Genomic DNA, 103647 nt, shown 5'->3' with positions numbered 1-103647 from the left:
GTCCCACCTCTTCCCATTCCGAACAGAGAAGTTAAGCCCTGCAGCGCCGATGGTACTGCGTAGAAGTGGGAGAGTAGGTCGCCGCCCTTTTTTAATAAGAGTAATTACTGCAAAGTAGTTACTCTTTTTTGTAAAAAGAAATTAGGTTTCTCTCACATAGAAGTGTGAGAGTAGCCACGCCACGATAGCTATCGTGGGCTATCGTGGGCCACCCTTTTTTGGAAGAAACCCGTTGTTCAATCAGAGCAACGGGTTTTTTGCGTTTAACGGTTTATGAAGTTTATCGTTTACTGGATCAAATAAAGGATGGATCAGAACCAAATTCTGGGTCTAGGCATAAATTTTACATAAACGATACAAGAAAAACTTCACATCAACCACACCTTTGAATTGTCTTCTGAAGTCTTTAATTTTAGCATTGAATGATTCATCTGCAGCATTGGTACTTCTGCCATTAAAGTAATTGATTATGGTATCATAATGCACTTCCAAAGTTCTTCGAATAGTTGAGAAAGCATCAAAACCAGATTGTTCTATCTCATTAAACCATAATGCCAGCTTCATTCTGGCTATATCTGGTGTCATAAGGCTATTATAGATTTCATAAAGTTATTTGGATAATAGGTAGGCTTTCTTTATATCAGGATATATTTAGTAGCTATTGGCAACTATTCGCCCGTTTTATTATTGAGAAATTATTGTTCTTATCTTCTCACCTAATTTCGTTGTTTAGTAAAAAGGGATTAAATTAATTCATTTGACTATACTAACTGAAGTATAGATTAAACTAGAATGTTCTGTCATCTAAATATAAAATTGTCTTATTACTTTAAAGAAATAATAAAAAAATACCCTCACTTTGTAATGTAAGGGTATCTTCAATGAATATTTTAGTTCTATTATTTTAACTTTTTCAGTATTCTTATAGCTTTATCAGCATATTCGTTATTCCCTTCGGCAATATGTTGAAATAATGCTTTTGCCTCTGGTAGTTTCTCCTGTTTTAAATAGCATAGCGAAAGATACCAATCAATATGCTCGGAGTAGAATACGGCATCCTTACTTATCAATTCTAGCTCGCGTTCAGCTTCTATAATATTTCCAAGTTCTATTTGGCAAAGAGCTGAGAAAAAACCTGACATTTCAGAGTTGTCTATTTTTAGTCGTTGAAATTCATCTAAAGCACTCTTAGTATTTCCAGATTGATATAATTCAATGGCTTTATCTATTTCAGTAAAATCATTATGGCCTCTAACGTTAATATTAATGCCATAAGGTTCGTAATATTCCATGAACATTTGATCGCCCATGAAACGGTCATTACTAAGCAATCCCAAGAATGTACTTATAGAGAAAATAGTAATCACTGATGCAACAGCAATCCAATACATTGGGCGAATACGGAATGTTGATTTTTTATCTTCAAGAAAGTCATTACCAATATCTTTAAGTTGGCTTCTGAAATCCATGGTATCATCATCCCCCATTTTAATGGTGTGTAAGATCTCTTTTTGAAGAAGCAGATCCTCCTGAAGCTCCTTATTATTATTAAGTTCTTCAGATAATTTATTTTGATCCTCGTCAGAGAGTTCTCCTGATAGAAAATCTAAAAATCTGTCATTATAATCCATACTTTAATGCTTTATATTGAGGATCCTCTTTAATCATATCCAATAATTTCTTATTGCACTGAGTTCTTCTGTTTTTCATATATTGTAAAGAACTAAATGCAAGTTCGGCAGTAATATCTTCGTTTGAAAAACCTTTAGAAACAAGTTTAAGCAGATCCTGACAAACTTTAGAGATATTTTTGAAGTGCTTTAGATATAACTGTCTTCTTTTTTCGTACAGTTGTTCTTCATCAACCTCCTCAGTTATAACTACTGCATTCTCAATATTTTTGAGAACTGAACTTTCCTTTTTTCTGATGCGTAATTCATTTAGCCATATGTTACGGCATATAGCATAGAAGTAAGTAGTAAAAGAGGCTGTCAATTGTGGTTTTTCGGTTTTTGTATAGATGGCAATAAATCCTTCCTGAATCAAGTTCATTGCATCATCTTCCTTTCCACTATTTTGAAGGACTAAATCCCGCACAGGCACCCACACCAACCCCATAATATATTTTATTATACGGCTGTCCCGGTTATAAACACCTTCCAGTAATTCGTTATTATTATAACGTAATTTTCCCATTCTTACGGATTTTATGTCCACCAAATTAACAAAAAATATTAATTTAATTAATCTGTAAACTTAAAATGTCAAATAAAAGTCACGTGTTAGTGCTTTGTATTCTTCAGAATATGCATGGCGCTTACCTTTTTCAATGTAAATTATTTCTTCATTAAAATTAGTTGCTTTGCCAAGATTGAATTCAAGAAGACTTCTGACAATCTGTTTATTAATATCCCCTTTTACGCGAAGAATTCTTGAAAGGTTATAATCGTAATAGTTTTTTATGCTAATAATTTCTTTTTCCAATAAGTGAGGGATTATCAATCCTAGTGTGGCTGCGGGAGAACTCAATTGTATTGAACAATGAAATAATTCTTCATAGCTCAGGCTGTCTGTATGTCTGGCTAGGTTTCTGGCTGTATTTTCGGATTTTAAACTTTTATTAAAAAATGGTGGGTTAGAAACGATATAATCAAATATGTTTTCATTTGTTGATGCAAAATCCTGTATAGAAGAATGTATTACAGTAATTCTGTCAGACCAGGGTGAACATTGGACATTTTCATATGCCTGTTCACATGCATTTTCATCTATATCTATTGCAATAATTTCAGCGCTGGTATTTCGTTGAGCTGCCATTAACGCAATTAGGCCGGTGCCGGTACCAACATCAAGAATCGTTTGAGCATTTTCGATTGCTGCCCAAGCTCCTAATAAAACGCCATCAGTTCCAACTTTCATGGCAGCTTTATCCTGGTTAATTCTGAATTGTTTAAATTGGAAATAGTTATTTGCCATTTTAAAATTTTTCTTCAATACCTAATCCGAATAAAGCAAAATCGTACTTAACGGGGTCGTTGGAGTCGAACATTCTTAGATAATTCATAACTTCATCAACGGCTTTAATGTCATTTTGCTTACGCATTAGAAGGCCTAATTTGCGAGAAACATTACCAGTGTGTACATCCAAAGGAAGTAATAAATCTTTTGTCGAAATTGTATGCCAAATACCAAAATCAACACCTTTGTTATCATTGCGAACCATCCATCTTAAAAACATGTTTATGCGTTTAGCTGAAGCTCCTTTTTCAATATTGGCAACATGTTTATGGGACCGTAAGGGTGAGTTAAAGCTTAGAAATACTTTTCTGAAACCGGATATTGCTTCTTTGATTCCACCAGCTTGGTATCCATCATTAAAAACATTCTCTATGCTGCCATGTTTTTGATATATTTGCATTAATGCTTTTATGAAATAGATGCAATCAACCGATGAAAATGTGCGGTAGTAAAACTCCTCAAAACGATGCAGGTCAGAAGAAGAAGCATTAGAAATGAAATCATATGGAGCATTATCCATAAGATTCATGATTTTAAGTGAGCTCTTTATTATTTGGTCTCGCTTCCCCCAGGCAATAGATGCAGCAAGAAAAGCCGCGATTTCGATATCTTGTTTTTGTTTAAAGAGATGTGGAATCTGGATGGGATCATTCTCGATAAACCTGGGTTGATTATATTTTAGGACTTTTTCATCAAGAAAATCTTTAATCTCGTTAAGATTCATGATTAGATCCATTAATCAGTCCGTCTTTCATATCAATCAATCTATCGCACATATGAGCCAGGTGATAATCGTGTGTAACAACAACAAATGTGTGATTAAACTCAGCTCTAAGGTCAAAAAATAATTTTTGAAGTTCTTCCTGATTATGCGAATCCAAGTTCCCTGAAGGTTCATCGGCAAATACCACTGAAGGATTATTAACCAATGCTCTGGCAACGGCCACACGCTGTTTTTCTCCACCGCTGAGTTCTGAAGGTTTATGTTCGAGACGATGGTCGAGGCTAAGAAAGCTTAATAATTCCTTTGCTTTTTTTTCAGCCTGCTTTTTATTTGTACCATTAATAAGGGCAGGTAAAATAGCATTCTCCAAAGCAGTGAATTCAGGTAATAGCTGATGGAACTGAAAAACAAATCCAATTTTAGTGTTTCTGAAACGTGATAATTGTTTTTCATTCATTGTCAATACATTCTCTCCATCAATTTGAATAGTTCCTGAATCAGGTTTATCCAAGGTACCTAATACTTGAAGGAGAGTAGTTTTTCCAGCGCCACTCGCTCCAACAATGGAAACTACTTCACCTTTCTCTATCGAAAGATCTATTCCTTTTAGCACTTCGAGGCTGCCGTAGCTTTTTTTAATGTCAGAACAATGTACCATCATCAGAAAAACAAAATGTAAATATAAATAGCGTAGACAATAAATAACAGGCTTCCTTTCCAACGGTTTATAATTCCTTTGGAGAGAGGTAATAATAAAACAAATAAGAGAATGGCAACACCAATCATCCATTTATAATCAACATGAAGCATTGCATCACTAACCTTAAGTGGTTTGATGACAGAAGTGGTTCCTAAAACTGCCCAGATGTTGAAAATATTTGAGCCAATTATATTGCCAATTGATATATCTGATTCTTTTTTTAATGCGGCTATAAGTGATGTTGCCAGTTCTGGGATGCTGGTGCCAAGAGCAACAAGTGACAATCCAACCACTCTCTCACTGATTCCAAAACTAATTGCAATTGCTTTTGAACCTTTCACTAACCAATCGGCACCAAAATATAATCCAATTGTAGCGAGTAAAAAGAAACCAAATGCCTTTGAAATGCTCATTGCAGGTTCCTGAATGTTTTCCTGCTGCTTTGTATCTCTTCGGCTTTTCCATACAGACCAAACCAGGTATAAAGCAAGTAATATTAAAAAAACAACACCTTCATAGAATGAGATTACGTTGTTTAGACTAGCAATTAATAGCCCCAAAGACGCGATTAGCATTACCAACCAATCAATCCATATATTATTTTTTTTGACCTTTACTGGAAAAATAATGGCTACCAGGCCCAATACCAATGCTATGTTGGCAATGTTTGAGCCAATAACATTACCCACTGATATATCAGAAGAATCGCTAAATACTGCACTTAAACTAACAATTAATTCAGGTGCAGATGTACCAAATGCAACAACCGTAATTCCAATAACAAGTGTAGAAACTTTAAAATGGCGGGCCAGATTAACACTTGCCTTCACCAACCAATCTCCACTAAAAAAAAGCAGAACAAAGCCTGCTATTAACAACACAAATGATAACATATGATTTGTTTATTCTTCGATAACATCCTCTCGGGAAATGGGTCCATCACCCTCTGCTTTTCCATCGGGTGTATTATCTATGGGATTAATCTTCTTTTTGGTACTTTTTACTTCAGGCTGGTCTTTATCTTGTTTTTCAGCTTCTTTCAAATTGTATGGATCATCATCAACAGATAAATCTGTGTCGACAGCTTTTTGTACATCTTTAACTTCATCATTAACAAATGTCCGTGCCTCGCTAATGTCTCTTCTGATATCACTGGTTTGATCTCTTAATTCCCTCTTGATTTCATCGGATGCACGTTTGAACTCATTCATTCCTTTTCCCAGCATTCTGGCTACATCCGGAATGCTTTTAGCTCCAAACAACAATAAGACAACAAGCCCTACAATAAGTATCTCACCGCCTGAAATAAATAACAAATTCATCATACAAGTTAATTTGAAATTCAAAGATAATAAATTAGAACTTGAATGCTATATAAAAAAGAAAAGCCCCAAAGCTTAAAGCAATGGGGCTTCATATAATTGAAATTTATTATTTCTTTTGATTTTTATCCTTTAGGAAGAAATCAGCAATTGGAGTTGCGATGAATAATGAAGAGTAGGTACCTACTACAACACCAATCATCAATGCAAATACAAATCCACGAATTACTTCGCCACCGAATAAGAAGATAATTAACAACACAATAAAGGTAGTTAATGATGTATTTACTGTACGGCTTACAGTTGAGTTTAATGCTGCATCTGTAACTTCAACTTTATCACGTTTTGGATGAAGTTTGAAATACTCACGGATACGGTCGAATACAACCACAGTATCGTTGATGGAATATCCAATTACGGTTAGGATTGCAGCAATAAATGCCTGGTCAATTTCCAATGAGAAAGGCATGAATGAATAGGTCAATGAGAATATACCTAATACAATTAACACGTCATGAACCAAAGCAACCAATGCTCCTAAACCAAATTGCCAGTTGCTGAATCGGGCAAGGATATATAAGAAAATAACAAGTAAACTGAAGATAATTGCCAAACTGGCATTTCTCTTAATATCACTTGCAATAGTTGGCCCAACTTTCTGAGAACTCATTCGGTAATCAGTTAAGAAAGTTTCCTGATCAACATCAGATCCAAGGAATGAGGTAAGACCTTCGTATAATTTAGTTTCAACTAGGTTATCAGTGTTGTCATCGTTGTTGTCAACCATAAAGTTAGTTGCGATGCGCACCTGATTACCTTCGTTACCGAATTGTTTTACTTCAACATTTGATTCGTCAAATACTGCAGTAAGTGATTTTTGAATATCAACAGAAGAAACCTGCTCATCAAAACGAACTACAAAAGTTCGTCCTCCGGTAAAATCAATACCTTGTTTTAAACCACGAGTAGCCAATGAACCAACAGAAGCCAGAATCAAAATTCCTGAAATGATGAAGAAAATGTTTTTCTTTTCAAGGAATTTAATGTGCATGTTAGCAAACAAGTTTCTTGTTATTGAAGTATCGAAAATAAGAGTTTTCTTCTTATCCAACATTTTTTCAAAAATCAAGCGAGTAATGAAAATTGCTGAGAAGAATGATGTTGCAATACCAATCATTAAAGTAGTAGCAAAACCTTTAATTGGTCCTGTACCAAATACGAACAGTATGATACCCGTTAAGAAAGTTGTAACGTTAGCATCAATAATTGCAGAGAAGGCATTGTTATATCCATCTTTAATAGCTAATTGAACTCCTTTTCCAGATCTCATTTCTTCTTTGATTCGCTCATAGATAAGTACGTTCGCATCAACCGACATACCAATGGTAAGCACAATACCTGCAATACCTGGAAGTGTTAATACTGCACCAAAAGATGCCAGCACTCCTAAAATGAAGAACATGTTAGAAATAAGAGCGAAGTCAGCTACCCAACCAGCACGATAACCATAGTACAATAACATATAAACAAGTACGATGATAAATGCCCATATGAAAGATGAGAAACCGCTGTTAACAGCTTCCTGGCCCAGAGAAGGACCCACTACAGTATCTTCAACGATTCGAGCTGGAGCAGGTAATTTACCTGACTTAAGAATGTTTGCCAAGTCTTCTGCTTCAGAAGGAGTAAAGTTACCCGTAATCTGACTACTTCCTCCGTCAATTTTTGTATTAACAGTTGGGAAGCTATATACATAGCCATCTAAAACAATGGCAATACTACGATCAATATTAGCACCTGTTAGGCGAGCCCAGGTTTTAGCACCTTCAGCGTTCATGCTCATTGATACTTCAAATTGTCCACGTTGGTTAGTTTGACTACGTGCTGAAGTAATTACATCCCCTTCTAAAGGAGGACGTCCATCGTGCGTACTAACTTTGATAGCTACTAACTGGAATGCAGATTCTTTTTCGTTAGCTTCAGGGAAACGTGACTTCATGTACTCCTGATCAACAGGTTTAACTGTCCAGAAGAATTTAACGTCTTTAGGGAATAAGCTTCTTACAACAGAATTCTGTAAATAGCTATTCACTTCAGCAGTATCACGAGCAAGAGATAAACCAACAACAGGTCCAGGGAAAGGTCCTTGTTGGCCATAATTTGGTTGCAAGTAACTAAACAACGATTTTGTATCAGTAGCTAATGAATCAATAGAAGTACTATCGTTATCTAATTGACCTAATAATGATAGATCACTGTCTGCTTCAGTTGTCTCACTTGCAGTTTCAACAGCCTCTTCTTTTACAGGTTTTTTTGCTTCTTCTAATTCGCGAACCTTTGAGTCAGCCTGAAATAGATATTGGAATAATTCACCGTTTTCGTAAGTCTCCCAAAATTCTAAGCTTGCGGTTCCCTGCAATAACTTACGTACCCTTTGAGGCTCAGTAACACCCGGTAATTCAACCAATACACGTCCTGCTTTCTCAAGCTTTTGAACGTTGGGCTGAGTAACACCAAAACGGTCGATACGAGTACGAAGGATATTAAAAGCATTGTCGATGGCACTCTGAGCTTCAGTTCTGATTACCTTTAAGACTTCCTCGTTAGATGAGTTATAGCTTACTTTTTCTTTCAATTCAATGGTATTGAAAATGGTTGCAAGTTGTGCATTTCCATCCAAATCCTGATATGCTTGTCCGAAAAGTGTGATATAGTCTTCAGAACTAGTTTTTTCCATTTCTTCAGCCTTTTTCAAAGCTGCACGGAAAGTTTCGTCAGTGTTGTAGTTTGACAGAGCAAGAACAACATCTGAAACCTTCACCTCAAGGATAAGGTTCATACCACCTTTAAGGTCAAGACCAAAGTTTATCTCACGCTCTTTACACTCCTGGTAAGTATAATCACGAAACCAAAAGAAACTGTATACTGTTTCGTTTTTAATGGAGTCTAAATAAGCGAACTCTATTTTCGGATCACCACCCGCAATAGCCTTTGCATCGGCCTCAACACTTCGTGTCTTGTAAGTAAAAAATAGTTGATATAAGCTGACTAACGCCAAAAGAATGGCAAATAGTCTTATTGCTCCTTTGTTTTGCATTTGTTAATAATTTATAATTATTCGTTTTGACACTTCACATCATAATCGCGCAAATATATTGATTTTTTTAATACTACCCATTTAAATCAAGCTCTGATTATGATCATCTTTTAGGAGTATATTTTGGATCAGTATTCTGAGATGTTAAAAATCGTTACCTTCTAAAGGCTGTTTTATTTGTATTGCCAACTGTCAGCAGGCCTTTCAGAAGCCATTCGGTAGGATTGATAGAAAACTGACAGATACGCCAAACCAGCAACAAAAACTGCATCCAGGATAAAAATAAAACCATTTAGAAATCGTGCATAAGCATAACTCTCAATCCATGCAGTTAAAGCAATAAATGCTGGCAATATAGATAAGATAACACCAATAATTATGTAGAGACTAAAATCAGAAAATATTTGAAGAATAATGCTTTGGCGTGAGATACCCAATACTTTTTTTATTCCAATGTCTTTCGATTTATATTCGGTAATAAAAGCGGTTAAGGCAATGATTCCAAGAATTGTCATAAAAAGAGATAAAATGGCAAAAACTGAAATGATTTTAGCAATTCGAATATCTTCTTCATATAGATTTGATAGTCGGGTTGTAAGCATTTGCCACTCAAAAGGTGAACTTTCAGAATATTTCTTCCAGGTTTCATTAATAAGTTGAGATGTCGCAACTGAGTGTTGAGCATTAAGCTTTACCAGGATATAATCGAAATTCATTTTTTCTCCCATAAGGATCAAAGCCAATGGTTTAATTTTTTCGTAATATGTCTCAAAATGAAAATCTTTTACAACACCCACTACATTTAATTCAAAATCTTTATTTCCAAAAACTTCAATCTTTTGTCCTAATGGCTTTTTTATGTCATATTCGGTAATTGCAGTGTGATTGAGTAAAATTCCTAATGAATCACCTTCCGCTTCATCCAAAAAACGTCCTGTCTTTAAAGTCAGATTAAGCATGGTGAAATAATCCCTGTCAACATAATTCATTGGTAAGACGGCTACTTTTTCATTTGCACCATTTTTTATTTTGAAGGTACCCTGAAAGTAATCATCTCCTGGCAGACTGCTACATGCACTTACAGATTCAATTCCGTTGATTTTAAGAAGATCGGATTTGAAATTCTGGTAGTTTTTACCAATTGCTCCGCCTCTTTCAATCACCATTATGTTTTTAGAATCGAATCCCGGATTATACTGATTGATGTAACTGATTTGCCACCACATACCCGTTACAACTATTAAAAGGAAAATACTTATTGCAATCTGAGCACACACAAATATACCTCTTACCAGTAAACCGTTATTTTTAATTCTGTAGTTGCCTTGTAAAATATGTTTTGGTTTTAATCCTGAAAAGAAAAAGGCAGGAAAGGCTCCGGACATAATGCTGACAAAAAGAACCAGCATTAATATCCAGAAAAAGTCAATCCATCCTGTTAAAATTGAAAAATTAAGTTGTAGGTTGAAGAAGAAATTAAAAAAGGGTATAAGTAGTTCAAGCAAAACAAGTCCGAAGAATGTTGCACTTAAACTGTATAAGATGGCTTCTGTTAGAAATTGCCAAACTAATTGTCGTCGTCCTGCACCTACCATCTGACGCAAAGCAACTTCGTTAAAGCGCCTGCGGGCTTTGGCAGTTGTTAAGTTGATGAAGTTTATACAGGTTGTTAGCAGTATAAAAACAGCAATGAAAATAAACAGATTAATATAGACTGGTTTCGAATTCGGCTGTAATTCGGCAGTTAAATGAGAATGTAAATGGATATCTGTGATTGGCTGCAGATAAAAATCAAGTTTAATACTATCAGTTGATAACTCAGATTGTAAAGTTTCTTTTACCTGAGGTAACAACAGGGCATCTTTTTCTTTATTAAAATTTTCTTCAAAAGACCTTGATTCAACTGTAGGCTTTAATTTAATATAGGTATAGCAATTAAGATAGAGCCAGTCTTTTTTCCAGTTTTGAACATATGTAGTATCAGCTTTTTTCAACAAGATGGCATCAATTGTTGATATTGAAGCCAGGAAATTAAATTTGAAGTGACTTGTAACGGGCATATCCTCACAAATGCCTGTTACCTTGTAATTCATATTTGCTCGCGTAATAATTTTACCAATAGGATTTTGCTCTCCAAAATATTTGTTGGCTGCAGATTTGGTTAGAACCACCGAATTGGGTGATTTTAATAGACTTTCACTTTCTCCTGCGATGATATCAAGGTCGAATATCTCAAAAAAGGAAGCATCTGCAAACCGAAAATGTTCTTCATTAAACTTTACATCTTCATTTGAAACAACATTATTGGCTCCGGGTACAAAACGAACAACAGATTCTACTTCGTCATATTTAGTCATTAGGTCACCCAAAGGCATTGGGCTGGTGGCACTATTAATAAAGTTAGAGCTTAAAATACCTTTTGTAGCTACACGATAAATTGACTCACTTTGATTAAATGATTTGTCGTAGCTTAACTCATGCTTTACCAGCAGAAGTACGAGCAGACTTAATGTAATGCCAACAGATAAGCTTAAAATATTAAGAAACGAGTAAAACCCTTGTTTCCTGATATTTCGTAGGGCAACTTTTATGTGGTGCTTCAGCATCATCTGTTATAGTCTGTTTTTGATGTTTTCAGTTATTATATGTCCGTCAAAGACCTGAATAATGCGTTGTGATTTTTCTGCATCGTTAGCCGAATGACTTGCCATAACTATAGTTGTGCCTTTTTCGTTAATCAAATTTAAGGTGTTCATAATAGTGCTACCGGAACTTGAATTTAGGCAACCTGTTGGTTCATCAGCCAGAATAATATCCGGATCAATAACCATTGCACGACCAATTCCAACCAATTGTTGCTGAAGGCCGTTTAGTTGATTTGTATAATATGATTTTAAATGTGTGATATTTAATTCTTCAAGAATAGAATTTACTTTTTTAAATCTATGTTGCTTATTATATTTTAAATATTGAAGAGGTAATTCAATGTTTTCATAAACATTAAGTTCATCTATTAATCCAAAGTTTCTAAAAATATTACCAATGCTCCCTCTTCGAAGATTAATTCGTTGTCTTTCTTTAAGCTTTGTGACGTCATATCCCATCATCAAAAAATCACCAGATGTAGGAGTATCAATTAGACCAAAAATATTCATCAGTGTAGTCTTGCCCGAACCAGAAGGTCCAAGAAGGCATACAAACTCACCTGCTTCAATGTCAATGTTGACATTTTGAAGAATGGTTTGCTCTACACCACCATTCCTGTGTATCTTGGTTAAGTTTCGTGTGTGAATCATTTTTACCTTCAATTATGTCCGATAATGAACAATTGTGTTCGTTATCGAACAATGTTTATTGTCTTATTTTTTAGAATATCGTCCCCTCTACAAAAGTAATTTTTTCATCTTTTGTGTAAAATATCTACTTTAAATATCAGATATTCAGTAATTAACAGCTTTCGCTACACGGTAAAGGTTATTATCTTTAGTCAGGTTTCCAATGATTGTATTATCACTTCTTGTGCCAATGTTGTTAATGCTTTAAAATCAAGCTTATTACATAAACGGCATTCTTTTTGTTTGAAGAATACCGTTCGTTATCGAACAATACAGTGACCTTTTTCATTTAGAATATGGTATATTTAGGTACGAAAAACTCAATCTTATGACTCAGAAATCAGGACGCATACTGGCAGTAGATGATAACGCTGATATATTATTTGCATTAAAATTGCTTCTTAAGCCTCATGTAGAACATATCGTTACTTCCACCGATCCTACAAAAATACCAGCTATAATGGCTGATGATGTGTTTGATGTGATACTTCTGGATATGAATTTCACAAAGGATGCTATAAGCGGACAGGAAGGATTTAGCTGGCTGGAGAAAATTCTGGAAATTGATCCTTCGGCAGTTGTGCTTTTCATAACAGCTTATGGCGATGTTGAAAAGTCGGTTAAGGCTATAAAAGCAGGTGCTACTGATTTTATTCTGAAGCCATGGCAAAACGAAAAGTTATTGGCAACGGTTTCTTCAGCGATCAAGCTTCGTCAATCACGTGAGGAAGTTAAGGATCTGAAGTCGAAACAACGTGAAATGAATACGATTCTGGATCAGCCATTTGCAAATTTTATCGGGATTTCACCAGGTATGCAAACTGTATTTAATACCATTAAGAAAGTTGCTGCTACGGATGCAAATGTACTGATTTTGGGAGAGAATGGTACAGGAAAAGAGTTGGTTGCCAGAGCGCTGCATCGTAATTCGCTTCGTAGGGATGAGCCTTTCATTAGTGTTGATTTGGGTGCCTTAAGTGAGTCGTTATTTGAGAGTGAGTTATTCGGGCATGTAAAGGGGGCGTTTACGGATGCTAAGGCAGATCGTCCCGGTAGGTTCGAAATGGCTCATGGAGGTACATTGTTTCTGGATGAAATAGGAAACTTGTCTCTGCCATTGCAAGCTAAATTATTAACTGTGCTTGAGAGAAGAGAAGTAACGCGTGTTGGAGCAAATAAGCCAAGACCAATTGATATTCGATTGATTTGTGCTACCAATATGAATTTAAAGCAGATGGCCAGTGAGGATAATTATCGACAGGATTTAATTTATCGTATTAATACGGTTGAAGTTGAGTTGCCTCCTTTGCGTGAAAGACCAGAAGATATACCTGTTCTGGCAGAGCATTTTCTAAAGATTTATTCTCAAAAATACAAGAAGAAGATTAACAGACTTTCAGCTAAGGTTATCAAAAAACTAACCAGTTATCCATGGCCTGGTAATGTACGTGAATTTCAACATATTGTTGAACGAACAGTTATTATGAGTGAATCTGCCAATTTAGAAGAGTCAGATTTTCAATTGTCATCGGTTCAGGTGAGTACCGAAGGATTTGAATTTGATTCATATAATTTGGAAGAAATTGAAAGACATATAATAGAAAAAGTTCTTCGGATGAACAGGGGTAATGTTTCTAAAGCTGCTGCCGACCTGGGATTAACAAGGACATCTTTATACCGACGATTGGAAAAACATGGCTTATAATAACTTCAGGATCAATTTTATTGTTCGTACCCTGCTTTTAGCGGGGTCTATATTTGCCTTCTTTTATTTGTTTTTCGAAACCGAGTTAACGATGACATTGGTACTGGTTGGTCTGTTGATAGGCTTTCAGATTTTTGCCATGATTCATTATGTTGACAGAACGAACCGGGTTTTGAATAATTTTCTTGAGTCTATCCGTTATTCTGATTTTACCAGGACTTTTCAGGTTGAGAGTCTTGATTCATCATTTGATAAATTAAAAAAGTCGTTTAATGAAGTAATCAAGGATTTTCAGGAAGTGAGAGCTGAGAAGGAGGAGAATTATTATTATCTGCAGACTGTAATTCAGCATATTGGAATCGCTTTAATTGCTTATAGTAAAGATGGAAAGGTGGAGTTGATCAACAATGCCACCAAAAAACTATTTCAAGTTCGATCATTAAGTAATATACAATCATTAAGGGATTTTAGTCCTGAGCTAGTGGAGAAGCTTCTCACCATTAATCATGGAGAAAACAGCTTGATTCGCGTTCAGGAAAAGGATGAATTATTGCAACTTTCGGTTTATGCTACTGAATTCAAAATTCATAATCGTACCATTCTTCTTACATCGATTAAGAATATTCAGAATGAATTAGAAGAAAAAGAGATGGAGTCGTGGCAGAAATTAATACGTGTGTTGACACACGAAATCATGAACTCCATAACGCCCATATCTTCATTGTCGTCAACTATTAGTTTGATTTTGAAGGATCTTGCTAACGATTTGCAGGATCAGGATATTCCGGGTGAGCATTTCGAAACCATTAAGGAAGTTGAAGGAGCCCTTGATACAATTTATAAGCGAACTGATGGATTGATGCATTTTGTAAATACCTATCGTAACCTAACAAAAATACCAACTCCGACATTTTCTATTTTTCCTATAAGTCAATTGCTTAATAATATAAAAGGATTGCTGGCTGAGGAATTAAAGTCGAAAGGAGTGAAATGTAATATTCAGATTGAACCAGAATCGCTGGAATTATCAGCTGATGAGAAATTAATTGAGCAGGTAATAATTAATTTGGTTCAGAATGCTATTCAGGCTCTTGATGGGCGCGAAAATGCAGAAATTACCTTACGGGCCTTTTTAAATAAGCGTGGAAGAATAACAATACAAGTTATTGATAATGGTCAGGGAATATTGCCAAATGTGCTGGATAAGATATTTATACCTTTCTTTACTACCAAACCTCAGGGTTCGGGTATTGGGTTAAGCTTATCAAAACAGATATTAAGACTGCATGGTGGTAACATTACAGCATACTCTGAAGTGGAAAAAGAAACAAAGTTTACCCTGACTTTTTAAGAATTAGCTTTCATTCGGTTAAACATTACGGCAAGGTGTGCATACAACGAAGTGTTTTGAACTACCACTCCATCATTTACTTTAATATTAACCGGAGTAAAGTTCCAAATGCCTTGTATGCCACTTTCGACTAAACGATCAGCAACTTCCTGTGTTTTGTCAACCGGTACAGTAAGGATTCCAATTTTAACTCCGTTTTCCTGCATGCGGGCTAGTTCATCAAAGTGATAAATTTCAACTCCTTCAATGGTTTTTCCAACCACTTGTGGGTCAATGTCAAATGCAGCTACAATTTTTAATCCGAACTGTTTTAGACCATAATCGTGCAGTAAAGCTTTGCCCAAACTACCAACACCAAATAAATAGGCTTCATCAACAACCGTAAAACCCAGGAAATCTTCAAGAACATCGATTAGTGCATCCACTTCATAACCAACCCTTGTTTTTCCAACAATGCTGGTGTATGAAAGATCTTTAGTGACCTGCGTAGGGTCAACACCCATATCTCTGGCAATAAGTGTTGATGAAATATATTTATGCCCATCTCGCTGAGCCAGCTTAAGATATGAAAGATAGCAAGGCATACGTCGTAGGGCAGGTTCAGGTACCAAACGGTTCTTTTTACGGTTAATTAGCGACATGCTTATGTTTTTCTGATATTCTTAAAATGTATTATTTTTTATGGGCATCTTGCAATAATAAAACTTTTAAGGGTAAAGTCAAAAAATAAGGTTGATGAAATCTGCTGTTTTATTGTTTACAAAGGTGAATAATGCATAATTAGATGAAGCGAATAGCTCATTTTTATAGTTGAAAACTGATTTGAGTCATGAATTGAACGAGTAATTATTATTATCCTTTGATGATGCGGAAAGATTGTATTATTTTTGCATGCCGAAATAGGGTAAAAACCTGATAAATTATTATTTGTGAGTTCAGATTCGAGATACAACCAGCGCGGTGTTTCAGCATCAAAAGAAGACGTTCATAACGCCATCAAAAACATTGATAAAGGCGTTTTTCCAAAAGCATTCTGTAAAATCGTTCCGGATATTTTAGGAGGTGATCCAGAGTATTGTAATATTATGCATGCCGATGGTGCAGGAACCAAATCGTCATTGGCCTATATGTATTGGAAGGAAACAGGTGATATATCTGTTTGGAAAGGAATAGCACAAGATGCTATTATAATGAATGTGGATGATCTGCTTTGTGTGGGAGCCACTGAAAATATTCTGGTTTCATCAACTATCGGAAGAAACAAAAACCTGGTATCAGGTGATGTCATTTCTGCCATTATTAATGGTACTGATGAATTACTGGCTGAATTACGTGATATGGGAATCAGTATCTACCCAACCGGAGGAGAAACGGCTGACGTGGGTGATTTGGTAAAAACTATTATAGTCGATAGTACAGTAACCTGTCGTATGAAGCGTTCTGATGTTATTTCGAATGATACCATTCAACCTGGAGATGTGATTGTAGGGTTATCATCTTACGGACAAGCTACCTATGAGCAGGAATACAATGGAGGAATGGGAAGTAATGGTTTAACATCTGCCCGTCATGATGTTTTTGCAAAGTATTTGGCTGAAAAATATCCAGAGAGTTTCGATGGCGCTGTGCCTGCAGAATTGGTTTACTCTGGAAACTATAAATTAACAGATTCTGTTAAAGGTGCTGATGTTGATGCAGGTAAACTGGTTCTATCTCCAACCCGTACCTATGCGCCTGTAATTAAAAAGGTACTGGATAAAATGCGTTCAGATATTCATGGAATGGTTCACTGCTCAGGTGGTGCTCAGACCAAGGTATTGCATTTTGTTGATGATGTGCATGTTATAAAGGATAATCTTTTTGATGTTCCTCCTCTCTTTAAAATTATTCACGAGGAGTCGGGAACTGACTGGAAAGAAATGTACAAGGTGTTTAATATGGGACACCGGTTTGAAATATATCTGTCGCCTGAGAAAGCTGATCAGGTGATTGAAATTGCCAAATCATTTAATATTGATGCTCAGGTTGTGGGAAGAGTAGAAGCTCATGAGGGCAAGAAACTGACCATCGAAAGTGAGTTTGGAACATTTATCTATTGATAGACTTGATGAGAGTCTGCCAATTTATTATTAACGATTTTAGTGAAAAAAGAATATGTCAACAAACTCTTTGCTTGATAAGCTGGAAGGCATTTTGATACGATTTCAGGAGGTAAGCGAACAAATTACCAACCCTGAAGTAATTGCTGATACAAAAAGATACATCAAGCTTAATAAAGAATACAAGGATTTAGCAAAAGTAGCTGAAGTACAAAAACGCTACAAAAATGCTTTGGATAACATTCATTCGGCCCGTGAGATTTTGAAGGAAGAAACAGATCCTGAGATGAGGGAGATGGCCAAGATGGAAATGGATGAGTTGGAAGATACATTGCCAGGCATGGAGGAAGAAATCAAATTATTACTGATTCCTGCCGATCCTCAGGATGGTAAAAATGCTGTGATGGAAATTCGAGCTGGTACCGGAGGTGATGAAGCAAGTATCTTTGCAGGTGATCTTTTTCGCATGTATACCAAATTTTGTGAAAGCAAAGGATGGCGCGTTGAAGTTACCAACAGTAACGAAGGAACATCAGGAGGTTTCAAGGAGATTGTGATGAATATCACGGGTGAAGGTGTTTATGGTGTATTGAAATACGAATCGGGTGTACACCGTGTGCAACGTGTGCCTCAAACTGAAACACAGGGACGTGTTCATACATCAGCAGCAACCGTTGCTGTACTTCCAGAAGCTGAGGAATTTGATATTGAATTGCGTAATGAAGATATTCGTCGTGATGAGTTCTGTTCGTCAGGGCCGGGAGGACAGTCGGTGAACACCACCTACTCTGCCATCCGATTAACGCACATTCCAACAGGTATTGTGGTACAATGTCAGGATCAGAAATCGAAACTGAAAAACCTGGATAAGGCTATGGCTGAGCTTCGTACGCGATTGTATAATCTTGAGTATCAGAAGTACCTTGATGAAATTGCATCGCAACGTAAAACCATGGTTTCAACAGGTGACCGTTCGGCTAAAATCCGTACTTACAACTATCCTCAGGGACGTGTTACAGATCATCGCATTAACCTGACACTTTACAATTTGTCGGCAATTATGGATGGTGATATTCATGGAATCATTGATAAACTGGTGATTGAAGAAAACGCAGAGCGTTTGAAGATGAGTGAAATGTAAAAAGCATTCGCTTTGGATTCAAAATGATTGTAAATTGATAACGAATGTCTGTCTTTTCAGGCATCAAATTATAAAGTATGACTTCGCAAGAACTGTTTGAGAATATCAAAAAGAAAAAGAGTTTCTTATGTGTAGGACTTGATACCGACATCAATAAGATTCCGCGTGAATTACTGGATACTACCGATCCAATCTTTGCTTTTAATAAGCAGATTATCGATGCAACTCATGAGGTTACTGTTGCTTATAAACCCAATCTTGCTTTTTATGAGAGTTTGGGAGTTAATGGCTGGAACTCTTTAGAAAAAACAGTTAATTATCTGAAGTATAATTATCCTGATATTTTTATTATTGCTGATGCCAAGCGTGGAGATATCGGTAATACTTCTTCGATGTATGCGAAAGCCTTTTTCGATCATATGGAGTTCGACTCAGTGACTGTGGCTCCTTATATGGGTGAAGATTCTGTAAAACCATTTCTGACATATGTTGATAAGTGGGTTATTCTTTTGGCTTTGACATCAAACAAAGGAGCTTATGATTTTCAGTACATGACTGAGAATGATGAAAAACTTTTTGAGCGGGTTATTAAAACCAGTGCAGAGTGGGGTACCGAAGAAAACCTAATGTATGTGGTAGGAGCTACCAAAGCTGAAATGCTGGCTGATATCCGTAAGATAATTCCCAATCATTTCTTGTTAGTACCTGGTGTTGGTGCGCAAGGTGGAAGTTTGGAAGAAGTAGCTAAAAACGGGATGAACAGCAAGTGTGGTTTGTTGGTAAATTCAAGCCGCGGAATAATTTATGCATCCAACGGAACTGATTTTGCTGAGAAGGCCGGAGAGGCTGCCCGCGAAGTTCAAAAAGATATGGAAGCATTGTTAAAAGAGCATGGATTAATTTAATCGTAGTTTTAAAATATTAATAAAAGACTGTCTGTAAAGGGCGGTCTTTTTTGCTTGTAGCAAATTAATTATCTCACCTAAAAGAAAGAAAAAAAAGCCGCTACAAATGCAACGGCTTCAATATTGTGGGTTTTGTTTTTCTAGACTGTTCTGCCCGGATAGGCCTCTAAAGCTTTTTCCAGTACTTCCAAGGCTTTGGCCAGGTCTTCAACTTTTAATACATAAGCAATACGTACTTCATCTTTTCCTTTGCCTGGCGTTGAATAAAAACCTGAAGCAGGGGCCATCATTACGGTTTGTTTATTGTATTCAAAATCACTTAGTATCCATTGACAGAATTTATCGGCATCATCAACCGGTAATTTAGCCACTGTATAAAAAGCACCTTTAGGCATTGGAGAATAAACGCCCGGTATTTTATTTAATCCTTCAACAATAAAGTCTCTTCGGGCAATATATTCGTTGTACACTTCTTCGAAATATTCGGGTGGTGTTTCCAATGAAGCTTCACCCGCTATTTGTCCAAATCCCGGAGGGCTTAATCGGGCCTGTCCGTATTTTAGAGCTGTTTGAATTACCTCTTTATTTTTGGTAACTAATGCTCCAATACGAACGCCACATTCACTGTATCGTTTCGAAACAGAATCAACCATTACAACATTCTGCTCAATACCTTTAAGGTGCATAGCGGAGATGTGTTTTTCTCCATCGTAGCAAAATTCACGGTATACTTCGTCTGAAAACAGATAGAGGTCGTGTTTGGCAACCAGATCACGAAGCTGCAGCATTTCCTCCATTGAATATAAATAACCTGTTGGATTATTAGGATTACAGATTAAGATACCCTTAGTTTTTGGTGTCATTACCTTTTCGAATTCTTCGATTGGAGGCAAGGCAAAACCATCTTCAATGCTGGAAGGAATAGGAATAATATTAATACCTGCCATGGAAGCAAATCCATTGTAGTTTGCATAGAATGGCTCCGGAATTATTATTTCTTCACCGGGATTTAAACAGGCAAGAAAACTAAATATTATAGCTTCCGATCCTCCGGTAGTAATCAGGATATCAGTATAATCAATGCCCATTCCTAGACCATTGAATTTATCAGCTACTTTTCGTCGATAACTTTCGTTTCCTGCCGAATGACTGTATTCTACAATCTTTAAATCGATGTTTCGAATCGCGTTTAACGCCACTTCAGGAGTTTTAATATCAGGTTGTCCGATATTAAGATGGATAACCCTTAAACCCTTGGCCCTGGCGGCTTCTGCATAAGGAGCAAGTCGTCGTATGGGAGAAGCTGGCATTAGGTTTCCTCTGTCTGAAATTGTTGGCATCGTTTTGTTGTTTACTATTTATTTATTAAAGTCTGCAAATGTAATTCTAATTAAGCACATGTGTATGATTTTTGTCATATTTTTAATGTGTTGAAATGTGTTTTTACAATCTCGGGTTAAATCTTATTTTTGTCTGAAAATTTGTCGTATGATCCGTAGATTTGCTGCAATATCGTTTCTTTTTTTCGTATCTATCGCGTCAATTGCTCAAATTGTTAGTATTGATAAGCGCCGGACGAAAGATCCAAATAAAGGATTTCAGGGTGATGTAAATTTGGGTGTTAATTATGTGCATACCAATACTGACATGCTCCAGGTGTCATCGAAATTTAAGCTGCAGTACAACGATAACGACAATACGTATCTATTCTCTTCAGATATAGGTTATAGCAGGGTAGATAATGAAAGTAATGTAAATAACGGGGGCTTTATGTTTAAATACAATTATTGGGTGCCCGATAAAATTATCATTGCTGAAGCATTTTCGCAATACAGCTACAACCGCGTAAAAAGTCTGAAGCATCGTTATATTATGGGAGGTGGACCTCGTTTTAATATAGCCGATAAAGATAAATTCAAATTGTTTGTTGTGGCCTACACCATTTATTTGAATGAGTTATTCGAGAATGATGACTACAAACGGAGAAAAAGCCTGGTGAAGTTTAGTTCGATGTTTTCGATGGATTGGCAAATGTCGGATAATGCTAAATTTAGTCAGACCACTTATTATGAACCGGATTATTCCGATCCGGCTGATTTTCGCATCTGGAGCGAAACAAGTCTCAGCTTTTCTATAACCAAGGCTTTTTCGTTTAGTCTATTTGTTCGCATGGATTATGATAATCTTGTTCCTCCTGATGTAGAACCATTATTTTATACCGTTAACAATTCATTTACTGTTAAATTTTAAAACCATCATCAATAAAATTCGGTTTTGTTGTAACTTACCTGCTGTTTTAATCGACCTATAAATATTGTTGAGGCAACCATTTTTATTTTGGGTGCATTAATATGAAATAGGATTTAACCAGACGAACTTAACCGGAATTTATGATGAAAATGAAATTGACCTTATGGCTGTTTGCTGCAATTTTCTCTATTAACGCCTACAGTCAGACAGGTATCAAAGGTGTAGTAACCGATGAGAGCGATCAAACAGTGCCTTTTACCACCATTTATTTAAAGCAAACTACAACAGGGACCACAACCAATGAATTGGGGGAGTATGAAATACTACTGGAGCCCGGATCCTATACAATGGTTTTTCAGGGATTGGGATTTGAAAAACAGGAAATTACATTTACTGTTACAAATGGATTTGTAGAGCGGAATATTCAATTAAAAAAGCAAACCTATCGTATTAAAGAAGTCCGGGTGTACTCAGGTGGCGAAGATCCTGCCTATCCAATAATGAGAAAAGCCATCAGTCTGGCTCCATATTACCAGCGTCAAACAGCAGTCTACAATGCAGAGGTCTATCTGAAGGGAAGCTTGAAAATGGAAAAGATTCCGAAGCTGATAAAAAAAATGATGGATAAGGAAGAAGAGGATAAGGATGCCCGCATTGAAGTTGGTAAAACCTATACCATGGAATCGATGAACGAAATAAAGTTTACGGCTCCTGATAATTACAATCACACCATTGTTAATTCACAAAGTACCTTCCCCGGGAGTAATGAAAATGATGTGATTGGTTATATTACCTATAGTTTTTACGAACCAACGCAAGATATAGCGGTTTCACCTCTTGCTCCAAACGCATTCAGTTATTATAAATTTGTTTACGAAGGCTTTTTCTACGAAGGAGATGCAACCGTGAATAAAATAAAAATCATACCTAAACGTAGAAGCCAGCAAACATACAGTGGTTATATTTATATTGTAGATAACTTATGGAATATCCATTCCATTGATGTGACCAATGATGCTTTTTTTGGTGAGATAAATGTCAAACAGGTATATGCTCCGGTAAAAGAGCGGTCATGGTTGCCAATCAGTCATCGATTTAATGTGAAAGCATCTATCTTTGGTGTAAAGGCTGATTTTAAATATGCCGGTTCGGTTAAATACAAGGATATTGTGCTCAACACCGACTTACCTGTACCTGGTATTTTGTTAAAACAGTATGCAGCCGAAGAAGCAGCAATAAAAGCTGAAGAGCTAAGAGAAAAAGAAGAGCTTGAACAGGCAGAAAAGTCAAAAGCTCAGCAAAAAATGGAAGAGCTCTTAGCCAAAGAAGAGTTGAATAATCGGGAAATGATCAAGCTGTCGCGTTTGATTGAAAAGGAATCGCGCAAACAGGAACAGGGAGAAGAGGAATCATTGGAGATTAAAAACACCTATAAAATCACTCACAAGAAGGATACCTTGCAAAAAGACTCTTTGTATTGGGATAAGATCCGTCCAATACCGCTGACTGGAGATGAGTTAAGAGGATTTGAGGTAAAAGATTCAATTAAACTGGCAAAACAGCAAGCCGATACTGTTAAAGTAGAGAAGAAAGAGAAATCGCTTTTTAGTAAAGTATCCGGTGGTTTTCTTTCAGGACATACATTTTATGCAGCTGATTCAGCCTTGAGAATAACATATGACGGATTAATAGGATTGAAGCAGATTGATTTTAATGCAGTTGATGGATGGAGCTACGAGCAGGGACTAAGGTTTAACTATCGAATAGATTCGGTGCATAACATTTATATGCGACCTCAAATTAAATATGCTTTCAATAGAGAAAAAGTGCTGTGGAGTAATTTTGCCAGTTATTCTTTTGCACCCATGAAACGTGGATATGTAAGTGTTGGATTTGGTCAGCAAAGCAAGGATTTTAACAGTAAATATGGAATTGATCGAACCTTAAATGCTATTTCGGCTTTGTTCTTTAAAGAACATTATATGAAGTTGTATCAAAACGATTACTTTTTTGTTAGTCATGGTATTGATGTGGTTCATGGTTTTCGTTTAAATGTTAATGCTTCGTATCATTCATTTAAAGAGTTGCAAAACAGTACTAATTGGTCTGTATTAGACAGGGATAAAGATTATGCGCTTAACATACCGGTTAATTCAAATGTCACAACCGATCATTTACGAGATCAAAAAGATGTTCATTTTAACATTGATTTAGAATATACTCCTCGGATGCACTATCGTGTTTACAAGGGAAGGAAATATAATCGTAGTTCACGTTATCCAACATTTAAACTGGGATACGAACGTGGAGTAACTGGTATAATGGACAGCGAATCGGATTACGAGCTGATTAAGACATCGGTATATCAAAGCAAGTCGTGGGGTATCTTTAACGAATTTAAATGGCAGGCCGGCGGAGGTTATTTCTCGCGAAATGAGCAAATGCATTTTTCACGTTTCCAGCATTTTAATACGAATGAAATACCCATCAGCTTCAAAGATTGGGATGGGACTTTTAATCTTTTGGATGACTATAGTGTGAGCACTAATAAGTGGTATGTCGAGGGGCATGTTTCATATGCCACTCCATATCTGTTTTTGAAGTTTTTACCCTGGGTGAGTAATCGTTTATGGGTAGAGAATCTGTACGCCAGCTATCTTACAACACCCGATTTTAAAAACTATACCGAGTTCGGATATGGAATCAGTCAGATATTTTTAATGGGCAGTGTCGGTACATTTGTTGGCTTTGAAAATGGCCAATACCGAAGCTGGGGCATTAAGATCAGCTTGAATTTAGATTAGGATTTACTCTGGAAATAAGTATAGTGAGAAATTAAAAAAGAGGTTTTTTAGTATGAACTAAAAAACCTCTTTTTTAATTGTCGGGATGACAGGATTTGAACCTGCGACCCCTGGTCCCCCAGACCAGTGCGCTAACCGGGCTGCGCCACATCCCGAACATTATAAGCCTTTTTTCAAAGGCGAATGCAAAGATAAGGAATTTGCCATTTTTTACAATATGGTTAACAGTATTTGTTCGTATTGGATTAATATTGCTTTAATCACAATTTTTACCATTTAGCCTTTTTATTTAGCCTTTAATAAAATGAATTTATATTTTTACGGGCAGTCACAATCTTGCATAATACACGTTGATGGAATTGGATGATAAATGGATAATTGAAGGAATAAAAAGTGGAGATGAATCTGCTTACAAATCACTTTTCCTTAAATATTATGCACAATTAGTTGTTTTTGCACGCAAAGTTGTGGTTGATGATGATCTGGCAAGAGAGTTGGTACAGGATGTTTTTGTCACTTTCTATGAGAAACGAAATGAAATAAACATTCATACATCTTTAAAGGCTCATATGTACCAATCGGTACGGAATAGATCTCTTAATCAGATAAAGCATAATAAAATACGTCGCGATCATCATGCAAATATCTTTGCTGAGAAAAAAGAAGATGAAGCTTTTGTGGAGGATAAACTGCAGGAAACAGAACTGGAAGAACGAATCTATACGGTGGTTAAAACACTTCCTGATCAGTGTAGAAAAATTTTTGAAATGAGTCGTTTTGAAGGAACTCCAAATCAGGAAATAGCAGATCAACTGGGATTGTCAAAAAGAACCGTGGAAACGCAAATAAGTAAGGCACTTAAAGTGCTTCGAAAACAGCTCACACATTACCTGAATATTATTTTATGGATACTGATATTAATTAAAGGTTAAATAAAAAATAAAAAAGTAATACGTGTACCTGTTTTTTGAATTGTCATATGAGTGTTGAAGAAATTGTATAACAATAAAACCTAACAACAATGGAATTTATTTTTCAAGTTTTGGCCCAACTATTTTCACCTGTGAATGAAGATCAAGCAAAGGAAGAAGTGCTTGAAATGAAGGAAGTTGAAATGCAAGAAGAGAAAATATTGGAAACTGAAAAGGCTGAACAAGAGCAACCAAACTTGTTTGGTTTGATGGAATTTCATTAATAATTGTATGAGTGAGAACTGGGGAAATATTGATGAGCTTATAGTTAAGCATCTTACAAACTCGCTTACTTCAGACGAAGGAGAACAACTTAATAGTTGGTTAAATCTTTCATCTGATAATCAAGTGTATTTTGATGAGGTGCAAGCTGTTTGGAATCATTCTTCTAACATTATGGCATTTGATGCTATTGATGTTGAAGAAGACTATAAGCAATTTGCCTCTAAAGTAGGCTTTACCAATGAGAAAAAAAATGGTAAAAAGGTATCCTTTTCTTTCAGGAATATTGCAGCAATGCTCTTGCCTTTGATAGCAGTGAGTGTTGCCCTTACATTATATCAGACAACTCCCGGTTTTGGAAAATGGGTAGCTTTTTCTTCTTCAATTGAAGTAGAAAGTATTGTATTGCCTGATAATTCATTGGTTGATTTGAATACCCATAGTAAACTGGTATTCGAAAAATCATTTGATGGTCGTCAAAGACGATTAAAACTGCATGGGGAAGGATATTTTAAGGTGACCAGAAATCCGGAACAGCCTTTTGTTGTGAAGGTAGGAAATACAGAAGTGAAGGTGTTGGGTACCGCTTTTTATCTTGAAGAAACAGGGGTTAATGGAGCAACCAACCTGATTGTTACAGAAGGTCGGGTTATGTTTTCATCAAACGATAAAGATGTAATTGTTTCAAAGGGAGAATCTGCTTCATTTATTAATGGAGAATTTGAAAAAGTAAATGATACACCATTAAATAGGATGTCATGGAGAACAGGTGTCATTGAGTTTGAAAAAACAGGGATGAAGGAAGTTTTACAGACCTTAAGAGATCATTTTACTGAAGATATAGAGGAGATTGAAAATAAAGCTGAAGTTACCGACAGAGTAATTACTTCGAAGTTTAATTCTCCAACACTGGAAGAAGTTCTGGTTGAGCTGCGAATACATTTCAAGAAAAACTTTACCATGGATGGCAAAAAATTGATCATCTCTGATTAAATTCGGGGATGATAATTTGAAATGCCGAAACTGGAAAATTTAGGTTATAAAAATATTTTCATCATTTTGCTCATTCAACTGTTTGCTTTACAGTTGAATGGGCAAAACGTTTTATATGAGGAGGTGTCTTTTGATACTACCAAAGCTTCTACTGCTTATTTCCTGAAGTCGATTGAAGATCAGGCCAATGTTGTTTTTAGTTACAGTAATATGCTCTGTTTCGAAGAGAGTATTGAGTTGAGTCGTTCTTCTGCCACAATACGTGAGATTTTAAATGAACTATTTATAAAATGTCCTTCAAGCTTTTTAGTTAGAGGAAATAAAATTATTATTCAACCCTACGAAGGTATTCCCGGAAAACATGTTATCAGAGGTTATATTCGGGATGCGAAATCAAAAGAAGCCTTGATTCAGGCGAATATTTACGATGAAGATCAATTGTTGGGAACAGTAAGTAATAACTTTGGTTTTTATAGTCTTACTCTGCCTGCAGGATATACTCGGTTGAATTGTTCTTACGTCGGGTATGAACATCAGGAAATGTTAATTGACTTACAGTCTGATACGGTTATTCATTTTGATATGATTGCAGATAGCGAGATCAGAGAAATTTCCATTATAAAGTCAAAGGTTCCGAATAAAGTTAAAAGTACCAGAACCGGAACAGTTGATTTACCCATCGAACAAATAAAAAACGTTCCGGTATTCTTAGGCGAAGTTGATTTAGTGAAGAGTATTCAGTTGTTACCTGGTATTCAGAGTGGAGGTGAAGGATTAAGTGCTTTGTATGTCAGGGGCGGTGGTCCTGATCAGAATATGGTATTGATGGATGATGTACCTGTGTATAATGTTGGACACCTGTTGGGATTCTTTTCCATATTCAATGCCGATGCAGTTAATCATGTAAGTGTCGTAAAAGGTGGCTTTCCGGCTCGTTATGGTGGAAGACTTTCATCGGTTGTTGATATTCGTATGTATGATGGGAATGATCAGGAGTTTAAAGGACTGGCAAGTATTGGTGTTTTATCCAGCAGGGTGGCTGCAGAAGGTCCGCTGATAAAAGATAAATCGTCTTTTTCTGTCTCGATTAGACGAACGTATATGGATATTTTTACTGGGTTATTGCAGTTAAATGACAATAATAAAAGCCGGTTTTACTTCTATGACTTTAATTCCAAGTTTAATCTGAAATTAGGTTATAAAGACCGGATTTATGTTAGTTCGTATTTGGGTAAGGATCAGTATGATCTTCAATATAACTTTCAGAATATTGAGATAAGTGCCAATGAAACCAATACCTCAAGACAGGTAGTAGAAGCATACGATGAAAGTGATATAGGTTGGAAAAATGCAGTGTTTTCATCACGATGGAATCACATCTTTGGTGAAAAGGTGTTTGTAAATACAACAGCCAGTTATAGTGATTATCAGTTCTATATTGGTCAGAAAGTAAATTACCAGTCAGATGGTGACTGGACGGTTGTCAATCAGAATTATTATAGTGGAATAAAGGATTATACTTTAAAAACTGATTGGGATTATATTCCAAGACCTGCGCATTATTTCAGGTTTGGTGCAAGCTTAACAGCTCATAATTTTTATCCTGGTATAGATGTATATCTGCAGGAAAATACCGGAAGTGAGGCGATCGACACAACCTATGGAGGCAACCGTATGTTTCGACCAGAATTAAGGTTGTATGTTGAGGACGATTTTAATCTGACAGATAACCTAAGGTTGAATATTGGAGGCCATTTTTCAGCATTCCAAACTGAGTCAAAGTATTACTGGTCGGCTGAGCCCCGATTTTCGGCTCGTTACCTTATTAATGACAGGATGTCGGTGAAAGCAGCCTATAGTCATATGACACAATACATGCATTTATTACGAACATCAAGTGTATCAATGCCAACCGATATGTGGTTGCCGGTGTCTGATGAAATTAAACCCATGAGGGCAACACAGACGGCATTTGGATGGGAATATGAGATAGGCAAAGGCTTTGGCCTTTCCATAGAAGCATACTACAAATCATTCTCTGATATTCTGGCTTATAAGGAATCAACCAGTTATTTTGATTTTACTTCAGACTGGCGAAATAAGTTGACCGCAGGCGATGGTGAATCAAAAGGTATTGAGTTTTTACTTCATAAAAAAACAGGTAGTTTATCGGGTTGGTTTGGATATACTTATTCAAAAACGATCAATCAGTTTGAAGAATTGAATAATGGAAATCCTTTCCCTGCAGATTTTGACCGAACACATGATGCTTCGCTGTTTCTAATGTATCGGTTCAAAAAAGGGATTACCCTTAGCGGCACCTGGACATTTGGAACAGGTAGTCCGATAACTTTACCTGAAACCAAATATTATGCACCTGATTTGCCAACTCAGGAAAATGAGTTCGACACTAAATATAATCAGTACATAAGTGAGCGAAATAGTTATCGAATGCCTAACTTTCACCGACTCGATATGGGAGTTAATTTTGAAAAAGAAAAACCGTACGGGAGCAGAGTTTGGAGTTTTGGACTGTTGAATGCATATGGGCGCCAGAATCCATTCTTCCTTTATTTTTCGGATACAGAACAGGATAATGGTGATATAAAGCGTTCGTTGAAGCAATTTAGTTTGTTCCCGTTTCCAATACCATATGCCAGGTTTACAATACAGTTTTAGGTATGAGATGGAGTATTATAAAATATAGTTTAATTGTTTCGTTTCTATTACTGATGCTTTCCTGCGAGAAAGATATCCTTATTGAGTTAAATGATCAGCCCGATAAGTTGGTTATGTATTCCTTTATATATCCCGATAGTGCCTTGAGTCTTCATTTTAGTAAGAGTCAGAGTATATTATCAGTTCCTAGCTATAAACAAGTTGAAAATGCCAGGTTTCGAATCTCAATAAATGGAGTAAATCAGGGTACCTATATTCTTCCTTCAGATACTGTTTGGAGTAACTGGAAAGAGTTTACCTTTAGTAAAGGTGATGATATTGTTATTGAGGCTTTTGAAAGAGAAGGAGATACAATTCTTGTAGAATCCTATTTGCCTGGTGAGATTCCTATTGAAAAAATGGATACAAGTACCATCAACTATAGTTATACCGATGGTATTCAGATGAGTTATTTAAAAACGAAGGTATCATTCTCAGATCCTTTGGCTGAGGAAGATTATTACCAGTTATATATTATACGCGAAGGATATGGGATGATAAATAATGAGCCATATTATACGAGGGATGTTGTAGATTACGATAAAGATGATCCGATTTTTCTTCAGAAGGATCAAAGTGGCAGCTTATTGCAAGGATTGAATTTTCAGGGTTTATTTACTGATGAATTGGTAAATGGAATAACTTATACAATTAATGTCAACATTCCGAAGGATTATCTGTTTTTTGATTATTATGAAGACAAAATAAAAATCTCACTTTATTTATATCATCATACCTATGATTATTATTCTTATTTCAGAAGTAAGGTAATTTCAGCTGGATATGATGGTTTTTATGAAGGATTACCCATATTTGATCCTAATCAGATTCATAATAATATTGATGGAGGATTAGGTTTAGTTTCCGGGATGTCTTTCGATGTTGATTCTATTGTTTTATATCAGTAATTTTATATAAATCTGATATTTTGTCAGTTAATCGGTTGGCATGTCAGTATGATGAACGGATTAACAGTATCATTTTTGAACGGCATAAATTTTGATTGTCAAACGCTGAATAATTAGTTTTTAAATTATATAAAAATATAAATACATACATATTATGGCTCTATTCGGAAAAATGGAGGATTTGAGTGCCCCCAAAAAAGATAATAATGAAGCAACTGATGTTGAAAAAGTAAAAGTTTTAATTATAGGTTCTGGTCCGGCAGGATATACTGCTGCTATCTATGCTGCCCGTGCCAATCTGAGCCCGGTTATGTATGAAGGAATGCAACCCGGAGGACAGTTAACCACTACCACTGAGGTTGAAAATTTCCCTGGTTATCCATCTGGTATCACAGGTCCTGAAATGATGGAAGACCTCAAAAAACAAGCTGAACGTTTTGGAACAGATATTCGTTTTGGAATGGCTACAAAAGCAGATTTATCTGCCCGTCCGTTTAAAGTAACAATTGATGAGAGTAAAGTAGTAGAAGCTGAGGCCTTGATTATTGCTACGGGTGCAACAGCCAAATATTTAGGTTTACCTGATGAAACAAAATATGCTGGTTCAGGTGTTTCGGCGTGTGCAACATGCGACGGATTTTTCTACAGAGGTAAGGATGTGGCTGTAGTAGGTGGTGGAGATACTGCTTGTGAAGAAGCATTGTATCTTTCAGGCTTGACAAAGAAAGTTTACCTTATTGTTCGTCGTGATGAATTACGTGCCTCAAAAGTTATGCAGGATAGAGTAATCAAAGCTCAAAACATCGAAATTCTTTGGAAACATCAGACCAAAGGATTATTTGGAAACGGAGTTGTTGAAGGTGCTACTTTAGTGAAAAACATGGGTACTCCGGAGGAGGAAGAAGTGAAGATCGCTATTGATGGATTCTTCCTTGGAATTGGACATAAGCCAAACTCAGAAATTTTTGCTGATTACATTGATACAAACGAAGTAGGTTATATTAAAACCATTCCAGGAACTTCAAAAACAAATGTACCAGGAGTATTTGCCTGTGGTGATGTTCAGGATGATCAGTATCGTCAGGCAGTTACTGCTGCAGGTTCTGGCTGTATGGCTGCCATTGATGCAGAACGTTTTCTGGCTGAGCAGGAATAATTTTATGATACAATATTTCAGAGAGGGAAGCAAAGGCTTCCCTTTTTTTATCTCTTTACTTTGGTGTATCTTCAACTTTTATTTGAATACAATTAAATTCCTGAATTGAAATGAAACGATGCATTGTTCTTATTCAGTTTGCTTTTCTGGCAACTGTAATATTGTATGCTGGTAAATATCCCAAAAGGGAAATGCGTGCTGTATGGATTGCAACGGTTGCCAATATTGACTGGCCCTCAAGAGCTGGATTATCAACTGATATGCAACAGGAAGAAATGATTGAATTACTGGATCTCGCAAAAGAATATCATTTCAACACTGTTATTTTTCAAATAAGACCATCGACCGATGCTTTTTATCAATCTTCTTTTGAGCCATGGTCGCAATGGCTTACCGGAGAGCAGGGTAAAGCTCCTGATCCATTTTATGATCCACTGGAATTTACCATCAAGGAATGTAGGAAAAGAGGTTTGGATATTCATGTTTGGATGAATCCATATCGGGCAGTTTTCGACACTGCCAAAAGTTCAATTGCCGAATCAAATCCGGTAAAGACGAATCCCGAATGGTTTGTTACGTATGGTAGCAAAGCTTATTTCAATCCGGGCCTTCCCGAAACACGCAATCATGTCTGTAATGTGGTGGCCGATATCTTAAGAAGATATGAGATTGATGCCATTCATTTTGATGATTATTTTTATCCATATCGTATCAGTGGAAAAGATTTTCCGGATCAGCAGGCTTTTGAATTATATCCCAGAGGTTTTTCAACTAATGAAAAGGAAAATTGGAGAAGAGATAATGTTGACCTGATCATCAAACAGCTTCATGATACCATAAAAGCCGTGGCTCCATATGTTGAGTTTGGTATATCACCGTTTGGTGTCTGGCGTAATAACGATAAAGATCCAAGAGGATCGGCAACAAAAGCCGGCCAAACCAATTATGACGACCTGTATGCTGATGTGCTAAAATGGCAGCAGGAAGGATGGATTGATTATGTTACCCCTCAAATATACTGGCCAATAGGAAAGAAAGTAGCTGACTATTCAGTACTTGTTGACTGGTGGGATAAAAATGCTTTCGGCTGTCCTCTGTATATCGGACACGGTTTATATCGATTGGATGCTAAATCTGGTGAAAAAGCCTGGCAAAAATCAAAAGAAATGGATAAGCAGGTAAAACTGCTTCGGAAATATGAGAATGTGGAAGGGAGTATGTTTTTTAGTGCTAAATATATGCGCACTAATCCTTTGGGATTTAAACAACGGATGCAGAAAAAACATTACAGGTATGTGGCACTTCCTCCCAAAAATAAGAGAGTGAAACAGATTATGCCAGAACGCCCCGAAAACGCTCAATGGGATGTTAATAATGATACCATCTCACTTGCATGGAATGCTGGTGAAAATAATGTGGGATACATCATTTACAAATGCAAAAAAAACAAAGAATTAAAGTTGGATGATGTTCGTTCGATTGTTGCAGTAACAGGTGATACGGAATTAAAATTAAAACTTGATGATCAAAACAGTCCATATAAGTATGATTATATCATTACAGGAATCAGCATCACCAATAATGAGTCGAACGGAGTAATATTCAGATAAAAAATGGAAGAGGTCCCGATAACCTCTTCCATTAACTTCACCCCTTTGTATTAAATCAGGAATTAATTCTTAACTATCTTGAGTGTTTCTTCTCCATTATCAGATTGTATTTTTAGCAGGTAAATACCTTCTGATAACTGATTCAGGTTTATTGAATTTGTATTTTCATTAACAAGTTTTGAGAATACGCATTTACCTGTAATATTGAATAAAGATAATGTGTTTCCTGATGCCAATTGCTGACTAAAATACAAAGTGGATTTTACAGGATTAGGAAATACTTTAATACTATTTAAGTTTGATTTTTCTATTCGAGTTGATGTGTTGTTATAAATGTTGGATACTTCAACTTCTGAAAGTGTATGATTAAAAATGCGAATATCATCAATGGCTCCTTTAAAATAACCATCCTGCGAGAAGTTACTCCTGGCAACATATTGTTTGGTTCTTAAAACTTGTGCCGGAACAACTCCATTTGCTAATTCATTCACAAGAACTCCATTCTTATATATTCTCATTACTCCATTATCACTTACTGTGGCACTATAAAAGTCCCAGGAAGATGCTGTTATAATATAGCTACTTGAGGTTACGCCTTTAGTAGATGTACTATAAATCTGAAAAAAGAACTTTCCGGCAGTTTGGTAATTAGATACAATAATATTTGCATTGGATGAGCCATTTGCTAGATCAATGATTCTTGAATAATTATTAAAGGCATCCCAGCGGGCCCAGAAAGTGATTGACATGGCTCCACCATTCTCCCAGTCGCCTAAATCGATATAATCATCAATACCATCAAAGTAATAAGCACAATTGGCATTGCCATCTCTGTCGGTTGTTAAAGTGGCTCCATAAACGGTTCCATTGTGTTCATTTCCACTGATATCATTGGCATTACCATCAAAAGGATAATAAGCTGCCATTTGCGAATGTATCAAATGGAAACAAAGTATGTGACTTGTAATTACCAGTATTAGTCTTTTCATGTCGATGATTATTTGATCATAACTTTTGAAATAGTTCTTCCTTTATTTGATTTAATTTCAATTAGATATAAACCTGGTTCTAGATGTGATACGGGTATTTCAATTGTCTTGTCAGAGGTAATGGTATTGTAGGCACAAATTCCGGTGGAATTATATAAATAAATGGCAGCGCCTTTATGAAGCCCTAAATCAATATTTAACTGATCACTTGCCGGGTTTGGATAAATCAACACATTGGACAATTCATTAGCAGGTAAGGACGTTGGAACATAGGTGTACAATCCATTTATTTCTTCAGTTGACAATGCCCTTTTGTAAATTCTTATATCATCCAGACTTCCTTTAAAGTATTGCGATATGTTTGCTCCACAGCCGATTAGTAAATCTGTTGTGTTAATTGTATTGCCGGTATATGTAATTGTTTGTGTAATGTCAGATTGATTATCGATATACAAAGTGATGTTTTCACCAGGTTTGTAAACTGCCACATAATGATGCCAGTTTCCATCGTTCAATTCAATCGATCCCCTGTTTTCTTTACCTCCTTCATCATTGAAGTAAAACCAACTGTAGGCATCTCCGGTATAACCGGTACCAAAACCATAAGCTCCTTTGGAACCCAGTGAAGGATTATATTTCGAAAGAAAATATTTGCTGATGTTTTCAGCATCCTGTTTAAGCCAAAGAGAAACAGAGAATGGTTCGCTATTGTTAATATCCAGATGATCAGCGTCAGGTATTCTTATGTAATCATTTATTCCATCGAAATAGAGAGCAGCATCTGCATTTCCAAATCGATCAGGTACAGATGTTGTTTCGTTTAAAGTACCATGATGCTGATAAACGCTTTGATCATCTCCATTAGTATCAAGTGGGTAATGAGCAATCAGGCCATCTTCAATGGATAATGATTCTTTTATAAAAGTGTTGCTTATGGCACTACTCCAAACTCCTGTTTCATCCAGAAATCGAAAATGGATATCATGTGTGCCGGCTGCAAGAGTTGTAAAATCAATAGCTTCTGATAAGGTTATTAATTCTGCTGGACTAGTGGCAATTGTATATACTTCTTCAATTTTTTCATCTAACCAAAATTGGTATGCTGTAATTGCATTGCCTGTCAGATTTCTGGATTCTTTTTTGTAGAAGAATTTACTTTGTGTTACAGTCCAACGATTTTGATCGTCGAGAAATCGAATATTAAAAGTATGTACACCCGTATTCATTTCACTCAAATCAAGCGCAGTGCTCAAACTAAATTCGGTATCCGATGTAATATTTGTAGTGACAGCAGAAGAAAGATCATTATCAATCCAGTATTGCCATGCTTTCATACTTGCTGACTGTTCAACATCTTTTGTTAATATGAATTGGCTCAACGTTGTGCTCCATTTACCCATGCTATCCTTAAAACGGATATGAATACTATGTAGCCCCAAATTCAATCCGGATAAATCCAGAACTGGTTCCCAAACTGTTTGCCCGATAATCGATTGATTAACTTTATTCTCATAATTACTATCAAACCAATATTCGACTTCAGTAAGTTCTATACCAGTTGTTTCAGTATCGGATTTAAAGAAGAAACTAGATAAGATTGTGCTATATAAATCGTTCTCGTCCTTGAATCGCAGATTAATTCGGTGTAAGCCATCTGTCAGGTCATCTGTTGAAATATTGGATTCAAGTACAAATGATTCTGATGGAGTAATATTTAATTTGGTCATGCTTTCAGTTGCATCATCAAACCAATATTCCCAACCTTTGATTTTATTCTGAGCCCAACCTGTTGAAAAGCATAATACAACCAGTAGGGCTGATATTAATTTTTTCATAATTATTCCTGTTGAGCATTAACCGTGATGCTGATGTTTAACATCCCGTTTTCGTCGGTTGATGGAGCAACTGATTGTGAACTAATATGTGGATTAGTAGGAATCGCATAGTCCTTGTATGGAAATAATCCACCATAAATGCCAACTTGCGTTCCGTCGTTACCAAGATATGTTTCAGTATTGTTTAAATGATAATCCTGTTCATAGTTGAAAACTCCTTCATCATTTTGACTTACAAATAACGAGGCAAAATCAACATTTTCATAGTTGTTTAAAAAGGTATTTACCCCTGCAAGTGCTGTTGACTTAAAAACATTGTTAGCAAATGTTGATGATTCGCATGACGATTGGATTACATTATTGGCTCGTCTGAAAATATTATTGGCTATAGTTGAGTTATCAACATTAGTAATTGTTCCATATGTGGATGATGTAGAGGTATGAAGTATAACATTGTTTAAAATGGCAATTTGATTACCGTTTCCAATGCTTGAGGCTATTATGTTATTTGTTAAAATACAATTGTTTGCATTATTTAATGATACGGAACTGGTAATAACACATTGTTTTATGGTGTTATTCTCACAAGGAGTAGTTAAGTCTCCCTGATAACTAACCTGGTAAAGTTTACAACGAGAAATAATTGCATTATCTATTTTTTGATTATTCATAAAAATGAGACTACCTGTAATTTCAATTCCTTCAAGTTTAATATTGTCTGCGTTTTCAGAAATATAGACAGTTCCATAAATAATAGAACTATTAGTTGCATTGGTAGTAGAAGGGTAATGTCCTGTTCCGTAAATGGTTAATTGCTTATCTATAGCAGGAGGTGGTGTGACTCTTGTGCCGGGTAAATAAATGGTATCACCATCAATTGCACTGTCATATGCATCAATAAAAGGCGTTTCACCATCAAATGCAGTTGATGTACCATTGCTCTGAAGCATAACAAGTTGTTGCGCCGATAAATGTGTTGTAGCTATGACAACCAAAAGGGTAAGTAAAATTTGTTTCATGACTCTGAGTTTAGAATAGTAATAAAACTAGTATGTTCTGCCAGTTTTATAGGCTGAAAAGTAATAAGTGGTCAATTGGCGTAATAAGTGGAAATTCATTTTTTCGTTATGCACCAAGTAGCAAATCAATTGCCGTTTATTATGGCATACGACCATCTGTTATTAATCTTCATGCCGATGCAGATAATATCATTATATTGTATCATCAAGCTTACACTCAATCTGAATGAAAGTAATTGCAATAATTGTTTTATGCCTTTGGGGGCTTGTATCACTGCATGCCAAGGATAAACCGTACAGAATTTATAATACGCATAACGGACTGCCTCAAATTCAGGTGACGGCGATTCATCAGGACGACTATGGATATGTTTGGGTGGGTACCAAGGCTGGATTAGCCCAGTTTAACGGTGAACATTTCCATCAATACCTGGGTAACGAACATATTTATACCATAGATAGTGATGCAGAGGGGAATGTATTTGTAAAGGCGACTTCCGGAGTTTATAGATTTAATGGTTCAGATTTCAGTTTGATCAAGAATATTTCTGAATCTTTTCAAGTAATGGTTTCGGATAATTGCTATTTTATTTATACAAAAGATTGGGTTAACCATTATCAGAAGGACTCATTACTTGTGCAATACAAGGTAGGGGTTGATTTTCCGGTTGGAGGAGTTAAATCCGTGGTTTATGAGCCAAACCATCGCTTACTGTATTGCACTGATTTTATTACCAATGACGTTTACCATATAAAGTCAAACAGGTTATCGAGAATTTATACTGCTCCTGATGGTTGGAAAGTGGATGTGGGGCGTTTATCGCATGATCTGCCAGTAATTTTATTAAATAATGGAAAAGAGGTGAGGTACCTGTCGTTGCCCGATGGAGAATTACTTTTTAGGTTCTGGTACGCAGGAAATGATATAATCAATGTTGAGGTGAATAAGCTTCCTGTTAAATCCTTCCTGCTGAATTATATGTATGATTATTTTCTTTTGGATAGTGCATCAAGAACGGCAGTTGAGCTGCAGTTGGATTTTATTAAAGCTCCTTATCCAGTAATCATTGATCGGGATAATCAGCTATGGGCCGGATCTGATAATGGATTGTATCAAATTTGGGATAATCCTTTTGAAGTATTCCCGGAGTCATTTATGAAAGATTTTTGGACATTGATACAAGCTGATGATGGAAGTTTATATGGTGCCGCTTTTAAGCAAGGGCTATATCAATTAGATATGCAGCGAAATTTGAAAAAGGAAATTATTGCCAAAGGGTTCTATAACTCCAAAGAAACGGATTATTATTACGGAGCTTCTAAGGATAAAAACGGCAATTTGTACTTCCCAACTCATTATGGATTGGTGATATACAATAAAAACCAAACCATCAAACTTAATACCGGTATCTCGCTCATCACACGTTACGACTCTGTTACAAATAGTGTCATTTTTGGTCAGGAAAATGGCTTAGGTTTTCTGGATGCAAACGGAAAGATCAGATACATAAAAGATGAGACGAATTCGATCGTTAAGTCTCACCCTTCTGCTTTGGAATTTATGGGTGACTCATGGATATGGATCGGAACAGGTCGGTCATTGTCAATCTATGATCGTAAGAAAAACATATTTATCAAGCCCGATGATTTATTCAAAGGTGTACCTGCAAATGGAATAATCTCAATAGCCAAAGATAATAATGGTAACATTTGGATGGGAGGAAGAGATGGATTGTGGTTTTTGAATGCGGAAAAACGCCAGTTCAAAAAAGTACCTATAGCTCATTCTGGATATATAACTGCCATTATGGCTTATTCTCAAGATAAACTGTTCCTGGGGACAACCCGGGAATTGATGGTACTTAAATTAGATGAATATTTAAGTAACGAGAATTTAATAATCAAAACCTACAATTTCAGAAATGGTTTACTGGCACAGGAAATTGCGCAAAATGGTTTTATGAGATGGAATGATAAAGTCCTATTTCCATCAACTACCAACACAACGGCAATTGATCCGTTAAAAGTTCGTTTTGATTCTGAGTTTTTTAATGTTGAAATTACTCATTGTAATAATACTTCATTATCCTATGCTGAACGCAAATTAGGGAAAGTATTATTACTAAAAAGCCATGAAAATGATGTGGAGTTTGATTTTGAGACAGTTGGATTTGGATTGCCAACACAACCGGAATATCGTTATCGTTTAAAAGGTTACAAAGAGCAGTGGAGTAACTGGAGTCAGCAAAACTATGCTGTTTATAATAATCTTGCTTCAGGTAACTACACTTTCGAAGTCATGGTGAAGCCTGCGTTTGTTAATGGGATAGAGGATTTTAAAACAACTTCAATTAATGTGGTTGTTAAATTACCTTTTTATAAAGAACCACATTTTTATAAATATGCATTTTTTGTTTTGCTTCTTCTTGGATTAATCATTGCCTATATCTCCAGGTCAAGATATATGTTTAAGGTAAAGGCCATTGAGCAGGAGCGGAAAAAGCGTTATTTGGAAATTGCTTCGTTGCAGGCAAACCTTAATCCACATTTTATCTTTAACCTTTTGGCTTCAGTTCAGAACCTGGTAACACAGCATAAACCCGAACTGGCCAATCAATACATTATTAAATTCTCGCGTTTAATAAGAGCCTATATGGAGGCCACTATAAAATCATCTCAGGTAATTGATCAATCGCAGGAAAACACGGAGATATCGGTAAAAGAAGAGGTTGATTTGCTAAAAATGTATATTGAGTTTGAGCAAATAAAATATCGAGCCAAAGCCTTTGATTATGAATTAAATGTTGCTGATCCTGATCTTTTAAATAAAACCATTCCTCCAATGATTATTCAACCTTTTGTTGAAAATGCAATAAAACACGGGCTCTATCCTTCTGAAAAAGATGGTAAATTACTCATTCGTATTTCAGCAGAAAAAGAAGCCCTGGTTTGTACAATTGTAGATAATGGTATAGGTCGAAAGAAGTCGGAAGAACTGAAGAAAGATTCGATTAAAGTATATGAATCTAGAGGAATTGAATTGATTCAGAAACGAATTGATATTTTAAATGAACTGGGTTATAACATTCACATTCGTTACGAAGATCCTGAATATGGAGGTACCATTGTAACGATCACTTTTAACTAGATGAAATGGAACAGCAAGTAAATGCCTTAATTGTTGAAGATATTCAGGATACATCTGATTATATATGCCAGCGTGTGCGCCAATTGTTTCCGCAGATAAAACAAATATTTCAGGCATATGATATCAGTGAAGCTTATGATTTAATTAAACATGAGGATATTCAACTTGTTTTTCTTGATATACAACTAACAACAGGTACCGGATTTGATTTATTAAAAAGACTATCGGAAGAAAACTGTATCGATTTTGAAATCATCTTTATAACGGGAGAGAGTGCTAAAGAATACACCTTAAGAGCAATTAAATATTCGGCCATTGATTTTTTATACAAGCCTTTGGATGATTCTGAATTAGTGCAGGCGGTGAATAAGGCTTTAACAAAAATCACCTCACGAAACTTCAATCATCAGATTAAATTGTTACTCGAAAGGGTGGGAGGAGCACAAACAATGCCCAGCAATAAAATGGCTTTCCATCTTCATAGTGGTATTATCGAATTCGTGAATATTTCGGATATTGTTTATTTAAAAGCGGATGGTGTAATTTGTTATGTGTTTCTCAAAGACAATGTGCAGCTCTCTGTAACCCGTAATATTGGATTTTATAAAGAAATGCTTGTAAGCGATTATCATTTTCATGCAATCAGTAACAGTTTGCTTGTTAATCAGGAATTTATTAAGAAATACAATCACCGTGAATTAACCGTTGAATTGACTAACGGAACTGTGTTATATGCATCCAAACGTTTTGGTAAGGATTTTAAAGATCAGTTTAATAAAAAATCAGGCATTAATCATCTCACTCAAGCAATTCGTCAGTTGTTTGGCAGATAAACCTATTTTGATTCGGGAAAGCTTGCCATGTAATTGATATGATGCCATTGCAAGTTGACTGTCAATAACTGATTGCTTAATTCAGTTATTTCTGAAACTTGTGGAAATTTAGTGGAAATGATTTCCTTAATTTGTTCAAACGCCTTTTTACTTAGAGTATTGTTAATGATGTATTCGTATTTGAAAATATAAGATTGCAGGGCCTTGATTTCATCATTTATACGATAAAAAGGAGAGGATTCATTTTTATCAAGTACGGAGCTTACAATACTTAATACTGTTAAAGCATAAGTTTCGGTTAATGTTGGCAATCCGATTGGTAGTACTGGATGTTTACTGTCTGAAGTTATGATATGATGTACAGATTGTTTGAATGATGCTATAAAATCGTTTCTAAAAGCGTCTTCTCTCCGGAAGTCTTCCTGAAGCTGATCTATATGTCTTTCTGCATTGTATCTATCTAAAAACATCATAGCACTTTCTTTTAGATAGTAACACTAAACTTATTAGGAAGGTTTAATTTTAGAGTAATAAAATCTTGTGGCTTTAAGAAGCATGTGGTATTCAGAAACTCTTTTAAAATTGAAAAGTTGTGTTAATAAGCAAATGAAAAAGGGACTGATAATTTACTATCAATCCCTTTTTTGGTATCTAAGCAATAATGCTAATTTTTTAATTAAGATGTTTAATCGTTGGTTTGAGATTGCTTTATTTAATGACAAACGATGTTTCAATGGTTTCTGCCGAATTACTACCGACCATTACCTTAAAACTACCTTTTTCAATAACATATGTGCCGTTTGGATGAAAATAACCTAACTCATCCTTGCCTAAAGTAAAAGTAACTTCTTTCGACTCTCCGGCATCCAGTTCGATTTTGTTAAAACCTTTCAGTTCTTTAACCGGGCGGGCATAGGCAGCCACTTCATCCCGAATATATAATTGAACAATTTCTTTTCCTTTTACATCTCCGGTATTGGTAACAGTAACCGATACTTTAACATCTCCACCTGGTTGTATTTCAGTTTTATCCAAATTGAGATTTGAATAGGTAAATGAAGTATAACTTAAACCATATCCGAATGGATATTGAGGTGTGTTGGGAGAATCTGTGTATCTCGACCAAAGGTTATCCATCTCATTACCACTTGGGCGACCGGTATTTTTGTAATTGTAATAGATAGGAATCTGACCAACACTGCGAGGGAAAGTCATTGGTAATTTACCTGAAGGATTAACTTTCCCAAATAAAACATCTGCCATTGCATTACCCGCTTCGGATCCGGCATGCCATGTTTCGAGAATGGCAGCGGCTTTTTCAGCCAATTCGGGAATAACCACCGGGCGACCTGTCATCAGAACAACTACAATATTCTTATTTACTTTGTAAATTTCATCAAAAAGTTCAACCTGTAATCCTGATAAAGTTATGTCAGTTTGGCTTCTTCCTTCACCTGATTGATAAGCATCTTCACCAATAGCCAATAATACAACATCGGATTTTTTAGCAGCTTTTACAGCTTCTTTAAAACCTGATCTGTCATCACTATTGAATGTAAGGATATTTGAAAATGTTCTTTCTCCGGTTACCAGATCACAACCTTTGGCATAATTTACTTTAATGTCATTACCACAAGCAGTGGTAACACCTTCTAATAAAGAAACTGCAGAGTTTGAAATGGCTTTTGCTCTCCAGTTTCCTAGAGGAGAATCTTTATCATCAGCCAATGGGCCAACAACTGCAATTGATTTAATATCCTTGTTTATTGGCAGAATATTGTTTTCATTCTTTAGAAGTACCATTGACTCACTCGCCACTTTGCGGGCAGCTTCTTTATTTTCGGCTGTTAACAATGAATTTTTCTCACGATCCTCATTACAATATTTATATGGATCGTCAAACAACCCCAGTCGATATTTAATTCGCAGAATTCTGCGAACAGCATCGTCAACATATCTCTCATCTACCTCGCCAGACTCAACCAACTCCTTTAGGTGACTTAAGTATGCATCTGCTTCCATATCCATATCAGAGCCTCCTTTAATGGCTCTTAAAGCAGCTTCTTTCAAATCTGCAGCTACTCCATGTTGAATCATCTCGCCAATGCTGTTCCAGTCTGATACTACAAAACCATCAAATTCCCACTGACCTTTAAGCAATGTTCGCTGTAAATAAGAACTGGCAGTAGCAGGTAAACCATCAATGGTGTTAAATGAATTCATAAAAGTAGCAACACCCGCATCACTTGCCGCTTTGAAAGGAGGTATAACCACATTGTGCAATGATTCTCCGCCAATTTCTACTGCATTGTAATCACGTCCCGATTCAGAGAAGGCATAACCTGCAAAATGCTTGGCACATGCAGCAATAGTATTTTCATTACTTAAATCGTCACCCTGAAAACCCTGAACTCTCGCTATGGCAAATGCAGAACCCAGATAAGTATCTTCTCCGGCTCCTTCCATAACTCTACCCCAGCGTGCATCGCGTCCAACATCTACCATGGGAGCAAAAGTCCATTGCAATCCGTTTGCGGCAGCTTCTTTAGCAGCAACACTGGCTGATAGCCTGGCTAATTCAGGATCCCATGATGCAGCTTCACCCAATGGTATTGGAAACATAGTCTGATGTCCGTGAACCACATCATAGCCAAAAATTAAAGGAATACCCAATCGACTATTTTCAACGACCAATTGTTGAGCCTTTCGGGTTGCTTCAGCACCCACAACATTCAGCATTGACCCTACACGTCCCTGCTTCAAATCGTCAAGTAATTGTTGAGATCCATCCGTTTTAGGTGCAGGTCCGGTCATTTCCCATTGACCTGTGCGTTGATTCATCTGTCCAATTTTTTCTTCCAATGTCATCTTTCCAAGAAGATCTTCGACAAAACGGTCTTCTTCAGAATCACCCCCTCCATTATTGGTACAAGCTGTTAATCCCAATGTCATCATTATTAATACTCCTAAAATATGTTTCATAATAGTGTGAATTTTACTCATTAAAAGTAAATAAAAAGGTTGCCATTAAAGAATGACAACCTCATTTTATATGGCTTCAGGATAATTGTTATCCTTGTTTTAGATTACAACTTTTACGCTTACAGCGCTACTTTTTTGCATCGGAATTACATTACCTTCAATCTTGTTTCCATCAACCCAGATGCCTTTTTCAACAGAATCATTATTTACCACTTCGATGTTATATAATGTTCCACGAAACTTACGATTTACAGTAAAGCCTTTCCAGTCAGAAGGAATACAAGGATCAACTATCAGACCGTTATAATCAGGTCGAACACCTAAAATATACTGACTGATAGTGTAGAAATTCCAAGCTGCCGTACCTGTCAACCATGAGTTTTTAGCCTCACCTGGTTTAAAGGCATCTTTACCGGCTATCATTTGTGAATATACATAAGGTTCGGTCTTGTGTAGATCACTGATATCTTCCAAATAAGCCGGACAGATCTTCTTGAAATAGTCCCAGGCTCTCTCAGCATTACCGTTCAATACCTCACCAATAATCACCCAAGGATTATTGTGACAGAAAATACCCGCATTTTCTTTGTAACCGGCAGGATATGATGAGATTTCACCATATTCAACCACATATTCAGAGAAAGGAGGGTTGTTAAGTACAATTCCGTATTCGCAATCAAGTCTTTCTTTAACCGAATCCAATGCTTTGGTACACATGCCTTCTTCTTTGCCGATTTCAGCCATTGTACACCAGCCTTGTGATTCAATAAAGATCTGACCTTCCTTATTCTCCTTGCTACCTACTTTTTTACCGTAGTAGTCGTAAGCACGAAGATACCAGTCGCCATCCCAACCATGCTGCTTAACTGCTTCAATCATTGCATCAACATGCTTTTGGGCGCGTGCAGCCTCCTCGGTTTTACCTAAAACATTGCACAACTCAATATAGTCGCGACCGTAAACCACAAACAAACCTGCAATCATTAAAGACTCAGCTTTAGAGCCTTCTGTTTTATTTTCAGTTGTCTGGAAAGATTCATTAGGATCGTTGGAGAAACAGTTCAGGTTCAGACAGTCATTCCAGTCGGCACGACCAATTAATGGTAATCCGTGAGGGCCTAAATTATTCACGACGTGATCGAATGAAATGGTCAGGTGATCGAACATTGTTTTCGCAACACTCATATCGTTGTCAAAAGGAACCATTTCATCCAGAATTGAGAAATCGCCCGTTTCTTTAATGTAACTTACAACACCCAGAATCAACCACATCGGATCATCGTTAAATCCGCCACCGATATCGTTGTTTCCTCGTTTAGTCAGCGGTTGATACTGGTGATAACAGCCTCCGTCAGGGAATTGAGTTGAAGCGATATCAATGATTCGTTCGCGCGCACGCTCCGGAATCTGATGCACAAAACCGATTAAATCCTGGTTTGAATCACGGAAACCCATTCCACGACCAATTCCACTTTCAAAGTAAGATGCAGAACGCGAGAAGTTAAAGGTAATCATACACTGATACTGGTTCCAGATGTTTACCATTCGGTCCAGTTTCTCATCACCAGAATCAACGGTATAAACATCCAACAATTCTTCCCAGTATGTTTTCAGTTCATCAAATGCAGCATCTACTTTTTCAGCAGTGTCGAATTTAGCCAAAGTGGCTTTTGCTTTTGTTTTGTTGATTATGCCTTTGCTTTCCCACTTTTCTTCCTGTGCATTTTCAACATATCCCAAGACAAAAACAAAGTCTTTGCTTTCGCCTGGTTTTAACTCAACTTCGATATAATGAGATGCCACAGGAGACCATCCGTGAGCAACGCTCATTCCAGGTTTGCCTTCCAGTACTTTTTGAGGTTCGTGGAATCCATTATATAATCCAAAGAATGTTTCACGATCGGTATCATAACCATCAATTTCGGTATTTACCGAATAGTAGGCATAGTGATCACGACGTTCTTTATATTCAGTTTTGTGGTAGATTGTTGAACCCTCAATCTCCACTTCACCTGTTGAGAAGTTACGCTGGAAATTTTCCATGTCGGTAGCAGCATTCCATAATGCCCACTCCATAAATGAAAATAACTTTAACTTTTTAGTTTCATTTGAAGTATTCGTTAAAGTCACTTTTTGAACTTCAGCCCATGTTTTCAGAGGAACAAAGAATAATACTTCAGCTGAAATGCCATCCTTCTCACCTTTTATTTTAGTGTAGTTCATCCCATGACGACACTCATAATTATCCAAAGGTGTTTTACAAGGTTTCCAACCTGGAGACCAAACTGAATTACCATCATTGATATAAAAATAACGACCGCCGTTATCCATTGGCACGTTATTATATCTGTATCTTGTTATACGACGGAATTTGGCATCCTTATAAAAAGAATATCCACCCGCAGTATTAGATATCAATGAAAAGAAATCCTCATTACCTAAGTAATTAATCCAAGGCCATGGAGTCTCAGGTGTGGTAATCACATACTCTTTTGCTACATCGTCAAAATATCCAAATTTCATAACTTTTTTATATAATCTATTCTTTTGTCTAAATACTTATAAAGTTTAATCTTTATCTCAATTCGTTAATTCGTCTGGCTTCTAACTCCCGGGTTATTTCATCCATCTTATCCTGATTTAAGGGATAGATTGTCATGATAATAGCAGCTAATAACGCAACTAAAGCAGGAATCCAGCTCATTAGCATTTTTATTCCAGGTATAGCTCCTTCAATGGTGGAAGAATCCATGCCGTCATAGCTAAATGCAGCCAATACAGCACCAATCAAAGCAGCAGCCAGTCCTCCGCCGAATTTCGTAACGAACGAGCCAGCTGAATATATTAAACCAGTTGCACGGCGCCCATTTTTGTACTCGGAATAATCAGCAGCATCACCCAGCATAGTAAAGAAAAGAGTTGGGAAGATTGCTGCTCCGAATTCGGATATAATACCTATTGAAAAAATTGCACTTATATCCTGTGGTCCGCAAAAAATGAAAAGTGCATTAACACCACCAGAGAAAAGCAAAGCATAAATAAACAAACGTCTTTTGCCAAATACTTTACTTAAAGGAGCTGTTACCATAGCACCAATGATGGAAGCTATCATAAGTCCTACCAGGTATGTGGCCGCCAGTAGTTGATTGTTTACATATGAAGTAAAATAATACATAACCATACCTTGTTTGGTAGAATTATAAATAGTCCATAGTAAACCAACGACCAAAAGAACCAACCAGGGCTTGTTTTTAATTAAATCCTGTAAATCTCTTAATAAATTCGTCTTTTGCTCTTTAGGAGGTGCTACCCTTTCCTTTGTACTGGCAAAAGTTATAAACATGAATAGTGCAAGAAATGCTGATAAAACATAAATGGAATAACTATAGCCTTTCTTCTGATTAATCAAACGAATTTTATCAGTTGTCAAGTCAGCTTCTCCCTCGGCAATAAAGGAATATTCTTTTTCGGCTTCCATCGCAAAGCTAATATAGGTAGCAGGTTTAGCAACGGAGTCATTAATGGCATTAGCCCACGATAAATTTGCTATTCCATCTTTTGTTTTAATATTGGCATTCGGAACATCCTGTGGTGAGGATACTACCACTTCATATTTTGTATCATTTAATTCTGTAATTTCAATTTTGGGATTAACATTTCCGAAATGAGCGACTAAATATAAAAGAGCTCCCTGTACTATCATGCCTCCGGCAAATGCTCCAACCATTCTGTATGAACCAATACTGGTTCTTTCCTTATTATCTCCAGTCATTACAGCCATTAATGCTCCGTACGGGATATTATTGGCAGTATAAATCAATGTGAATAAGATATAAGTAGTATAGGCATAAATTATTTTTCCAGTTGATCCCAGTTCCGGAGTTGTAAATAATAAAGATAATATAACGCCCAAGGGTATTGCAGTCCAAAGAATCCAGGGACGGAATTTTCCATATTTAGAGTTCGTAATATCTCCTATTACGCCCATACCGATATCACTAATTCCGTCACTTAAACGGGCAACCAATAGCAATAAACCGGCAGCTGCGGGTGTTAATCCAAATACATCTGTATAAAAGAATAATAAAAAAGTAGATACTCCTCGCCAGGCAATGTTTGCAGCTCCGTCACCTAAAGCGTATCCAATCTTTTCAAAAACCGAGATTTTATTTGATAGTTTGTTCATTACCTGATTTTAAACCAAAAAATTAAGTATTTCTTTTCTTGTTTTTTCATAAACTTCACGACTAAACATATATAGTCGGGCTGGCTTATGTGCTACACCTTTTTGCTTTTCATCCAGAGGGATTAAGTATTTCATTCGGGCTACCTTTTTTCTGAAGTTACGCTTATCAAATGTGGTGTCTAAAATTATTTCGTATACTTTTTGTAATTGCGTAAGGGTAAATTTTTCTGGTAGTAACTCAAAACCAATTGGTTCATGAATCAATTTATTACGCATCGCAATGAGTGCTTCTGAAAGTATCAGTTTATGATCAAAACCTAATTCAGTTATCTCATCAACCGGCATCCATCTAACATTTCTTCCTTTCCACTCTAAGGTAACTTTTTGAGTAGCCAGCAATGCGAAGAAACCAATTGAAACAATTCGGTTGTCCGGGTTTCTATCATTGAAGAGTAACCATTTTCTGTCATTCTCCTTTTTTAATCGATCAGGGGCTGCAAAGGTTTTAAATTGCTCAAGATAGATGTTCCGCAGTCCTGTCAGGTCATAAATAATTCGGTCAGCAGCTTCAACTATGGTCTCATCTTCATAAATATGATTTCCTGTAAGTGTTAAATCAGTAAAGTCAATCTCCCCATTATCCTTTATTAGTGTTCTATCTACAACAAGAACATTTAATTTTTCAAAGTCAAAACCAAAAATAACACAGTCAACTGATATGTAATTATTTAAAATTTTATTTGACATAGATTAATTTCGTTTTATCTATTTGGTATAAATTTAATCAATATTTGATAGTGTTGATAGTACACTTATTAAAGTGCAGCTAATATAGTAGATTATTTATTAGATTTCAAATTGCTAAATCGATATGTTAGCAATTCTGAAATTAGTTTTATACAAAACCAATCTTCATCAGTGTCAGATAGAATAAGGAATAAGCATATTTTAAAACTAATAGTTTAGAATCAATCTAAATGTAAATGTGCGCCTTATTATCAAGTGTTTAAATTCAAAATATTTGACTTTTTGCATTAGAACAATAATAATCGGTGTACATTTACAGAGATTTATGGAACAACTTGTTTTTAAACAAGAAAGCCCTTAACTTGTTAAAATAGCATTTCCGCCCTGAATCTAAAAGAATGTTAAACATTAAGGAAAAAATTCAGTAATCTGGATTAATTTTTAATTTTACCGACCTTAGAAAAAGTTGAAACAATTTATAGATAAGAAATTGCTTATTCATAACACTAAAAAATATAATTCAATATGAAAGTAACCGTTGTAGGAGCCGGTAATGTAGGTGCTACCTGTGCAGATGTTTTGGCATACAGAGAAATTGCCAACGAAGTTGTTTTGGTTGACATTAAAGAAGGTGTTGCCGAGGGAAAAGCTTTAGATATTTGGCAAAAAGCTCCAATTAACTTATATGACACCAGAACTGTAGGGGTTACCAATGATTATTCAAAAACTGCAGGATCTGATGTTGTTGTTATTACTTCAGGATTACCACGTAAGCCAGGTATGACTCGTGATGACTTGATTGAAACGAATGCCGGTATTGTAAAATCAGTTACTGAGCAAGTAGTAAAATATTCTCCTGAAGCCATTATTGTTATTGTATCCAACCCATTGGATGTTATGACATTTCAGGCTCATTTAACATCTAAATTTCCTCGAACAAAAGTTATGGGTATGGCTGGAGTTCTTGATACAGCTCGTTACAGAGCCTTTTTGGCTGAAGAGTTAAATGTATCTCCTAAAGATATTCAAGCTGTATTGATGGGAGGTCATGGTGATACAATGGTTCCACTTCCTCGCTATACTACTGTAGGAGGTATACCTGTAACTGAATTGATTGATGCTGAGAAGCTGGATGCCATCATTGAACGTACTAAATTTGGTGGTGGTGAATTAGTTAAATTGATGGGTACATCTGCATGGTATGCTCCGGGTTCGGCAGCTGCTCAAATGGTGGAAGCAATCATTAAAGATCAAAAAAGAGTATTTCCGGTTTGTATTAAATTAGATGGAGAATACGGAATTGATGATTGTTACCTTGGAGTACCGGTTGTTTTAGGTAAAAACGGTGTTGAAAAGGTATTGGAATTAAAACTTAATGATGATGAAAAAGAATTGCTTCAGGAAAGTCGTAAACATGTTCGTGAAGTCATGGAAGTTCTTGAACGATTAGGTAAATAATTTTTATTACATATTTTTTTAAACCCATCCTCATCAGGATGGGTTTTTTATTGTTCGAAAATGAACATGAATTTGTTTAAAATCGTTCATTTTTACTCCTTCTATCTTCTTTGTTTGATCTTGTAAATGGCAATTAATGAATGTGTTAATGTGAGTGGCACAAAGTCTGTTATTAGTTTTGTAACAAAATTAAATGGAGGATATAGTCATGAAAACTGAAATTAACCACACCCAAAGACACTCAACAGCCAACTACATTTTTTTCGGCATTACATTGAGTATTTTTACATTGAGTATTTATTTCTCATTGGTACAAAATAATTTAGATTTTTACACTAACGCCAGTGTAACTTCTATATTGAATCGTCAGGCAACTACAGCATCAACAGTAACTGTTAATGAATTAAGTCCGATTGACTTAAAACAATATTTTGAAGAAGTAATTGAAGAACCTATGGTAATTGATAACTGGATGAGTGATGCATCCTGGATTTCAACTACAACAACAATTGCTTATATCAATTCTGATTTTGTGGAAGAAACATTGCCCGTTCAGGATTGGATGGTTTTATCTGAAACATGGAATTTTCCAATTGAACAGGAGTTTGCAGAAGCTTCAATTCCTCTAGAGAGTTGGATGTTAAATACTTCAGATTGGAGTTTAATAAATTCTACATATTTTGATGAATCAGCAATAGTTGAAGCATCTATTCCTTTAGAAAGCTGGATGCTAAGCACAGATAGTTGGTTAACAACTTTTAATGAGGAATATGTTGAGGTTGCAATTCCTCTTGAAGACTGGATGTTATCCACTTCATCATGGCAAATTGTAGAGGTTTTAAATTCGAATTACGAAGAAAAAGATATCGCATTAGAGTCGTGGATGCTTAATATAAATAGCTGGGAGAACCTTAGTAATTCTTATGCCAACCAATAATATTATTGACTATATCCTGATTTGAAAGCGAAGATGTTTCTTCGCTTTTTTTGTTTTCTTATTGCAGATAATAATGCAATAAGAGCTATTGTTTCAAATGATTTGGATCATGAGTTCATAAACTCATAAAGTGTCAAATTTAATTAATGTGTTTTTTTAAAATATTTATTAAAAATTGGCGTAATAAATTTTAAAAAGATTCGTTGTCAAATACGCAACCCTTTTTAATTAAATCACGTAAAGTCTATTTGTTAATATTTGTAAAATATAATTGCAAAAATTTAATTTTTTTATTGATTTTTCTTCAACCTTTACTTATTTTGCATTAAGGGTGGGTGGTATAAGAAAGTTAAAAACCATTTTATATTTTTGCACGCCGGATTTACAGCCTAAGAAATTATAAAGGACTTATAGAATAGAGTTATAACACCTTGAATTGAATAATGAAGAAGGGTTTAAGCATCATATTATTTTTATTTAGCTTAATAAGCTTCTTTTCGTGTGAGCGGGAATTTGACTTTCGCGGAGGTTCAGATGGATTGTATTTTTCTAGGGATACGGTTACGTTTGATACTATCTTTACTTCAATAGGTTCCACAACTAAAAATTTTAAAATCTATAATCCCTACAATGAAGATCTGACGATTTCAAATATTTCTTTAGCTGGCGGTGAAGAAAGTAATTTCAGAATAAACATAAACGGATACTCAGATCATAACATAGATGAGGTTGCTCTAAGGGCCAGAGATAGTCTTTATATATTTGTTGATGTAACCGTTGACCCATCAGATGAAAATGAGCCTTTTATCGTTGATGATTCCATACGAATAGTCACAAGCCAAAAAATTCAATATGTGAAGTTGATTGCATATGGTCAGAATATTGAAGTATTTACGCAAAAGTGGCTTGGAACCCAGCATTTAACAAAGGATAAGCCCTATTTAATTTATGATTTTGTGGTTGTTGATTCCGCTGAAACAGTTACTATTGATCCGGGAGCGAAATTGTATTTTTATAAGGATGCCAGCCTTCTTGTATTGGGTACACTCAATGTAGAAGGAACTAAAGAGGAACCTGTATTGTTTTCAGGCCACAGGTTAGAAGAATGGTACTCAGATGTGCCGGGTCAGTGGGGGTATATTCATCTATTACCCGGGTCAGGGCAGAGTTCGTTTAATAATGCGATAATTCGAAATGGTTTAATGGGTATTCTGGTTGATTCTGTTGGCGAGTCCGAGAGTCCTGTTGAAATACATAATACAAAGATTGAACACATTAGTACATTTGGACTTTTGGCTGAATCTTCTGTAATTAACATGAGTAACAGTGTGATAGGGAACTGTGGAAATAGTTCTGTTGCACTTACAGTAGGAGGTGAATATGAATTCTCTCATTGTACCTTTGCTACAACCGATTATCCGTATGGTAGAAACGGTAAATGTGTTTTTCTCAACAATTATTATAAGGATGATAATGGGAATGTTCAAATTATTCCACTGAAGAAAGCTAATTTTAATAACTGTATAATCTATGGTTCAGATTCAGTAGAGCTGGGTACTGATTTTGAATATACAGAAGAGGAAATCCCTGAAGCTGATGTGAAATACAAATTTGATCATACCCTTCTTAAGCTTAATGCGAGCTATGATATATCAAACAAGAATTTCTTTGATAATATAATTACAGACAAAGAACCCAATTTTGTTGATGCAAAAACATATAATTATCAATTGGATACCCTCTCTCCAGCCAAAGATTTTGGAAGAGAGGCGATTGCTAAACAGTTTCCTCTGGACTTATTAAATATGAGTCGTTTAGAAGATGGCGGGCCTGATTTAGGTGCTTATGAACGTCAGGAACGAAAGGAAGAATGATCAGGCTTCTTTTTATATTATTACTTTTTTCAATTCATCTTACTGGTCAGACTATTTCTCCTGAACAATATTCTATCATGTTTTATAATGTTGAAAATCTCTTTGATTGTGAAGATGATTCATTGACTTTGGATGATGAATTCACATTTGAGGGAGATTATCATTGGAGTTATAACCGATACAAACAAAAGCTTAATCAAATTAGTAAGGTAATTCTGAATGTAAATCAATGGAATTATCCATCCATTATTGGTTTATGTGAAATTGAAAATGCTAAAGTACTTAATCAGTTAATTTATGAGACGGGGCTGAATAATCTGAATTTCAAATTCATTCATTATAATTCGCCTGATCGTAGAGGAATAGACGTGGCATTGCTATACAGTCAAAGTAAATTTACTGTTCTTTCTTCCCATCCAATAAATCTCACTGATCCAACATCGAATTTTTACACTCGCGATGCTTTATATGTTAAAGGGGTTGCACTGTCGAGAGATACATTACATTTAATCGTTAATCACTGGCCTTCAAAACGGGGAGGAGAAACTGCCTCGGCAGGCAAACGAATAAGAGTTGCCGGCATTATCAAGTCAGTAACAGACTCTATTCAACTATTAGAAAAGGATGCAAATATCATTTTGATGGGTGATTTTAATGATGAATTAGATAGTGAGGCTATTCAATTACTGCTTAAAGAAGGAGGATTTCATTCGTTGGTTGATCAAAATAAAATTCTGCTTCATAATATAGGTGGCTCTCATAAATTTCAGGGACAATGGTCACTCATTGATCATATATTAATTTCATCACATTTAAAACAAAATGATAGCGTAGTATTATCTCATAAAATTGGCTATATGGATTGGCAATTGGAGGAGGATAAGAGCTATAGTGGACTTAAGCCTAAACGAACCTACTCTGGTCCTCGGTACATTGGGGGAGTTAGTGATCATCTTCCTGTGATTCTTACCATTCAGTATAAAAAAAGGTAGGGGAACAAAGTTCCCCTATAACCCTTAAAAACTAACCCTAAAACAAGTGGACAAGGCCAACCTGTTTATCTTAAAATCTTTTTTCTGAATTCGTATAGTAACAAATATAAACATTAGTTTTTAAGAGCTCTCAATCTTTAATGATTATTTTCTTTAATTGTTAATCTGTCTATACCATTCAAACAAACTCACACTTGCGGCATGAGAAACATTCATAGATTTTATTTTTCCGGGCATGGGAATGTACCTTGTTGAGTGACATATCTCTAGTACCTCTTTACTGATGCCATATTTTTCATTGCCAAGTACAAATGCTACTTTTTTAGGGAGTTGATCAAAAATGCTTGTGGCATTTTCTGCGGTTTCAATTCCTACAATTGAATATTCTGAGGGAATATAAGATAATAATTGGGGAGTTTCGGTGTAGACAACTTCGATATGCTGTAAGGCAGCACCGGCAGTTTTTTTAATTTTGCTTTGTCTTAGATGGAAACCATTTAGTACAATTACTTTGGAAATACCCAGATTTGCTCCCAATCGGATAAGACTGCCAATATTTGAAGGAGTAGCAAATGAATCTGCAATAAGTATGGGTTTCATATTCTCAGGCAAGCCCGGCACATGATGATCTGAGAAAAAGTACTTTGAATGAGTTTCCATTGTTGCTATTTTACTGGCTTTAATCCCATTTCTTTTCCTTTTTTTAGCATTAATGCGTAAGCCTCTTCGTGATTGTTCTCAATTTCACCATCCAGAATCGCATCTTTTATTATGGCTTTTAAATCTCCAATGGCTTTACAAGGTGATATGCCAAAAGTTTCCATGATTTCTTCGCCGGTAACAGGAGGTTGAAAATTACGAACCCTGTCTTTTTCTTCAATTTCTTTTAACTTTCGACGAACGACTTTAAAATTGCGCATGTAGCGTTTTACCTTTTCTTCATTTTTAGAAGTGATATCTGCCTCGCATAATGTCATTAACTCATCAATGTCATCTCCTGCTTCGAATAACAAACGTCTGACAGCCGAATCTGACACAATGTCTTCACTCAGGATGATCGGGCGCATATGTAAATCAACCATTTTCTGAACAAACTTCATTTTTTCGTTCAAAGGCAATTTCATTCTTTTAAAGATCCTTGGAATCATCTTACTTCCAAGAAAGTTGTGATTGTGAAAGGTCCATCCCAGATTTTTGTCATATCGTTTAGTTATAGGTTTGGCAATGTCATGCAAAATAGCAGACCATCTCAACCACAAATTGTCAGTTGTAGGAACAATACGATCTAATACTTCCAGTGTGTGATAAAAATTATCTTTATGGGCCCTTCCTTCTACTTTGTCAACTCCTTTCATTGCCTGAAGTTCAGGGAATATGATAGCTAATAAACCAGATATCTCAAGCAGTTTAAAGCCGATTGAGGGTTTATCCGACATAACTATCTTATTCAGCTCATCAGCGATGCGTTCGCCCGAAATAATTTCTATCCGGTCTTTATTGTTCTTGATTCCTTCAAAAGTAGCATCTTCTATTCGAAACTTAAGTTGTGTGGCAAAACGGATGGCACGCATCATTCGTAAGGGATCATCAGAGAAGGTTATGTCAGGATCCTGAGGGGTACGGATAATTCCATTTTTCATATCGTTCATCCCGTCAAACGGATCTAATAAATCTCCGTATGAGTCTTTATTCAGGCTTAATGCCAGGGCATTAATTGAGAAATCCCTGCGGTTTTGATCATCTTCCAATGTGCCATTCTCTACAATGGGCTTCCTCGAATGCCTTTGATACGATTCTTTGCGGGCTCCAACAAATTCAACTTCCAGATCCCTGTACTTAAGCATGGCGGTTCCAAAATTTTTGAATACCGATAAGCGTAGCCCACCTAATCGCCTGGCAACTTTTTCTGCTAATTCTATTCCGCTGCCAACTACAACAACATCAATATCTTTTGATGGGCGGTTTAAATAAATATCGCGTACAAAGCCACCGATCACGTATGACCGAAGTCCCATCTCATCACTTATATCTCTAATTGTATGAAAAACCGGGTTATTTAACAGTTTTTCAATTTTATTTCTGCCATTTTCTGTCATATCGCTGACAAAATTACAACTTTTTATGGCATATTGACGTTATATTAGAGAATCAGAATTTGGCACAATACTTGATATTGAAATATCGACATTTATAGATATCTTAATTTTTAAATTTAATAATATGCTAGAGAAATTGACAAACGACACTTTTAAAACTAAAGTGTTCAATTATACAGAGAATAAGGAATGGAAATTTGAAGGTGAAGTACCTTGTTTAATTGATTTTTATGCTGATTGGTGTGGGCCTTGTAAAGTGGTAGCTCCAATTTTGGAAGAACTGGCAGCGGAATACGATGGTAAACTAAACGTTTACAAAGTTGATACAGAAGCTGAACGTGAGTTAGCTGGTGCTTTTGGAATTCAAAGTATTCCTTCACTTCTATTTGTGCCTAAAGAAGGTCAGCCTCAAATGGCCATGGGTGCTTTACCAAAAGATACCTTTGAGCGAGCGATCAAAGAAGTTTTGAAAGTGGAAAAATAATCAGTAACCACAAATATTTAAGTCAGATGCGAAAATTTAAGTATCCATTAATTATTGGTATTCTATTAATATCGGCTGTTACTTATGCGTTAACATCACAAGAAAGTAGCATTGAAATAGAAACCACAACAGCAAGTGCCTCGGATGATGCTGGAGGAGTAATACATTTAAACGCACAATCGTTTAAACAGTATGTGTTTGATTACGAAAAAAATCAAACATGGAAATATGAAGGGAAAGTACCTGCTATTTTGGATTTCTATGCTGATTGGTGTGGACCTTGCAAAATGTTGTCGCCTGTTTTACAGGAGCTTCAGAAAGAGTATGATGGAAAGATTCAGGTTTACAAGATAAACACCGATAAGGAACGAGAATTGGCATCTACTTTTGGTATCAGAAGTTTACCCACAATCGTATTTGTTCCTCTTGAAGGAGATCCACAGGCAGCCATGGGATTTCGTCCGAAGACTGATATGGAAACCATGATCAAGGAAATTCTTAAAGTTGAGAAATAATTAATTCAAATAAGTCTCAAGAAAAGCCGGAGAATTAGTTCTTCGGCTTTTTTATTTCAGTATTCTTCATTTAGAAGTCAATATCTTTAGTAGGAATAAATTGAATATTAATATTTGTTAATTGTAAATGGTGTTGTACATTTGCACCGATTTTATACAATGGGGTGCCTTAATATTACGGGCTGAGATCATACCCTTCGAACCTGGCCGGGTAATGCCGACAAGGAAAGAGTTATCTCCTTTTGATCCTCATTGCGGTATTTGTTGTAAACTTAAACTGCTTTTAGATGAAAAATGTATTTTTAGTATTGATTGCAATACTTTTGTCTTCCGGCGCTTTTGCGCAAAATCAAATTAAGGGTAAAGTATTAGATGAAAACGGTAAACCACTGATTGGTGTTAATGTGCTTGAAAAGCATAGTTATCATGGAACAATTAGTAATGCTAATGGAGAATTCATTATTAATATTTTACCATCCGGAGATCAAACTCTGGTATTCTCTTTTATTGGATATGATACGAAGGAGCAAATAGCAAGTTCAAACATGCAGGTGGTTCTAGAGCCTAATGTGGTTGTTACAAGCGAAGTTGTTGTGTCGGCAATTAGAGCCGGAAAAAATGATCCGGTGGCTTATTCTGAAATATCAAAAGAGGAATTGCAGAAAACAAATTACGGACAGGATTTACCGTTTTTACTCGATCAGATGCCAAGTGTTGTAACGAATTCTGATGCAGGCGCAGGTGTGGGTTATACCAATCTAAGAATCAGAGGAACAGATATGACCCGTATTAATGTTACAGTTAATGGTATTCCTTTAAACGATGCTGAATCTCAAGGCGTTTTTTGGGTCAATATGCCTGATTTTGCGGCTTCAGTTGATAAAATACAGGTTCAGAGGGGTATTGGTGCCAGTACTAACGGGGCAGCTTCATTTGGAGCATCAATAAATTTAAACACCCTGAACTCAGCAACAAAAGCAGGTGCTCTTATAGATAACAGTTATGGATCGTTTGGAACTATTAAAAACTCTATTGCGGTATCTACCGGATTACTTCAAAATAATTTAGCATTTGATGTTAGGTTGAGTCGAATTAAATCCGATGGCTTTATTGATCGTGGTGCTTCAGACTTAAAATCTTATTATTTTTCAGGAGGCTATTATGGTGAGAAATCAACTATCAAGTTTATCAATTTTTCAGGTACAGAGGAAACCTATCAGGCTTGGAATGGAGTTCCTAAAGTAAAGCTTGAGAATGATCAGGCAGGAATTGAAAAATTAATATCTCATGATGGCTGGACTGACAAAGAGGCAGAGAATTTATATAATTCAAATGCCAGAACCTTTAATCGCTATCTTTACAATAATCAAACTGATAATTATCAGCAAGATCACTACCAATTGCACTTTACACATGAAGTAAATAAGCTATTTAATTTAACAGCTGCCTTACATTATACATATGGTAGAGGTTATTATGATTCCTTTAAATACGATAGAAAATTTAGTGATTACAATGTAGGTTTTGACTACATTGTTTTGCAGCCTAATGATACCATAAGAAGATCAGACCTGATACAACAAAAGTGGCTCGACAATCACTTTTACGGAGCTACTTTCGCAGCCAACTATCAGAATGATAATATGCATCTTTTAGTTGGTGGGGGTTATAATGAATACGATGGTGATCATTATGGCAAAGTTACTTGGTGGGAAACCAATAACGGAATTCCTGAAAATCATGAGTGGTATAGAAACAATGGTTTGAAAAAAGATTTTAATATATATGCAAAACTAAATTACAACCTAACTGAAGCGTTAAGTTTGTATGGTGATCTTCAATATCGAAATGTTAGGTTTAATATGAGTGGTATACATGACGATTTTGCCGATTTGACTCAGTCTTATAATTTCAACTTTGTAAATCCTAAATTTGGTATTAACTATCAACTAAATGATTTTCACAGATTTTTTGGTTCTTTCGCTACCACCAGACGAGAACCAACAAGGAGTGATTTAAGGGATGCACCTGTTGATAAGAAACCTGATCCTGAGCAGTTGATTGATTTTGAATTGGGATATTCTTTCACCAGCAATAAGGCCTTTTTTAATTTAAATGGCTATTACATGGATTACAAAGATCAATTGGTTTTAACGGGTCAGATTAATGATGTAGGTGCACCCATTATGGAAAATGTGCCGGATAGTTATCGTGCTGGTGTGGAGTTAAGTGGAGGTGTCTTAATCTTTTCAAACTTTAACTGGACTGGAAATGTGAGTCTATCAACAAATAAAATAAAAAACTTTACCGAATACGTTGATAATTGGGATACTTGGGGGCAGGAAATAAAAGATCTGGGAAAAACAGATATTGCATTTTCGCCTGAAGTAACAGTTGCTAGTCAATTTAATTATATGCCTGTAAAAGGACTTACTATTTCTTTAATTAGTAAATATGTCAGCGATCAGTATATCGACAATACATCCAATGAAGATCGTAAGCTTGATGCTTGGTTTGTAAACGACCTTTTATTCAACTATGATTTTATCATTAACCGTGTAGGTGATATTACTTTTGGCTTTAAAGTAAATAATGTATTCAATGAAAAGTATGAATCTAATGCCTGGGTATACCGATACTATTATGGAGGTGAGCATAATGTTTTAGATGGCTATTATCCTCAAGCTGGAACCAACTATATGGCTCGTCTGACTTTAAGTTTTTAAGATGGACAGAGTTTTCTACAATTTTAGAATAATTTTAATCGCGGGTTTTGGCCTGCGATTTTTATTTTAAGTATCCGAATGTAACGTTTTATTATATTATTAATTCGATAAAATGCAGACTTAGAGATGCGGATTGTCATATTTTGAATATTTGCCGATACCTACTTTTGTGTGCTTTCAAATGCTTCATAACAATTAAATGTAGTACCACTAGTAGATTGGGAATGAATAGATATGACGAAGAATATAAAATGTACGTCAATATATTGCACGAAGAGTTAATGCCGGCAATGGGATGTACCGAGCCTATTGCTATTGCTTATGCTGCAGCTATGGCCAGAAAGGTTCTGGGACAACTCCCGGATCGTGTTGTTATTGAGGCGAGTGATAATATCATTAAAAATGTAAAAAGTGTGGTGGTTCCTAATACAGGAAACCTCAAAGGGATAAAAGCCGCAGCAATAGCTGGTATTATTGCCGGAGAAGCAGACAAAGTATTGGAAGTCATCTCAAAGGTTAGTGATAGTGAAAAACAGCAGATAAAGGAGTATCTCTCTTCAAACGATATTACGGTAAATGCTTCAAAAAGTGGAAAAATATTCGACATAGTTGTTAATGTTTACTGCGAAGATTCTTCTGCTTCTGTTCAGATATCACATTTCCATACGAACATTGTACGTATAATAAGAAATAACGAAGTTATTCAGTATGACAGTATCTGTGATGAAGTGAATATGACTGTTAATACCGATCGTTCAAAAATGAGTGTAGAAGGTATTCTTATGTTTGTTGAATCAGTTAATCCGGATGATGTAAGTAAAGTATTAGATCGTCAGATCAATATGAATTATGCAATTGCACAGGAAGGTATTAAAAATAATTGGGGAGCCAATGTTGGTAAAGTTCTTTTAAATGGCTGGGGTAAAGGTATTAAGAACAGAGCAAGAGCGCTTGCTGCTGCCGGATCTGATGCTCGTATGAGTGGCTGCGAACTACCTGTTATGATTGTTTCGGGTAGTGGAAATCAGGGGATGACAGCTTCTGTGCCTGTGATTGAATATGCCAAAGAACTGAAAGTTAGTCAGGATGCATTATATCGAGCATTACTGGTTTCTAATTTGGTTACTATTCATCAAAAAACCGGAATAGGCAGACTTTCTGCCTATTGTGGAGCTGTATCAGCCGGTATAGGTGCTGGTGCCGGAATAGCATGGTTGCAAGGGGGTAGATATAAAGAAGTGGCTCATACGATTGTTAACGGATTGGCAATTGTATCCGGTATTGTGTGTGATGGTGCAAAACCATCCTGTGCAGGCAAGATAGCCTCTGCTGTAGAAGCTGGTATTTTAGGCTATGAAATGTATAAGAACGGACACCAGTTTTATGGTGGAGATGGTATTGTTGTAAAAGGTGTAGAGAATACCATTAAAAACGTTGGGCGATTAGGTAGCATTGGTATGCGTGAAACGGATCAGGAGATTATAAAAATGATGCTTGAAAACTAGCATTTGAAGTTTGAATTTAGAGGATATCCCGAAAAGCACCCCCTTATTTTATGCTTTAAAACAGATGTTTTAGGTGCAGATATCTCAGAAAGTTGATAATTTTCATGATTTATATGAAAATAAGTGTCGTAATTTGGTGCATGAATTAAAATTTAACAACTACTTTTTTTAGAGATGATAATAGGTATTCCGAAAGAAATTAAACCCGCTGAAAACCGTGTGGGAATGACTCCATCGGGAGTGTTGGAGCTTGTTAAAGCTGGTCATACTGTGTATGTGCAATCAACTGCTGGTATGGGTACTGATTTTTATGATGAGGACTATGCGAATGCTGGTGCACAAATTCTTCCGACTATTGAAGAGGTATATGCTATTGCCGAAATGATTATTAAGGTAAAAGAGCCTATTGAGCCGGAATACAAATTGATTAAAGAGAATCAATTACTATTTACTTACTTCCATTTTGCATCTTGCGAGGCTTTAACTAAGGCCATGATTGAGCAAAAGGCTATTTGTTTAAGTTATGAGACTGTAGAAACTCCAGATCGCAGACTTCCTTTGTTAATTCCAATGTCTGAGGTGGCAGGAAGAATGGCTACTCAGGAAGGTGCAAAATATTTGGAGCGCACTTACAGAGGTCGAGGGATCTTAATGGGTGGAGTTCCTGGAGTACCTCCTGCACGTGTTTTGGTAATCGGAGGTGGTGTTGTGGGTACTCAGGCTGCTAAAATTGCAGCAGGTATGGGTGCTGATGTAACCATTATGGATTTGAATCTTGAGCGTTTGCGTTATCTTGATGATACAATGCCAGCCAATGTTCATACGCAAGTTGGTAATGAAATGCGCATTCGTGAAGCAGTTAAAGAAAACGATCTTATTATCGGAGCTGTTTTAATTCCTGGTGCTAAAGCACCAAAATTAATTACCCGCGATATGTTACCAACAATGCGTCAGGGTACTGTTTTGGTTGATGTTGCTATCGATCAGGGAGGATGTTTTGAGACATCAAAACCAACAACTCATGATGATCCAACTTATATCATTGATGATGTAATTCACTATACTGTGGCTAATATGCCAGGTGCAGTTCCTTTTACATCTACATTGGCACTTACCAATGCTACTTTACCTTATGCTATGCAATTGGCAAATAAGGGATGGGTTAAGGCTTGTAAAGAAAATTCAGCCCTGAAACTAGGTTTGAATATTATTAAAGGAGATGTAGTTTATAAAGGTGTATCTGAAGCGTTTGATCTTCCATTGCGCTCTGTAGAAGAGGTTTTAGAGCAAGCTTAATAAATACTTTATCAGATAAAATTTAAGAGACCGTCCTTAAAGGCGGTCTTTTTTATTTGCCAAGGATGAATATAACCGACAACCAAAAGAATGGTATGCCTTCTATCCAGAAATTATAATAGTTTATTTTCCGATTGTTCGATTTTTCAACGAGTAATAAACTAATAACGGTAAAGAGTAAATGAATTATTTTGTTTTGTAATTCATTAGAATCTAGTATAATCAGAGTTCCAATTATTATGAAAATAAGTTGAGAAAGTCTAACTGCATTCTTCGAACCTATTATCTGGGGCAATGTTTTTAGATCTATAGAATCATTATGTAAATCTCTTAAATCAAAAGGTATTGTCAGTGCAATTACGAATAAAAATACAAGAATGCTCTGAATAATTAGTGCTGAGGTTGGTAACTCAGAATAAAAACCAAAAGGAATTATAAGAATTGCCCAACTTACCGAAATAGTAACAATTTTTAAACCGGGTAACCATCGTAGTCCAATATGGTTTTTGTTGGGTAAAAGGTAAAGAATTGACAAGGAGGATAGTACCAAAATAATTATCCATTGAATCTTGTTTAAAGAAAATAATTGAATCGATATATAAACTACAGCTAGAATGTTTAGGATAATTGCTGGGATGAGGTTTTTGTCCATCCATCTTTTACGATGATCTTCCATCTTCTCTGGATTAGTTCTGTTCCCAACCGTGTAAATGTAATTGTATGATAAAAATGTAAGACTAATATTTATAATAACTATTTCATAGTTAATTGCTATGTTGTTGATTACGAAAATAAATATCGTTATTGATCCAGCTGATAATGCCACCCAAAGATTAGAGTAGATTAGCGCATTAGAAATATTGGATAATAACTTGTAAATTATTTGAGATTGTTTATCCATTCATTTAACCAGCCTGACTAATTTTCTGGAGTGTAGTAGTAGCTTGAATTTTAAATTGATTGCCTTCAACCAGTATGATACCACTGTCCTTAAAATCTTTTAAAATTCGAATAAGACTCTCTTTAGATACACTTGATAAATCTGCCATATCCTGCCTGGAGAGTGTAGTATAAAAGATATTTGACTCATACACCTCATTAGAGAGATACAATAAGGTGTCAGCCACCCTGCCGGTCATTTTTTTATGAGAAAGATTAATTAACTGATTGTATAATGTTTGCATCAATTGATGATTGTGCCTGAGAATTGATTCAGCAAATTGATCATTTGAATGAAACACATTCGAAAAAGCATCTATACTAATCAAACATGTGTTTACATCAGTTATTGCAGAAGCTGAAAAGTGATTTCTGTAATCATCAAATATTCCCGGACTGATAATGAAATCACCTGGTTTTAAAACTTTGATAATTAAACTTTTACCTCCCAGGCCTTCAACATGCATTTTTACATAGCCTGATTTTATACAAACCAGGTTACTACATCTAGCTCCTTGCTTAATCAGTGTTTCTCCTTTTTTAAATTCAACTCTGCAGTGTGATTCCTTGAAAATGTTCAATTGCTCAGTGCTCATGGTATCAAAACCATAAAATTTGAGATTGCAGCTTGCACAATTATTGATAAGCAACTGGGCATTGTTCATATTGAGGCATTTAGATATTGATGTAGGTATATATGATTATAAAAATAATGATTACACAATAAATAACAAATATTAACAAAATAAGTTGAGTGTTTTATTCAAATTTTATTCTGATCAGAATATAGATCAAATATGAAGTAAGAAATTGGAATGCAGTAACTATTGCTTATAATCGTTCTAGATTAGATAATAAGGTAAAAATATTACCGAAATATGTAAGATGTAGAATATTAGGCGTTAAGATAGTTTGTATTGATATTTATCAATCACCACTTGCAATTATTCCATTGTTCTTTATTTGTTAAAAAACATTAAACTTGTTAAAACTGAAATTATTAAAGGAGGGTTAACATTTAAATCCAAAAAGTATGAAAGAGCTGAAAAAATTAATGTACCTGTTTATTGTGGTTTTAGCTGCTTTAACAATGAGTTGTACTAAAGAAGGTCCTGCTGGTGCTGACGGTGAAGATGGAGAAAACGGTATGGATGGTTCCAATGGTACTGCTGGCTGTGTTCAGTGTCATGTTAATAACGAAAATTTGGTACTAAAAGGAGCCATGTGGGAGCATTCTGGCCATGCAGAAGGTACTTCATGGGCGAGAGGAACAAGTTCCAGTTGTGCACAATGTCATTCATCTCAAGGTTTCCAGGAATATGTACTAACCGGAGCCGTAGAGAGTGCACCAACTATGCCACTACCTGCAAACTGTTACACATGTCATCAAATTCACGAGACATACACTTCAGAGGATTGGACACTTAGAAATCATACAGGTGTCGACTTTATTCAAGGAGGTCTTAATTATGAAGCTAATAATGCCAATGCAAATACTTGTATAACTTGTCACCAATCAAGACCGGTTGATACTATTGATCCAAGCTCATCTGACTTATATACTATTACATCTTATCGTTTTGGTCCTCATCACGGTCCACAGGGTAATATGATCGCTGGTGCCGGAATGTCAGGTGCAGTCGAACTTGGAAGTAATACGTATGTCAATTCAACTCATGCAACTTCTAGTGATTGTATTACTTGTCATATGGCAAAAGGTGATTTTGAAATTGGTGGACATACTAATCATGTAAGTACAGGTGAATGGGGTGATGATAAGGTAGTAAATAGTGCCGGATGTGTTGCCTGTCATGAGGATATGACTTCTGATGCACTTATGACTGATTATGTAGAGTCGGCTCGTAATAGTAATATGGTACTGTTAGAAGAATTGCATGACAAATTATTTGAACTAAAATATATTGATGCTTCAGGTTATGTTTTAGGTAACGATGGAGTAAACAGAGCTAGTAGTTCAAATCCACTTACCGTATCTCATGAAATAGCTGGTGCGATTTATAACTACAAATTTGTAGAAGAAGATCTTAGTATGATGATTCATAATCCTAAGTATGCCAGGATGTTGGTAAATGAATCATTAGCCGTTCTTCAGTAAAAATATCACTGATTTTCAGATGTCAATTATTAATTGACATCTGAATTTTAGGTAAAGTTATTCATATGAATATAATGAAAGCAATCAAGATATTTGGTGTGTTGTTTATCTTAGGTGTATTGAGCAGTTGTGAGTACAATTTCATTACACCAGATACAGGTGCACCTGTTGATCCAGATGAAACGGTAAGTTTTTCTGAACAGATAGAGCCAATTTGGTCTACTCAAGGTTGTACAAGTTGTCATCCAAGTACTGCAGGTCTGGATTTAAGAGTAGGTTATGCCTATCAGTCTTTACAATCAGAAAGCAGAATTAATACAGAAAATCCCACTGAAAGTTTAATCTTAACAATGCCCGGATCATCAGGAGTACATTCAGATAAAGACTATGTAAGTAATCAGCGGGAGTTGATAAAAGTGTGGATTCAACAAGGAGCACAAGATAACTAAAACCTGTACAGTATGAAGAAATATATATTAACATTGGTTTTAGCTCTACTTTCAAGTAGTGTTTTGTTTGCTCAGGAAGAAGCTGAAACAGAAAAGAAGATTGATAAACCGGTTCGTTCCCCATGGGAATCCGGAACTCTGATTAGTCATCAAACCAGTGTTACTCAGTATGCAAAAACATTGGAGATGGTAATAAGTCACCGTTTTGGTCCAATGGAAAACGGTATAAGTGATGTGTACGGAATTATGGCTCCCGGAGCAAATATTCGCCTCGGACTTAACTATACCATAATTGATAAACTAAGTGTTGGATTTGGTACCAATAGTCAAAAGAAATACCAGGATTTTCAAGCTAAGTATACTGTTTTTGAGCAGACTCGTGAAAATACCATACCTGTGAGTTTAACTCTTTATGGTAACGCTGCAATAAATGCTCAGCATGAATCAGTATTTGGCAAGAACTATGAGTTTTCTGACCGTATGTCCTATTTCTCAGAATTAATTGTTGGTCGTAAAGTAAATGATTGGCTATCATTACAGGCGAGTGTGAATTTTACTCATTTCAATGCAGTAGACAGTCTGATGGACCACGATAAAATGGGCATTGGTTTTGGAGGACGAATTAAATTCAGTCCTCAATCTTCACTTACTTTTGAAGGAGGAATTCCACTTCAGATTGAAAGTATGTCTGAACATACCGAATTCTACTATAACCACAAGATGCATTTTTCTGTAGGTTATGAGGTCTCAACCAGTACACATGCTTTTCAGATATTTATATCAAATGGAGTAGGCATATTACCTCAGGAATTATACATGTATAATGATACCGATTGGGACACTAAAAGTATTCGCTTCGGATTTAATATTACACGTTTGTGGAATTTTTAAAAGTTTGTCAAATTAAAAACAATACCATATGAAAAGAGCAAAGATTTTTACTGGAAGTTTGATAGTGTTGTTTGCCCTGTTGTTGATGTCTTTTGGGCAGGAAAAAAAGCCTTGGGATGTACCTGATAAATATAAGGCAATGAAAAACCCAAATGCTGCCGATGACGCTGATGCTTTAAAATTAGGTAAGATGACTTATGCAAAGCATTGTAAATCTTGTCATGGTAATTTTGGGCAAGGCGATGGACCAAAAGCAAGAAGTATTGACGCTGATTTAGGTGACTTTACAACAGCCGAGTTTAAAGCTTTGAAGGATGGAGTCATTTATTATATGTCAATCGTTGGCAGGGATGATATGCCAAATTTTGAAAAGAAAATTACAGATGAAGAAGAACGTTGGGCTGTAATAACGTATATCAAAAGTCTTAAAAAATAGGTGATATTACATACAAAATCTCTGCCCGCTTGAAGAGTCATACTTCTTGTTGGGCAGTTTTTATATAATCGATATTCTAAATCAATGAGTATGGCGAAAATATATAAAACCAGTTGTTTTCTTATTGTATTACTAACTCTTTGTATTTATGGTAATGCGCAGCAGAATCAACAATGTCTGAAATGTCATGGCCAGGTTTTTTATCAATACGATAATGAGTGGACAGGAAAAGTTGATAAACGTCCAATGAATCCATTCTATCACATCGATAGTGTGAAGATGCATATTTCGGTACATAAAGAATTTTCATGTACCGATTGTCACAGACCCGATTACGAGACATTTCCACATTCAGGAGAGTTGAGAATGGAAGAGAAATATGCTTGTATTGATTGCCATGGTGGAGACGATAACTTTGCGAAATACAATTTTGAAGGTATTGAGCAGGCATTTATGGAGAGTGTTCACTTCAAAGCCAATGATGATAAGTTCAATTGTTGGATGTGTCATGATCCACATGGATATCAACTGGCATTGCGTGGGCAGGAAAGTATAAAAGATGTGGTTTCACTAAGTAACCAAATGTGTCTCGACTGTCACACGAACAAGTTTAAGTTTGGGTTAATCAGTGATGAGATGCCGAAAGATATTGCAGAAACGCATAACTGGTTACCAAATCAACCTAATCATTTTGAAAATGTTCGTTGTATTGACTGCCATACTCAGGTTCAAAGTGATTTACTGGTGTCACATAAGATTTTACCAAAAGAAGAAGCTTTAAAGAATTGTGTGAAGTGTCATAGTGCCAATTCTGTATTGATGGAATCATTATATTCTCACAGAGTTAAAGAAAGTCGTGAGGAAAGTGGATTTATTAATGCAGCCATCCTTAATGAAGGTTATATGATTGGTGCTAATCGTAATCTGGCCTTGAATTATGTTAGTGTAATTCTTTTTGGGATGTTGTTGATAGGTTTGTTGATCCATTTTATTCTTCGTTTAACAATCAAAAACAAGAAGTGATATGAGCGAAAAGTTATTTTTATATCCAACGTGGTTAAGAGTTTGGCATGCACTAAATGCAATCTTCTTTTTGGTTCTTTTGATTACAGGTATCAGTATGCAATATTCCAATCCGAACTGGATTCTGGTTCCCTTTGATCTAGCTGTTGCAAGTCATAATGTTTCCGGAATTATAATCTTGATATCGTACTTGTTCTATCTCTTTTTCTTTTTTACAACCAGTAACAGGCGCCATTATAATATAGTATTTAAGGAATTAGGTAAGCGACTGGCCATGCAGATTAGATATTATGTTTTTGGAGTATTTAAAAATGAAGAAGCTCCTTATCCTACCTCCTGGAATATGAAGTTTAATCCATTGCAACAGATAACCTATGTTGGAGTGATGTTTGTACTTTATCCTGTATTAATTATAACAGGTATTGCTTTGTTATTTCCCGAATTAATTATTGATAACTTCTTTGGGATAGGCGGTACCTTATTAACGGCATTGTTACATGCATCAACAGGATTTCTTGTGAGTATGTTTTTGATTATTCATTTGTACTTTGCTACTATGGGTGCGACTTTTTTTGCTAACTTTAAAAGTATTATAACTGGATATCACGAAGTTCATTAATAAGATTTTATATGGAGAAAAATAAAAAGGGAACCATATGGATTTCCGGTATACTTATCACCCTGTTGCTTTTAGCAATGGGGTTCTTATTTGATTCTGTTTTAGGACAATTTACCTTGTTTAAACCATTGTGGCCACAGAATTTGTACTTCTTTCTGGTGCTCCTTATAATGGGTATGGCAATTGGTGTTATAACTGATAAATTATTCATTAAACAGTTGGCCTCTTTTGGCGCGTTATTACCATCTATGGTTTTGTCTCTGATTATCGGAGGGGTGTTAATTATTGATCCGCTTAGTAATAAATTAGCTTATTTCTCGTACCTGACTGGACTACCGGCTTTCTTTTTATTGATTTATGTTGTCCTGGTTTCTGGTATTTCAATGTCAATTGTTATTAAGAAATATCAAGGCTTAAATAAAATGATACCCATCTTTCCTTTGCTTGGATATCTTGTGTTTGTTATGGCAACTATAGCAGGACAAAATGATTACTATCATATGAAAATGGTGATAGGCAATGATCGCGCTATATTTGAAGGGAAAAATCATGATGGCCGAATACTGCGGACTCCTTTTGCTTTAAAGCTTCTTAATCTTGAATTACCTATCAAGGAATTGGAATTTGCTCTCAGAGAAAATAATCCGGAAGGTATGAATATATTAGAATCAGCACCTTTCTTACAATCAGGATCAGTAGCCTTGGGCAAAATGAAGGTTGATGTGGAAGCCTATTTACCAAAAGCAACCGGATCAGTTAATGGATTTGAAGCGAGGGATACTTCAATAAGTGTACAGGCTGCTCAAATTAAAATTTCAAATACCGATGGAATTTTAATAAACGAAGGATGGGTGAGTACTGGTAGTGCCGGAAATATGCCTTTATCATTGGACGTAGATGAAAGCCTGAAAGTGTCGCTGTTGTATAGTCAGAAACAGAGTTATATTGCCCAGATACGTGTTTTTGATACCGTTTCGAAATATGAAGATCATTCTTTAAGTCCTTCTCAGCATCATAGTTTTAAAGGGTGGAAAATTTCTGTAGATGGTTTTGATCCTCGTTTTGGTGAGGATTCTGCCATGGTGGAGATGGATTTGGTTTTCGACCGGTGGTTTGAGACTAAATACATTGGACTGGTCATTATGTTGTTAGGCTTATTGGGCTTGTTAAAACTGAAAAAATAGGTGAATAGTTTTATTAATTTTTACAACATTTTTAGAGAATTGTATTCCTCTAATTCGTGTTTTATGAACTATTAACCATTGAATTTCCAATAATGCTATTAACTTTTGGTTTTGCCTCATTCAAATTACTAACTTTGCAGGTCGTTATTTCATAAATCCAAAATCTGCATAACGATATTTAATTGCCGTGAGGCATCTTAAAAATTAAAAAATGTCAGTAGCAAAGGAACGCCCTAGAAGAGTAACCACACATGTATTGAGTGAGTTAAAAATGAAAGGGGAAAAGATAGCCATGTTAACAGCCTATGACTACTCTTTGGCCCATATAGTTGATCGTGCAGGAGTTGATGTTATATTGGTTGGTGATTCAGCCTCAAACGTAATGGCCGGATGGGAAACCACATTACCGATCACCCTGGATCAGATGATTTATCATGGTGCTTCTGTAGTAAGAGCAGTAGAACGTTCATTGGTCGTGGTTGACCTTCCTTTTGGAACTTATCAGGGAAACTCTAAAGAGGCCTTGACTTCTTCTATTCGAATTATGAAAGAAACGGCAGCTGATGCTGTTAAGATAGAAGGAGGAAGTGAGATTATTGAATCGGTGCAACGTATTTTATCTGCTGGTATACCAGTGATGGGACACCTGGGATTAACACCTCAATCTATTCATAAATTTGGTACTTACGCAGTTCGTGCCCGTCAGGAAGAGGAAGCCAATAAGCTAATTGAGGATGCTCACTTGTTGCAGGAAGCAGGTTGTTTTGCTATTGTATTGGAAAAAATTCCGGCTGATTTGGCAGGTCGTGTTGCCGAAGAGCTTCATATTCCTATCATAGGTATCGGTGCTGGTAATAAAGTAGATGGCCAGGTGTTGGTTTTACATGATATGTTGGGGATTAATCAGGAGTTCTCACCTCGTTTCTTAAGACGTTACCATAATTTGTATGCCGAAATTACAGGAGCTGTTGGTAATTACATTGATGATGTGAAGAGTGTTGATTTTCCAAATGAAAGAGAGCAATATTAATAAATTGATTGATGAGTAAACTCGATATTCTTTACGAAGATAACCATATCATTGCGGTTAATAAATCCGGATCTGATATTGTGCAGGGTGATAAAACCGGAGACCAGACGCTTAGTGACAAGGTTAAGGAGTATATCAAAAAGAAATACGATAAACCCGGGGATGTATTCCTGGGAGTAGTGCATCGTTTGGATCGTCCGGTGAGTGGAGTAGTTTTATTTGCCAGAACAACAAAGGCTTTAACTCGTCTGAATAAAATGTTTCAGGATAAGGAAGTTAAAAAGACCTATTGGGCCATTGTGGGTGAATTACCTGAGGTGGATGAAGCTGAATTACGACATTATATTCTGAAGAATTCAGAAAAAAATAAGTCTTATGCATTTCCAAAGATGCGGGCAGGTGCAAAAGAAGCTATTCTTAATTATCGATTGGTTTCAGGCCTGAAAAATTATTACCTGTTGGAGGTGGATCTTCAAACAGGTCGTCATCATCAGATTCGCTGCCAGTTGGCAAAGATTGGTTGCCCCATTAAAGGTGATCTGAAATATGGGTTCAGTCGTTCCAATAAGGATGGTGGTATCTCGTTACATGCACGCAGAATATCATTTATTCATCCGGTTAAAAAAGAGCCTGTAGAGATTATTGCCAAAACACCAGATGATGAGCCATTGTGGAAAGAATTTAAAAACGTAAACTAGCCTTACGGCTTTTTACGTTTTAATCCTTCTCCGGTAAACGACAGGGGTAATAAAGCTGCTGAACTGTCAATCTTATATACCTCTGTAGCTCCAATCAATAATGTATAAAATTCCTGCTTCATGCGTAACTCGGTTTCAAGTAATACCTGACGACACGAACCGCATGGAGCTATCGGATTTTTAATCACTCCGTCATCGTTCATGGCAATTACTGCAATACCAAGTACTGCAACATCAGGATAGCTTGAGTTTGCATAAAACATGGCAACTCGTTCGGCACATAAGCCAGAAGGGTAGGCTGCGTTTTCCTGGTTATTACCTTTAATAATTACTCCATTAGCCAATCTGATTGCTGCTCCAACGTTAAAACTTGAGTAAGGGGCATATGCTTTCAGGCAAGCTTCTTTGGCAGCTTCAACCAGTTCCTGATCGGCAACAGGTAGTTCTGATTGCGATTCGAAAACTGTTATGTGCGTGTTGATATTTATGTTTTTCATCTTGTGCAATTAGTATCTGATCTTAATTTGCAGTAAATGATCCATTTGTTTTTTGATCATCTAAAACAAAATTAGGAAAGGTTCAGAATTAGATTCATTCGGTTTGGGAAATTTTATGTTCTTCTTATACAAGTTTTATTTCATCTTTGCGTTTTCAAAATTACAATATTGTTTTTAAAGGCTAAACATTTGGTAGCAAAGCTAAATTTTTATCTTTGTCCGAAGCCAAGCCATGTAATTTAATTAAAGTTTAGCAAATGACTCGTATAGCGGTTTTATTATTAGCAGTTTTATCAATTAATTTCTTTTCAGTTCAAGCTCAGTCAAAACGAAAATACACTACTGCCGACTATATTGAGTTGTACAAGGATCTGGCTATAAAAGAAATGAAACGAACCCGGATACCAGCAAGTATTACCATGGCTCAAGGTATTCTTGAATCGGGTAATGGTAACAGTACACTGGCACGTAAATCAAACAATCATTTTGGTATTAAGTGTCATAGCGACTGGAATGGTCAGAAGGTATATCATGATGATGATCGCAGAAATGAATGTTTCAGAAAATACAAAACAGTTTATGAGTCATATATCGATCACTCTGATTTTTTAACCGGGAAACAGCGTTATGCTTCTTTATTTGAATTAAAAACAACTGATTATAAAGGTTGGGCAAAAGGATTGAAAAAAGCGGGTTATGCTACCGATCCGAAATATGCTCATCGTTTAATTAATATTATAGAGGAGAATAAATTGTATTTGCTTGATGAGGAGCAGGAGTGGACCAGAAGTGATGCCAAAAAATCTGTTTCCGGAAATGATAATTTTGTAATCAATCCATACAATACTCATGTTCCAGATTACAATAATGGAGTTAAATATATTCGTACAGAGGAAGGAGATACTTTTGAAGCTATTGCCACTGAATTTGGTTTAAGAGATTGGGAATTATATAAATACAACGATATTAAAAAAGGTGCAGATATCAGTAAATACCGCTATTTGTATATTCAATCGAAAAAAGGGAAAGCTAATCGCAGACACCAGATTCATACGGTTAAAGAGGGCGAGACTTTACACTATATTTCTCAAAAATACGGAGTAAAAATAAAAAGCCTGATGCGTTATAATGGATTGAATGAGAATGCTAAGTTGAAGGTAGGTGATAAACTGAATTTACGAAGCAAAAAGAAATAAAGAAAAAGCGGCATTAGCCGCTTTTTTATTTGATTCCCTTTATTTGTTCAGAGTCGAAACCTCTTAATAATTCCTGAGTAAGCATGCGTTTTTTACCGGCCAGCTGTATGTCGGTAATTAGTATGGCTTTGTCGTTTGTGCCGATGGCAATGAATGTTTTGTTATCACTTTCGATTGTACCCGGCTTTAATTGTAATTTATCTGAAATAATTGCATTAAAAATCTTGATGCTGATCAGCTTCCCGTTGTTCATCTCAAGTTCAGTCCAGGCAGTTGGATAGGGCGACAATCCTCTGATTTTATTTCTGATGGCTTCCGAGCTGTTGTTCCAGTCAATTTTACAATCTTCTTTGAAAATTTTAGGTGCTGGACGTAATTCACTTTCGTTGGAGAATTCGTTTTGAGGAACTGCTTTAACTTCATTTTTATGAATAGCATCCACTGTTTTTAAAATCACCTCAGCTCCCAGTACCATCATTTTATCGTGAACCGAACCGGCCGTGTCATCGTCAAGTATCGGCATCTCTTCCTGCATAATAATATTACCGGTATCAATCTCGTGTTGTAGGAAGAAAGTGGTAACTCCTGTTTTTTTATCTCCATTAATTACGGCCCAGTTGATAGGGGCAGCACCACGGTATTGTGGTAATAATGAACCATGTAGGTTGAGTGAACCCAAACGAGGCATATTCCAAACCACTTCAGGCAACATACGAAATGCAACAATAACTTGTAGATCAGCTTTTAGGTCACGAAGTTGATTTAAAAAGTCTTCATTTTTCAGTTTCTCAGGCTGTAAAACAGGTAATCCTACCTCCACTGCATATTCTTTTACCGGCGATTGTGTCAATTTCTGTCCGCGACCGGCAGGGCGATCCGGAGCAGTGATAACACCTACAACATTAAATTTATTTTCAACCAGTGCTTTCAGGCTTTCAACTGCAAAGTCGGGAGTGCCCATAAATACTATTCGTAAATTTCTATCTTCCATAACCAACTGTTATTCTTTTAATTCGCGATTACCTTTGTGATGAGGTGGAAAATAAGGGCAGTGTCTGCAGCCGTTTCCGCAGCAATATCCTCTTTCTGTCAGGTATTTGGCCGTCATTACCCGATAGCCTTTGGGATCCATGTAAAAATCAACACCTTCTTTTAAAGGCTGTGCCATATATGAGTCGTCTGTATACATTCTTTCTCTTTAGAATAAGTTGCGAAATTATCTAAACGAAAGCAATAAAAAAAGGCAGACTAAGAAAGGTGTTCATATCATTTGGCTTATTCTGATTTAAATAACATTCGAAAGGTATCCAATTAAAAAGCCGGAGTAGAATCCCCGGCTAGTTATTTATTTGTTACTGAATTGTTTCATAAACTGAAGTCGGAAATATCCAGCAGGATTAGTGAGTTTACTCTGACTAAGCATACCTTTGAACTGATCAATGCTATCAAATTCTTTTTTAGTCATCCAGCTTTCTATTTCACGATTATAGCGTTCAATGGTTTCAACTCCGTTTTTATAAAGCGAGCTGGCCAATTGAACAGTTGAGGCGCCAGCCAAAATCATCTTGATGATGGTTTTTGAATCATGAATGCCTGTTGTTGCTGAAAGGTCACATTTTACTTTATCCGAAGTGATGGCAATCCAGCGCAAAGGCATCACATATTCTTTCTCTTCACTAAAGATGTGTGTTGGTACTACTTCCAGATTATCTGTGTCAATATCCGGAGAGTAGAATCGGTTAAAAAGGACTAACCCGGAAATTCCTGTTTCAGATAACTTTTTAATCATGCCGCCAAGGTTGGAAAAATAATGGCTTATTTTTATGGCAACTGGTATTTTAACTTCTTTAAGTACCTCTTTAATGATGTCAAAGTATGTAGCTTCATAATCAGTCGACAATTGATCAATATCGTCTGGTGAGACCGAAATGTTTAATTCTAGTGCATCTGCTCCGGCATCTTCCAGTGATTTGGCAAAGTATGGCCAATTATGCGATGTAATACAATTGACACTGGCAATTACTGGAATTTTAGTTTCATGTTTTACATCGTTAATTAGTTTAAGATAGCCCGTCAGGGTGTCTTCCACATCGTAGTTCTCATAAAAATCCATGGTTTCAGGGTAGAGGTAATTTTCTGAGTGCATCTTACTCAGTTGTCTATCCATCTCGGTGATGATCTCTTCCTCGAATAATGATTTTAATACTACGGCACCCGCGCCTGCTGCCTCAGCTTTCTTAATGTCATCCAATGAATTGGTTAAACCTGAGCTGGCAACAATAATCGGACTTTTCAGGTGTAGACCCATGTAGGTTGTTGAAATGTCTGGCATTTGGTAGATTTTTTATTGATTAAGGGTTGAATTATCTATTTTTACTATCAATATCATTGATTTAGTGCACTTGTATATGTTAGAACAAATTAATAAATCCTATTGTTGTGTAGGCCTTATGTCAGGAACCTCGTTGGATGGTCTTGACATTGCTTTGTGTAATTTAAGCATTAATGACGGAAAATGGAGTTATTCATTCGTAAAAACTCAAACTGTTAAGTACTCCGAAGAATGGGAAAGACAATTAAGAAGAGCCTACTTTTCAAATGGATCTGAACTAATGCAGTTGCATCGCGATTATGGGAAGTGGTTAGGGCAGCAAGTCGCCTTTTTTCTTCAGGATGTGGAAGAAAAGGTTGATTTTATAGCATCACATGGGCATACAATCTATCATGAGCCCTGGAATCAAATGAATTTTCAACTGGGCGATGGAGGTATGATAGCTGCAGTTACAGGTATTACAACGATTAGTGATTTTCGGTCGTTGGATATATGTTTTAGAGGCCAGGGTGCTCCTTTGGTACCTGTTGGTGATCATTTATTATTTGATAGATATACGGCTTGTGTTAATCTGGGTGGGTTTGCTAATGTTTCGGTTTTAATGGATGAAAGGAGGATTGCCTGGGACATTTGTGCTGTTAATTTCATACTTAATAAACTGGCACAAAGAACCGGTAAAGAATTTGATGAGGACGGGCAATTAGGTAGAAAAGGACAAGTGATAGATTCGCTTTTGCAAAAATTAAATAACCTTGAATACTATCAATTAACAGCACCCAAGTCGTTGGGGCAGGAGTGGGTTGAAAAAGAATTATGGCCCGTGATCAACGAGTATGCGAATGATCCGGTTGAAAATATTGCACGAACTTATTATGAGCATGTTGCAACTATTTTCTCAAAAGACCTTAATGCTTTTCAAAAAGGTGAAGTGTTATTTACCGGAGGAGGTGTAAATAATGGCTATCTGATGGATTTATTTAAAGAAAAACTGAATCATCAACTAATTATACCTGATCAGAATCTGATTGATTACAAAGAAGCTTTGATTTTTGCTTTTTTAGGAGTATTGCGGTTTAGGGGTGAAAATAATTGTTGGTCTTCGGTTACCGGAGCTTCAAAAGATTCGTGTTCCGGTGTGATTCATAAAGTATAATAAGAACCGGTGGGTCCAACTGTGCTTATGTAACATTCATTCACCCATCTAACCCTTTAATAAACACATATTACTTGACCGCAAAATAAGTAATGGTACCCACCAGAACTATTCTATAAACACATTGTGGTTAAATATGTTTTTGTAATAACAAAAGAAAATGAAAAAAGGAGGTTTTAGCCTCCTTTTGTTCTATTTTTTATACTTGAAAAACTGGAGGTTGTGCCCCATTCTTTCCTGTTTTGTTTTCATGTAAAATTCGTTGTGCGGATTGGGGTTAACTTCAATGCCTACATTTTCTACTACTTTAAGACCGTATCCTTCCAATCCAATTCGTTTTATTGGGTTGTTTGACATCAGGCGCATTTTTCTAATACCCAATTCTCGTAAAATTTGTGCACCTACTCCGTAATCTCGTTCGTCAGCATCAAAGCCCAGTTCAGTGTTGGCGTCAACAGTGTCTAAGCCTTCTTCCTGCAGTTTGTAGGCTTTAATTTTATTCATTAAGCCAATACCGCGACCTTCCTGATTCATATACACAATTACACCTTTGCCTTCTTTGTTGATAGTTTCCATGGCTTTGTGCAATTGCTCTCCACATTCGCAACGTAGTGAACCGAAAATATCACCTGTGGCACATGATGAATGAACGCGTACCAGAATGGCTTCATCTTCTTCCCATGTACCTTTTATTAAGGCCATGTGCTCAAGTCCGTTTGATTTTTGTTTAAAAGGTATAAATCTGAAATCGCCATGCGTTGTTGGAAGATTTACTTCAACACCTTTAACAATCAGGCTTTCGTTCTTCAAACGATAGGCAATCAAATCTTGTATGGTAACAATCTTAAGATTGAATTTCTTTGCAATTTCAATTAGTTGTGGAAGACGAGCCATCGTACCGTCTTCATTCAGAATCTCCACTAATACAGCTGCGGGATTTAATCCGGCCAGTCGGGTTAAGTCAACTCCGGCTTCGGTATGCCCTGCTCTGCGTAAAACTCCTCTGCTTTTTGCTTTTAAAGGGAAAATATGACCAGGACGTCCTAATTCTTCGGGTTCTGTTTTAGGATCAGCCAAAGCTACAATGGTTTTGGCACGATCGGATGCTGAGATGCCTGTTGTACATCCATGACCCAACAAATCAACTGAAACAGTAAATGGAGTGGCATGACTCGAGGTATTTTTGCCAACCATTAGCTCCAGGTCTAATTCTTCGCAACGTTCTTCTGTTAGAGGAGTACAGATTAAACCTCTACCATGAGTTGCCATAAAATTAACTTTCTCCGGAGTAATCAGTTCTGCTGCAGCAATAAAATCGCCTTCGTTCTCACGATCTTCATCATCAACAACAATAATTAATTCACCATTTTTGATTGCTTGAATAGCTTCCTCAATGGTGTTAAGTTTAAATTCCTGAGCTTCTGGCATTTGATTTTGTTTTATCGGAGTATTCCGTTTTCAGACTGCAAAATTAGTTAAAATATTGGCATCAGAACAATGAAAATGCTCACTTAGTCGGTTTTAATATCTTCTTTGTTATCTAATCGGTTGGTTAAATCAAATTTTTCGCGCTTAAATAATTTTTGGAAGAAAATGATATAAGCATCGGCATTTAGCAGGGTTGAGTCGGTTGCTGATTTATAAGTAAGGAAGATTCCCAACGGCAATAATACGGTTGAGGATAACCACATGCCCTGATATACCGGCCAGATTCCTTCTCTTGCCATTTTTGCACCCATCGTGTCGATGATGTAGTAAACAATAAAGAACAGCACTGAAATAACAACAGGCATTCCCAACCCGCCTTTTCGAATAATGGCACCCAGCGGTGCTCCGATAAAGAAGAAAATAAAACAGGCAAACGATAGAGTAAATTTCCGATGCAGTTCAATGGTGTGTTTTCGAATTTTGCTATCCTGTGCAATAATATGCCTTTTTTCTTCGTCCATCTGATTTTTATTGTCACGGGCTTTACGTAAGGCACCTTCTAAAGCCATTTTTTTCTGATGAATGGTAAGGCCAGCAAATAATGTATCTGGGTTTTCAACTTTGGCTGAATCAATAAAAGTAAGAGCTGAATTTTCCTGCTTATTTCTTCTGGCTGCATATCTGGCTGTCTGAAAGTAGAAATTTTCAGATGTTTTTGTCAGGCGCTGAACGTATTGATTACGTTGAATATTAAAAGAATCAATGTCGTGAGTTAATTGATTCAGATTTTTCATTCGGTCGTAGTTTGCAAAAAGATTTTCATCTGTTCTGTCAAAATTCATTCCCTGAAGATCAATTAAAGCAATTTGCTCTTTAAATACATCCCGTCGGAATTTCTGTAAATCACGATCACGAAGTCGTTTATTGTTTTCGCCTTGTTTTTCGTCGTAACGAACACCGTCTAAAAGTGTAAGAACCATGTTACGCTTATCAGCTGAAACCTGCAATCGGCCTGAGTCGGCAAGTGTTACATTTGTGTTTTTATTAAACCGGTCACGATGATCGTAGATCATAATGTTATGAAGCAGATTGGTCTCCTTATCTTTATGGTCAATTTTAATCCTGAAATTCTCAAATCCATCATAAAAAATCTGTTCTTTAATTTCCAGTTCAGGTTTAGCTTGTTTTACATCGTATAATAACGAATATAGCTTCAGATTGGCGTAGGGTAAAACATTATTTGAAAACCAGAAAGCCGCAATAGAAATGAAAATTGTAATGTATATCAGGGGTTTCATCGTTCGGGGTAATGAAATGCCTGCTGCTTTGATTGCAGTTAATTCATAGTTTTCTCCCAAATTACCAAAGGTCATTAATGAAGCCAGCAAAATAGCAAGAGGAAGAGCCATCGGAACAACCTGCAAGGTTGCATAAAACAATAATTCAGCCAAAACTGGAGTCTCTAAACCTTTACCTACCATATCGTCAACATATTTCCAAAGAAATTGCATCACTAATATGAATAGTGAAATAAAGAAAGTCATGGATAATGGACCAAGATAACTTTTAATTATAAACAGGTTTAATTTCTTCATCCCTTAGTTGATTGCCATACTATTTAGAAATTCAATACAAAGGTAGTTGAATGAAAGAATAATCTGTATAGTTTACATTCGAAATTTAAGTTTGCTGAATATTAGGAACAGTAAATTAGAAAATTGTAACACTTGTTTTAACTATCAAGTCTGTTTGTTAAATCGTATTTCTCACGTTTAATAAACTTTTTGAAATAGGCCAGCAGAGCATCTGAACTTAAGAGACTGGAATCGGTAGTTGACTGATAGGTTAAAAATATTCCTATGGGTAGAATAATTACAGAAGATAACCACAATCCTAAGTAGACAGGCCAAATTCCTTCTCGTGCCATTTTTATGCCCATTGTGTCGATGATATAGTATGCAATAAAGAAAAGTACAGATATTACAACAGGCATTCCCAGTCCTCCTTTTCGTATGATTGCACCAAGTGGAGCACCAATGAAAAAGAAAATAAAACAGGCAAAAGATAATGTGTATTTACGATGTATTTCAATTGTGTGTTTTCTTATTTTATTCTCGTTAATATTGATCAATCTGATTTGGTTATCTATTGCATTTTTGTCAGATCTTACCCTGTGGAGCGCTGTTTCAATCGCTATTTCTTTTTGTTGATCTGATAATTCGTTTAGTGTTAAAGCCTGTCTATTGGATAAATGGGTGTTATTGTTTTGATTGTTAATTTTATCAAATGAGGGGAAGAAATTAATAGTGGTTTTGGTCAGGCGAGCTATTTGATTATTCTTTTGTATTTGAAATGAATCAATATCTGACTTAAGTTGCTTCAGATTTTTCATAGCGCCTATGCTTGCCAGGCCCTGGTTATCTGATCTGTTGAACCCAAATCCTTGCAGGTCAACCAGGTTAATTTGTTCTTTAAAAATGTCTTTTCTTAGTTTTTGATGTTCAATGGAGTTCTTTTCTGGCTTTAATATATCATTTCTTTCATCATACCTAACTCCATCAAATAGAGTAAGTATCATTTGAGTTTTATCCTTTGATACCTGTAATCTGCCTGAGTCAGCAAGGGTAACGTTGTTGCTTTCTATATTCTGTCCTCTCTGATCGTATATCATAACTCCTCTCAGTAGATTACTTTCTTTATCCTTCTTGTCTACCTTGATACTGAAATCAGCTATCCCATTAGAGAACTCTTTTTCTTTAATCTCCATTTCAGGTTTTGCATGTTGAATATCTTTAAAAATAGAGTAGAACTGGAGATTCGCATATGGTAGAATGTTATTGGAGAAACCAAATGCAGCAATCGAAAGAATAATTGTAATCACAATTAAAGGTTTCATGGCTTTTGGTAATGAAATACCGGCAGCTTTGATGGCTGTAAGTTCATAGTTTTCGCCAAGACTGCCGAAAGTCATCAATGAAGCAAGGAGTATTGCCAAAGGTAAAGCCATTGGTATAACCTGCATGGTTGCATAAAACATGAGTTCAGCAATAATGGTAGATTCGAGTCCTTTGCCAACTAGATCGTCGATATATTTCCATAATAGTTGCAGAACAAGGATAAAGACAGAAATAAAGAATGTTAAAGCCAGAGGTCCGAGATAGCTTTTGATTAGGAAGAGGTTTAATTTCTTCATTTGATTGAGGTTGGATTGATTAGGGTGTGTTACAATGAAAGGGGTTAATCAAATGTCAATAAAGAAATCGAAAAGAAAATAGGGTTGTTACTTTAATAACAACCCTAATTAAAATTTTAAGTAAACGTTATACAGAACCCAGACCGTGTTTTAATTCTTCAATCTGTTGATTCCATAATTCAGTAGCATCATCAATTTCATCTGGTTCGGCATGGTCGATAACCAAAAGGGCAGTTTCGCCAGTCAGGTCATCCACATTAATGCGAAATTCAAAAAAAGATTTTTCATCCTCTTCCTCTAACCAATGGTAACGCACCATTTTGTTTTCTTTTCGTAATGTTTGCTCTGCTTGTTGTTCAGCTCCATCCCATACGAAAGTGTAAATTTTCCCTTTTAAATTAACGTCATCGGCAAACCATTCAGATAAGCCACTGGGAGAACTCAAGCGCGTAAAAAGAATTGATGGCGAGGTTTTAATGATATATTCTATTTCAAATCTTTCTTTTGGACTTGACATGATAGTGATATTTTAGTAATTGGTCACAATATAGTAGAAATCTCCAAATAATAAAACCAATTATACTTTACCAGAGATAAACATTTTGATTTTATATTATGAGAATGATTATAAAAACGATCAAAAACCGGGTTGTAAGTTTTACGACTTTAAAAATATAGTATTGATGATCAGTTGATTTGAAAAATATTTGATTTTTTTTCAAAATTTAGTTGGAACATTGATACTATTTCTTGTACATTTGCAACCGCAAAAACGGAGAGATGCAGCGGTATCAAAAGCTTCGTTGAAAAATGCCGAGGTAGCTCAGCTGGTTAGAGCGCAGGATTCATAATCCTGAGGTCGGCGGTTCAAGCCCGCCTCTCGGTACTTAAAAATCAAGCAGTTACGAAAGTGGCTGCTTTTTTTGTGGAAAAATGTTTAAACAAATGTAGTAACATAGATGCTGTTTGTTTTTTTAATGCTATTTCGAAATAGTTTTTATTTACTGCTTTTTATTGCTTTTTACTGCTGTTTATTGGTGGAATATTGTAATCTATTCTAGTTCACAAAGAAAATCGTGCATAAAATATAGTTGTTATTCGTAGTACTTCAGTAATAGTATCCATCATATATCAACCGTATTGGAGGTGTTGATATTGTGGTACTTAGTGTTGTATTCGGATAAAAAGCGTTATTTTTGTCCGAATAATAAAAAATAAGGTCATTTTACCCCTGTTAGGAGCATAACAAATGGCTAAAAGATAAGTTAGATATCATTAAAAGCACATCGAGCGAATCTTCAAATCAATATACTTAAACATGTAATGAATTCAAGAATATTGCTCCAACTCTTTAATACCTTCGACAATAATCTCGCAATAACGTGCCAGTTTAGAGGCCTCCATAAAAGCTAATGGCATAACTTTAGGTTCAAATGGTCGCTGAGCATTCATTCTTATGGAAAGACTTTTACCTCCATCTCCAAGAAAACAATCAACCATATAGGTTATAGGCTTATTTCCTACAACAGCATAAATAGAAACGCGGGTGCGCATATCCACCTGATTAGCCTTAAATTCCTTTTCAAGGATTCGCTTTATAGTTTGTTCCATAACTCATATTTCTACTTTCAACCTGAAAGTTATAAAAATCAAGGCCTCCAAATTCTTAAAAAAACTTACTTTTATAATAATATCTAATTATCAACGACCACAAACTCATGAAACTATTACTTTCATTATTTCTATTTCTAATTACTTTGACAATTAAAGCACAAGATTTAAAGTATTTTAATAGGTCTATCGAATTTAATTGGGAAACCCACGGATTTAATGCCATTGATATGGATCAGTTGAAACAACTATCTTTTTTTAAGGAACATTATGATTTTATCTATGAAGAGCACTGGGCAAAAAATATTGGTATGTTTCATTCAAAGGATATTGATCAGGATGGGTGGACTGATATAATCTATAATGGTTGGAATGGTGGTGAAGGGGAAATGCTGGTTATTCTAATGAATGATCAGGGCCAGTATAGAATCACACAAAGTTTTATTGGGCATGTCGTCGAATGGATGGACACATTAAATGGTTCTGTTATAAAGCTTTTTGATTATGGTTGTTGCGGCGCTTGGGTTGATCATTTAGTTACTATCAAGTATTGTAAGGAGAAGGAACAATTCAATATAGTTGATGATATTGCTAATATGGTTGTAATTGATTCTACTTTGAAGTATATGAATCCAATCCGATTCGAAATACAGAATGAGACATATAATCTTAGATATGCTCCTGATATAGAAATAGGTATACCTGAAGGAGATACTCCATTTGATGTTATTGATGGGCAAAATATTTCCGCCGTTTATTATAAAGGCGATCAGGGTACTGCATTAGCATCAAAAGAGGATTCGACCGGAAGGGTATGGTGGTTGGTAATTATGGATAAGGCTCCCACTGGTGAAACAATACTTTATCCTGGCAGTGATGAATATGATAATTACAGACCAATTGGCTGGTTCAGTAGTAGGTATTTAAAAAAGACGAATAAAGAATAAGTATGTTGACTGAAGATTAACCTAATCAGGTTAAAATGTGGTTATGACATTTAAACATCATCTGGAATATAAGTTCTTCACTGGTTGGGTAACTCCTCGTTAAAGACACTTTCTAGATTCGTGTCGATTTGGTGTTTGATTAATAAAAAAGCGCCTATTTTAGGCGCTTAATAGCTTATCCTTTCACAACTGCCAAAGGCTCTAATTCAACTTTGATTTTAACCAAATCTACCTGATTAGCCATAACTACATTAATATCTTTGTAGGCTCCGACTGCTTCATCCAGATCCTTTTGATGGCGGAGACCATGAATGATACCTTTATCATTGAGCTTTTTAATTTCTGCTTCCAGATTTAATTCGCGTTGAGCTTGTTTTCTTCCCATCACACGACCTGCTCCATGAGAACAGGATTCGAAGCTTTCTGGGTTACCCAAACCTTCCACTATATATGATTTGGTTCCCTGTGATCCGGGAATAATACCCGTTTCACCCAAACGGGCTCTGGTTGCTCCTTTTCTATGAACTAATACATTCTCATTAAAATGGTTTTCCCATGCTGCATAGTTATGGGCAATATTGATTAAATCATCAAACTCCACATTCCCTTTGAAAACCTCCAATAAGGCATGTTTCACACGTTCCATCATCAATTTTCTATTAGCAAATGCAAATTCAACACAGTAGTTCATTTCATTGATATACTCATGAGCTTCTTGTGTCTCAATGGGTAAAAATGCTAAATCATAAGAAACAGGGACAGACGAATGCCAACGTTCATTTAGACGTTTTGCAAGCTTATTATAATAATCAGCCACTTGTTTACCAAGGTTTCGACTACCGGAATGAATCATCACCCACAATTTTCCATCTGAGCCATGCTGGATCTCTATGAAATGGTTGCCTCCACCTAAAGTGCCAATTTGTACAGTTGCTTTTTTATAATGTCGTTCAACTATCAATGGCAACTCTTCAGCCTCTGGCATATAAGATTTATCTTGTGATTCTTTATGCCAATCAAAACCAACCGGAATTGTTTTACGGATATGAGACATTATTTGCTTTAAAGTTTCAGAGTCCGCATCCTCCAAATTTGTTCGCATGGCGCACATACCACAGCCAATATCCACACCAACAGCATTGGGAATAATGACTCCTTTAGTTGCCAAAACACCGCCGATCGGCATTCCATATCCAGAATGAGCATCCGGCATTAAGGCCACATGTTTATGAACAAAAGGTAAATTAGCCAGGTTCTTAGCCTGGGTTAGTGCATTCTCTTCAATATTATCCAACCACATTTTTATTGGTCGATTCTCTGATGATATTACTTGTTTCATTTTAATATTCTTTAAATGAAAGATGCATAGATATTATGCACCTTTCAATATCAATTAATTGGAAGGAGAAAAGATATCTCTCAACTGATCCACGATCTGCCCACCTCCTGATATAGAGATAGTATTTATCTTATCAGCGATCTTTTCTACATATTCCATCTCTTTTAACTTGAACAACATTTTATTGTCCTCCATCAATTTGGCGGTATTCAACAAACTTCGGGTAGAAGCTGTTTCTTCGCGCCTGGTAATGATATTGGCTTGTGCTTTCTTTTGAGCTATCAATACCTGGTTCATGATCTCTCGCACATCACCGGGTAAAATAATATCGCGCACACCACCATCCTTCATCTCAACACCAAAAGTCAACGCTTTTTCCTTTAATGATGCCATCACAAATTTTGAGACTTCTTCCTTACGTTCCAATATTTCATCCAATGTTAATGTACCAATATATTCACGCAACGCCAACTGAATGGATATATATAGCTGTTTGGTATAATCCTGATTCTCAGTTAAGGCCTTTATAATATCAACGACCTTATAACCCGCAAAGAAACTCACACGCAAGGCGGCTTTATCCTTTGTCAATAATTCCTGACCGGATACTTCCAACTGCTTTTGACGTAAATCAGCACTTTTAATAGTAATAGGTGTGTCATTTTTCCAGAAGAAATACATGCCGGGACTCAACTCTTTTTCAAATTGATCATTGATAAATAATAATCCTTTCTCATACGACTCAACCCTGTAAGTTCTTGTATAAGGGCTCAGTTGGGGTTGTGATATTAAAGACTTATATTTTATATCAATATCTTGAGTACTTGAAATATCGATTTTTTCAAAGGTATAATTGGTTGGACCTTTCCAATAGGCATATCTCCCTGCAGTTAATATACCATTGAATACGCCATTTTTATAATTTAAAACAATTTCATTTTCAGATACCTCAATTACACTAAGCAATTTTGCTAATTCTTCATCCTGTAAAAGAATGTTCAGTTCCATTGTTAATAATAATGGTTCTGACATATTGCAGATGCCCACCTTATCAGTATAGCGCACCCAGTATTTTCCGGCATTTAATACTTTTAAATAATCGCCATTTCTAAACACTAATCCTACTTTGCCTTTGTTTATTCTTACTCGTTTCATTTTAAGGTATATTTAGTTTGTTTTTTTATTAAAATAGTGGAATGACCAGCCATCTTTGGCAACGGGAATGTGAGAAATATTACTTCAGAATAATGAGTTTGTCTCTTAAAGGACTGTATGTTGTAACAGACATTTTAACAGAGAAAGTAATTACCGTTCATAATCATTTCATCTCATTCACAGGTTATCCAAAGACTGTTATCATCCTAAGATGCTAACCGGCCGATTGTCATTCTACTTTCTTGTAACCATTAATCAGAGTTGGTCAACCTCAGTTTTCAGGATTCGAACCTGTCGTCATTAGACTCAGCCATAAAGGTGATGTTGCTCTACCCATTGTGCTATCCTGGTATTTACCAGGAGGAGGACTCGAACCTCCAACCTACATCGAACGTATGAATCAGTTGAAATACAAGCAGGATATTGAACTTTATTAAGCCAACACTATGCAGTTATACAGAAACTGTCATCTCGTCTTGTAAGCCATCATCATCATATCTTTATCTTCTTATGAAAGAAGAAATATTTTAAATCACAGAAAGTGAATCATCTTCAAAGAACGTTTTTGTCATTTTGACGATACAAAGATTCAACACCACTGCGCAGTCTTTTTGCGTAGTTAAAGTTTTTTTCTATTTTTCTGTAAAAAAATTAGATATGCCTGCTAATAGGAATGCATTAATACGTTACACAACCATTGATAAATGTCTTCGAAACCGTTATCGTCTGTGGACTTTGGAGGATTTAATTGATGCATGCTCTGATGCATTGTATGAGTATGAAGGTATTGACAAGGGAGTAAGCAGAAGAACAGTACAAATGGATATTCAAATGATGCGCAGTGAAAAACTGGGTTATAATGCACCTATTATTGTGCAGGATAAAAAGTACTATACCTATGAAGATCCGGTATATTCAATTACCCAACTACCTCTTTCTGATCAGGATTTGAATAAATTAAATGATGCTGTGGAGATTCTGAAACAGTTTCAGGGTTTCAATCATTTTAAAGAAATGACGGGTCTGATTCACAAACTGGAAAACAAGATACATTCTGAGCATTCCAGTTCTCGTCCTGTAATGCATATCGAACGCAATGAAGACCTGAAAGGATTGGAACATCTTAACGGATTATATAAGGCTGTTTTAAACAATCAGGTTATTAAAATCGATTATCAGTCTTTTAAAGCTAAAAAAGCCAACCGTATTTATTTTAATCCTTATCTGCTAAAAGAATACAATAACCGCTGGTTTTTGATTGGGAAGATGAAGAAAGGGGATATGATAATGAATCTGGCTTTGGATCGTATTCATTCTTTTGAAGTAATGGATGAAATCCCGTTTAAGGAGGATCCAACCTTTGATCCAAACACCTATTATGAAAATGTAATTGGTGTTACCATTAATTCCGGTCTTTTGCCTCGGATTATAAAGCTCTTTATCAACAATGATAATAAACCCTATATTTTAACCAAACCATTGCATTGGTCGCAGCGAGTTCTTGAAGAAAAGAAGGAGGGTATTGTTGTGTCAATCAGGGTTGTGCCTAATTTTGAGCTAGAAAGATTGATCCTGGGATTTGGACCTTCCATTGAAGTTTTATCTCCACCATCGTTAAGAAAGAAAATAGGGAAATTAGTCAAGGCAGCTTCTGAATATTACAGTGGTTAATATTGATTGTTGAACATGAATAGAAAACTACCCTTATTGTTATAAATTTAAATATTTATTGCTTCGATTTGGAATATTAAACAATTCTATTTTATATTTGCCACGCATTTCACCCTATGTATCATTTTATAAGAAGGGGAAATAGTTATGTTGGAGCTTAAATCACATACCCGCAAATAGATCAGAATGGTTAGTTGAGAACTAATCACACCTCTTGTTGTCTGATCATCTGAATAAGCAATTAAGCCTTATTCATCAAATCACATTTTTATTTATTACATCTGACTTTGATAGGTCTAGATTATTGTGTTTGTTCTATTTATCAGGACTATCCACGCAATAGCTATATTTTGTTGTAAGCCTATCTGAAAAGTCAGTCAATTACTCTGACTAATGAGCAAGTCTAAGATTAAAGGTAAAGACCTTAAAAAGATAAATTATAAATCAGATAGAGCTAAAAGTTTGGCCATTAACATTATTAATAGCGATTATAAGCATTTATCAAAAGTGGCTAAACTGGAACTTTTAGAAGCAGTTCATTCTAATCCAAAGGATTATTTAGAGCATGCTTCACTTTCAAAAATAGCCGAAGAACTAATCGGAAAAATAAAAACAAACAACGGAACCATCTATCACTTGGAGGCTATAGAAAAGCCATTTGGCATCTTCGGTAAGAAGCATATTACTCAGGATACAATAAGGCAGATGACATCAGCGATGCAATTGCCTATTTCGAAATATGGAGCCTTAATGCCCGATGCACATGTTGGATACGGATTACCCATTGGAGGTGTTTTAGCGACTGATAATGCAGTAATACCCTATGGAGTGGGCCTTGACATTGGATGCCGAATGTCACTAAGTATTTATGATGTTCCAGCCGAATTTATTAACCGAAACAGTTATCAAATTAAAAGTGCTTTAAAAGATCATACGCACTTTGGTATCGGTAAAATTGAGAAACACGAGCTGGATCATGAAGTATTATCAAGAAATGAATTCAATGAAATTGATATTCTATGGCAATTAAAAGGTAAAGCTCAGAATCAATTGGGAAGTTCAGGTTCGGGCAATCACTTTGTGGAGTTCGGTATTGTTGAATTAGAGAGCGACAATGCTTTTCAATTGAGAGAGGGTAGATATGTTGGACTACTTGCTCACTCAGGATCTAGAGGATTGGGTGCTGCCATTGCCGGTAATTATACTCAAATAGCTAAACAACAATGTAAGTTACCAAACGGAGCTCAACACTTAGCATGGCTCGATTTAAACAGTGAGGCAGGTCAGGAATATTGGTTAGCTATGAACCTGGCTGGAGATTATGCAAAGGCGTGTCATGATATTATTCATTACCGACTTTCAAAAGCGCTAGGCATTAAGCCGGTAGCCTTTATTGAGAACCATCATAATTTTGCTTGGAAGGAGACTATTAATGATCAGGAGTTGATTGTGCATCGTAAAGGTGCGACACCAACGGCTAAAGGTGTGATGGGCATTATTCCTGCAAATATGGTAGATCCGGGATACATTGTTTCCGGAAGAGGTAATACTAATGCACTTAATTCAGCTTCTCATGGAGCCGGAAGGCGCTTAAGTCGCAAGAAAGCCAAGGATAGTAACACCGGCAGTGAGCTGAAAAAGTTATTGAAACAGCAGAAAATTACTCTGATTGGTGGAGGTACTGAGGAAGCTCCAATGGCCTATAAAAATTTAGAAGAGGTGATGTCATCTCAACATGATCTGATCAGTATTGAGGGTAAGTTTTATCCTCAGATAGTAAGAATGGATAAACAATAAAAGAAATGAACACAATCATATTACAATTAACATCAGGACGTGGCCCTGCAGAATGCTGCTGGGTGGTAGCAAAAGTTTTGAAGTATATTATTGACGAAGCTAAGATGGCTAATGTTAACTACGATATAATGCACAGAGAAAAAGGGATGGAGAATGGAACCCTTTTCTCTGCAAGCATTAAGTTAGAAGGTGAAAACGTTGAAAGCTTCTCAAAACAGTGGATAGGAACTGTTCAATGGGTTGGACAAAGTCAGTTTCGAAAACATCATAAACGAAAAAACTGGTTTATTGCCGTCAATAAGATTGAATTCTTAAATGAATCTTGTGCTATTGAGGATAAAGATATCAGCTATCAGGCTATTCGATCAGGTGGACCCGGCGGTCAGCATGTGAATAAGGTGAGTACGGCTATAAGAGCAAAGCATAATCCAAGTGGATTAAGTGTTTTGGTTTCTGAAAGTCGATCTCAACTTCAAAACAAGAAGATTGCAAGACAGAGATTATTTGATCTTTTCCAGCTTGAGGAGATAAATAACCAAAAAAGTAAAATTCAAACCGAATGGATGAATCATTCAGAGATACAAAGAGGTAATCCAATTAGAACCTTTTACGGAAGTGATTTTAAGATTCGGGAAAGTAAATCAAATTATAAATAAAAACGCAACTCCTTAAAGAACACGCTTAGAAGAGAGTTGCTAGATTAAAATAATAACAATGAATACATTAGCGGATCAATATTATATAAAAGCTCTCGACCAATATCCATACAATCTGGAAGAAGCAATTGAAAATCTGGGTTATGCTTTAAGTCACGATAATGAACATTCGGGTGCCAATTACCTAATGGGTAAGTTGCAGCAGGAGCAGATGAATAATCTTCAAAGTGCTGAAGAATATTATTTAAAAGCCCTGGCTAATAATCCGGAAGATTTAAATGTGTGTATGGCCTATATTCTACTGTTGATTATTCTGAAAGAGTATGATAGGGCAAAGAACCTAATAACCTACGCAACCAAATTACGAGGCGTTGATTTATCAAAGACCTATAGTTTTCAGGCATTGATATGCGAATCACAGCGTGATTATGCAAAGGCAATTTCTTTGTATAAGGAGGCCAGGTTAGAGGCATATAACGAAGATTGTTTGAATCACTTGAATAGTGAAATTAAAAGAGTGAAGATGAAAAGAAAGTATATGGATAAGATTAGTAAAGAAGAGGTTGTGAATTAAGAAAAATTCGGAGAAAGTTATAATTTCATATTTAATAGAAAAATTGATGTTTCTATTCCGTACTAAATATAGAGGAGTTCCTGGTTAAGTATTCACTTTTACTAGGAAAAATGAAAGATACAGAATGGGTGCTTAATAAGCGAATTAAAACAAAATTTGAGCACCGTATTAGAAAGGCATTCGGTATAGATGAAAATGGGGTAGTTGTTATTCCCAGAAGGTTTGGAAATCGTCAGATATCCAGGATTCATAACTATTTAAAAATGGGAGGTTGTTCTTATTGTTTCCCCATGGAATAGAATGTACTAATTCCTCTGCATCAAAGTTGCGCAATCGTAACTGGAAGCGCTATAGAAGAACACAGTGGAATTAAAAATTAAGAGGGTGTCCAAAAACGGATACCCTCCTGTTTTGGTGATATAAAATCAGTATTGTAAGCTCTTAAATGGTATCTGATTATTGAAATTTAATGATAACATTATTACCCGAGCCTTTAGATACAGTTAGTTTTTCGTCATAAAACTTTCCAACACTCTTAGCTAATCCTATGAATAAGTCAACCAGATTTCTGTCTGATATATAGTCCATAACAAGTGTTTTATCATCCTTCCAGTCGTATGTGAATTTTGGAGGACGGGCATTAGGCATACTTTTGGTTACTTTTAGGTGGATATTGTCCAGCATCAAAAGTAAATCCTTAGCCGACTTAGCTTTAACCATATAGGCAGCATAGATTTTAGAGGCATAATAATTCATCCAATAATCTCCAAAAGCTTCTGCTGCTTGTTCAATACTAAGGTTTAATACTTTACAAGTAGAACCGATTAAACTAATTGCTACCTGATCATCAAAATCAATGGTTGATAAAATGGTCTCATTTGGTTTTAATCCAGAATCAACTAATATTTCCTGCCACTGACTTGTTCCAAATTCCTTTGAAACCAGATTTCTTAAACAATCTAAAATAACCCCTTTCATAATTACTATTTTAAAGTTTCCCTGTCCTTATTTGTAACAAGGATTGTTTGTTTTTTGAAACTGTGCTATCACGCTTTAATTGAAGCTGAAAGCTGAGTAAATAACTGTTAGGGTAATTAAACTAAGGTTCGGTTAATTATCAGACTCCATAAGGATATCTGACAATTGAAGCTAAATGCAATTGTTAATACTCTTAATTCAGAGAAATTTCAAGACTAACGGCAATGTGTTAATAATAGATAATCGTATATTAAACCATTGTCCGGAAGTTCTATTGTATATGGTGTTAAATTTGGTTTGCCTTAAAATTGTTTCCCCTAAACTTCAGGCTAATATTGAATTTTAATTGTATGTAAAAGCTTCGAAATATTACACTTTCAACAATTAATTGTTATTGCTTCATTTGTACGAAATGAAAAGGTTTCGGTTACACAAATGATATTAAATATTCAAGAATTTGTTTCTAATTAAGGATTTTACCTTTAGTTCTCTTTTTGTTTCAGATATTTATCAATTATTCCTGTTACTATAATAAGATAGGCAATGAGGCTGCCGATTAAAGCGCCTAATGCTATATCAGTTGGCGAGTGAACCCCTAAAATCACTCTGGATAAAGCAACAAGGGTTGCCCATAAAAACGGAAGAATAAAAAAGGTACGTCTTCTGAAATCTTCATATGTGAATAAAAGAAGATAAGACATTAAGGTCGCCATCAAAAAAGCATTTACTGAATGCCCTGAAGGAAAAGAGAATCCGGTTTCGTTTAGCCAGTGCTGCAATACTTTTGGGTGAATAGGTTTATCATCAAACGTGATAAAATCTGGTCCTTTCTCATTCAGGAATTCTTTGAGGTATTTTTGTCGATCGGCTTTTGTTGGAAGATTATAAAATTCCTCACTATCAAAATCCTTTTGGTTATGCAGATAAATTATGTTTGGACGTTCAATGCGTAAATTCTCCTTAATGAAATGTTCGTTTAGCTTGGCAAATCCTCCTAAAACAACAGAAAATCCTAGTAGCGATAATGTCAGGAATAACATTTTTTTAAACCATCCTTTATAATGAAGACTGATAACGATACAAAAAACAAGAGTGATAACAGGTACGCCAATAGTACCTCCTGTGTTGGAAATAAAAAGCCAGAAACCAGCTACCCAACCTTCATGAATGGCAGAGAAACCATACGGAAACAGAAATGTACTGGCAAGTATTACCAAACAAATGGCTGTACAAATGATTAATATGTCGATGCGGGATCTCATTTTCCTTGGATCAAATAGTATGATTTATAATGAATTGGCATTAAAGTAAGCATTAATGGAATAATTTACTTAAAAAATGGTATCAATTTTGAATGTTATTGAAACTAAATGCATGTTTGAAGTGTATTATTTGATGGTTAATTGTTAAATGTATGAAAGCATTATATTAGCCGGTAATAAAAAGAATAGCGAAATGACACGATTATTTATAATATTAGCTTTTTTAGGTTTTTCATTGTCTGCCTCAAGTCAGAAGTATCAGGTGGGTGATATTGCTCCTGACATTGTTCAGGTCACACCCAACGGTGATTCACTTGCATTATCTTCCCTGAAAGGTAAAATGGTGTTGATTGACTTTTGGGCCTCGTGGTGTAAACCCTGCCGAAAAGAAAATCCAACCTTAGTAAATGCATATGAGAGTTTTAAAGATACCATCTTTAAGAATGGTGATGGTTTTACCATCTTTTCGGTATCGTTGGATATGAAGAAGCCTGATTGGATGAGTGCCATTGAAAATGATGGACTTATATGGCCTTATCATGTAAGCGATTTGAAAGGGTGGCGAAGTGAGGTTTCAAAATTATACAGTGTAAGAGGAATACCTGCCAACTTCTTAATTGATGGCGACGGAGTAATTGTTGCTGTTAATCTAAGAGGTGAAGAACTGGAGAAGAAACTTAGAAAAGAAACAAAGAAAAGCTGGTACCAATTTTGGTAAAAAAAATAAGGCTGTCGAAACCGACAGCCTTTTATTTTTTATTTGCAGATTGCTGCAGAGCGGGCTTCATTGATAAGCTGAGTTGTTAATGCGTCAAACTGAATAACTACTGAATTTAATTCAATTGTACTGGCAGAAGCACAAACAGCTGCAATGTCATTCACATTGTCATAATTGGTCCCTTGATAGACATAGTAACATGAACCTTCATCGTCACAACAAACAGTAATGTCGTCTGCAGAACATGTGCCGATATCCTGATCGGGTGTATTACAAGACTCAGGATCTTCTTCGCTACAACCAAATGTACTAAATGCGAATAATCCCATTATCAGGAAAGCTGAGAGTTTAGTAACTAATTTCATAGCTTATCTTTTTTATTATTAATGATTCTTTTTTATTCTATCTTCAAAAAATTGGAAATCTTTATAACCAACTATTACTTTATTGTTTAATACAAAGGTAGGGGTTCCTTTTGTTTTTAGCTCCTGAAATTCATAAATATTTTTTAGAATCGCTTCATTGTTTGTATTTAAAATGCATTCAGCAACATTAGCATTAGTGTTGATAAATTCATCGGTTAATTGCTGATACTGTTCAGTATAAATTATTCTTGGTTCGTGTAATAAAAGTTGATGTAATTTATCGAAATTACCAAATTTGTTAATGCATAAAAGTGTTTGATAGGCATTAGTGGCAGTAATGTCATTAGACTTGCAAACGGGTCTAAGCACAATTTTTAATATCCCACCATCAATAAATTGTTTCTTAATCTCAGGATAAACATTCTCAAAGAATTTTTTGCAATACTTACAGTTATAATCAAAGTATAATATCAGAGTATTACTCGCGTTAAACTCGCCGATAATAATATCGTAATCACTTAATAAAGTAATCTCATTAATTGGAGCATCGTTCTTGTTTTTATTTAAAAAAAGGTATGTAACTAATGCAATAATGCATATGGAAACAATAGAAATTATAAGTGATCTTTTTTTCATTATTTCTTCTGTTCAACACCAGTTTCATACTTAATGATTAAAGGATGAAACTGAAGTTTTAACATTGCTTCTTTTAAGTTGACATCTATTTTCATCTGGGTTCGGGCAGGAGAACCCTCAGATTCAAGTGTACTTTTAACTGTTTCTCCATTTTTAACTTTATAGATCGCAAAGAGAGACGTTAAACCTTTGGTTCCACCATCATCTTTTTGTTTACTTTCTTTCGATTGCTTTTTCTCAATCCGGTCTGTTTTCCCTTTTCTTAGAATTTCTTTTAAATAAAATCGCAAATGATACTGACAGTCAAGATTAAATTCTTGCTTGCCAAATAGGCTAATATCAAATGTGTTGGTTTTGATATTTGTTAAAGGAGCATAAACGGTTCCTGAGTAAATAAACAGTTTGTTATCCAGTGTCTCGAATTGTATATCATCAAGTCCATCGATGTTATAATCTTTTCCCATTTCAACAGCGATTGGGTAATTATACAATTGTCCTTTTTCTAATCTGAGGTCAGCAGTCATCATGGTTGAATCAGCAACCAATGTGTCAGCCTTGAATAAGAAATATCCGCTTAGATTATCTGTACTAAAGGTTCCGCTTAGTTGTTCAGAACTGATATAGTCCTCATTTCCATAATCCTTAAAGTCATTAAAATCAACTAATAATTGGTTGATATCTAGCCCATGAGTACTATTTTTAAAATAAACCTTCATATGGTCGTTATTCATCAGTACTTTGACAGAAGTATTTGCATGTCCTTTAAATGCATCAAATTTTAACTGGTCAACAATGTATTCGTGATCAGTTAATTTATAAAGCCCACTAATATTTTCAAGGATAGCGTTTTCGTATTTCAATTGATCCACATAGAATTTTCCTCGTACATCAAATGAATAATTGCTTGGCTCGGCAGGAATAGTATCCACCTGAGCTACTTCTGTTGAATCTGTAGCAGGCATTAACTTTTCGAGTTCAGCATAATCGATATTACCCAGATGAACAAATCCACGAACTTTTACTTTCTTTTTCTGATTTTGCAATACACTTTTATGCAAATCTACGACGTAGGTTGAGTCGGCAGTAAAAGACATCTGATTGAAACTTCCTGAAATATCTTCCATTGAAATGGAATCGTTTTTCATAAATACAGTTCCATTCATAGCTTCCAGATTATATAAATTATCGGGGGTACGTATTGTAAGATCTTTGCTGGTAACCAATAATTCACTTTCTGTGAAAAGTATTCGCATTGCCTCATCAGCTATAGAATCCATATTAATGCTACCTGCCAATTCAATACTGGCTAATAATTGCCCGTTGTAATCAGAAAGAAGGGTGTCGGGTATAAATGCACTCCAGTCCTTGAGGTTAATTTCAGCCTCGGTTTTTGTTTGATAATAAGGTTTTTGCCCGTTTTTAAAATAGGCATTACCTGATAAGCTGCTTTTGTTTGCATTTAAGTCGAATGATTCAAGGTCAACGGCCAGTTGATCAATATTATCGATGCTTCCGATATATTTTCCTTTTAGACTGGATGGTGCAATATCCATTTTATAATCGGGCAACTGACAACTGATATCCTCGAATTGAAAAGTCTGGTTGTGATAACTGGCAGAACCGTTCATATTCTGTAGGTTGATAACCGAATCCATCTCAACAAAAAGGTTGGTCATGGTAAGGTTTAAGGTGCTTCGGTTGAGCGACTCATTAATGTAACTCATGGTTACCGAATCGGGTAATGAGCCACTATTGGTCAAAGCAGCGTTGACTCTGCCACCTATGTTTGTTTTCAGATCCTGCGGAACCAGATGATTAAACTCATCAAGCAATATATTGGCTTGTGTTTGAAAAGAATAAACTGGATGATCGAAATTGATAACCCTTGCTGTTAAATTTACACTGCTTTGGTTCGTTTTAACTTGTAATTTTTTTATTTCAAGCTCCGAAGATGCCATCGAGCGTTGATTTCCGTTGGTAAAGCTTATTTCGGTAGTAAGATCTTTAATGGAAGGGTAATCTAAAGCTGATAGACGAGTGCCTTCCAGTTTGATCAAAGCATTTATTTGAGGAAGGTTTATGGTATCTAATAAATCCCCGTTTATAGATGCAGAGGTATTTAAAATACCACCATCAATCTGTAGTTTGTAGTCAGTAATTAATGAATCAGGTATGTACTTGGCCAGTTCCTTCAGATCGAAATGGGTTTCAAATATTTTGAGCTCTGCCGGAAAATTACCGGTTGTATTAATCCACCCTGATGTATTTATTTTTACACCTTCACTAATTAGTGACGCGTTTTCGAGATGAAGGGTGTCGTTTTGAAATAGCGCTTTTAAGTCAAGCTGCATATTGTTCATCAGATGTGCCTTAGTGTCCGGATAATTTACCTTATTGATGGTAACAGATCCTTCAACATTGGCAGATATACCACTTTCTTCTTTCATGAAAACTGAGGATAAGGCATTCAGCATGATGGTTGCCGTAATATTTTCAGCTTCGTCTTTATAATTTAATTGAACAGCTGTTGTTTTAATCAACGGTGCGGCAATATTTAAAGCTGCCGAAGTAGTGTCGGTTTCATTTTCTTCTGATTCCGGAATTAAAAAATCAATATTTGTCTTTTGGTTATTGTAAACATGATAATTGGCTACTCCGTTTTCTAATCGTACTTCTACAATATTGATCTGGTCATGAAGCAGAGGAGTCATCTCAACTTCGATGTATAAGTTTTTTAAAACTATAATATCATCCAAACCAAGCGAATCACTTTTGAGTTGCACGTTTTGCAATTGCAACTGAGCATTCGGAAAATCCTTTAAAAGAGAGAATTCAATATTTTTCACAGTTAATTCAGTACCCAGTGTTTCATTAAGCTGATTAATTGCGAGTTTTGTTATTGGCTTTTCAGCAAATTCAGCAATTAAAATAAGTAGAATAATAAGGCATACTATAATAATTCCCAGGTACTTTAAAGTTTTAAGAAAGAGTTTCATCGACTTGTGTTTGAAGTGTGAAAACTAAATACAATTATGTATTTAAAATAAGTAATTCTGTTGGAAAACAATATAAAGTGTGCTTCAAAGTTAGTTTATTTTTCTTCTATGTTAATAAGAAAAGTCCTGTAAATATTGACTTCTGCAATATGTTTTTGTAATTTACTTTTGTCTTAAGACATGATGGCTGCGTAAGCAGGTTGGGGTGAAAAGCTGGTGCGCCTCGCTATAATAAGGGTACGAGGATCCTGGCACATATTTGCCAATCAAAGGATAACGAGCGATGCAAGAGCTTTTCCTCCTTTTTTACCACTTTTAATGAAGTGGTTTTTTATTGTCGATACTTTGAAACCATAGAGGTGATAAGGCGTATAGCAAGCTTAACTGTTTTTGTTATATTCGTATTTCAATCCGCATTTTATGATTAAGCACAAATATTTGACTCTGTTAATGGTAGTATTTATGATGAGCGATATAATGGCTCAATTACAAAGTCACTACGAAGACTATCAATATTCCCCTTTTGAGCGCTATGTTTACCAGCCTGGAAGTAATTTACATACATCAGTGAGGCAATACCGTCTGGATGAACTGAATAAGGTGTTTAATACTGATTCTGTTTTGTATGATGGCTTGCGGGTTCCATCCGGAGAATTAAATTTCTGGAAAAGAATATTTCATGATGACCTCATTCAACTGAAGAAGGATGATATTCGGATAGTTATCAATCCCTTGTTTAATTTCGAATACGGAAAAGAGAATGTTGAAGGCAAAACGACTTACACCAATACCCGTGGTTTATTTATAGAGGGAAATATAGGTAAGCATGTTCATTTTTATACCGACTTTATAGAGACTCAGGCAGTTGTGCCTAATTATATTGATGCATTTGCCAACGAATATGATATTATGCCCGGTTGGGGTAAACGTAAAAACTATGCAGAAAACGGACATGACTTTGCCAATGTTACTGCATATGTAGCCTTTGATTTGGCCAAGTATTTTAGTTTACAAGTGGGTAACGGTAAGCACTTTTTTGGAGATGGTCACCGATCGATGTTACTTTCGGATGTAGCTTTTAGTTATCCGTATGTTAAGCTTACTGCAGACTTCTGGAAGATAGAATACACTGTATTGTACAACAAAATGCTGCAATACGATGAGACAAAAGTCCCTAACGATTATCGTTTTCCCGGTAAGTATGGAGTATTTCAATACCTTGATTTAAATATTGGAAAGCGTGCTTCTTTAGGATTGTTTGCCAGTGTGGTTTATGCTGAGCAGGATACCACAGGTTATAGAGGTTTCGATTGGCATTACCTGAATCCTGTAGCTTTTATGCGCCCGGTTGAATATGCTTTAGGATCGCCTGATAATGTGACTTTGGGTTTTAATGCAAGGTACATTGCTGCCAGATGGTTGACCTTTTACGGACAGTTTGTATTGGGTGAGTTTAAAGCTGATGAAGTTTTTGGAGGTACGCAATGGTGGGCTAATAAAAATGGCTTTCAGTTAGGACTAAAAACATTTGATTTATTTGGAATAAAGAAACTTGATCTTCAGGCTGAATATAATCAGGCTCGTCCGTATTTATATTCGCATTACACAAGTATTTATGCCAATTCGCACTACAGGCAACCATTGGCACATATTCTGGGAGCTAATTTTCGTGAGGGGTTTGCCTTATTGAAATATCGCCATCGTAGATGGATGTTTAAGGCTGAGTTGATGACAGCTATGTATGGCGAGGATTATGGTGATGGAGTAAGCTGGGGAAAAAACGTGATTGTTGATAGTAATAACCGACCAACGGATGAAAATGGCAGATATATTGAATATGGACATTATATAGGGCAAGGATTGAGAACCAATGTTTATAATGCAGATATTAACATCAGTTATTTAATCAATCCCCGAAATATGTTTAACCTTGTTGCAGGTGCACGACTGCGCAAGCTAACAAATGATGAGCAAATTGAAGAAACCCAACACTTTTATTTTGGTGTCAGGACTTCAATAAAAAGTATTTATAACAACTTCTGATTGGATAATGGAGGATGATTAATTAATCATCTTCCATATCATCGTCATCATCATCCTCGTCGTCATATTTATCTTCCATGTCGTCGTCTTCGTCGCCATCAACATCCTCATCGTCAATAACATCTTTCATGTAGTCGACGTCGGCATATTTTTCTGAATAATCTTCCTTGGCACTGTTTTTAAGATTTCCATCGTCATTGTAATCATCATCGTCTTCAATGATTTGTTCTGCCTCAACAATACTCATCTTAACCAGAAAATAACTATCATCTGTTTCGAATGGTAAGGCACTGATCATTTGGCCATCTTTATACGAAAACGTAATTAGGTTGTCACTAAAACCATACGGATAGGTAAGTTTGATTTGTTCTTTGATCTCATCATCAAGCTTCTTGTAATCCTTTATAATTCTTGGTTTGTTGCTCATAGCTTTACAATTATTCTAATAACATGCTTTTTAAAATACTGCTATTGAAAAGTCTGTTTTTTATACTCGCTTTTCAGCTATTAATTAGTTTTTACTATACTATTTTAAAAAAGGTTCTTGTTTTTGTCAAATATTAATTTAACTAAATTTCTTCCAAGATTAGGTAAAGGTTATTCCAGGATATTATCACTATAAATCATTGAATTTATCATTAATACTAATCAAGTGTTTAAACGCATTTTATTTAATCGAACTTTTGAAAAAATTACATCTCCAATTTGGATTAAATTTCTTGTTTATTAGTCTCTTAGTGTTAATGAAAACCTTGATGTATCATTAATAATACCTGTGAGCAAGTAATAAAAAAAACCTGTAGCACCAAATAGTGAAACAGGCTTTTTTCTATTTTTTTTGAAGTTTTTTATTCCAGCTGAACAATCGTAATTCCGGAGCCTCCTTCTTGTATGTGAGCATCACGAAACTTGCGTACAAATGGGATGGTAGCCAACTGTTCACGAATCAGCGTGCGAAGTATTCCGTTGCCTTTGCCATGAAGTATTTTAACTTCATTTACTTCACACATCACTGCTTCATCAATATGGTTGATAACCATCTGAATAGCCTCGTCTCCTCTGAGCCCGCGCAGATCTATATCGGGTTTGAAGGTTAGTTTACGCTCTCTTACTTTACCTGAAACATTCGATATTACGTGGTTTGAAGAAGTAGCACTGGTTTTTTTTGTGCCTGATACTTTTTTTAAGCGGGTTACTTTAACCTTGGTTTGAATATTACCAAAGGCAACAGTAGCCTCCTTGCCACTTATAGATAAAACCTCGCCTGGTAGCGATTGACCTTCCAGCTTAACAGTGTCTCCCTTTTCAATTGTTTCTACGATAACTTTTTTGGGTTTCTCAGGTGTAACACCTGCCTTGTTTTCTTTCTCTTTTTTTCGATTGGCTTTTCTTTCTTCCCGGTCTTTTATTTGTTGAATTTTCTTGTCAATCTTAGCATCTGTTACTTTTTCTTCAGTGGCTTTTTCTTTGAAAACATCCAGTTTTTGACGAGCCAGTTTAGTTTTTTCTTTTTCGGCCTGAGATTCTTTTATGGTGCGAATAGTCTTTTCAATCTCCTTATTGGCATTTGAAAGAAGTTGGTCAGCCTCCAGTCTGGCTTTCTCCATCACATCTTTTCGCTCTTTTTTGATGTTTTGAAGTTCGAGCTGGTATTTTTCCAATACCTCTGCCAGACGTTTTTCATTGATACGAATGGTATTTCTTTTTTGCTCCCAGTATCTTTTGTCTCTTACTATTTCACGCAGGTTTTTATCGTAATCAACATGCTCCTGACCAATTTTGTCTTTGGCACTGTTAAGTATGTTTTCAGGTAAACCAATTTTTCGTGCAATCTCAAAAGCGAAAGAAGATCCAGGTTGAGCAATTTGCAATTTATATAAAGGCATTATTCTACCGGTATCAAAAAGCATAGCTCCGTTTTCAATTCCTTCTGTTTGCGATGCCATATGCTTGAGGTTTGTATAGTGTGTAGTTATCACGCCATATACACCTTGTTGATTCATTTGTTCGAGCACGCTCTCAGCGATTGCTCCACCCAGCATTGGTTCTGTTCCTGTACCAAATTCATCAATCAGAATAAGTGTTTCTTTTTTACTGTAACGTAAAAAATGCTTCATATTGAAGAGGTGAGAGCTGTAGGTACTCAGGTCGTTTTCAATAGATTGCTCGTCGCCTATGTCGATAAAGATATCCTGGAAGAAACCGATCTTAGATCCTTCATGCATAGGAACCAAACATCCGCATTGAAACATATATTGCAGCAATCCAACTGTTTGCAGACAAACTGATTTTCCACCGGCATTGGGTCCTGAGATCAATAATAATCGTTGATTCGGATCTTTTAATTCGATGTCGAGTGGAACAACTTCTTTTTTAGCTTCTTTAAATTGAAGATGCAGCAATGGGTGTTTACTTTCTCTCCAGTTAAAGCTCTGATCGTTATGGAAATCGGGCAAAGTGGCATCAATGCTTAAGGCAAAGCGTGCTTTGGCTCTTATAAAATCGATGGTTCCCATAAATTTGTATGATTCCAAAAGATCATTAATGTATGGCCTGATTTGATCTGCCACATCAATTAAGATTCGTACGATTTCACGACGTTCAGCATATTCCAGTTCTCGTACTTCATTATTGATCTCAACAATTTCTGTTGGCTCTATAAAGGATGTTTTACCTGTGGCTGATTCATCCTGAACGATACCACCTAGTTTACGCTTGTTGGCAGATGAAATCGGTATCACTGATCGCCCGTCGCGTATCGCAATATTTGCATCGGCTTCAACCAGTCCGTCCTGCTTGGCTTTACGAAGTATAGCATTTAACTTCCGCGATATACTATTTTGCTTCGAATGAATTTCCTTTCGTATTCTTGCTAATTCGGGGGAAGCATTGTCTTTCAGTTTCCCGAATTTATTTAATAGAAAGTCAATTTTATCCTGTAAAAATGGGAAAACAGCCACATTGGCGACCAAGGCTTTAAGTTCAGGATACTCTTCTTCGTCTTTTTTGTTAAAGAAACGTACGATATCACTTATGGTCGTTAATGATCGAAGTAAATCAAACA

At 35.9% G+C, this 103647-nt stretch carries 87 protein-coding genes, 2 tRNA genes and 1 rRNA gene (1 of these 90 cut by a window edge); 46 read left to right on the top strand and 44 right to left on the bottom strand.

The features are described 5' to 3' along the window. Positions 1–90: ribosomal RNA gene (rrf, locus tag ACRD62_RS03585) — 5S ribosomal RNA — on the top strand; the annotation flags it as partial. 240 nt (positions 91–330) lie between these two features. Here rrf and ACRD62_RS03580 read toward each other — a convergent pair. From ACRD62_RS03580 to ACRD62_RS03530, 11 genes are all read right to left on the bottom strand, one after another. After that, complete coding sequence (locus ACRD62_RS03580) at positions 331–600, bottom strand: transposase (protein ID WP_430818753.1); 270 nt, start codon at positions 598–600, stop codon at positions 331–333. A 299-nt stretch (positions 601–899) separates the two neighbouring features. Beyond that, positions 900–1631 (bottom strand): tetratricopeptide repeat protein, encoded by a 732-nt coding sequence (locus ACRD62_RS03575; protein ID WP_430818752.1) that lies wholly within the window; start codon positions 1629–1631, stop codon positions 900–902. Continuing rightward, the gene (locus ACRD62_RS03570) at positions 1621–2196 is read right to left on the bottom strand and encodes an RNA polymerase sigma factor (protein WP_430818751.1); all 576 of its coding nucleotides are present in this window, start codon (positions 2194–2196) and stop codon (positions 1621–1623) included. The genes ACRD62_RS03575 and ACRD62_RS03570 overlap by 11 nt, the downstream gene beginning before the upstream one ends. 60 nt (positions 2197–2256) lie before the next feature. Continuing rightward, a complete protein-coding gene (locus tag ACRD62_RS03565; protein WP_430818750.1) occupies positions 2257–2976 on the bottom strand; it encodes a tRNA1(Val) (adenine(37)-N6)-methyltransferase in 720 nt (239 codons plus the stop codon). A gap of 1 nt (position 2977) precedes the next feature. Continuing rightward, entirely contained in the window at positions 2978–3742 is a 765-nt protein-coding gene (locus tag ACRD62_RS03560) for a TIGR02757 family protein (protein WP_430818749.1), read from the bottom strand. After that, positions 3732–4403: an ABC transporter ATP-binding protein gene (locus tag ACRD62_RS03555; protein WP_430818748.1), complete on the bottom strand. Its 672-nt coding sequence runs from the start codon at positions 4401–4403 to the stop codon at positions 3732–3734. The genes ACRD62_RS03560 and ACRD62_RS03555 overlap by 11 nt, the downstream gene beginning before the upstream one ends. Then, positions 4403–5335, bottom strand: a complete 933-nt coding sequence (locus tag ACRD62_RS03550; protein ID WP_430818747.1) for a calcium/sodium antiporter — start codon at positions 5333–5335, stop codon at positions 4403–4405. The genes ACRD62_RS03555 and ACRD62_RS03550 overlap by 1 nt, the downstream gene beginning before the upstream one ends. 9 nt (positions 5336–5344) lie before the next feature. Beyond that, entirely contained in the window at positions 5345–5767 is a 423-nt protein-coding gene (locus ACRD62_RS03545; protein WP_430818746.1) for a twin-arginine translocase TatA/TatE family subunit, read from the bottom strand. Positions 5768–5873: 106 nt separating this feature from the next. Beyond that, on the bottom strand, positions 5874–8861 hold the full coding sequence (gene secDF / locus ACRD62_RS03540) for a protein translocase subunit SecDF (protein ID WP_430818745.1): 2988 nt from the start codon (positions 8859–8861) through the stop codon (positions 5874–5876). A gap of 173 nt (positions 8862–9034) precedes the next feature. Then, positions 9035–11470, bottom strand: a complete 2436-nt coding sequence (locus tag ACRD62_RS03535) for an ABC transporter permease (RefSeq protein WP_430818744.1) — start codon at positions 11468–11470, stop codon at positions 9035–9037. Positions 11471–11473: 3 nt separating this feature from the next. Next, the gene (locus ACRD62_RS03530) at positions 11474–12157 is read right to left on the bottom strand and encodes an ABC transporter ATP-binding protein (RefSeq protein WP_430818743.1); all 684 of its coding nucleotides are present in this window, start codon (positions 12155–12157) and stop codon (positions 11474–11476) included. Positions 12158–12524: 367 nt separating this feature from the next. Between ACRD62_RS03530 and ACRD62_RS03525 the strand changes: the two genes are divergently transcribed. Both ACRD62_RS03525 and ACRD62_RS03520 read left to right on the top strand, forming a co-directional pair. Continuing rightward, positions 12525–13901, top strand: coding sequence for a sigma-54-dependent transcriptional regulator (locus ACRD62_RS03525; RefSeq protein WP_430818742.1), 1377 nt, complete (start codon positions 12525–12527; stop codon positions 13899–13901). Next, positions 13891–15252: a sensor histidine kinase gene (locus ACRD62_RS03520; RefSeq protein ID WP_430818741.1), complete on the top strand. Its 1362-nt coding sequence runs from the start codon at positions 13891–13893 to the stop codon at positions 15250–15252. Before ACRD62_RS03525 ends, ACRD62_RS03520 begins: the two co-directional genes overlap by 11 nt. On the opposite strand, the gene ACRD62_RS03515 is transcribed toward ACRD62_RS03520, so the two are convergent. Then, a complete protein-coding gene (locus ACRD62_RS03515) occupies positions 15249–15893 on the bottom strand; it encodes a redox-sensing transcriptional repressor Rex (protein WP_430818739.1) in 645 nt (214 codons plus the stop codon). The genes ACRD62_RS03520 and ACRD62_RS03515 overlap by 4 nt on opposite strands. A gap of 288 nt (positions 15894–16181) precedes the next feature. Here ACRD62_RS03515 and ACRD62_RS03510 point away from each other — a divergent pair, with 288 nt between their 5' ends. The 3 genes from ACRD62_RS03510 to pyrF all read left to right on the top strand — a co-directional run bounded on the left by ACRD62_RS03510 (position 16182) and on the right by pyrF (position 19397). Then, positions 16182–17351: an AIR synthase related protein gene (locus tag ACRD62_RS03510; protein ID WP_430818738.1), complete on the top strand. Its 1170-nt coding sequence runs from the start codon at positions 16182–16184 to the stop codon at positions 17349–17351. Between the two features lie 55 nt (positions 17352–17406). Further along, on the top strand, positions 17407–18492 hold the full coding sequence (gene prfA / locus ACRD62_RS03505) for a peptide chain release factor 1 (RefSeq protein ID WP_430818737.1): 1086 nt from the start codon (positions 17407–17409) through the stop codon (positions 18490–18492). Between the two features lie 77 nt (positions 18493–18569). Beyond that, entirely contained in the window at positions 18570–19397 is an 828-nt protein-coding gene (gene pyrF, locus ACRD62_RS03500) for an orotidine-5'-phosphate decarboxylase (protein WP_430818736.1), read from the top strand. A gap of 140 nt (positions 19398–19537) precedes the next feature. Here the strand turns inward: pyrF and ACRD62_RS03495 are convergent, their stop codons facing one another. After that, positions 19538–20737 carry a pyridoxal phosphate-dependent aminotransferase gene (locus ACRD62_RS03495; RefSeq protein WP_430818735.1) on the bottom strand — a complete coding sequence of 400 codons (1200 nt, stop codon included), beginning with the start codon at positions 20735–20737 and terminating at the stop codon, positions 19538–19540. A 148-nt stretch (positions 20738–20885) separates the two neighbouring features. On the opposite strand from ACRD62_RS03495, the gene ACRD62_RS03490 reads away from it, so the two are divergent. Together ACRD62_RS03490 and ACRD62_RS03485 are read left to right on the top strand one after the other, a co-directional pair. Continuing rightward, complete coding sequence (locus ACRD62_RS03490; protein ID WP_430818734.1) at positions 20886–21647, top strand: DUF481 domain-containing protein; 762 nt, start codon at positions 20886–20888, stop codon at positions 21645–21647. 140 nt (positions 21648–21787) lie between these two features. After that, on the top strand, positions 21788–24451 hold the full coding sequence (locus tag ACRD62_RS03485) for a DUF5686 family protein (protein ID WP_430818733.1): 2664 nt from the start codon (positions 21788–21790) through the stop codon (positions 24449–24451). 80 nt (positions 24452–24531) lie between these two features. On the opposite strand, the gene ACRD62_RS03480 is transcribed toward ACRD62_RS03485, so the two are convergent. Beyond that, positions 24532–24606, bottom strand: a tRNA-Pro gene (locus tag ACRD62_RS03480). A gap of 198 nt (positions 24607–24804) precedes the next feature. On the opposite strand from ACRD62_RS03480, the gene ACRD62_RS03475 reads away from it, so the two are divergent. The 7 genes from ACRD62_RS03475 to ACRD62_RS03445 all read left to right on the top strand — a co-directional run bounded on the left by ACRD62_RS03475 (position 24805) and on the right by ACRD62_RS03445 (position 33029). Next, entirely contained in the window at positions 24805–25383 is a 579-nt protein-coding gene (locus tag ACRD62_RS03475; RefSeq protein ID WP_430818732.1) for an RNA polymerase sigma-70 factor, read from the top strand. An 89-nt stretch (positions 25384–25472) separates the two neighbouring features. After that, positions 25473–25646 (top strand): hypothetical protein, encoded by a 174-nt coding sequence (locus tag ACRD62_RS03470; RefSeq protein WP_430818731.1) that lies wholly within the window; start codon positions 25473–25475, stop codon positions 25644–25646. A 7-nt stretch (positions 25647–25653) separates the two neighbouring features. Further along, on the top strand, positions 25654–26637 hold the full coding sequence (locus ACRD62_RS03465; protein WP_430818730.1) for a FecR family protein: 984 nt from the start codon (positions 25654–25656) through the stop codon (positions 26635–26637). A gap of 21 nt (positions 26638–26658) precedes the next feature. Then, positions 26659–29316, top strand: coding sequence for a TonB-dependent receptor (locus ACRD62_RS03460; protein ID WP_430818729.1), 2658 nt, complete (start codon positions 26659–26661; stop codon positions 29314–29316). A 2-nt stretch (positions 29317–29318) separates the two neighbouring features. After that, positions 29319–30263: a DUF4249 domain-containing protein gene (locus ACRD62_RS03455; protein WP_430818728.1), complete on the top strand. Its 945-nt coding sequence runs from the start codon at positions 29319–29321 to the stop codon at positions 30261–30263. Between the two features lie 154 nt (positions 30264–30417). Beyond that, positions 30418–31419 (top strand): thioredoxin-disulfide reductase, encoded by a 1002-nt coding sequence (gene trxB, locus ACRD62_RS03450; protein ID WP_430818727.1) that lies wholly within the window; start codon positions 30418–30420, stop codon positions 31417–31419. Positions 31420–31529: 110 nt separating this feature from the next. After that, the gene (locus ACRD62_RS03445) at positions 31530–33029 is read left to right on the top strand and encodes a glycoside hydrolase family 10-like protein (protein ID WP_430818726.1); all 1500 of its coding nucleotides are present in this window, start codon (positions 31530–31532) and stop codon (positions 33027–33029) included. Between the two features lie 62 nt (positions 33030–33091). On the opposite strand, the gene ACRD62_RS03440 is transcribed toward ACRD62_RS03445, so the two are convergent. From ACRD62_RS03440 to ACRD62_RS03430, 3 genes are read right to left on the bottom strand one after another with little or no spacing between them, the layout of a single operon-like run. Further along, positions 33092–34018: a T9SS type A sorting domain-containing protein gene (locus ACRD62_RS03440; RefSeq protein WP_430818725.1), complete on the bottom strand. Its 927-nt coding sequence runs from the start codon at positions 34016–34018 to the stop codon at positions 33092–33094. Between the two features lie 8 nt (positions 34019–34026). Next, positions 34027–35853: a T9SS type A sorting domain-containing protein gene (locus ACRD62_RS03435; RefSeq protein WP_430818724.1), complete on the bottom strand. Its 1827-nt coding sequence runs from the start codon at positions 35851–35853 to the stop codon at positions 34027–34029. Between the two features lie 2 nt (positions 35854–35855). Next, positions 35856–36872, bottom strand: a complete 1017-nt coding sequence (locus tag ACRD62_RS03430; protein ID WP_430818723.1) for a right-handed parallel beta-helix repeat-containing protein — start codon at positions 36870–36872, stop codon at positions 35856–35858. Between the two features lie 226 nt (positions 36873–37098). Between ACRD62_RS03430 and ACRD62_RS03425 the strand changes: the two genes are divergently transcribed. Beyond that, positions 37099–40020, top strand: coding sequence for a sensor histidine kinase (locus ACRD62_RS03425; protein WP_430818722.1), 2922 nt, complete (start codon positions 37099–37101; stop codon positions 40018–40020). A 5-nt stretch (positions 40021–40025) separates the two neighbouring features. Then, entirely contained in the window at positions 40026–40853 is an 828-nt protein-coding gene (locus ACRD62_RS03420) for a LytR/AlgR family response regulator transcription factor (RefSeq protein WP_430818721.1), read from the top strand. A gap of 2 nt (positions 40854–40855) precedes the next feature. On the opposite strand, the gene ACRD62_RS03415 is transcribed toward ACRD62_RS03420, so the two are convergent. The 5 genes from ACRD62_RS03415 to ACRD62_RS03395 form a co-directional block, all read right to left on the bottom strand. Beyond that, on the bottom strand, positions 40856–41326 hold the full coding sequence (locus ACRD62_RS03415) for a hypothetical protein (protein WP_430818720.1): 471 nt from the start codon (positions 41324–41326) through the stop codon (positions 40856–40858). A 235-nt stretch (positions 41327–41561) separates the two neighbouring features. Next, positions 41562–43835: a beta-glucosidase BglX gene (gene bglX, locus ACRD62_RS03410; protein WP_430818719.1), complete on the bottom strand. Its 2274-nt coding sequence runs from the start codon at positions 43833–43835 to the stop codon at positions 41562–41564. 99 nt (positions 43836–43934) lie between these two features. Beyond that, a complete protein-coding gene (locus ACRD62_RS03405) occupies positions 43935–46358 on the bottom strand; it encodes a glycoside hydrolase family 94 protein (protein ID WP_430818718.1) in 2424 nt (807 codons plus the stop codon). 52 nt (positions 46359–46410) lie between these two features. Next, positions 46411–48021 (bottom strand): MFS transporter, encoded by a 1611-nt coding sequence (locus ACRD62_RS03400; protein WP_430818717.1) that lies wholly within the window; start codon positions 48019–48021, stop codon positions 46411–46413. 9 nt (positions 48022–48030) lie between these two features. After that, the gene (locus ACRD62_RS03395) at positions 48031–48768 is read right to left on the bottom strand and encodes an NUDIX hydrolase (protein ID WP_430818716.1); all 738 of its coding nucleotides are present in this window, start codon (positions 48766–48768) and stop codon (positions 48031–48033) included. 525 nt (positions 48769–49293) lie between these two features. Here ACRD62_RS03395 and mdh point away from each other — a divergent pair. The 4 genes from mdh (at position 49294) to ACRD62_RS03375 (ending at position 54029) form a co-directional block, all read left to right on the top strand. Beyond that, a complete protein-coding gene (mdh, locus tag ACRD62_RS03390) occupies positions 49294–50226 on the top strand; it encodes a malate dehydrogenase (RefSeq protein WP_430818715.1) in 933 nt (310 codons plus the stop codon). 208 nt (positions 50227–50434) lie between these two features. Continuing rightward, a complete protein-coding gene (locus ACRD62_RS03385; RefSeq protein WP_430818714.1) occupies positions 50435–51163 on the top strand; it encodes a hypothetical protein in 729 nt (242 codons plus the stop codon). A gap of 443 nt (positions 51164–51606) precedes the next feature. After that, positions 51607–53037 (top strand): hypothetical protein, encoded by a 1431-nt coding sequence (locus tag ACRD62_RS03380; RefSeq protein WP_430818713.1) that lies wholly within the window; start codon positions 51607–51609, stop codon positions 53035–53037. Beyond that, a complete protein-coding gene (locus tag ACRD62_RS03375) occupies positions 53034–54029 on the top strand; it encodes an endonuclease/exonuclease/phosphatase family protein (RefSeq protein WP_430818712.1) in 996 nt (331 codons plus the stop codon). Before ACRD62_RS03380 ends, ACRD62_RS03375 begins: the two co-directional genes overlap by 4 nt. 153 nt (positions 54030–54182) lie before the next feature. Here the strand turns inward: ACRD62_RS03375 and ACRD62_RS03370 are convergent, their stop codons facing one another. Beyond that, positions 54183–54689 (bottom strand): TrmH family RNA methyltransferase, encoded by a 507-nt coding sequence (locus ACRD62_RS03370; RefSeq protein ID WP_430818711.1) that lies wholly within the window; start codon positions 54687–54689, stop codon positions 54183–54185. A gap of 5 nt (positions 54690–54694) precedes the next feature. Next, complete coding sequence (locus ACRD62_RS03365) at positions 54695–56125, bottom strand: CCA tRNA nucleotidyltransferase (protein ID WP_430818710.1); 1431 nt, start codon at positions 56123–56125, stop codon at positions 54695–54697. Between the two features lie 124 nt (positions 56126–56249). On the opposite strand from ACRD62_RS03365, the gene trxA (ACRD62_RS03360) reads away from it, so the two are divergent. The 5 genes from trxA (ACRD62_RS03360) (at position 56250) to ald (ending at position 62651) form a co-directional block, all read left to right on the top strand. Further along, positions 56250–56609 carry a thioredoxin gene (trxA, locus tag ACRD62_RS03360; protein ID WP_430818709.1) on the top strand — a complete coding sequence of 120 codons (360 nt, stop codon included), beginning with the start codon at positions 56250–56252 and terminating at the stop codon, positions 56607–56609. A 26-nt stretch (positions 56610–56635) separates the two neighbouring features. Continuing rightward, the gene (trxA, locus tag ACRD62_RS03355; protein WP_430818708.1) at positions 56636–57124 is read left to right on the top strand and encodes a thioredoxin; all 489 of its coding nucleotides are present in this window, start codon (positions 56636–56638) and stop codon (positions 57122–57124) included. 287 nt (positions 57125–57411) lie between these two features. Beyond that, complete coding sequence (locus ACRD62_RS03350) at positions 57412–59850, top strand: TonB-dependent receptor (protein WP_430818707.1); 2439 nt, start codon at positions 57412–57414, stop codon at positions 59848–59850. Between the two features lie 224 nt (positions 59851–60074). Further along, entirely contained in the window at positions 60075–61355 is a 1281-nt protein-coding gene (locus ACRD62_RS03345; protein WP_430818706.1) for an L-cysteine desulfidase family protein, read from the top strand. Positions 61356–61529: 174 nt separating this feature from the next. After that, positions 61530–62651 carry an alanine dehydrogenase gene (gene ald / locus ACRD62_RS03340; protein ID WP_430818705.1) on the top strand — a complete coding sequence of 374 codons (1122 nt, stop codon included), beginning with the start codon at positions 61530–61532 and terminating at the stop codon, positions 62649–62651. Between the two features lie 52 nt (positions 62652–62703). Here ald and ACRD62_RS03335 read toward each other — a convergent pair whose 3' ends face one another. Together ACRD62_RS03335 and ACRD62_RS03330 are read right to left on the bottom strand one after the other, a co-directional pair. Then, positions 62704–63327, bottom strand: coding sequence for a UbiA prenyltransferase family protein (locus ACRD62_RS03335; protein ID WP_430818704.1), 624 nt, complete (start codon positions 63325–63327; stop codon positions 62704–62706). A 229-nt stretch (positions 63328–63556) separates the two neighbouring features. Next, the gene (locus tag ACRD62_RS03330; protein WP_430818703.1) at positions 63557–64255 is read right to left on the bottom strand and encodes a Crp/Fnr family transcriptional regulator; all 699 of its coding nucleotides are present in this window, start codon (positions 64253–64255) and stop codon (positions 63557–63559) included. Positions 64256–64623: 368 nt separating this feature from the next. Between ACRD62_RS03330 and ACRD62_RS03325 the strand changes: the two genes are divergently transcribed. From ACRD62_RS03325 to ACRD62_RS03285, 9 genes are all read left to right on the top strand, one after another. Next, positions 64624–65706 carry a hypothetical protein gene (locus ACRD62_RS03325; protein WP_430818702.1) on the top strand — a complete coding sequence of 361 codons (1083 nt, stop codon included), beginning with the start codon at positions 64624–64626 and terminating at the stop codon, positions 65704–65706. A gap of 65 nt (positions 65707–65771) precedes the next feature. After that, positions 65772–66155: a hypothetical protein gene (locus tag ACRD62_RS03320; protein ID WP_430818701.1), complete on the top strand. Its 384-nt coding sequence runs from the start codon at positions 65772–65774 to the stop codon at positions 66153–66155. Between the two features lie 12 nt (positions 66156–66167). Further along, on the top strand, positions 66168–67046 hold the full coding sequence (locus ACRD62_RS03315; protein ID WP_430818700.1) for a DUF5777 family beta-barrel protein: 879 nt from the start codon (positions 66168–66170) through the stop codon (positions 67044–67046). A gap of 28 nt (positions 67047–67074) precedes the next feature. Continuing rightward, the gene (locus ACRD62_RS03310; RefSeq protein WP_430818699.1) at positions 67075–67482 is read left to right on the top strand and encodes a c-type cytochrome; all 408 of its coding nucleotides are present in this window, start codon (positions 67075–67077) and stop codon (positions 67480–67482) included. A gap of 90 nt (positions 67483–67572) precedes the next feature. Then, positions 67573–68505, top strand: coding sequence for a cytochrome c3 family protein (locus ACRD62_RS03305; RefSeq protein ID WP_430818697.1), 933 nt, complete (start codon positions 67573–67575; stop codon positions 68503–68505). Between the two features lies 1 nt (position 68506). Continuing rightward, the gene (locus ACRD62_RS03300) at positions 68507–69124 is read left to right on the top strand and encodes a cytochrome b/b6 domain-containing protein (protein WP_430818696.1); all 618 of its coding nucleotides are present in this window, start codon (positions 68507–68509) and stop codon (positions 69122–69124) included. Positions 69125–69135: 11 nt separating this feature from the next. Then, a complete protein-coding gene (locus ACRD62_RS03295; protein WP_430818695.1) occupies positions 69136–70308 on the top strand; it encodes a hypothetical protein in 1173 nt (390 codons plus the stop codon). 211 nt (positions 70309–70519) lie between these two features. Next, positions 70520–71338, top strand: coding sequence for a 3-methyl-2-oxobutanoate hydroxymethyltransferase (gene panB, locus ACRD62_RS03290; RefSeq protein ID WP_430818694.1), 819 nt, complete (start codon positions 70520–70522; stop codon positions 71336–71338). Positions 71339–71349: 11 nt separating this feature from the next. Beyond that, positions 71350–72036 (top strand): RluA family pseudouridine synthase, encoded by a 687-nt coding sequence (locus ACRD62_RS03285; protein WP_430818693.1) that lies wholly within the window; start codon positions 71350–71352, stop codon positions 72034–72036. Between the two features lie 2 nt (positions 72037–72038). Here the strand turns inward: ACRD62_RS03285 and ACRD62_RS03280 are convergent, their stop codons facing one another. Then, entirely contained in the window at positions 72039–72533 is a 495-nt protein-coding gene (locus ACRD62_RS03280; RefSeq protein ID WP_430818692.1) for a cytidine deaminase, read from the bottom strand. Between the two features lie 257 nt (positions 72534–72790). On the opposite strand from ACRD62_RS03280, the gene ACRD62_RS03275 reads away from it, so the two are divergent. After that, positions 72791–73729: a glucosaminidase domain-containing protein gene (locus tag ACRD62_RS03275; RefSeq protein WP_430818691.1), complete on the top strand. Its 939-nt coding sequence runs from the start codon at positions 72791–72793 to the stop codon at positions 73727–73729. Between the two features lie 25 nt (positions 73730–73754). Here ACRD62_RS03275 and fmt read toward each other — a convergent pair whose 3' ends face one another. The 3 genes from fmt to ACRD62_RS03260 form a co-directional block, all read right to left on the bottom strand. Continuing rightward, entirely contained in the window at positions 73755–74720 is a 966-nt protein-coding gene (gene fmt / locus ACRD62_RS03270) for a methionyl-tRNA formyltransferase (protein ID WP_430818689.1), read from the bottom strand. A 9-nt stretch (positions 74721–74729) separates the two neighbouring features. Continuing rightward, a complete protein-coding gene (locus ACRD62_RS03265) occupies positions 74730–74918 on the bottom strand; it encodes a C1orf53 family protein (protein WP_430818688.1) in 189 nt (62 codons plus the stop codon). Positions 74919–75074: 156 nt separating this feature from the next. Beyond that, complete coding sequence (locus tag ACRD62_RS03260) at positions 75075–76061, bottom strand: dihydroorotate dehydrogenase-like protein (protein ID WP_430818687.1); 987 nt, start codon at positions 76059–76061, stop codon at positions 75075–75077. A gap of 76 nt (positions 76062–76137) precedes the next feature. Here ACRD62_RS03260 and ACRD62_RS03255 point away from each other — a divergent pair, with 76 nt between their 5' ends. After that, entirely contained in the window at positions 76138–77214 is a 1077-nt protein-coding gene (locus ACRD62_RS03255; protein ID WP_430818686.1) for an anhydro-N-acetylmuramic acid kinase, read from the top strand. Positions 77215–77406: 192 nt separating this feature from the next. On the opposite strand, the gene ACRD62_RS03250 is transcribed toward ACRD62_RS03255, so the two are convergent. The 4 genes from ACRD62_RS03250 to ACRD62_RS03235 all read right to left on the bottom strand — a co-directional run bounded on the left by ACRD62_RS03250 (position 77407) and on the right by ACRD62_RS03235 (position 82352). Beyond that, on the bottom strand, positions 77407–78642 hold the full coding sequence (locus ACRD62_RS03250) for a bifunctional 3,4-dihydroxy-2-butanone-4-phosphate synthase/GTP cyclohydrolase II (RefSeq protein ID WP_430818685.1): 1236 nt from the start codon (positions 78640–78642) through the stop codon (positions 77407–77409). 83 nt (positions 78643–78725) lie between these two features. Next, the gene (locus ACRD62_RS03245) at positions 78726–80237 is read right to left on the bottom strand and encodes an LptF/LptG family permease (protein ID WP_430818684.1); all 1512 of its coding nucleotides are present in this window, start codon (positions 80235–80237) and stop codon (positions 78726–78728) included. A 137-nt stretch (positions 80238–80374) separates the two neighbouring features. Further along, positions 80375–81835 (bottom strand): LptF/LptG family permease, encoded by a 1461-nt coding sequence (locus tag ACRD62_RS03240; RefSeq protein WP_430818683.1) that lies wholly within the window; start codon positions 81833–81835, stop codon positions 80375–80377. Positions 81836–81962: 127 nt separating this feature from the next. Further along, positions 81963–82352: an START-like domain-containing protein gene (locus ACRD62_RS03235; RefSeq protein ID WP_321408075.1), complete on the bottom strand. Its 390-nt coding sequence runs from the start codon at positions 82350–82352 to the stop codon at positions 81963–81965. A 295-nt stretch (positions 82353–82647) separates the two neighbouring features. On the opposite strand from ACRD62_RS03235, the gene ACRD62_RS03230 reads away from it, so the two are divergent. Next, positions 82648–82721: transfer RNA gene (locus tag ACRD62_RS03230), tRNA-Met, on the top strand. Positions 82722–83164: 443 nt separating this feature from the next. On the opposite strand, the gene ACRD62_RS03225 is transcribed toward ACRD62_RS03230, so the two are convergent. Then, positions 83165–83446 (bottom strand): hypothetical protein, encoded by a 282-nt coding sequence (locus tag ACRD62_RS03225; protein ID WP_430818682.1) that lies wholly within the window; start codon positions 83444–83446, stop codon positions 83165–83167. 107 nt (positions 83447–83553) lie between these two features. On the opposite strand from ACRD62_RS03225, the gene ACRD62_RS03220 reads away from it, so the two are divergent. Further along, the gene (locus tag ACRD62_RS03220; protein WP_430818681.1) at positions 83554–84393 is read left to right on the top strand and encodes a hypothetical protein; all 840 of its coding nucleotides are present in this window, start codon (positions 83554–83556) and stop codon (positions 84391–84393) included. A gap of 175 nt (positions 84394–84568) precedes the next feature. Here ACRD62_RS03220 and ACRD62_RS03215 read toward each other — a convergent pair whose 3' ends face one another. Continuing rightward, complete coding sequence (locus ACRD62_RS03215; protein WP_430818680.1) at positions 84569–85732, bottom strand: RtcB family protein; 1164 nt, start codon at positions 85730–85732, stop codon at positions 84569–84571. Between the two features lie 54 nt (positions 85733–85786). Continuing rightward, a complete protein-coding gene (locus ACRD62_RS03210) occupies positions 85787–86887 on the bottom strand; it encodes a slipin family protein (RefSeq protein ID WP_430818679.1) in 1101 nt (366 codons plus the stop codon). A gap of 657 nt (positions 86888–87544) precedes the next feature. On the opposite strand from ACRD62_RS03210, the gene ACRD62_RS03205 reads away from it, so the two are divergent. The 5 genes from ACRD62_RS03205 to ACRD62_RS03185 all read left to right on the top strand — a co-directional run bounded on the left by ACRD62_RS03205 (position 87545) and on the right by ACRD62_RS03185 (position 91884). Then, on the top strand, positions 87545–88558 hold the full coding sequence (locus ACRD62_RS03205; RefSeq protein ID WP_430818678.1) for a helix-turn-helix transcriptional regulator: 1014 nt from the start codon (positions 87545–87547) through the stop codon (positions 88556–88558). A gap of 393 nt (positions 88559–88951) precedes the next feature. Next, positions 88952–90355, top strand: a complete 1404-nt coding sequence (locus ACRD62_RS03200) for an RtcB family protein (protein ID WP_430818677.1) — start codon at positions 88952–88954, stop codon at positions 90353–90355. Positions 90356–90360: 5 nt separating this feature from the next. Beyond that, positions 90361–91011, top strand: a complete 651-nt coding sequence (gene prfH / locus ACRD62_RS03195; protein ID WP_430818676.1) for a peptide chain release factor H — start codon at positions 90361–90363, stop codon at positions 91009–91011. A 58-nt stretch (positions 91012–91069) separates the two neighbouring features. Continuing rightward, complete coding sequence (locus ACRD62_RS03190; RefSeq protein WP_430818675.1) at positions 91070–91585, top strand: hypothetical protein; 516 nt, start codon at positions 91070–91072, stop codon at positions 91583–91585. A 110-nt stretch (positions 91586–91695) separates the two neighbouring features. Continuing rightward, positions 91696–91884, top strand: coding sequence for a hypothetical protein (locus ACRD62_RS03185; RefSeq protein ID WP_430818674.1), 189 nt, complete (start codon positions 91696–91698; stop codon positions 91882–91884). A 157-nt stretch (positions 91885–92041) separates the two neighbouring features. On the opposite strand, the gene ACRD62_RS03180 is transcribed toward ACRD62_RS03185, so the two are convergent. Further along, the gene (locus ACRD62_RS03180; protein ID WP_430818673.1) at positions 92042–92563 is read right to left on the bottom strand and encodes a heme NO-binding domain-containing protein; all 522 of its coding nucleotides are present in this window, start codon (positions 92561–92563) and stop codon (positions 92042–92044) included. 482 nt (positions 92564–93045) lie between these two features. Further along, the gene (locus ACRD62_RS03175) at positions 93046–93825 is read right to left on the bottom strand and encodes a phosphatase PAP2 family protein (RefSeq protein ID WP_430818672.1); all 780 of its coding nucleotides are present in this window, start codon (positions 93823–93825) and stop codon (positions 93046–93048) included. 193 nt (positions 93826–94018) lie between these two features. Here ACRD62_RS03175 and ACRD62_RS03170 point away from each other — a divergent pair, with 193 nt between their 5' ends. Beyond that, positions 94019–94543, top strand: coding sequence for a peroxiredoxin family protein (locus ACRD62_RS03170; RefSeq protein ID WP_430818671.1), 525 nt, complete (start codon positions 94019–94021; stop codon positions 94541–94543). 38 nt (positions 94544–94581) lie between these two features. Here the strand turns inward: ACRD62_RS03170 and ACRD62_RS03165 are convergent, their stop codons facing one another. From ACRD62_RS03165 to ACRD62_RS03155, 3 genes are read right to left on the bottom strand one after another with little or no spacing between them, the layout of a single operon-like run. Further along, positions 94582–94908 (bottom strand): hypothetical protein, encoded by a 327-nt coding sequence (locus tag ACRD62_RS03165; RefSeq protein ID WP_430818670.1) that lies wholly within the window; start codon positions 94906–94908, stop codon positions 94582–94584. An 18-nt stretch (positions 94909–94926) separates the two neighbouring features. Next, positions 94927–95544 (bottom strand): DsbA family protein, encoded by a 618-nt coding sequence (locus tag ACRD62_RS03160; protein WP_430818669.1) that lies wholly within the window; start codon positions 95542–95544, stop codon positions 94927–94929. Next, entirely contained in the window at positions 95544–98540 is a 2997-nt protein-coding gene (locus tag ACRD62_RS03155) for an AsmA family protein (protein WP_430818668.1), read from the bottom strand. Before ACRD62_RS03155 ends, ACRD62_RS03160 begins: the two co-directional genes overlap by 1 nt. A 420-nt stretch (positions 98541–98960) precedes the next feature. Here ACRD62_RS03155 and ACRD62_RS03150 point away from each other — a divergent pair, with 420 nt between their 5' ends. After that, entirely contained in the window at positions 98961–100583 is a 1623-nt protein-coding gene (locus ACRD62_RS03150) for a capsule assembly Wzi family protein (RefSeq protein ID WP_430818667.1), read from the top strand. A gap of 22 nt (positions 100584–100605) precedes the next feature. On the opposite strand, the gene ACRD62_RS03145 is transcribed toward ACRD62_RS03150, so the two are convergent. Together ACRD62_RS03145 and ACRD62_RS03140 are read right to left on the bottom strand one after the other, a co-directional pair. Beyond that, positions 100606–101010, bottom strand: a complete 405-nt coding sequence (locus tag ACRD62_RS03145) for a hypothetical protein (protein WP_430818666.1) — start codon at positions 101008–101010, stop codon at positions 100606–100608. A 421-nt stretch (positions 101011–101431) separates the two neighbouring features. Then, positions 101432–103647, bottom strand: partial view of an endonuclease MutS2 gene (locus ACRD62_RS03140; protein WP_430818665.1) — the 3' portion only. The gene runs 274 nt beyond the window's last position; only the last 2216 of its 2490 coding nucleotides appear in the window; the start codon falls outside the window, past its right edge; it ends in the stop codon at positions 101432–101434.

It is taken from the genome of Carboxylicivirga caseinilyticus (assembly GCF_050589785.1).
In the GTDB taxonomy this organism is placed as follows: Bacteria; Bacteroidota; Bacteroidia; order Bacteroidales; family Marinilabiliaceae; genus Carboxylicivirga; species Carboxylicivirga caseinilyticus.
This window is presented reverse-complemented; position numbering and strand designations above follow the sequence as displayed.

Coding starts and splice junctions, on each gene's coding strand:
- ACRD62_RS03205 (WP_430818678.1), top strand. CDS start 87,545: ATGCCTGCTAATAGGAATGCATTAATACGTTACACAACCATTGATAAA.
- ACRD62_RS03520 (WP_430818741.1), top strand. CDS start 13,891: ATGGCTTATAATAACTTCAGGATCAATTTTATTGTTCGTACCCTGCTT.
- pyrF (WP_430818736.1), top strand. CDS start 18,570: ATGACTTCGCAAGAACTGTTTGAGAATATCAAAAAGAAAAAGAGTTTC.
- ACRD62_RS03275 (WP_430818691.1), top strand. CDS start 72,791: ATGACTCGTATAGCGGTTTTATTATTAGCAGTTTTATCAATTAATTTC.
- ACRD62_RS03300 (WP_430818696.1), top strand. CDS start 68,507: ATGAGCGAAAAGTTATTTTTATATCCAACGTGGTTAAGAGTTTGGCAT.
- ACRD62_RS03550 (WP_430818747.1), bottom strand. CDS start 5,335: ATGTTATCATTTGTGTTGTTAATAGCAGGCTTTGTTCTGCTTTTTTTT.
- ACRD62_RS03325 (WP_430818702.1), top strand. CDS start 64,624: ATGAAAGAGCTGAAAAAATTAATGTACCTGTTTATTGTGGTTTTAGCT.
- ACRD62_RS03405 (WP_430818718.1), bottom strand. CDS start 46,358: ATGAAATTTGGATATTTTGACGATGTAGCAAAAGAGTATGTGATTACC.
- ACRD62_RS03400 (WP_430818717.1), bottom strand. CDS start 48,021: ATGAACAAACTATCAAATAAAATCTCGGTTTTTGAAAAGATTGGATAC.
- ACRD62_RS03330 (WP_430818703.1), bottom strand. CDS start 64,255: ATGAACAATGCCCAGTTGCTTATCAATAATTGTGCAAGCTGCAATCTC.
- trxA (WP_430818708.1), top strand. CDS start 56,636: ATGCGAAAATTTAAGTATCCATTAATTATTGGTATTCTATTAATATCG.
- ACRD62_RS03425 (WP_430818722.1), top strand. CDS start 37,099: ATGAAAGTAATTGCAATAATTGTTTTATGCCTTTGGGGGCTTGTATCA.
- ACRD62_RS03365 (WP_430818710.1), bottom strand. CDS start 56,125: ATGACAGAAAATGGCAGAAATAAAATTGAAAAACTGTTAAATAACCCG.
- ACRD62_RS03160 (WP_430818669.1), bottom strand. CDS start 95,544: ATGAAAAAAAGATCACTTATAATTTCTATTGTTTCCATATGCATTATT.
- ACRD62_RS03560 (WP_430818749.1), bottom strand. CDS start 3,742: ATGAATCTTAACGAGATTAAAGATTTTCTTGATGAAAAAGTCCTAAAA.
- ACRD62_RS03535 (WP_430818744.1), bottom strand. CDS start 11,470: ATGATGCTGAAGCACCACATAAAAGTTGCCCTACGAAATATCAGGAAA.
- secDF (WP_430818745.1), bottom strand. CDS start 8,861: ATGCAAAACAAAGGAGCAATAAGACTATTTGCCATTCTTTTGGCGTTA.
- ACRD62_RS03495 (WP_430818735.1), bottom strand. CDS start 20,737: ATGCCAACAATTTCAGACAGAGGAAACCTAATGCCAGCTTCTCCCATA.
- ACRD62_RS03295 (WP_430818695.1), top strand. CDS start 69,136: ATGGAGAAAAATAAAAAGGGAACCATATGGATTTCCGGTATACTTATC.
- ACRD62_RS03415 (WP_430818720.1), bottom strand. CDS start 41,326: ATGATGTTTTTAGATAGATACAATGCAGAAAGACATATAGATCAGCTT.
- mdh (WP_430818715.1), top strand. CDS start 49,294: ATGAAAGTAACCGTTGTAGGAGCCGGTAATGTAGGTGCTACCTGTGCA.
- ACRD62_RS03155 (WP_430818668.1), bottom strand. CDS start 98,540: ATGAAACTCTTTCTTAAAACTTTAAAGTACCTGGGAATTATTATAGTA.
- ACRD62_RS03215 (WP_430818680.1), bottom strand. CDS start 85,732: ATGAAACAAGTAATATCATCAGAGAATCGACCAATAAAAATGTGGTTG.
- ACRD62_RS03460 (WP_430818729.1), top strand. CDS start 26,659: ATGCCGAAACTGGAAAATTTAGGTTATAAAAATATTTTCATCATTTTG.
- ACRD62_RS03320 (WP_430818701.1), top strand. CDS start 65,772: ATGAATATAATGAAAGCAATCAAGATATTTGGTGTGTTGTTTATCTTA.
- ald (WP_430818705.1), top strand. CDS start 61,530: ATGATAATAGGTATTCCGAAAGAAATTAAACCCGCTGAAAACCGTGTG.
- ACRD62_RS03395 (WP_430818716.1), bottom strand. CDS start 48,768: ATGTCAAATAAAATTTTAAATAATTACATATCAGTTGACTGTGTTATT.
- ACRD62_RS03435 (WP_430818724.1), bottom strand. CDS start 35,853: ATGAAAAAATTAATATCAGCCCTACTGGTTGTATTATGCTTTTCAACA.
- prfA (WP_430818737.1), top strand. CDS start 17,407: ATGTCAACAAACTCTTTGCTTGATAAGCTGGAAGGCATTTTGATACGA.
- ACRD62_RS03185 (WP_430818674.1), top strand. CDS start 91,696: ATGAAAGATACAGAATGGGTGCTTAATAAGCGAATTAAAACAAAATTT.
- ACRD62_RS03175 (WP_430818672.1), bottom strand. CDS start 93,825: ATGAGATCCCGCATCGACATATTAATCATTTGTACAGCCATTTGTTTG.
- bglX (WP_430818719.1), bottom strand. CDS start 43,835: ATGAAACATATTTTAGGAGTATTAATAATGATGACATTGGGATTAACA.
- ACRD62_RS03260 (WP_430818687.1), bottom strand. CDS start 76,061: ATGCCAGACATTTCAACAACCTACATGGGTCTACACCTGAAAAGTCCG.
- ACRD62_RS03170 (WP_430818671.1), top strand. CDS start 94,019: ATGACACGATTATTTATAATATTAGCTTTTTTAGGTTTTTCATTGTCT.
- ACRD62_RS03530 (WP_430818743.1), bottom strand. CDS start 12,157: ATGATTCACACACGAAACTTAACCAAGATACACAGGAATGGTGGTGTA.
- ACRD62_RS03380 (WP_430818713.1), top strand. CDS start 51,607: ATGAAGAAGGGTTTAAGCATCATATTATTTTTATTTAGCTTAATAAGC.
- ACRD62_RS03310 (WP_430818699.1), top strand. CDS start 67,075: ATGAAAAGAGCAAAGATTTTTACTGGAAGTTTGATAGTGTTGTTTGCC.
- ACRD62_RS03235 (WP_321408075.1), bottom strand. CDS start 82,352: ATGTCAAGTCCAAAAGAAAGATTTGAAATAGAATATATCATTAAAACC.
- ACRD62_RS03445 (WP_430818726.1), top strand. CDS start 31,530: ATGAAACGATGCATTGTTCTTATTCAGTTTGCTTTTCTGGCAACTGTA.
- ACRD62_RS03225 (WP_430818682.1), bottom strand. CDS start 83,446: ATGGAACAAACTATAAAGCGAATCCTTGAAAAGGAATTTAAGGCTAAT.
- ACRD62_RS03345 (WP_430818706.1), top strand. CDS start 60,075: ATGAATAGATATGACGAAGAATATAAAATGTACGTCAATATATTGCAC.
- ACRD62_RS03440 (WP_430818725.1), bottom strand. CDS start 34,018: ATGAAAAGACTAATACTGGTAATTACAAGTCACATACTTTGTTTCCAT.
- ACRD62_RS03240 (WP_430818683.1), bottom strand. CDS start 81,835: ATGAAGAAATTAAACCTCTTCCTAATCAAAAGCTATCTCGGACCTCTG.
- ACRD62_RS03335 (WP_430818704.1), bottom strand. CDS start 63,327: ATGGAAGATCATCGTAAAAGATGGATGGACAAAAACCTCATCCCAGCA.
- ACRD62_RS03490 (WP_430818734.1), top strand. CDS start 20,886: ATGATCCGTAGATTTGCTGCAATATCGTTTCTTTTTTTCGTATCTATC.
- ACRD62_RS03545 (WP_430818746.1), bottom strand. CDS start 5,767: ATGATGAATTTGTTATTTATTTCAGGCGGTGAGATACTTATTGTAGGG.
- trxA (WP_430818709.1), top strand. CDS start 56,250: ATGCTAGAGAAATTGACAAACGACACTTTTAAAACTAAAGTGTTCAAT.
- ACRD62_RS03525 (WP_430818742.1), top strand. CDS start 12,525: ATGACTCAGAAATCAGGACGCATACTGGCAGTAGATGATAACGCTGAT.
- ACRD62_RS03420 (WP_430818721.1), top strand. CDS start 40,026: ATGGAACAGCAAGTAAATGCCTTAATTGTTGAAGATATTCAGGATACA.
- fmt (WP_430818689.1), bottom strand. CDS start 74,720: ATGGAAGATAGAAATTTACGAATAGTATTTATGGGCACTCCCGACTTT.
- ACRD62_RS03475 (WP_430818732.1), top strand. CDS start 24,805: ATGGAATTGGATGATAAATGGATAATTGAAGGAATAAAAAGTGGAGAT.
- ACRD62_RS03470 (WP_430818731.1), top strand. CDS start 25,473: ATGGAATTTATTTTTCAAGTTTTGGCCCAACTATTTTCACCTGTGAAT.
- ACRD62_RS03305 (WP_430818697.1), top strand. CDS start 67,573: ATGGCGAAAATATATAAAACCAGTTGTTTTCTTATTGTATTACTAACT.
- ACRD62_RS03455 (WP_430818728.1), top strand. CDS start 29,319: ATGAGATGGAGTATTATAAAATATAGTTTAATTGTTTCGTTTCTATTA.
- trxB (WP_430818727.1), top strand. CDS start 30,418: ATGGCTCTATTCGGAAAAATGGAGGATTTGAGTGCCCCCAAAAAAGAT.
- ACRD62_RS03200 (WP_430818677.1), top strand. CDS start 88,952: ATGAGCAAGTCTAAGATTAAAGGTAAAGACCTTAAAAAGATAAATTAT.
- ACRD62_RS03250 (WP_430818685.1), bottom strand. CDS start 78,642: ATGCCAGAAGCTCAGGAATTTAAACTTAACACCATTGAGGAAGCTATT.
- ACRD62_RS03285 (WP_430818693.1), top strand. CDS start 71,350: ATGAGTAAACTCGATATTCTTTACGAAGATAACCATATCATTGCGGTT.
- ACRD62_RS03245 (WP_430818684.1), bottom strand. CDS start 80,237: ATGAAGAAATTAAACCTGTTTATAATTAAAAGTTATCTTGGTCCATTA.
- ACRD62_RS03265 (WP_430818688.1), bottom strand. CDS start 74,918: ATGTATACAGACGACTCATATATGGCACAGCCTTTAAAAGAAGGTGTT.
- ACRD62_RS03485 (WP_430818733.1), top strand. CDS start 21,788: ATGATGAAAATGAAATTGACCTTATGGCTGTTTGCTGCAATTTTCTCT.
- ACRD62_RS03165 (WP_430818670.1), bottom strand. CDS start 94,908: ATGAAATTAGTTACTAAACTCTCAGCTTTCCTGATAATGGGATTATTC.
- ACRD62_RS03430 (WP_430818723.1), bottom strand. CDS start 36,872: ATGAAACAAATTTTACTTACCCTTTTGGTTGTCATAGCTACAACACAT.
- ACRD62_RS03515 (WP_430818739.1), bottom strand. CDS start 15,893: ATGTCGCTAATTAACCGTAAAAAGAACCGTTTGGTACCTGAACCTGCC.
- ACRD62_RS03145 (WP_430818666.1), bottom strand. CDS start 101,010: ATGAGCAACAAACCAAGAATTATAAAGGATTACAAGAAGCTTGATGAT.
- ACRD62_RS03385 (WP_430818714.1), top strand. CDS start 50,435: ATGAAAACTGAAATTAACCACACCCAAAGACACTCAACAGCCAACTAC.
- ACRD62_RS03555 (WP_430818748.1), bottom strand. CDS start 4,403: ATGATGGTACATTGTTCTGACATTAAAAAAAGCTACGGCAGCCTCGAA.
- ACRD62_RS03350 (WP_430818707.1), top strand. CDS start 57,412: ATGAAAAATGTATTTTTAGTATTGATTGCAATACTTTTGTCTTCCGGC.
- ACRD62_RS03220 (WP_430818681.1), top strand. CDS start 83,554: ATGAAACTATTACTTTCATTATTTCTATTTCTAATTACTTTGACAATT.
- ACRD62_RS03565 (WP_430818750.1), bottom strand. CDS start 2,976: ATGGCAAATAACTATTTCCAATTTAAACAATTCAGAATTAACCAGGAT.
- ACRD62_RS03150 (WP_430818667.1), top strand. CDS start 98,961: ATGATTAAGCACAAATATTTGACTCTGTTAATGGTAGTATTTATGATG.
- panB (WP_430818694.1), top strand. CDS start 70,520: ATGTCAGTAGCAAAGGAACGCCCTAGAAGAGTAACCACACATGTATTG.
- ACRD62_RS03375 (WP_430818712.1), top strand. CDS start 53,034: ATGATCAGGCTTCTTTTTATATTATTACTTTTTTCAATTCATCTTACT.
- ACRD62_RS03280 (WP_430818692.1), bottom strand. CDS start 72,533: ATGAAAAACATAAATATCAACACGCACATAACAGTTTTCGAATCGCAA.
- ACRD62_RS03210 (WP_430818679.1), bottom strand. CDS start 86,887: ATGAAACGAGTAAGAATAAACAAAGGCAAAGTAGGATTAGTGTTTAGA.
- ACRD62_RS03575 (WP_430818752.1), bottom strand. CDS start 1,631: ATGGATTATAATGACAGATTTTTAGATTTTCTATCAGGAGAACTCTCT.
- ACRD62_RS03370 (WP_430818711.1), bottom strand. CDS start 54,689: ATGGAAACTCATTCAAAGTACTTTTTCTCAGATCATCATGTGCCGGGC.
- ACRD62_RS03190 (WP_430818675.1), top strand. CDS start 91,070: ATGAATACATTAGCGGATCAATATTATATAAAAGCTCTCGACCAATAT.
- prfH (WP_430818676.1), top strand. CDS start 90,361: ATGAACACAATCATATTACAATTAACATCAGGACGTGGCCCTGCAGAA.
- ACRD62_RS03255 (WP_430818686.1), top strand. CDS start 76,138: ATGTTAGAACAAATTAATAAATCCTATTGTTGTGTAGGCCTTATGTCA.
- ACRD62_RS03465 (WP_430818730.1), top strand. CDS start 25,654: ATGAGTGAGAACTGGGGAAATATTGATGAGCTTATAGTTAAGCATCTT.
- ACRD62_RS03315 (WP_430818700.1), top strand. CDS start 66,168: ATGAAGAAATATATATTAACATTGGTTTTAGCTCTACTTTCAAGTAGT.
- ACRD62_RS03180 (WP_430818673.1), bottom strand. CDS start 92,563: ATGAAAGGGGTTATTTTAGATTGTTTAAGAAATCTGGTTTCAAAGGAA.
- ACRD62_RS03570 (WP_430818751.1), bottom strand. CDS start 2,196: ATGGGAAAATTACGTTATAATAATAACGAATTACTGGAAGGTGTTTAT.